This window comes from Pantoea sp. UBA7232, from assembly GCF_002473195.1.
GTDB lineage: Bacteria > Pseudomonadota > Gammaproteobacteria > Enterobacterales > Enterobacteriaceae > Pantoea > Pantoea eucrina.
Genome location: NZ_DKTK01000005.1, coordinates 140,159 through 255,501 on the forward strand (window position 1 = coordinate 140,159; position 115,343 = coordinate 255,501).

Here is a 115,343-nt window from a genome sequence, read left to right on the forward strand (position 1 = left end):
TTGCGGCACGTCTGTTTGCAGAGTGCGCATCAATTGCGGCACGTCTTTGTAGGGTGCGCATTCATGCGCACCGGAGAGCGAGCGTTACTCCTGACGCAGCTGAAGGTCCAGCGGGGTTTTGCTCGGCTCACCGCCAATCTCACGCGCCAGTCTGGGCACCATATAGCCGGAGACCCGGCTGAGCAGCTGACGCATCAGCGTGCGCGCTTCGGCGTCTGAAACAAAGAAGTGGGCAGCGCCCTGAACTTTGTCGAGTACGTGGAGATAGTAGGGCAGAATGCCGGCATCAAACAGCGCATTACTCAGCTCAGCCAGCGTATCCGCATTATCATTAACGCCGCGCAGCAGCACGCTCTGATTCAGCAGCGTCACGCCCGATCGCTTCAGCAGCTGAAGACGCGCGCGCAGCGCCTCATCAATCTCCTGCGCGTGATTGATATGGCTTACCAGCAGCACCTGCAGGCGGGTGCCAGCCAGCAGCTGGCACAGCGTTTCCGTAATGCGCGCCGGGATCACCACCGGCAGCCGGCTGTGAATACGCAGTCGCTTCAGATGCGGGATCTGCTCCAGCGCCGCAATCAGCCAGGCCAGCTCATGATCTTTAGCCATTAGCGGATCGCCGCCGGAAAGGATAATCTCATCCAGCTCCGGGTGCGCGGCAATATAGTCGATCGCCGCCTGCCAGTTACGCTTGTTGCCCTGATTATCCTGATAGGGAAAGTGACGACGGAAACAGTAGCGGCAGTTTACCGCACAGCCCCCTTTGACCAGCAGAAGCGCGCGGTTTTTATACTTGTGCAGCAGGCCCGGCACCACGCTGCTCTGCTCATCGAGCGGATCGGTAGTGTAGCCCGGCGCATCGGTAAACTCCTGGCGGCTGGTCAGCACCTGCAGCAGCAGAGGGTCACCGGCATCGCCGTGGCGCATGCGCTGAATGAAGGCGCGCGGCACGCGCAGGGCAAAAAGCTGGCGTGCAGCGTGGCCGGCAGCTAATTCCTGATGATGTTCGAGGCCTAAAAGTTGCAGTAATTCAGCAGGATCGGTGACAACATCAGCAAGTTGCTGCAACCAATCTTCTCTGACAGGGGAATTTAGGGTTACAATGTGTGCCATTTTTTTGGCTATTACCAGTTAATATCTACAGAGGGCCTTTATGGCGACTTATCTTAGCAACGATTTTCGTTCCGGTCTTAAAATCATGTTCGAAGGCGAACCGTATGCCATCGAATCCAGTGAATTCGTAAAACCGGGTAAAGGCCAGGCTTTCGCACGCGTTAAAATGCGTCGTCTGCTGACCGGTTCTCGCGTTGAGAAGACCTTCAAATCTACCGACTCTGCCGAAGGCGCAGACGTTCGTGATATGACGCTGCAGTACTCTTACAACGACGGTGACTTCTTCTACTTTATGCACCCTGAGTCTTTTGAACAGTACCAGGTTGAAGCCAAAGTACTGGATGACGTGACCAAGTGGCTGCAGGACAACGCAGAGTGTATCGTAACCCTGTGGAACGATAAACCGATTGCCGTTCAGCCGCCAAACTTCATCGAAGCAGAAATCACTGAAACCGATCCGGGCCTGAAAGGCGATACCGCCGGAACCGGCGGCAAGCCAGCGACCCTGTCGACCGGCGCAGTCATCAAAGTGCCACTCTTCGTTCAGATTGGCGAAGTGGTGAAAGTTGACACCCGCTCGGGTGAATACGTTTCCCGCGTAAAATAAGCACTAAATCAGGCGCATCTGTGATGCGCCTTTTTTTATGCCCGCGAAACGCGCCGGCGGCGTGAATTTTTCAGGGACTTAGCTACCAGGGCTGCAGAAGCGGACTATGCTTTAAAAGCTGTACTTTTACTGCAACCAACAAGGATATGGCTATGTTTAAGAAAAGTATTGTCGCAATTTTCTCTGTGCTGGTGCTCTCTTCGGTACTGAGCGGCTGTAACACCACGCGCGGCGTCGGTGAAGATGTCGAAGCGGGTGGTCAGGCAATTCAGCGCAGCACCCAGTAAAATCTGCCGGTGCGAAAGCTTTCGCACCGCTCTTCTTTTCCTCTGATCTGCCAGCTTCTCTTCCGCTACGCCTCGTTGTTTGCTGCTTCTGTTCCGGGTAGACTTCCACCCCTTATTTGTATGAGGAGTCATCACCATGAGCGAAACGGCAAGCTGGCAGCCGAGCGCACCCATTGCCAATTTGTTGAAACGCGCCGCGATTCTGGCGGAAATCAGGCGTTTCTTTGCCGATCGCGGCGTGCTGGAAGTGGATACCCCGGCGATGAGCCAGGCCACCATTACCGATATCCATCTGGTGCCGTTTCAGACGCGTTTTGTCGGACCCGGCGCCAGCGAAGGCCGCGATCTCTGGCTGATGACCAGCCCGGAATACCATATGAAACGGCTGCTGGCCGCTGGCAGCGGGCCGATCTACCAGATGGGTCGCTGCTTCCGTAATGAAGAGGCGGGGCGTCATCACAATCCTGAATTCACCATGCTGGAGTGGTACCGCCCGCACTACGATATGTATCGCCTGATGAACGAGGTGGACGATCTGCTGCAGCAGGTGCTGGAGTGCGACACTGCAGAATCCCTTTCCTATCAGCAGGCGTTTATCCGTCATCTGGAGATTGATCCGCTCTCTGCGGATAAAACGCAGCTGCGCGAAGCCGCGACAAAGCTCGGCGAGGGGGAGCTGGCGCAGCGTGAAGAGGATCGCGATACGCTGCTGCAGCTGCTGTTTATGCTGGGCGTAGAGCCGAAAATTGGCAACGACAAACCCTGCTTTGTCTATCACTTCCCGGCAAGTCAGGCTGCGCTGGCGGAGATCAGCACGGAAGATCATCGCGTTGCTGAACGCTTTGAGGTCTATTACAAAGGGGTTGAGCTGGCGAACGGTTTTCGCGAGCTGACCGACAGCCGTGAGCAGCGTCAGCGTTTTGAACAGGATAACCGTCGTCGTGCGGCGCGCGGGCTGCCGCAGCATCCGATTGACCACTATCTGCTGGATGCCCTGGCGCATGGTATGCCAGCCTGTTCCGGCGTGGCGCTGGGCGTGGATCGCCTGATTATGCTGGCGCTGAAAGCCAGCGCGCTGAGCGATGTGATCGCGTTTCCGGTCGACAGAAGCTGAGAACGTCAGGTTAAGCGCGGCGCCGGCTGGCGCCGCGGCTTACTGGGCGGTGGTGACGGGTGCGGCAGCTTCCGGAAACTCCTGGATCGTAACCGGCAGCGTCATTTTTTGCTCATTGCGCAGCACCTGCACATCAATCACTGAACCGGGGCGGATCTCCGCCACCTGATCCATCGTCTCCTGCGCGGAGAGCGCAGGCTTGCCATTAACCTGCAGCAGCACATCGTTGGCCTGGATCCCGGCGCTATCGGCCGGACCGCCCGGCGCGACGCTGTTAACAATAATACCCTGTACGCGATCGAGATTGCTGCCCTGGCCGTGCAGCGGCGGCAGTTCACGTCCGGTAATGCCGATATAGCCGCGGATCACCCGCCCGTCGCGGATCAGCTTATCCATGATTTTGGCCGCCAGCGCGGTAGGAATAGCGAAGCCGATGCCTTCCGGTGTTTCTCCGTCGTTGCTTTTATCAAAGGTCAGCGTGTTGATACCCATCAGCTCGCCCAGCGAATTGATCAGCGCGCCGCCTGAGTTACCCTGATTAATTGAGGCATCGGTCTGGAGAAAATTTTGCCGGCCGGAAGAGCTCAGGCCGACGCGCCCGGTCGCGCTGATAATGCCCTGTGTGACCGTCTGCCCGAGGTTATAAGGGTTACCAATCGCCATCACGACGTCACCAATGTGCGCCAGCCGCGCAGGGTTAATGGGGATAACCGGCAGGCCTGAGGCGCTGATTTTGAGCACGGCTAAATCGGTCATGGCGTCGGAGCCCACCAGGGTCGCTTCAAAAAAGCGGCCATCCTGAAGCGCCACGATGATCTGATCGGCGTTATTGATAACGTGTTTGTTGGTAAGGATGTACCCTTTCGCGTTCATGATCACACCCGAGCCGAGCGTGGTGATACCGCGATTATTGTTACCGTGGGCGCTGCGGTTGTAGACATTGACTACGGCGGGCACGGCGCGGCGCACCCCCGGATTAAAACTGAAAGGGGTTTCGTCAGCGCTGCTTTCATGATCAAAAGTGACGTCGCTGCCCATCCGCAGCGCCGGGATCGCAACAAGCAGCAAGCCTGCTACGATCAGGCCCATCACCACTGCACGCAAAAGTTTAAGAAACATGGTGTTATTTCAAGCCAGGTGAGATCGCAGGGCAGAATAACATGAGAAAGGCGGACACACACCTGCTTGTCCGCCTGTCGGGGGGATTATCTCAGCAGCAGGTAGATACTCTCGTCGCCGCGTACCACATTCAGCGCCAGCACCGGCGGTTTGCCCTCCAGCACTTTACGCATCTCGGCAAGGCTCTGCACCCGGGTACGGTTTACGCCCACAATCACATCATCTTTCTGCAGACCGACCTGCTCAGCCGGCGTGCCTTTTTCGATGGCGTCGACTTTAACGCCTTTATCGCCTGTTTTGGTGGTGCCGTCGCTCAGCTGCGCGCCCTGCAGGGCAGGAGACATCAGCTGCGCGCTGGCGGTGCTCTGCGCGCTCTGCTCCAGCGTAACGGTCACGCTGACCGGCTTACCGTCGCGCAGCAGACCGATTTTCACCTGCTGGCCTGGCGGCGTGGTGCCTACTTTAACGCGCAGCTCGGCGAAGCTGGCGATCGGCTTATCGTTGATAGAGGTGATGATGTCGCCCGATTTTATCCCCGCTTTCTCCGCGGCCGATTTTGGCAACACTTCAGAGACAAATGCGCCGCGCTGCGCGTCAACGTTAAACGCTTTCGCAATATCCGCCGTCATCTCGGTGCCTTTGATACCCAGCTGACCGCGCTTCACTTCGCCGAACTGAATCAGCTGCTGCGCCAGGTTAATCGCCATATCACTGGGGATGGCAAAGCCGATACCAATATTGCCGCCGCTTGATGCCAGAATCGCGGTATTAATACCGATAAGCTCACCGTTCAGGTTGACCAGCGCGCCGCCGGAGTTACCGCGGTTAATCGCCGCATCCGTCTGAATAAAGTTCTCCAGTCCTTCAAGATTAAGACCGCTGCGGCCGAGTGCCGAGATGATCCCGGAGGTGGCTGTCTGACCCAGACCAAACGGGTTACCGATGGCTACCGCAAAGTCGCCGACTTTCAGCGCATCAGAATCGGCGATTTTCACCTGCGTCAGGTTCTTAGCCCCTTCAACCTGAATCAGAGCGATATCTGTCTGCTCGTCGTGGCCAATCAGTTTGGCATCATATTCGTTGCCGTCGCTGAGCTGGACGCTGATTTTGTCCGCGCCGTTTACAACGTGATTATTCGTCAGAATGTAGCCTTTTGCCGCATCGATAATGACGCCTGAACCGAGGCCTTCAAACGGCTGGGGCTGTGACTGACCGGGCGCCTGGCCGAAAAAACGCTTCAGCGGTTCCGGGATCTCCTGCGCCTGCTGACCACTGTCGCTGCCCTCAACGTGTACGCTGACCACCGCCGGCAGCACTTTCTCCAGCATCGGTGCCAGGCTTGGCAGCGCCTGCCCCTGAATCTGTGCCGGAAGCGCGGCCATCGCGCCTGACGTTGCGGCCAGGCTCATGCTGATACTCAGCGCCAGTGCGCTTAATAGTTTTGTTTGTTTTTTCATGGGTTATCAGGCTCTCGCTGCGAATAGGGGAGTACAGAAAGTGTGACAATCGTTTACTGCAAGTGTTCGAAACAAAAAGGGCACCGCATGAGGCGGTGCCCTGAAAAGATTAACTGCGGGGCGGGGTAGTGCGATCGCTGCCGCGCAGTAACCCGGAAGCGCCTTCAGAGTAGTCGCGCGGGATCTGCACCGGCGCCTGATCGTTATCCGCTTCCGCTTCCGTCAGCTGATAGGCGAACGGATTTTTTTCACCCGGCAGATTAGGCAGCAGATCGTTGGATCCTTTTGCCATGTGCTGATAAAGCTGGCGGTAATCGCGCGCCATATTGTCCAGCAGCTCTGCGCTCTGGGCAAAATGGTTGGTGAGCTCTTCGCGATAATCTGCCAGCTCCGCTTTTGATTTTTCCAGTTCATACTGCATGCTGCGCTGTTCGCGCAATTTTTTGTTGCCAAAACGCATAGCGACTGCGCCGACAATAATGCCAATCACTAAACCAATCAGCCCGTATTCCCAGGTCATAATAACTCCCGTGTAATTTCCGTTGCTTCGTAGGGCATTGCTTCAACTTCAACTTCAGCTTCACTATAAGTCACTATACCCGTTAATCTGCAGGAAGTGGAACTATCGGACTGTATCGCTTAGTGTAGAGCGGCCTAATTTTCAGCAACCGACACGTGAATCGGACTTTTCAGGGATTCTGAGAGAACAATGCAAACCTCATCTCCGCTTGCGCGCTATGAGCAGGCGCTGTCGCAGGGCGAGTTCCGCCCGGACGACGTACAACGTGAAGCTATAACCCGCTTAGACGCTATCCAGCAAGGGCTGATTGCCCGTCAGCAGCCGCGTGAAAACAGCGGTCGCGGCCTGCTGGGACGCCTCTCCCGACTGGTCGGCAAAGAGAAGGCAGCGCCGGAAGCACCGGTACGCGGTCTCTATATGTGGGGCGGCGTCGGCCGGGGAAAAACCTGGGTCATGGACCTGTTTTTTCAGTCAATTCCTGGCGATCGCAAACTGCGGCTGCACTTTCATCGTTTTATGCTGCGGGTACATGAAGAGCTGACGCAGCTGCAGGGACAAAGCGATCCGCTGCAGATTGTGGCTGACCGTTTTAAAGCAGAGACCGATATCCTCTGCTTTGATGAGTTTTTTGTCTCCGACATTACCGATGCCATGCTGCTGGGTACGCTGATGGAGGCACTGTTCGCACGCGGTATCGCCCTGGTCGCCACCTCCAATATTCCGCCGGACGATCTCTACCGCAACGGTCTGCAGCGCGCGCGCTTCCTGCCCGCTATTGAGCAGATTAAACAGCACTGTGAGGTGATGAACGTGGATGCCGGCATCGACTATCGCCTGCGTACGCTGACGTCAGCACATCTGTGGAACCATCCGCTTAATGACGCCACACAGGCGGAGATGACGCGCATGTTTCGTGCGCTGGCGGGCGGAGCACCCGATGATGCACCGGTGCTGGAGATCAATCACCGGGAGATGCCCACCCGTGGAGTACATGAAGGCGTACTCGCCATTGATTTCCTGACGCTGTGCGGAGCGGGGCGCAGCCAGCACGACTACATTGAGCTGTCGCGGCGTTTCCATAGCGTGCTGCTGTTTGATGTACCGGTGATGATTTATAAAACTGAAGATCAGGCGCGCCGCTTTCTGGCGCTCGTGGATGAATTTTATGAACGCCACGTCAAACTGGTGGTGGCAGCGGAAACCTCGCTGTTTGAAATTTATCAGGGAACCCGGCTGAAGTTCGAGTATCAGCGCTGCCTGTCACGCCTGCAGGAGATGCAGAGCGAGGAGTATCTCCGGCTGCCGCATCTGCCGTGACGCCCGGCCAGAAATCGTGAATTTTGTCGCAAAAAGGTTCGATTTTTAAATCTGACTTCTCTATAATCTTGCGACCCCACGTTACAGCACAGCATTTCTTTTCCCGGAAAGCTGTGTGATCCGGTAACTCTACCTGAGGGGGTGGGCTTGCTGGGCGAAATGGTCGCGTGAGCCTCAATCGTTAACTTAGCGTTTGGGATTTCACCAACGTGTAACTTTTATTTGGGTAAGCTTTTCAATGAAAACTTTTACAGCTAAACCAGAAACCGTACAGCGTGACTGGTATGTTGTTGACGCAACTGGCAAAACCTTGGGTCGCCTGGCGACTGAACTGGCGCGCCGTCTGCGTGGTAAGCACAAAGCGGAATATACTCCGCACGTTGACACCGGTGATTACATCATCGTTCTGAACGCGGACAAAGTTGCTGTAACCGGCAACAAGCGTACCGACAAGATTTACTATCACCACACTGGTCACATCGGTGGTATCAAGCAGGCGACCTTCGAAGAGATGATTGCCCGCCGTCCTGAGCGTGTGATTGAAATCGCGGTTAAAGGCATGCTGCCAAAAGGCCCACTGGGTCGTGCTATGTACCGTAAACTGAAAGTTTACGCAGGCAACGAGCACAACCACGCGGCGCAGCAACCGCAAGTTCTTGACATTTAATCGGGATTATAGGCAATGGCTGAAACTCAAAACTACGGCACTGGTCGCCGCAAAAGCTCTGCCGCTCGCGTCTTTATCAAGCCGGGTAGCGGTAACATCGTAATTAACCAGCGCTCTCTGGAGCAGTACTTCGGTCGCGAGACTGCACGCATGGTCGTGCGTCAGCCGCTGGAGCTGGTTGATATGGTTGGTAAACTGGATCTGTACATCACCGTTAAAGGTGGTGGTATTTCTGGTCAGGCTGGTGCGATCCGTCACGGTATCACCCGCGCTCTGATGGAATACGACGAATCTCTGCGTGCAGAACTGCGCAAAGCGGGCTTTGTTACCCGTGATGCTCGTCAGGTTGAACGTAAGAAAGTCGGCCTGCGTAAAGCACGTCGTCGTCCTCAGTTCTCCAAGCGTTAATTGCTTACTGCTTCGGCAGTGTCAATTGGCTCAAAAAACCCGCTTCGGCGGGTTTTTTATTGGCTGTTATCCCGGTAAAGCAGTGTAAAAACGCGAGCTTTCCCGGCTATTTGCCCGCAAATGCGCAACCCCGCCCCACAAGCTGCTTAAAATCTGGTAAACTCACTGACACTTTGCGCCCGCGAGCCGCGGCCTGAACTGACGCTCCGCTCCGGACATGAGCCGGATATCAGCGCTGCCCGGCAGTGTGCGAGTCTGATGATCGGGTGAGTCGCCGTGTGGTTGGCTATTCGCAGTATATTTTTGTGAACAAACTTGGAGGTTTTCATGGCTGTCGCTGCCAACAAACGTTCGGTAATGACGCTGTTTTCTGGTCCGACTGACATTTTCAGCCATCAGGTACGTATCGTACTGGCTGAAAAAGGCGTCAGCGTGGAGATCGAGCAGGTTGAACCAGATAATCTGCCGCAGGATCTGATTGACCTCAACCCGTATCGCACCGTACCTACGCTGGTCGACCGTGAACTGACGCTGTATGAATCACGCATCATCATGGAGTATCTGGATGAGCGTTTCCCGCATCCTCCGCTGATGCCGGTTTATCCGGTTGCGCGTGGTGAAAGCCGCCTGATGATGCACCGCATTGAGCAGGACTGGTATAGCCTGCTGCGTACCATCGAAACCACCAGCGGCGCTGAGGCAGATGCCGCGCGCAAACAGCTGCGTGAAGAGCTGCTGGCGATTGCGCCGCTGTTTGCGCGCACGCCGTTCTTTATGAGCGAAGAGTTCAGCCTGGTGGATTGCTACCTGGCGCCGCTGCTGTGGCGTCTGCCGCAGATGGGCGTTGATCTGAGCGGTGCCGGCTCGAAAGAGCTGAAAGGTTATATGACACGCGTATTTGAACGCGACTCCTTCCTCGCCTCACTGACGGAAGCTGAGCGGGAAATGCGCCTGCAGGCTCGGGGCTAAGTATGGAAATGTCGCAACTCACCGCGCGTCGCCCCTATCTGCTGCGGGCATTTTACGACTGGCTGCTGGATAATCAGCTGACGCCGCATCTGGTGGTGGATATCAATTTGCCTGGCGTACAGGTCCCGCTGGAGTATGCGCGCGACGGACAGATCGTGCTGAATATTGCGCCGCGTGCGGTAGGCAATCTCGATCTCTCCAATGACGAAGTGCGCTTCAACGCGCGCTTTGGCGGCGTGCCGCGTCAGGTTTCCGTGCCGATGGCTGCTGTAATGGCAATCTACGCGCGTGAAAATGGTGCGGGCACCATGTTCGAACCGGAGCCGGTCTACGATCAGGCGATGGACGATCAGGAAGCGGGTCAGGAAGAGACGGTCATGTCCGTTATCGATGGCGATCGTCCGGATGATGCTCAGGATGAGGATCATTCCCCTGATGACGAGCCACCGCCGCGCGGCGGACGTCCTTCACTGCGCGTCGTTAAGTAATCTTTTCGCGCAGAAAAAACGGGCCTGATGGCCCGTTTTTTTATGCTGTCACTCAGTAGACGTCGCGCAGATAGCGTTTTTCTTTCTTCAGCTGGTCGATATACGCTGCGGCACGTTCACCGGACAGACCGCCAGCCTGGCGTACCACTTCATACAGCGCGGCGTCGACATCTTTCGCCATGCGCGATGCATCACCGCAGACGTAAAAGTATGCGCCTTCCTGCAGCCAGGCGTAGAGCTCAGCGCCTTTCTCCAGCATCCGGTTCTGAACATAGATTTTCTCTTCCTGATCGCGCGAGAAGGCGAGATCGAGGTGCGTCAGCAGACCGCTCTGCTGCCAGCCGTGCAGCTCATCACTGTAGATATAGTCATGCTCCTGATGCTGATCGCCGAAAAAGAGCCAGTTTTTGCCTTTTGCTTCCGTTGCCTGACGCTCCTGCAGAAACGCGCGAAACGGCGCAATACCAGTACCCGGTCCGACCATGATCAACGGTGCATTGCCATCAGCCGGCACGCGGAACGCTTTATTAGGCGAAATAAAAATAGCCGGCTTCTCGCCACGGCGTACGCGCTCTGCCAGATAAGTGGAACAGACGCCTTTACGCTCGCGTCCGCCGCTGTGATAGCGCACAGAGGCGATGGTCAGGTGCACCTGATTGGGATGCGCTTTGGCGCTGGAGGAGATGGAGTAAGCGCGGTGCTGCAGCGGCCGCAGCATCGCCACAAATTCCGGCACCGACAGGCTGCGCTTCAGCTCCAGCTGCAGCAGATCGAGGCTGTCTTTGCCCCACAGCCAGTTGGCCAGCGTATCTTTATCGTCGTGCTGCAGCACATGCAGCAGCTCCTGGTTGGCGGTGTGCTGGCCAATCCACTCAATGAGCTTGCGTGACGGCTCGGCGATCTCAAACTGATAGGTCAGCAGATCGCCCAGATTGCGATCGAAGCCCGGTACCGGTGTTTCATAGTCCGCTTTCAGCTCAGTCAGCAGCAGCGTGACCAGCGCGGCGTCGTTGACCGGAATAATCCCCAGCGCATCGCCCGCTTCATATTTCAGACCGCTACCGCTGAGATCAAATTCAAAGTGGCGGATATCTTTAGCCGACTGTTCGCCAGAGAGGCGTTTATTGGTGGTCAGCGCAGCCGCATAAGGATTCTGCTTATTGCTGCCGGGGATCACCGGCGCTTCCGGTGCGCTCTCCAGCACGGTGCCGCTGCTGCCGGCGCTGGCGGCAAACTGCGGCATCGCGCTGCCAATCCAGGCATCGGATGGCTCTTCAAAATCGATATCGCAGTCGATGCGATCCACCACGCGGCGCGCACCCAGCTGTTCAAGACGCATATCGATGAATTTACCCGCCTGGCAGAAACCGTCGTAGCCGGTATCGCCAATTGCCAGCACGGCAAAGTGCATCTGCTCCAGGCGCGGTGCGGTGCTGGCTGAAATCGCCTGCCAGAACAGCTGCGCGTTGTCAGGCATCTCACCTTCACCATAGGTTGAGGTCACAATCAGCACATGACGCATGGTGGTGAAGACTTCGAGATCGACCTCACCCAGCGCCTGCACCACCGGGACCAGACCTTTGGCACGAGCCGCTTTAGCCGCGGTCTGGGCCAGCGCTTCGGCATTGCCGGTCTGGGAGCCGTACAGAATGTGCAGCTGCGTAGTTGCGCTGGCGCCAGCGGCAGGCGCCGTCTGCTTATCTTCCAGCACTAACAGGCGCGAGTGGAGACCGGCGAGAAAACCCGCCAGCCAGTATTTCTGCTCACCGTTAAACGGTGCGTCTTCAGGAATGTAAGGAATCTTCATGATACGGGTACTCAATCCTGTTAGTAATGTTCACTCTTAAGGCTCAAATGCCGGGCTGACGCGATCAGGACAGTTTTCCGACCGCAGCGGCAATTTCCGGCAGCGCCGCACGCGCAAACAGCTCTTCAAAGTCCGGCAGGTGGCCCAGCACCTCGCGATGGCGCGCATCCTGATAGATGATCCAGCCATAGGTCGCCAGGCTATCCATAGAGCGGATATTACGCTGCGTTAATGCCGCTTTGTAATCAGCCATGCGTTTTGCCGCGATCAGGCTTGCCAGCTCATCATCGCTGTAGCTCTCAATTGCCGCGCGGGCGTGCCGCTGCAGCTTACTGACCAGCGCAAAATCCTCGGTCATCAGCAGATTGCGTACCGCTTTTTCAACCGCCGGATCTTCCACTGCGGTGCCTTTCGGCAGCTTGCCCAGCGCCAGCTGCTGCGCAAAGCTCAGCACGGTGTAGTTGTTAAGCAGGATAAACATCTCCTGCGTATCGGTCGCACCGTAGGCGGGTACGGCCCCGTCAGCAATGGTTTTGCCGCTGCGCCACGCCGCTTTAAATTTGGCTACCTGGTGTGCAGCCAGCGAGGTTGAAAGCTCTTCCAGCAGATCTTTGCGCGATTTTGCTTTCAGGATCTCACCACCATCCTGGTAGAGCAGCAGCGAACGCGGCATAACATACACAAAGTGCTGACATTCGCTCTCCCAGTTCGCCAGCAGCCAGGCGGCGCGTGGCGAGCGGGTCGCTTCCAGATGCCAGTTCAGCATGGTCAGTACCGCCTGCTTATGCACGCGCGCCATCTCGTTATCATCCGCAATGGAACCAAAGAGTACGGAGTCTCCCGCCGCATGGCCGGCAAGGTTGCCGTACGGGTCATACTGATAAGCGAAGCCGCCGCTCATGCCGTTGCCAAAGCCTTTGCCAAAGGTGCCGAGGTTAAGGATGGCGCCGTTGGTCATATATTCACAGCAGAAATCGCCCACGCCTTCCACCACGGCGGTGGCGCCGGAGTTACGTACCGCGAAGCGATCGCCCGCCTGGCCCTGCACAAACAGCCGGCCGCCGGTGGCACCAAACAGCGCAAAGTTGCCGATCAGCACGTTGCCATCGCTATCCTGTGCGCCGCCGCCTGGTGACATCACCACCAGCTCACCGCCGCACTGACCTTTGCCTACGCCATCGTTACAGGTGCCGTAGTGCTGCATCAGCATGCCGTCGTTACAGAACGCCCCGAATGATTGTCCGGCTGCGCCCTGGGTATGGATTTGCACCGTGCGTGGCGCCAGGTAGTGGCGCCCGCGATCGTCCTTCAGCACCGCCGGCAGCAGGAGGCGCTGCTCAGCCGGTAGCGTATGGTTCAGCAGGCGCTCGATATCGATAGCCAGCTGTCCGCCAACGCTTTTATTGCGGTTATTCAGCGTCACGCCGTTGCCCAGAGTAACCTCACGGCCCGCCTGCTCAACCAGCTGCGCCGTCACTTCCGTTACCCAGCCGTCGTCGAGCGTAAAATCTTTTTCCAGATAGACCGGATGCGCGATTTTCTGTTCCGGTACTACCGTCAGCATGGCGCGCAGATCGAGTTTGCCCACTTCCAGCGGATGATCCATCAGGTGCAGCAGATCGGCCCGGCCGCGCGCCTCACGCAGCGAGCGCAGGCCGAGGCGGGCGAGAAACTCGCGCACTTCCTGCGCCACGTTGATGAAGTACTGCGCCAGCTGACGCGGATCGCCATCAAAGGCTTCGGCATTGGTGGTTAAGCCCGCCGGGCACTTCACGTTGCAGTTTTTCGCCATCACGCACTTCAGCATCATCAGTGCCGTGGTACCAAACTCAAAGCTATCGCCGCCCAGCAGCGCGGATTTAATCACGTCGCTGCCGGTCTGCTGCGCGCCGGAGCAGCGGAGCTGTACTTTGTCACGCAGGCCATTGGCGCACAGCGCCTGATGAACTTCAGCAATACCGATTTCTGCCACGCGGCCGGTATATTTCAGGCTGGTTACCGATGCCGCACCGGTTCCGCCGGTGTTGCCCGCCACGTTAATGACGTCGGCGCCGGCTTTGGCTACGCCCACCGCAATGGTGCCGATACCTTCTGAAGAGACCAGTTTGACAATAACGCGCACGCGCGCGGCTTTGCAGTCGTGGATCAGCTGTGCCAGATCCTCAATGGAGTAGGTGTCATGGTGAGGCGGAGGCGACACCAGCTCCACACCGGGCGTGCCGCCGCGTGCGGCAGCAATCTCTACCGTGACTTTAGGCGCCGGCAGCTGACCGCCTTCGCCAGGTTTTGCACCCTGACCAATTTTGATCTCCAGCTCTTCCAGCATCGGATCGGCCAGGTAGGCCGCCCAGACACCAAAACGTCCTGAAGCCAGCTGTTTAATGCGCGAGGCGCGGATGGTGCCGTGACGCGAATAGTGCTCGCCGCCTTCACCGCAGTTACTCATGCCGCCCACCATATTGGTGCCGTGCGCGACGGCTTCATGCGCAGGCGCAACCAGCGCTCCGTGGCTCATTGCACCGGAAGCGAAGGTGCGGGTGATTTCGTGTGCCGGCTGAATCTCCTCCAGCGGCAGCGAAGGCTGCGCCGTGAAAATTTTTGCCAGGTACTCTGCGGCCTTACCATAGGCGGTAATGCGCAGCACGCTCTCTTCCACGCTGCTGCTCTCAATGTCATCCCGGAAGCGGGTGCTGAGCGCACGCGCCAGCGCCGCCAGACGCTCCTGCTCCGGTTTCAGACCGGCAATCGCGTCGATCAGGCGCAGTTCAAACTGGTTCAGGCTGCCCGCCACCGTCTGACACTGCAGGCCACGGATGGCGAAACCATTGTTCACCAGCGAATAGCGGCCCAGCTTGCGGCCAAACTCCGCTTCACTGTCAACGTGGGTCAGATCGCAGGGCAGGGCAAGAATGTCACGCAGCGCTGCCGGACGGCGTTTGCGCTCAGCATGCATCAGGCTGGAGAACTGACGGTAATCCGGCGTAATGGCAAAGGTATCGATGACCGCATTCGGGATCCGTTCAAAGCTGCTCTCTTTGAATGCGTCCGCTTTAATACCAAACGCGTTTTCCAGCCTGGCGAGCGTCATCAGACGGATAAAGTTATCCTCTTCGCGCGCCTTATCGGCAAAGCGGATCGGCTGTTCAGTCATATCGATAAAGGTTCGCACGGCGATGGTGCCGTAGGAGTGACCGGCACCTTCCGCACGCTCTTTGAACAGGCCAAGCAGCGGCACTTCCGCTTCACCCTGGATTTTCAGCGCGCTTTGATGCCAGTCTACTGCCATCTGGGCGATCGCCGGGAAGCCTGCGCCACCCACCGGGGTTTTGATATTCGGAAAATATTTTTTCAGCACCGGATCTTCAGTATCGAGAAAATTAGGCTCAAAAAACTCACCGCAGCTGTAGCTCTCGACGGTGCAGAGGCCCACTTTACCCATGGTCTTCATCAGCGCTTTCTCAGCGGCTTTGGCATAGCGCCTGAACGCCTTATTACCCTCTTCGCCTTCACCAAATTTCTCTTCTGCGCGCATCTGTACGCCCAGCGGATAGACGGCGGAAGCACCGAAGCCGAGCGTGGCAGCGATATGGTGCGACGAGATGCTCTGACCGCTCTCAACCACCAGAGAGACATCCAGACGCAGCCCTTCCTGCACCAGACGCTGGTTAATGGCGGAGATCACCAGCAGCATCGGCATGGCGGCATGCGTGGTTGATACGTGACGATCGGTGATCACGGCAATGCCGCCCTGCGTACGGGCGAAATCCACCACCTGCTGAGCCAGATTATCTATCGCTTTTTCCAGCGCGCTGGCATTAGCGGCGCGGCTGACGATATCTTTGCCGGTCACCGGCTCATAGAGCATTTCAAAGCGCGCGTAAGGTGCCACGTTCTGCTCGCGCAGGCGCAGCATATCAAGGTGGGTCAGGATCGGACTGGGAACAATAATTTGCTGCCCTTTGCTACGGCCAAGGTGGGGTTTTGCGCCCAGCGCCACGCGCAGCGTCATGCCGTCAGCTTCACGGATAGAGTCGAGCGGCGGGTTGGTCACCTGCGCAAAGCGCTGCGAAAAGTAGTGCGCCATGCCGCCTTCATGATCGGAAAGGCCGTTGATGGCGTTGCCGTAACCCATTGCGGAGATCTTCTCCGCACCGGTCTGCAGCATCGGATCCATCATGAACTTGAAGCTTTCCTGGTTGTAGTAGTAGGCGACAAAACGCTGGTAGGTTTTGAGATCGCCGCGATAGCGCAGCGGAGAGCCAAGCTTCTCGGCCGGAATTTCCGGCAGCTCATGCAGCTCGACGCGCGCCGCCTGCAGCAGGGCACGATAATCTTTTGCGGCCGCCAGTTTTTCCAGCGCTTCGGTCGTGGTATAGGCGCGCTTCTCTTTGTGATCGTAATAGAGCATACCGCCCGCTTCGATGCGGCCGCGACGCAGTACGCTTTCTGGCGGAAAGGCAATCTGGCCCGCTTCTGACATGGCACCGATATAGTCGGCAGTTTCCACTGAACGCAGCGGACGCAGGCCCAGGCGATCCAGACGGGCACCGATGACCTCGCCGTTGCCGAAAATCAGCGCGGCCGGACCATCATTTTTCTCTTCATACAGCGAAAAGTACTCCAGCATCGCACGCACGTCAGCGGAGAGTGAACTGTCGTTCTCCCACGCCGGGGGCATCATGGAGACCACGGCGGTGATCAGGTCGAGATCGTCTTCCATCAGGCGGCTGTGGATGCTCTGGTCAAGACGCGAGCTGTCAGACTGGCCTTTAGGGCGGACAATTTTTTTACCGCGCGCCAGCATCAGCGCCGCTTCAGCAATGCGGTTTTTACGATCGGTATTCAGCTCGCCGTTATGCGCCATCAGGCGGAACGGCTGTGCCATAGTGGTATGGGGATCGGTATTGGTCGAGAAGCGGGTATGGAAAAAGAGTCCGCGCACCTGGTGATCGCTGTCGGTGAGGTCTTTAAAGTAAGGGATCACTTCATTCGAGTTCAGACGCGCTTTAAACACCTGCGTGCGGGAAGAGAGTGAGAGCGGATAGAGGCCGCCAAACTCACTTTCGGTGAACGCGCGCGCTTCGATATCCAGCAGCGCCCGGTAGATCTGACGTTCGAAGTCAGTCTGATTCGTCAGCGCAGGCGGAGCGGCAAACACCCACTGCACAATCGGCAGCTGAAACGCCACGGCGGCAGGGCGGGTTACGCTATTATCCAGCGGCATATCGCGCTTCAGCAGCACCGGGAAATTCCATGCGGCCAGCGTCTCTTCAACCAGACGTTCGGCATTAGCCCGCAGCGCGGCATCTTTCGGGACAAAAAAGTTGCCTACGCCAAACTGGCCAGCTTCCAGCGCCTGGCCGGTTAATTTACGGAAAAAGTTAAGCGAGAGATCGACGTTAACGCCGGCACCATCACCGACACCCTCTGCGGACATCCCGCCGCGATGCGGCACGGTGCAGAGTGCGCTGTGCGCCATCTGCAGAATGTCATGTGTCTGCTCGCCGTCCTTGCGGGTAATAAAACCTACACCACAGCTATCGCTGCCTGCGGCCGGGTCGTACAAACCATAGGAATGAGGTTTTTGCGTGGACATTGAGAGTCTCCTTAAACTGCTTTAGACATTGCCTGTTCTGTTTCAGGCACAGAGCGCTGACGCGTGCTGTTTCACTGGTTTTTTCCGCGCTGTACGCGGGCGTCGCCACACCGAGCAATGACTCTCAGGATCCGGGTATAACGTCCTTGATGAGTTGCTCTTCAATCCGGTCTCTAACGGGAGATAACTTGCATCCAGAGGGAGTCTTCTTGCTGCATAGATATGTCGAGACACAGTCCCGACTGGAAAGCATCCAGCGGAATTTCAACTTATCGGGAAAGCGCACAGAGGTCAAATAGAGAGCGCTGAGCCCTATATCTGCAGAAAAAAGAGGTTAACCTTATGAATTTTATATTTTTTAACAGTAAATTTATGTCAATAAGCGCCGATTTAAACCCCTGCTAAGTGTGAGCCGTCTCACTATCTGCAGGCGGCGATATTACTTTACCCTGCTGGCAGTGCTGCTTATAGCAGCATAAAATATCGTAGCTGTGCAGACCGGCATGTCATGTATCTGTTTTTCTTATGGCGTCTGTTTTGAATTAAATATAGGTCTGTATAAGCAAAACTAATCAGAAGGTAACTGAGTAAAATTTCGTTAAATGTGAATCAGTATGCAATAAGGAGGGGTGGCAGTATGCTGAGAAATCAGCTGCCACAGGCGAAAGAGAGCAATAAGGTCTGACGCTTAGCTGCGCGCAGACGGCCTTTCAGATTATTCACCTGTGCAAATTAGTCAAGTGCTTTACTCAGCGCGCGCCAGATAACGTTCAAGCCGGGCGCGGATGCACTATGATGGGGCGTCAGGCGGGCGCAATATCCCGGTCAGCCCGGGCAGACGCAGGCTAATTACGTTATGATGGCGCCATTCGTTCAGGGGATCTGCCATGAAACAAATTCGTCTGTTAGCTCAATATTATGTCGACCTGATGGTCAAACTCGGTCTGGTGCGCTTTTCACTGCTGCTGGCGTCGGCGCTGGTGGTGCTGGCGATGATTGTCCAGATGGCGGTCACTATGGTACTGCGCGGGCATGTGGAAAGTATCGACGTGGTGCGCTCGGTCTTCTTTGGTCTGCTGATTACGCCCTGGGCGGTCTATTTCCTGTCAGTCGTGGTCGATCAGCTGGAGGAGTCGCGTCAGCGGCTAACGAAGCTGGTTGATAAGCTGGAAGAGATGCGCACGCGCGATCTCGAGCTTAATCAGCAGATGAAACAGACCATCACGCAGCTGAATCAGGAGATCAGCGATCGCATCAGCGCAGAAGAGGCGCGTAAACAGGTGATGGATAAGCTGCGTGAAGAGATGGCGCGCCGCGAGCAGGCGCAGATTGAGCTGGAGCAGCAATCCTCTTTCCTGCGCTCATTTCTGGATGCATCGCCCGATCTGGTCTTCTACCGTAATATCGACAAACAGTTCTCCGGCTGCAACCGCGCCATGGAGCTGCTGACCGGCCTAAGTGAAAAACAGCTGATCGGACTGACGCCGCGCGATATTTATGATGATGAGGCAGCGACCAAGGTACTGGAAACAGACGAAAAGGTGTTTCGCCATAACGTATCGCTCACCTATGAGCAGTGGCTGCAGTATCCGGACGGGCGCAAAGCCTGTTTTGAAATCCGTAAAGTGCCCTATTACGATCGGGTGGGCAAGCGCAGCGGCCTGATGGGATTCGGACGCGATATCACGGAGCGTAAGCGCTATCAGGATGCGCTGGAGAACGCCAGCCGGGAGAAAACCACCTTTATTTCAACGATCAGCCACGAGCTGCGCACGCCGCTGAACGGCATCGTGGGTCTGAGCCGTATTCTGCTGGATACCGAGCTCAGCCAGGAGCAGCTGAAGTACCTGAAAACGATTCACGTCTCAGCCATTACGCTGGGCAATATCTTTAACGATGTGATCGAAGTGGACAAAATCGAGCGGCGCAAAGTTCAGCTGGATAACCAGCCGCTTGATTTCACCGGTTTCCTTGCCGATCTCGAAAACTTATCCGGCCTGCTGGCCCAGCCGAAAGATCTGAAGTTTGTTATGCAGCCCGCGCTGCCGCTGCCGCATAAAATTCTGGCTGACGGCACGCGCTTACGGCAGATCCTGTGGAACCTGATTGGAAACGCCGTGAAATTCACCCGCGAGGGAGAGATTGTCGTGCGGGTCGCGTACAGCGCGAATGAAACGCTGCGCTTTGAAGTGCAGGATTCAGGAATGGGTATTCCGCAGGAGGAGCAGGACAAAATCTTTGCCATGTATTATCAGGTTAAAGATCAGCACGGCGGCAAACCCGCGACCGGTACCGGTATCGGGCTGGCGGTATCGCGCCGCCTGGCGCAGGCGATGGGCGGAGATATCACCGTCAGCAGCGCGCCGGGTAAAGGCTCCTGCTTTGTGGTTGAGATTAACGCGCCGCGCGTGGCTGACGAAGTGGAAGATACCGGCCTGGATGACAGCCTGCCGCTGCCGGTGCTGCACGTACTGCTGGTGGAAGATATTGAACTGAATGTGATTGTCGCCCGCTCGGTGCTGGAGAAGCTCGGCTGCAGCGTTGAGGTCGCCATGAATGGCCATGACGCGCTAAGCCTGTTTGATCCGCAGGAGTTTGACCTGGTGCTGCTGGATATTCAGCTGCCGGATATGACCGGACTGGACGTTGCGCGCGCTATCCATCAGCAGCATAAGGGCGTGCAGCTGCCGCCGCTGGTCGCGCTGACGGCCAACGTACTTAAAGATAAAAAAGAGTATCTCGATGCCGGAATGGATGAAGTACTCAGTAAACCGCTGGCGGTACCGGCGCTGACGGCGGTGATCAAAAAATTCTGGGATTATCAGGGCGAGGAAGAAGAGACAGATATGCCTGTCGCGGATACGCAGTCGCGCATGCTGCTGGATGTGGCGATGCTGGAGCAGTATATCGAGCTGGTCGGGCCTGGCCTGATCACACAGAGCCTGACAATGTTTGAACAGATGATGCCTGGTTATCTTGATGTACTTGATTCCAATATGATGGCGCGCGATCAAAAAGGCATTGCCGAAGAGGGGCACAAAATTAAAGGTGCCGCGGGATCGGTAGGCTTGCTGCATCTGCAGCAGCTGGCAAAACAGATCCAGTCACCGGAACTGCCGGCCTGGTGGGACAATGTGCAGGAGTGGATCGATGAACTGAAGCAGGAGTGGCGACAGGATGTTGCCGTACTGCGTGAATGGGTTGCCGGGCGGGAAAATCAGAAGCGCTAAAAAAAATGACCCCGGTCGAAACCGGGGTGCGCGAATACTGCGCCAACACCAGGGAAAAAGTGACTGCTGCTGTTATGGTTAATTGAAGTAAAAAGCAGCAGTCAGGTATTGGTTAACGTTACAAAATCACCTTAGCAAATTTGCCAGCCTGCGCGACAAGATTCATTAAATTGTGTGATGTTGAACAACGTTCCGCTACAGAAAACATTAATTTGACAACACTGTCAAGCGGGGAGTCAATTTCCCCGCTGATTTGTTTGTTATTTAATCGATATTAACCGGTTTTGACTGATTTTTCGCCATCATGATTGAGTGAAGCGGCGAAAGACCTGATAGCTATAAGGGGGCGGATTGTTATCAGGAAAATAGCCTTTATGCTATTGTTTTGTAATAAAAATAGCCGTACTGCGTCACATTTATCCGAAACGTTTTGGAAAGCAGGCGGTTAAACTTCCAGAACGGTCATTCTGAAAAACAGGCCGGTCAGAGTGTAAAATTTGATTTACGGACAATTACCGGGGGATTCGGCTTTCTGGCAGCATAATATGTGTCTGAAACCGATCTCATAGCAGACGATAGTCAGGAAACGCTAAGCTATTCTTTGCAAATGTTAAGCTATATGAAAGTCTTATTAACATGACTATTAGTGCAGGTTAACGGCGGTCTGAAGTTTGCTTTGCGTGTTTTTTATGCATGGAACCGATTCCTTAAAGATGGAAGTCTTTGATGTTTCAGGTTATCAGCACAAGAGCCGCTGCTGGCCTGAACGCTTTTTCAGCTCCGGAAACCGGCTGGCTGCATGCAGGCAGGTATAACAATGCGCACTGGACGCAATCATGACCAGAGTGATTAATTAATACAGGGAAGGGATACAGGAAGACGTAATGAAAAAATACAGAGGGAAAGGGTTCAGCCTTTTCAGGTCGCTGATGGTTAAATGTCTGCTGGCATGGGCAGTACTCTGGATCGGAGGAATTGCCGTTTTCGCTTTTTTACCCGTGCCTTTTTCCGCGGTTATGGCGGAACGTCAGGCAGGCGCCTGGCTGCACGGAGATATCAGTTATGTCGCACATTCAGAGTGGGTCAGCATGGATAACATCTCCCCGTGGATGGCGCTGGCCGTGATTGCCGCCGAAGATCAGAAATTCCCTGAGCACTGGGGTTTTGACGTTGGCGCTATTCAGCAGGTGCTCGACAACAGCAGCGGCGAGCGCATGCGTGGCGCGTCAACGCTTTCTCAGCAGACCGCGAAAAATCTCTTTTTGTGGGACGGACGTAGCTGGCTACGTAAAGGGCTGGAGGCGGGGATGACGGTTGGCATTGAAACCGTCTGGAGTAAACGTCGTATTCTGACGGTCTATCTTAATATCGCTGAGTTCGGTCCCGGTATTTTTGGCGCTGAAGCCGCAGCGCAGCACTATTTCCATAAGCCCGCCAGCCGCCTGACTATCGCAGAGGCTGCCCTGCTGGCTGCAGTATTGCCTAATCCGATCCGTTTTCGCGCGGATGCGCCTTCAGGCTATGTTCGCCAGCGTCAGCAGTGGATCATGCGTCAGATGCGCCAGCTGGGAGGGGAGGGTTTCCTGAATCGCTACCGGCTACACTAAAACCTTTACTCTTCGTCAAAGCCCGATTCAAACAGCTCAATAACGGCGGCAAGCGCCGCAGTTTCCTGCGGTCCGCTGGCTTCAATTTCAATATGACCGCCTTTTGCTGAATCCAGCATCAGCAGCGCAATAACGCTGCTCGCCTCAGCCTCGGTGCCCGCTTCATTGCGCAGCAGAACATCCGCGTCAAAGCTCTGCACCAGCTCAAACAGCTTCATCGCCGGGCGCGCATGCATACCCAGCTTGTTACGGATTTCGACAGTTTGCTTTACGGTCATGATTTACGCTTTTCCAGTGTGCGATGACGCGACTGCACGTTTTTACCGCGCGAACGGAAATAGTCAGCCAGCTGCTCGGCGATATACACGGAACGATGTTTGCCACCGGTACAGCCGATCGCCACAGTAAGGTAGCTGCGGTTGTTGGTTTCCAGCATCGGCAGCCATAGCTCAAGATAGCTGCGCGTCTGGTAGATAAAATTATGTACTTCTGTATGCCGATCCAGGAACGCCGCCACCGGTCGATCGAGGCCCGTCATCGGACGCAGCTTGGGATCCCAGTGCGGGTTAGGCAAAAAGCGCACGTCAAACACGTAGTCGGCATCGATCGGGATACCGTGTTTGAAACCGAACGACTCAAACACCATCGTGAGTTCGCGTTCGCGCTTGCCCAGCAGGCGGGTGCGCAGCATCTCAGCCAGCTCATGCACTGACATCTCTGAGGTATCAATAATCAGATCGGCACGCGAGCGCAGCGGCTCCAGCAGATCGTTCTCTTCATCAATGGCGCTTTCCAGCGACAGGTTTTTGCTGGAGAGCGGATGCAGGCGACGGGTGTCGCTGTAGCGCCGGATCAGCGTATTGCGATCGGCATCCAGAAACAGCAGCTGAGGAGAGAAAGAGTCAGGCAGATTATTTAACGCCAGCTCAAAGACTTCCTGCGACTCCGGCATGTTGCGTACATCAATACTTACCGCCGCCGAAATATTCCGCTCTGTCAGCGTATTCGCCAGCTCAGGCAGCAGAACTACCGGCAGATTGTCGACACAGTAAAAGCCCATATCCTCCAGGGCACGCAGCGCAACTGATTTACCTGAGCCTGATCGACCACTGACGATCATCAGCACCATCACTATTCTCCCCTGTTTTATCCGGCCTGCAGACCGGTAACGCTATGTACTGATTACGAATGCGCTTCCTGAGCTTCTGTGATAATGGCGTAGAGCTCTTGATCACTCTGGGCCGCACGCAGGCGACGGCAGACCGTCTTATCTGCCAGGCGTTTTGCGACCAGCGACAGGGTATGAAGGTGCGTCTTACACTGATCGGCAGGCACCAGCAGAGCGAACAGCAGATCGACCGGCTGATTATCCACGGCGTCAAAAGCAATAGGCTGATCGAGGCTGATAAACACTCCCACTGCCCGCAGCGTGTCCTCTTCCAGTTTGCCATGCGGAATAGCAATGCCGTTGCCAATGCCGGTACTGCCCATACGCTCGCGGGTCAGAATCGCTTCGAAAAGCGTCTGGTGCGGCAGATTGAGCTGCTTAGCCGCCAGTTCGCTGATAATCTCCAGCGCGCGTTTTTTACTCTGGCAGTGTACGCCGCTGCGGGTGCAGTCAGGCGTCAGAACCGAGCTCAATTCCAGTGTCAGATCGTTGTTCATCGTGGTTTCACTTGCGAGTTCACATAGCCACAGAGCGAAAAGCCCTGCTGGCGCTTGCGCAGATGATAAAACGGGGCGCTCTTCCGCCCCATTTTTCCCTGAGCGCTGAACGGGTCAGCGCTCTGCAAACGTGAAGGTTAGTGTTTTTTCAGTTTGTCTTTATGTTTGGTCAACTGACGTGCCAGCTTATCAACCAGCCCGTCAATGGCCGCGTACATATCTTCCGCTTCCGCTGTGGCGTGCAGCTCACCGCCGTTAACGTGCAGAGTTGCCTCTGCAATCTGAGTCACTTTCTCCACTTTCAGAACAATATAAACCTGATTGATGCGATCGTAATAGTGTTCAAGTTTGCCAAATTTGCTGTTCACAAATTCGCGCAGCGGGTCAGTGATTTCGACATTGAGTCCGGTAAGGTTTAGCTGCATAGGTCTTCCTTCTGAGTTCGGTCAGACCAGCTGTTTACGCTGGTTTGATGGCGGTATAGATAAAGACTCGCGATACTTCGCAACCGTACGTCGCGCTACCATAATACCCTGTTCAGATAACATGGCGGTCAGTTTGCTGTCGCTCAAGGGCTTTGCGGGATTTTCTGCCGCGACCAGTTTTTTTACCAGCGCACGAATGGCCGTAGACGAGGCTTCGCCGCCGCCTTCCGTGCTGACATGGCTGGAGAAAAAATATTTCAGCTCAAAAATACCACGCGGACTGTGCAGATATTTTTGCGTGGTCACGCGTGAGATGGTGGACTCGTGCATATCGACCTGTTGCGCGATATCTGCCAGCACCATCGGACGCATATACTCTTCGCCCTGCTCAAAAAACGCCTGCTGCTGCGCAACGATACAGCGGGTAACCTTGAGCAGAGTGTCATTACGACTCTCCAGGCTTTTAATGAGCCAGCGCGCTTCCTGCAGATTATTGCGAATAAACTGGCTGTCGCTATCGCTGCGCGCTGAACCGCCCATGGCGGCATAGTGCTGGTTGATCCGCAGACGCGGCAGGCTTTCAGCGTTCAATTCCACTATCCAGCGTGCGCCCGCTTTGCGCACCAGCACATCCGGAATAACGTATTCCGGTTCACCCGTATTAATCGATTGTCCGGGGCGCGGATCGAGCGACTGTATCAACAGCATCGCCTCTTTCAGCACCTCTTCTTTCAGGCGGGTCACCCGCATCAGGCTGCGGAAGTCGTGATTAGCCAGCAGATCGAGATGTTCACTGACAATCAGGCGCGCCTCTTTTAGCATAGGAGCGTCAGCCGCATATTGCGATAGCTGAACCAGCAGACAGTCGCGCAGATCGCGCGCGCCTACGCCAACCGGATCAAACCGCTGGACGCGCTTGAGAACCGCCTCTACCTCATCCAGCGTCAGCTCATCGTCACCGATACTGTCGCAAATTTCCTGCAGCGTCACGGTGAGATAACCGGTCGTGTCGATCGCATCAACAATCGATGTCGCAATAGCGCGATCGGTATCGGTAAACGGGGTCAGCTCCACCTGCCACATCAGGTAATCCTGCAGCGACTGCGTGGTTTCTCCCTGATACACCGGCAGTTCATCATCCTGATAATCTGTTCCGGTGCCGGAAGGGGTGCCGGCGGTATAAATTTCATCCCACGACGCATCCAGCGGCAACTCGTCAGGCATCTCTTTCTGTTCCAGCGCCTCACGGGTATCTAACGTATCGCTTTCCTGCGTTTCGCGTGCGTCCACTTCATCATGAATATCGGTCTGCTCAAGTAGCGGATTGCTCTCCAGCGCCAGCTGGAGCTCCTGCTGGAGTTCAAGCGTAGAGAGCTGCAGCAGGCGAATGGCCTGTTGCAGCTGGGGGGTCATCGCCAGCTGTTGGCTGAACCTGAGTTGCAAACCTTGCTTCATAATCCGGCTTGAATGTCCTAAGCGAATATCGGGTTAATCGACACCTTATCAGAGTCTGAACTCTTCGCCCAAATAAACCCGCTTAACCTGCTCATCTGCCAGAATTTCATCCGGCGTGCCGTGTGCAATCAGATTGCCCTGGCTGACAATATAGGCGCGTTCGCAGACGGCCAGCGTTTCACGCACGTTATGGTCGGTGATCAGGACACCGAGGCCGCTGTCGCGCAAATGTTCGATGATCTTTTTGATATCGATAACGGAGATGGGGTCAACCCCGGCGAACGGCTCATCCAGCAGAATGAACTTTGGATTCGCTGCCAGCGCGCGTGCAATTTCAACGCGGCGACGTTCTCCCCCGGAGAGCGCCTGGCCCAGGCTGTTGCGCAGATGCTCAATATGGAACTCTTCCATCAGCTCATTGGCGCGATCCTGGCGCTGCTCTTCGGTCAGATCGTCGCGGATCTGCAGCACGCCCATCAGATTGTCATACACGCTCAGCCGCCGGAAAATAGAGGCTTCCTGCGGCAGGTATCCGATACCACGACGCGCACGGGCGTGCAGGGGCAGGATACTGATATCCTCATCATCGATAATAATGCGGCCCGCATCGCGCGGGACAATGCCGACCACCATATAAAATGTCGTGGTCTTACCGGCGCCGTTAGGACCCAGCAGTCCGACAATCTCGCCCGATTTAACCTGCAGGCTGACATCTTCCACTACGCGGCGGCCTTTATACGCTTTGGCCAGATTTTCAGCGACTAAAGTTGCCATCGGTCAGTTACTCTTTTTAGGGCTCGCAGCGGAACCGTTTTTATCCTGCAGCTGTGAAGGAACCAGCACCGTGGTGACGCGTTTGCTTTGACCCTGACTATAGGCCTGCATTTTCTGCTCTTTCACCAGATAGGTGATGCGATCGCCTTTGATGTTGCTGTCCTGCTGTTCAATGAAAGCATTACCGGTCAGCTCGACAAAATCGTTGGCCAGCTCATAGTGCAGCTTAGCGGCATGGCCTTTAACCGGCTTGCCGTTGTCCTGCATCTGATAAAACGTAGCCGGATTGCCATAGGCATCAACAATAGTTTTGTTGCTGTCGCCGCCGGGACGGGTCACCACGACTTTATCCGCTGTAATTTTAATCGTGCCCTGCGTGACAATAACATTGCCGGTAAAGGTCGCCACGTTGCCCTGCAGATCCAGCGCCTGATTAACGGAGTCGATATTAACCGGTTTTTCTGAGTCGCCGGTGACAGCCAGCGCGGGCAGGCTGCCAATCAGCAGCGATCCCAGCAGCAGCGCGTTAACGCTATTTTTGTTCATTTTGAATTTCATAAGAGGTTTTGACCTTTTCAAGCAGTTCGGCGTTTTTTGTCCGCAAATTGCCGCGCATCTTCATGCCCGTGGAGTTAAAACTGCGGCCAAATAGCGTCACCTGGTCGTCAGACATGACATCCTGGGTCACCAGATTGACCTGCGCGTTATCAGTGATAATGCGTTCCAGCTGAGAATCCTGCGTCAGCGTATGCACTTCAACGTGGCCATACAGATAAAGCATACGATCTTTCGTTAGCTTTGCTTTGTCCGCCCGTACTGACCAGGTTGGCACTTTGTTTTCATCAAAGGTTGTCATAACGGGACGATCAAACCAGCTGACTTCATCAGCTGAAAAATAGGTCACTTTATCGGAGACAAGCTTGTAGGCCAGTGCACCCGTTGGGTTGTATACCACGGTATTAGAGTTCGCGCTGGTGTAGGTTGGCTCCTGATCGTTTGAAGCCAACGGCGTGGCACTCTCATCCTGATTCGTCAGGTTCCAGCCGATCAATATCAGCGCGACCAGAGCCAGAATCAGCGTTATCCAACGCCTGCTTTTACTCATACTGATTGCCCTCTGGCATCCTCAAATTTATTCTGCGCCAGTAATATCAGGTCGCATATTTCGCGTACCGCACCGCGTCCGCCGCCGATGCGTGTGACATAGTCTGCACGCGGCAGCAAGACCGGATGTGCATCCGCTACGGCAACACTCAGACCCGCCTGCGCCATGACCGGCCAGTCGATCAGATCGTCGCCAATATAGGCAACCTGCGTGCTGTCCAGTGACAGTTTATCCAGAAGTTCGCGCCACGCCAAAAGCTTATCTGATTGTCCCTGGTAAAGATGCGTAATGCCCAGCGTTTCACAGCGATCTTCCAGCAGCTTAGCGCGACGGCCGGTTATAATAGCGACTTCGATGCCGGAGGTCAGCAGGCAACGTATGCCGTAGCCATCCCGCACATTAAACGCCTTCAGCTCTTCACCGCTGTTTCCCATATAGATCAGGCCGTCTGACATGACGCCATCGACATCACAAATCAGCAGGCGGATTTGCGCTGCCCGTGCCATGACTTCAGCTGATACCGGACCATAGCAGGTGGCAACCAGCGCATTTTCAGCGTTCATTTACATTTCCTGTTCAGACTACGCCAGCGCGCAGCATGTCATGCATGTGGACGACGCCCAGCAGCCGATCTTCATCGGCTACCAGGACGGCAGTGATATTTTTATTTTGCATCAGATTTAAGGCCTCTACCGCCAGCATATTTGGCCGGACGCGGATGCCGCCACGCGTCATGACGTCCTGAATACGCGCTGACTGAAAATCGACGCCCATATCAAAAATACGGCGCAGATCGCCATCGGTAAAAATCCCTTCAATTTTCATTAAGTCATCGACGATCACCGTGAGACCGAGGTTTTTGCGCGTGATCTCCAGCAGGGCATCACGCAGCGACGCCTCGCGCGTGACGTGCGGAATTTCATCGCCGCTGTGCATAATGTCGCTGACGTGCAGCAGCAGTTTACGACCCAGCGCGCCGCCAGGATGCGACAGCGCAAAATCCTCTGGCGTAAAACCGCGCGCCTCAAGCAGCGCCACCGCCAGCGCATCGCCCATCACCAGCGTTGCCGTGGTGCTGGACGTTGGCGCCAGTCCCAGCGGGCACGCTTCCTGCGGCACTTTCACACACAGGTGAACATCTGCCGCGCGGCCCATGGCGCTCTCCGGGCGGCTGGTCATACAGATCAGCTGCACTTTCTGTCGCTTCAGCACCGGGATCAGCGCCAGGATCTCTGCCGACTCGCCGCTGTTCGAGATGGCGATAACCACATCGCTGGCGCTCACCATGCCGAGGTCGCCATGGCTCGCCTCGCCCGGATGCACAAAAAAGGAGGCGGTGCCGGTGCTGGCAAAGGTCGCGGCCATTTTCTTACCGATATGTCCTGACTTGCCCATGCCCATCACCACGACTTTTCCCTGGCAGGCATAAAGCAGCTGGCAGGCGCGGCTGAAGTCGTCATTGATATACTGATCAAGCTGTTCAAGTCCTTCACGTTCGATGCGCAGAACCTTTTTACCCGCCTGCTGAAAATCAAACTCTGCATGCTGCTGTGACATATCAGTGCATCCTTAATAGCCAGTAAGAAGGGTGGGGCTGAGCCACAGCCATAGCACCCAGAGAAGAAATCCGCTCAGTAACAGCGCGCCGGCTATCCGGCCGACGCGCCGCTTACGCAGCAGACAAAACAGGGCAAACACTACGCTGACGCCGAGCATGACCCAGTAATCACGGCTAAACGCGAGCGGATTGACCTCGCCCGGATGAAACAGCGCGGGCAGGCCAAGAACAATCGCCAGGTTGAAAATATTGGCGCCGATCAGATTACCAATCGCCATATCATCTTCACCTTTCAGCGCACCCGCGACAACCGTGGCCAGCTCCGGCAGGCTGGTCCCTACCGCGATAAGCGTCAGCCCCATCACCAGCTCGCTTACGCCAAAGTAATCAGCAAAGACGGTGGCATTGTCGATGACCATACGGGTCGACATCGGCAATATAATCAGCGCGACCGCCAGCCAGAGAAAGGCTACCGTGTTACCCGCTTCATCGCGCGGCAGTTCTGCCAGCTGTTCCCGGGTGAGTGTATCGCTGTTGTCATGTCCGGCGCGGCGGGCAATGCGGATCACGATCAGCAGATAGAACAGCGCCATCAGCAACAGCGCCACACCATCCAGCCGGCTCAGGTAATTATCAAACAGCATAATGCCGCTCAGCAAAGAGACCAGCAGCAGCAGCGGAAGTTCGCGCCGAATCAAATTGGAGTGTACGGTTAAAGGATGAAGCAGCGCGGCGCCACCCAGAATTAACAGGATATTCGTAATGTTTGAGCCCAGCGCGGTGCCTACGGCCAAATCCATCTGTCCATGTTGCGCAGCTGAAAACGAAATAATCAGCTCCGGTAGCGATGTGCCGATACTGACTACCGTCATGCCGATAATCAGCGGCGGAATACCGAATGAGCGGCACAGAATGGCGGCGCTGAAGACCAGTCGATCGGCCCCGTAAACCAGTAACAGCAATCCGATAAACAACAGGGCGGTAGCTACAAACATGAAAAATCCTTGATGGATACGGTGCCGGCGGACCCTGGCCGGCAAAAAAACCTGAGATGCGGGGAGAGTCAGCCGCTGATTTTGACTCTCTGAGCGACAAAAGTAAATTTAATGACCGTTTTCGCCACACTGAACCGGTAAGTTTCTGTAAAACTATCGTGAATTGCGGTTTACCAGGCTACCATCCACCCCATTTAGTACGCCCGACCCGCTTAACGAGGTAATAATGACTCAGCAGCAAACGAATCTGGTCGAGGTGCGCGGTGTGAGTTTCACCCGTGGCGATCGCACGATATTCGATGATATTTCACTTACGGTTCCGGCGGGCAAAGTGACCGCGATTATGGGACCTTCCGGCATCGGAAAAACAACGCTGTTACGCCTGATTGGCGGTCAGCTGCAGCCTGACCACGGCGAAATCTGGTTTCAGGGCCAGAATATTCCCAGCCTGTCACGGCGCAAGCTCTATGAAGCCCGTAAGAAAATGAGCATGCTGTTTCAGTCAGGCGCGCTCTTTACCGATCTTAACGTCTATGAAAACGTCGCCTGGCCACTGCGCGAGCACACTCAGCTGCCGCCGGAACTGCTGCACAGCACGGTGATGATGAAGCTTGAAGCGGTCGGACTGCGCGGCGCGGCAAAACTTATGCCGGCAGAGCTCTCCGGCGGGATGGCGCGACGTGCTGCGCTGGCACGTGCCATTGCGCTGGAACCGGAACTCATTATGTTTGATGAGCCGTTTGTGGGGCAGGATCCAATAACTATGGGCGTGCTGGTCAAGCTGATTGATGAGCTGAACCACTCGCTGGGCGTGACCTGTATTGTGGTATCGCATGATGTGCCTGAAGTCCTGAGCATCGCCGATCACGCCTATATTGTTGCCGGGCAAAAAATCATTGCTGAAGGCAGCACCCGGCAGCTGAAGGAGAACGCCGATCCGCGCGTACGCCAGTTTATTGATGGGCATGCTGATGGTCCGGTGCCGTTTCGTTTCGCCGCCGGCGACTATCTTAGTGATTTGACCCGGACAGGGAGAGAGTAAACTCATGGTGTTACAGGCACTGGCGTCGCTCGGGCGTCGGGGAATAAACAGCTGTGCGACCTTTGGTCGGGCCGGTCTGATGCTGTTTCATGCGCTGGTGGGAAAACCCGCTTTTCGCCGCCATGCTCCATTGTTGATCAGGCAGCTGTACAGCGTTGGCGTACTCTCGCTGCTGATTATTGTGGTTTCTGGTCTGTTTATCGGCATGGTGCTGGGACTGCAGGGATATCTGGTGCTGACCACCTACAGCGCGGAGACCAGCCTTGGCATGCTGGTGGCGCTGTCGCTGCTGCGTGAGCTGGGGCCGGTTGTCACGGCGCTGCTGTTTGCCGGACGAGCCGGCTCGGCGCTGACGGCAGAGATTGGTCTGATGAAAGCCACAGAGCAGCTCTCCAGTATGGAGATGATGGCGGTGGATCCGCTGCGCCGCGTGGTCTCGCCGCGCTTCTGGGCGGGTTTTATCAGTATGCCGCTGTTAACGCTGATTTTTACGGCCGTCGGTATTGCCGGTGGTGCACTGGTTGGCGTTGGCTGGAAAGGTATCGATCCCGGCTTTTTCTGGTCCGCGATGCAAAGCGCGGTAGATTTTCATAATGATGTCCTTAACTGCCTGATCAAGAGCGCAGTTTTTGCCATTACGGTAACCTGGATTGCGCTGTTTAACGGCTACGATGCGATTCCGACGTCGGAAGGTATCAGCCGGGCAACAACGCGTACCGTCGTACACGCTTCACTGGCGGTGCTTGGGCTTGATTTTGTGCTGACCGCACTGATGTTTGGGAACTGATGCAATGCAAAGCAAGAAAAATGAAATTTGGGTAGGGGTATTTATGCTGGCGGCGCTGGTGGCGCTGCTGTTTCTCAGTCTGCGCGTGGCCGATCTCAAATCGCTGGGCACCGAGCCCACGTGGAAGCTCTACGCTACCTTTGACAATATTGGCGGCCTGAAAATCAGTTCACCTGTGAAAATTGGCGGCGTCGTCATTGGCCGCGTAACGGATATTTCACTGGATGAGAAAAGCCTGTCGCCGCGCGTGACCATGGATATCAGCGAACAGTATGCCGATAAAATCCCGGATACCAGTTCTCTGGCTATTCGTACGCAGGGTTTGCTGGGCGAACAGTTTCTGGCGCTGAATCTGGGCTTTGACGATCCGGATCTCGGTTCAGCTATGCTGAAAGATGGCGGAACGTTGCGCGACACCAAATCTGCCCTGGTGCTTGAGGATTTGATTGGTCAGTTCCTTTACAAAAGCGGCGACGGCAGCAAAGAGAATCAGTCACAGGATGGCGAGCGTGCACCTGCGCCTGCCACAACGGAATAATCCAGAGAGGTAAAACACGATGTTGAAACGTTTTCTGATGGTTGCCCTGCTGGCAATCGCTCCCCTGGCCGCCACAGCAGCGGATACGGATCAGAGCAACCCGTATAAGCTGATGAATGAAGCCGCAGCCAAAACTTTTACCCGGCTGAAAAATGAACAGCCGAAAATCAAGCAGGATCCCAACTATCTGCGCGATATTGTGCGCCAGGAGCTGCTGCCCTATGTGCAGATTAAATATGCCGGCGCGCTGGTTTTAGGCCGCTACTATCGTGAAGCGACGCCGGCACAGCGCGACGCCTACTTTGCCGCATTCGGTGACTACCTGGCCCAGGCTTACGGGCAGGCGCTGGCGCTGTATCACGGTCAGACTTACCAGATTCAGCCGGAAAAACCGCTGGGCGATGCCAATATTGTGGCTATTCGCGTCACCATTGTTGATCCTAACGGCCGTCCGCCGGTGCGTCTCGATTTTCAGTGGCGTAAAAACAGCCAGAGCGGAAAATGGCAGGCTTACGATATGATTGCCGAAGGGATCAGTATGATCACCACCAAGCAGAATGAGTGGAGCGATCTGCTGCGCACTAAAGGCATTGATGGCCTGACTGCACAGCTGAAAACCTATGCGGCACAACCTATTACACTGGATAAACAGCAATAATGAGTGAATCGTTACGCTGGCAGCGCAGTACTGATACGCTGGTACTGAGCGGCAAGCTTGACCGGGATACGCTGCTGACACTATGGCAGCAGCGTGAAACGGTTATGCAGAATATAAACGTCATTGATGTGGCGGCTCTGGAGCGGGTCGATTCGGCCGGGCTGGCGCTGCTGGTGCATCTGCGCGAGATGGTACGCGCGCAGGGAAGTACGCCGCTGTTCACGGGTGTGACAGATAAACTCCATTCTCTTATTACGCTTTATAATCTTCAGCAGATTATTGTTTCTGCGGAGAAAAGCGTCTGATCTGACGGCTGAAAAACCAGGCCCCTGATGCGTTCAGGGGCTTTTGCATATTTAAGACTCAGCCGCTTTCCTCTAAGATATCCGCCTTATTATTATCAAGTGAAGTTATAAACCATGGAAAATAGTGAAGTTCAGGCAGTCCTGATGCAGGCGCTGTCATTAGATGAAGTCCACGTGATGAGCAACGACGGCAGCCATTTCCAGGTGATCGCCGTGGGCGAAATGTTTGGTGAACTGAGCCGGGTAAAAAAACAGCAGGCTGTTTATGCGCCGCTGATGGAATACATTGCGGATAATCGCATTCATGCGGTTTCCATCAAGACTTATACTCCCGCCGAGTGGGCTCGCGACCGTAAACTTAACGGATTCTGAGTACCAGTCTGGTTGTTTTGTTGATAGATAATTGAGAGCCGTGTTAATGGACAAATTTCGTGTGCAAGGCCCCACCCGCTTAAGTGGTGAAGTGACCATTTCCGGCGCAAAAAATGCAGCGCTGCCGATTCTGTTTGCCGCGCTGCTGGCAGAAGAGCCGGTAGAAATTCAGAATGTCCCGCAGCTGCGTGATATTGATACCACCATGAAGCTGCTGAGCCTGCTGGGTGCACGCACAGAGCGTAACGGTTCGGTGCATGTTGATGCGCGCGAAGTTAACGTCTTCAGCGCTCCTTACGATCTGGTTAAAACGATGCGTGCTTCTATCTGGGCGCTCGGGCCGCTGGTGGCACGATTTGGTCAGGGTCAGGTATCACTGCCGGGCGGCTGCGCGATTGGTGCCCGTCCGGTCGATCTGCATATCACTGGTCTGGAACAGCTTGGCGCGGAGATTAAGCTGGAAGAGGGCTATGTTAAAGCCTCAGTCAATGGCCGCCTGAAAGGCGCGCACATCGTCATGGATAAAGTCAGCGTCGGCGCTACCGTAACCATTATGAGTGCGGCAACGCTGGCAACCGGCACCACGGTAATCGAGAACGCGGCGCGCGAGCCGGAGATTGTTGATACGGCAAACTTCCTCAATACGCTGGGTGCAAAAATTTCTGGCGCAGGCACGGACAAAATTACGATTGAAGGTGTGGAACGTCTGGGTGGCGGTGTCTATCGCGTGCTGCCGGATCGTATCGAAACCGGCACCTTCCTTGTGGCTGCGGCTATCTCGCGCGGCAAAGTCATCTGCCGCAATGCACAGCCGGATACGCTGGATGCGGTACTGGCTAAACTGCGCGACGCGGGTGCAGAGATTGAAACCGGTGATGACTGGATTAGTCTTGATATGCACGGCAAGCGGCCAAAAGCGGTGAATATCCGCACTGCACCGCATCCGGGTTTTCCAACCGATATGCAGGCGCAGTTCACTCTGCTGAATCTGCTGGCGGAAGGCACGGGCGTGATCACAGAAACCATCTTTGAAAACCGCTTTATGCACATCCCGGAACTGATCCGTATGGGTGCGCATGCGGAAATCGAGAGCAACACGGCGATTTGTCACGGTGTGGAAACGCTCTCGGGTGCACAGGTTATGGCGACCGATTTACGTGCTTCGGCGAGTCTGGTACTGGCAGGCTGTATTGCTGAAGGCACTACGGTTGTTGACCGGATCTACCATATCGATCGCGGCTATGAGCATATCGAAGATAAGCTCAAAGCGATGGGCGCGAACATTGAGCGTATCAGCGGCGAATAAGCCAGTCAGTATGATGGACCAGAACCAGTCACAGCAGCGTGGCTGGTTTTTTTTTATTTTTTTTCCGGGATCTTTTTCAAACTATCGGGCGATCGGATCCGTTTTTTGCGATCCAGCAAAAGCAGGGTGTCAGGATCGTAATAGCGGCTTGGCCAGATTTCTGCCGGATGCACCTCAAGCGCCATAGCGATAAGCCACTCGCCTTTGGGCCAGGGGCGAGACAGCGCATTGGCGAGCGTTGAGGAGCAAAGCCCTGCCGCACGTGACAGCGCCGCCAGTGAAGTACCACGTTTGCGTAGCGCTGCGATAATATCTGCAGGATGCCAATCCTCTTTCCTTGTCTGCATAACTTGTTCTCCATATCCATGTAATGCGTAATCGCTGCCGCGGCAGTGAAGGGTAAAACTGGAAATTAACGGCTCTATATAGCAAAAAGGTTCCATTAATTTCCAGTAATTGTTACACCCAGGTAGCAAAATCTGGCGGGTATTCGCAAAAAGCGTGCAAACTTATGCAAACGGCGCAGGAAACGGCGGGGAAATGAAAAACGGAGCCGGGCGGCTCCGTTTGGGATTAAAAGTCGCGCTGCACTGACATATGCGCCAGCGCTTCAAGCGCAGTACGCCACGGACTCTCAGGCAGCAGCTGTAGCGCAGCAATCGCTTTATCCGCTTCTTCTTCAGCGCGTTTGCGCGTCCACTCCAGTGAACCCGTCTGCTGCATAGCGGCCAGCACCGGCTCCAGCAAATGGCGTCCATTGCCTTCCTCAATCGCGCTGCGGATCATAGCGGCCTGCTCGGGTGTGCCATGGTGCATGGCATGCAGCAGGGGCAGCGTCGGTTTCCCTTCGCTGAGATCGTCACCGGTATTTTTACCCAGCGTCTCGCCATCTGCGCTGTAGTCGAGCAAATCGTCAATTAACTGGAAAGCGGTGCCAAGGTAGCGACCATAATCCTGCAGCGCTTTCTCCTGAGCAGGCGAAGCCTCTGCCAGAATCGCTGAGGCCTGAGAAGCAGCCTCAAACAGACGCGCCGTTTTACTGTAGATCACACGCATGTAGCTCTCTTCAGTGATGTCAGGATCGTTACAGTTCATCAGCTGCAGCACTTCGCCTTCTGCGATCACATTCACCGCTTCTGACATCAGCGCGAGGATCTTTAAGGATCCGAGGCTGGTCATCATCTGAAAAGCGCGCGTATAGATAAAATCACCTACCAGCACGCTGGCGGCATTACCAAACGCCGCATTCGCAGTCGCTTTGCCGCGACGCATGTCAGACTCATCCACCACATCATCATGCAGCAGCGTTGCCGTGTGGATAAATTCAATCAGCGCTGCGTTCGTGACATGCAGCGAACCCTGATAGTTGAGCGCACGCGCTGAAAGCACGGCAATCATCGGACGAATGCGTTTACCTCCGCCGCTGACAATGTAGTAGCCCAACTGGTTGATCAGTGAGACATCTGAATTCAGCTGGTCGAGGATGGTCTGGTTGACGGCCGCCATGTCCTGCGCGGTTAGTTCGTTAATTTGTTCTAGGTTCATTCGTCTGTTCAGCTTTGACTCGTTTTTTGCATGGTAGGCGCTTTTACCCAGCGTGAGTTCAGGTAATCTGTTACTGATTGTACTTGAAAATTCAGGATGAGAAACGGTTGCATTCACTCTGCGCTTTTTTTCTGCAGGAGAGTGCAAAGTGCGCTTGTTTTCTGCTGGATATTTGCGTAGAATTCGCGCCCTATTGTGAATATTATCGCGCCGCCTGATTACACAGAAAGGCAAGCGCAGAAGCGGAGTTTTATATGTACGCGGTTTTCCAAAGTGGTGGTAAACAACACCGAGTAAGCGAAGGTCAGACCGTTCGCCTGGAAAAGCTGGACATCGCAACCGGCGAAACCATTGAGTTCGACCAGGTTCTGATGATTGCAAATGGCGAAGACGTGAAAATCGGCGCGCCACTGGTTTCAGGCGGAATGATCAAGGCAGAAGTTGTTGCTCACGGTCGCGGCGAAAAAATCAAGATTGTTAAGTTTCGTCGTCGTAAACACTACCGTAAGCAAGCTGGTCACCGTCAGTGGTTCACTGATGTGAAAATCACGACGATCAGCGCGTAAGAGGAGATCTGACAAATGGCACATAAGAAGGCTGGTGGTTCGACCCGTAACGGTCGCGACTCCAACGCAAAACGTCTGGGTGTTAAGCGTTTCGGTGGTGAATCTGTTCTGGCAGGTAGCATCATTGTTCGTCAGCGTGGCACCAAGTTCCACGCCGGTACCAATGTAGGCTGTGGTCGTGACCACACCCTGTTTGCTACCACAGACGGCAAAGTTAAATTCGAAGTGAAAGGCCCGAACAACCGTAAATATATCAGCATCGTTGCTGAGTAAGGTTGTCGTGCTGCAGACGATAATCGTCTGAACACACGAAGGAAAGGCCCCGCAGCTTTGCGGGGCTTTTTACATTCTGCCGCCGGTTATCGAATCCCCGCTAACTGAGCTGCGCGGTTTGTTGTACACTTTCTGTACATCTCATATTACCAGATTTGCATTATCCGCCGCCGGTCAGCACAGAAGACCCTGGCGGACCCGTCTGCCGCTCTCTGCAGCGACAGACGACAGTGTGACGGAGAAATAGAATGAAGTTTGTTGATGAAGCGACGATCCTTGTGGTCGCAGGCGATGGCGGCAACGGTTGCGTTAGCTTCCGCCGCGAGAAATATATTCCTAAAGGCGGCCCGGACGGCGGTGACGGCGGTGATGGCGGTGACGTCTATCTGCTGGCAGATGAAAACCTCAATACCCTGATCGATTATCGCTTTGAAAAAGCGTTCCGCGCTGAGCGCGGTCAGAATGGTCAGAGCCGCGACTGCACCGGCAAACGTGGTAAAGATGTCACCATCAAAGTGCCGGTCGGTACGCGCATAATCGATCAGGGCACCGGTGAAACGCTGGGCGATATGACGCGCCATGAGCAGAAGCTGATGGTAGCGAAAGGCGGCTGGCACGGTCTTGGTAACACGCGTTTTAAATCCTCGGTTAACCGCACCCCGCGCCAGAAAACCATGGGTACGCCAGGCGAGAAACGCGATCTGCAGCTGGAGCTGATGCTGCTGGCCGATGTCGGCATGCTGGGTCTGCCGAATGCGGGTAAATCGACCTTTATTCGCGCCGTTTCTGCAGCGAAGCCAAAAGTGGCGGACTATCCGTTTACCACGCTGGTTCCCAGCCTGGGCGTTGTGCGCATGGACAGCGAAAAAAGCTTTGTCGTGGCCGATATCCCGGGGCTGATTGAAGGTGCAGCGGAAGGCGCCGGGCTGGGCATTCGCTTCCTGAAGCATCTTGAGCGCTGTCGCGTCCTGCTGCACCTGATCGACATTGCGCCTATCGACGAAACCGATCCGGTTGAAAACGCCCGCATCATTCTTGGCGAGCTGGAAAAATATAGCGAGAAGCTCTATCAGAAGCCGCGCTGGCTGGTGTTTAACAAAACTGACCTGCTGAGTCAGGAAGAAGCTGAAAGCCGCGCTAAAGCGATTGCAGAGGCGCTCGGCTGGGATGACAAATATTATCTTATCTCTGCCGCCAGCCGTACCGGCGTGAATGAACTCTGCTGGGATGTGATGAGCTTTATCATCGCTAATCCTAAAGAAGCGGAACTGGAAGAGAAGCAGCCTGAGAAGGTCGCGTTCATGTGGGATGATTACCATCGTGAAGCGCTGGAGACCGCTCAGGAAGTGGAAGAAGATGATGACTGGGATGACGACTGGGATGATGAAGACGACGAAGGCGTCGAAATTATCTATCAGCGTTAATCGCAGCTAAAAGCGGCCTTCGGGCCGCTTTTTTTATCTGCAGAGCTAGCCGTTGAGCTGATACGGCAGCGTACAGCGGGCAATCAGTCCGCTGCGGTCTTCACGGTTTTCCAGCGTCAGCGTACCGCGGTGCATTTGTACAATACGCAGCACAATATTCAGACCCAGTCCGCTGCCGCCGTAGCGCTGATCGCGACGGCGAAAGGCCTGGGTTAACTCCTCTGCGGCTCCGGCATCAATACCCGGCCCTTCATCCCATACCTCTGCCGTTACCTGCTGCGCATCCCGGTATAGCTTAACCTGCACCTCGCTGTTTTCCGGGCTATAGCGCGAGGCGTTCTCCAGCAAATTGCGCAGCATCAGGCGCAACAGCACCGCTTCGCCCTGTTGCGGGATATCACTCCCCTCTGGCCAGCGCAGCCGCTGCTGACGCTGTAGCAGCAGCTCGTCCATCTCTGGTTTCAGCGGCTGCATGATATCCTGCAGCCACCACAGCTGCTGATAGTGTCCGCCCGCCAGCGCCTGGCCGGCACGTGACAGCATGAGCAGCTGCTCTACGGTGTGCATCAGCTGATCGATACGGCTAATCAGCATTTCACTCTGCGGCACCTGCTGCTGCAGCAGTTCCAGATGCAGCCGCAGCCCGGCGAGGGGCGTACGCAGTTCATGGGCAGCATCGGCAGTAAAAAGCCGCTCCTGCTGCAGCGTGTGGTCCAGACGGGAGAAGAGCTGGTTGATGGCGCCGGTGACGGCAACGATTTCATCCATATCTGAATACACCGGCAGGGGAGTGAGGTTGTCGGCGGAACGATGCGCCAGGCTATCCTGCAGCAGCTTAAGCGGGCGAATAATCCAGTTAATCGCCCAGAACGAGAGCAGCAGCGTCAGGCATACCATCACCAGTGAAGGCAGCAGCAGCGAAGCGATCGCTTCGCGGATCTCATTCTCGACCCGCTGATTGCGCGCCTGAGCTGAGAGCGTCTCATTGACAAGAAAGCTGATCTGCTCCCGGCTCTCGTGCCAGAGCCAGATCACGCTCATGACCTGACAGATAAGCAGGATCAGCGCCAGCATGATCAGTAAGCGCTGCCGCATACTGTTCATTCGCGCAGTTCCAGCCGGTAACCCACACCGCGAACCGTTTTAATCCGATCTTTTCCCAGCTTGCGGCGCAGATTATGAATATGCACTTCCAGCGTGTTCGATCCAGGATCGTCGTTCCAGCTATAAAGATCCTGCTGCAGCGTTTCGCGATGCACATTTTGTCCGATGCGCATCAGCAGGCGCGTCAGCAGCGCAAACTCTTTAGGCGTAATATCCACCGACTGATTTTCAAGCAGCACCTGCTGCGTGCTGAGATTGAGCGTCAGATCGCCCTGTTGCAGCTGGTTATCGCTCTGCCCCTGATAGCGGCGGATCAGCGCCCGAACCCGCGCCTGCAGTTCTGCCAGTGCAAAAGGCTTGATCAGATAATCATCCGCACCGGCATCCAGGCCCTCCACGCGATCCTCCAGCGCATCACGCGCCGTAAGGATCAGCACCGGGATCGCAACGCCCTCGCGCCGCCACTGGCGCAGCAGCGAAGCGCCGTCGCGATCCGGCAGGCCAAGATCCAGCACGATCAGCGTATACTGACCGCTGCGCAAGAGCGCATTGCTCTCTGCGGCGCTGCTGGCGCAATCTGTTGCATAACCCTTAGCGCCCAGCGCCTGTGCCAGGCCCGATTGCAGCAGCGCATCATCTTCAACAATCAACAATTTCATTAGTTGTTCTTGTTAATGTCCGTGTAGAGGCGGCTTTCAAAGCGAACCAGCGGAATACGCCGCGTTTTCTGATTTTCCGGGGGCACGGCATAGCCTGACAGAAACTGCACAAAGGCAACGCGCGCACCGCTGGACGTGGTAATAAACCCTGCCAGATTATAGACGCCCTGCAGAGAACCGGTTTTTGCTGAGACTTTGCCATCGAGGCCCGCTTCATGGAGCCCGCCACGGTACTGCAGCGTGCCGTCGTAGCCAGCCAGCGGCAGCATAGAGATATAGTCGAGCGTGGCGTCGTTTTTAGCAATGTACTGCAGCACCTGCATCATTGTCTCTGGCGAGATCAAATCGTGACGCGACAGGCCGGAACCATCAACCTGAATGCTGTTGCCCATATCAATACCCGCTTTTTCGCGCAGAATACGACGCACGGCGTCAGAGGCGGCACGAAACGTACCCGGCACGTTAAAGTAGTGATGGCCGATGGTGCGGAACACGGTGTCCGCAATCATGTTGTCCGACTTTTTCAGCATCATGCGCAGTAGCGTATGCAGCGGCGCGGATTGGGTCGAGGCGAGCACGGTACCCGGCGACGTAACCTGCGTCTGGCGTACCAGATGACCGCTATAATCAATATCAGCCGCACGCAGCATCCCTTTCAGGATTTCACCTGACCAGGCGGCATCATCCTGAACCGCAAAGGCGAGCGGCAGCGGTTCTGCCCGCTGGCGCATACAGCCTGTCAGCGTATAGCGGTTAAGCTCACCAGGCACCACATCCAGCTCGCAGTACTGACCTTCGCCGCTGTTAGGGGCAAGCGTCCGGACCTGGCTGAACATATGGGCCGGATAGTAAGACGCAATACGCACAAAGGCGGTTTCACCAGCGGTTTTGCCACTGTAAAGCGAAACCGAGAAACAGTTTTTGTCGACAATCGCCGCGCCAGGTGGTGCGCTGAAGCACTGGGTCAGATCGTTCCATGGCCAGCCGGGAGCCATATCGTGGCTGGCAAATACGGAGGTATCAATCACCAGGTTGCCTTTGATGTGCGTGATACCCTGCTGCTTCAGCGCGGCGACCATATTGCGCAGATTCTGCCTGCTCAGCGTAGGATCGCCGCCAAAGCGGGCCACCAGATCGCCGTTCAGCGTGCCGTCGGTAATAGCACCGCGTGTCTCAAGCGTGGTCTGAAAGCGGAAGTCGGGTCCCAGCTCCAGAAGTGCCGCCAGCGCCGTGATCACTTTCATGGTGCTGGCCGGTAAAGCCATCTGTTTTCCGTGGTAGTCAATAATAGGGGTTGATGCGCCCACTTTCTGTACCATCAGCGCCAGGTTCGCGCCGTCAGGTAAATACTGCATGTATTCTTCAACGGGGGCCGCTTGTGCCTGCAGCATTACCGCGCAGGTTAATCCGGTAACAAGTCGTGAAAATCGCATAATCTCGCGGTAACTGACGGATGGGGCGTCAATACTACGTCCCCGGGCAGGGCAAAGTAAACGATGACCCACAGGGAACTCTGGGGTAAAATACGTATCAAAATGCAAAACCGATCCCTGACCCGGAAAGCTTTCCGGGTCAGGGTTCTTTTGCTTTTGAAAAGGGGCCGTGTGCCGCAGAAGCGATTATTCTGCTGTCACCAGTCAGGATGACACCGTTAACCAGGATAGAGACGAGGAGCCAAAATGAATCAGATTCCGATGACGTTACAAGGCGCTGAGAAGCTGCGTGAAGAGCTGAACGAACTGAAAACCGTAAAGCGTCCGCGCATCATCGCCTCCATCGCTGAAGCTCGTGAGCATGGCGACCTGAAAGAGAACGCCGAGTACCATGCTGCGCGTGAAGAGCAGGGGTTTTGCGAAGGGCGTATTCAGGAGATTGAAGCTAAACTTTCTAATGCGCAGGTGATCGACATCACATCTATGCCAAAAACCGGTCGCGTCATTTTCGGTGCCACGGTAACTGTGCTGAATGTAGATACCGACGAAGAGTTTACTTACCGCATTGTGGGTGACGATGAAGCAGATTTTAAACAAAATCTGATCTCGGTTAACTCGCCAATGGCGCGTGGTCTGGTGGGTAAAGAGGCCGATGACGTAGCCATTGTGAAAACGCCAGGCGGTGACGTGGAGTATGAAGTGCTGAAGGTTGAATATCTGTAAGCACCCGCTGCTGTAATGCCGGGCAGAATGTAAAGAAAGGAAAAAGGCCGCATGGCGGCCTTTTATCGCATGCGTGAGCGTGGCACTTTCTCTGCCCGCTGCGCCGCGCTTAGTATAGAGCTTAACGAGGCAGCGTGATTTTGCGCTCTTTCGCCGGGCGGTACAGCACCAGCACATTGCCGATAACCTGCACATTGCTGGCCTTGGTTTCACGCACAATGGCCTCGACGATCAGCTGCTTGGTTTCGCGATCTTCTGAGGCAATTTTCACCTTAATCAGTTCGTGATGGTCAAGCGCCTGTTCGATTTCGGCGAGCACGCCTTCAGTAAGGCCGTTGCCGCCCAGCATGACCACCGGCTTTAGTGGGTGGGCCAGGCCTTTCAGGTGCTGTTTTTGTTTGGTACTCAGATTCATCGTATTTTTTGCTTACTCAGGGATTGAAAACGGGTCATTCTACCGCCATCTCGGGTATATCGCCAAATCATCGCTACCCATTGCGCGCTGATTTATCGCTACGATGACGATTTAACTGGAAAAATTATGACGGGTAAAAAGCGTTCGGCCAGTTCCAGTCGCTGGCTTCAGGAACACTTTAGCGATAAATATGTGCTTCAGGCACAGAAAAAAGGGCTGCGTTCGCGCGCCTGGTTTAAACTTGATGAAATTCAGCAGGGTGACAAGCTGTTTAAACCCGGTATGACCGTGGTGGACTTAGGCGCGGCACCCGGCGGCTGGTCACAATATGTGGTACAGCAGATTGGCAATAGCGGGCGGGTGATTGCCTGCGACCTGCTGCCGATGGATCCGATTGTCGGCGTGGATTTTATGCAGGGTGACTTCCGTGACGAGGCCGTGCTGAAAGCGCTGCTTGAGCGGGTAGGGGACCAGAAAGTTCAGGTGGTGATGTCAGATATGGCACCCAACATGAGCGGTACGCCAGCTGTGGATATTCCTCGTTCAATGTATTTAGTTGAACTGGCGCTGGAAATGTGTCGGGATGTACTGGCTCCCGGCGGCAGTTTTGTTGTGAAAGTGTTTCAGGGAGATGGCTTCGATGAATACCTCCGGGAAATTCGCTCCCTATTTACGAAAGTGAAAATTCGTAAGCCAGACGCTTCGCGGTTACGTTCACGTGAAGTGTATATTGTGGCGACAGGGCGCAAACTGTAGGCCCGAATACCGGCGTCAAAGCAAGCTGAATAGTACGTTTATCCCGGCCTGATTCTGAGTTTCAGGGTAAACCAGCAAATTCATCCATGCTGCGATTCCAGGTATGAAGGATATATAGTACCCTACGCTGTCTGTTAACACCGTTGTAATATGAGGTTAATCCCTTGAGTGACATGGCGAAAAACCTGATTCTCTGGTTAGTCATCGCGGTCGTGCTGATGTCAGTATTCCAGAGCTTTGGGCCCAGCGAGTCGAATGGCCGTAGGGTTGATTATTCAACCTTCCTGTCGGAAGTGAACCAGGATCAGGTCCGCGAGGCACGTATTAACGGGCGTGAAATTAACGTAACCAAAAAAGACAGTAATAAATATACCACCTACATTCCTGTCAACGATCCCAAGTTACTCGATAACCTGCTGACCAAAAACGTCAAAGTAGTGGGTGAACCACCTGAAGAGCCAAGCCTGCTGGCTTCTATCTTCATTTCCTGGTTCCCGATGCTGCTGCTGATTGGCGTATGGATCTTCTTTATGCGTCAGATGCAGGGCGGCGGCGGTAAGGGCGCGATGTCCTTCGGCAAAAGCAAAGCCCGCATGCTGACGGAAGACCAGATCAAGACCACCTTTGCCGACGTCGCTGGCTGTGATGAAGCGAAAGAAGAGGTGGGTGAGCTGGTAGAGTATCTGCGTGAACCAAGCCGTTTCCAGAAGCTGGGCGGTAAAATCCCGAAAGGCGTCCTGATGGTGGGTCCGCCGGGTACAGGTAAAACGCTGCTGGCTAAAGCTATCGCCGGCGAAGCGAAAGTGCCGTTCTTCACTATTTCCGGTTCCGATTTCGTAGAAATGTTTGTCGGCGTGGGCGCATCCCGCGTGCGTGACATGTTCGAACAGGCGAAAAAAGCTGCGCCGTGCATCATCTTTATCGATGAGATCGATGCGGTAGGACGTCAGCGTGGTGCCGGTTTAGGCGGTGGTCACGATGAGCGTGAGCAGACGCTGAACCAGATGCTGGTTGAGATGGATGGTTTTGAAGGCAATGAAGGCATTATTGTTATCGCCGCAACCAACCGTCCGGATGTACTCGACCCTGCGCTGCTGCGTCCGGGCCGTTTTGACCGTCAGGTTGTCGTTGGCCTGCCGGACGTGCGCGGTCGTGAACAGATCCTGAAAGTGCATATGCGCCGTGTGCCGCTGGCAACCGACATCGATGCGGCTATTATCGCACGCGGTACACCGGGCTTCTCGGGAGCTGACCTGGCAAACCTGGTCAACGAAGCCGCACTCTTTGCCGCTCGTGGCAACAAGCGCGTAGTGTCGATGGTCGAGTTCGAAAAAGCCAAAGACAAAATCATGATGGGTGCAGAACGCCGCTCCATGGTGATGACGGAAGCGCAGAAAGAGTCAACCGCTTACCATGAAGCCGGGCATGCGATTATCGGCCGTCTGGTGCCAGAACACGATCCGGTACATAAAGTTACGATCATTCCGCGCGGCCGTGCGCTGGGCGTGACGTTCTTCCTGCCGGAAGGTGATGCTATCAGCGCCAGCCGTCAGAAGCTGGAAAGTCAGATCTCCACGCTCTATGGGGGTCGTCTGGCTGAAGAGATCATCTACGGCGCAGAACATGTCTCTACCGGTGCATCTAACGACATCAAAGTGGCGACCAATCTGGCTCGTAACATGGTGACGCAGTGGGGCTTCTCAGAGAAGCTTGGCCCGCTGCTCTATGCGGAAGAAGAGGGTGAAGTGTTCCTTGGCCGTTCCGTAGCGAAAGCCAAGCATATGTCAGATGAGACTGCGCGCATCATCGATCAGGAAGTTAAACACCTGATCGACAGCAACTATCAGCGTGCACGTCGTATTCTGGGCGAGAACATGGATATTCTTCATGCGATGAAAGATGCGCTGATGAAGTATGAAACCATTGATGCTCCGCAGATTGATGACCTGATGGCGCGCCGCGATGTGCGACCGCCAGCTGGCTGGGAAGATCCCGGCAGCAACAACTCTGACAGCAACGGTACGCCAAAGGCGCCACGTCCGGTTGATGAACCGCGTACGCCGAATCCGGGTAATACCATGTCTGAGCAATTCAATAAATAAGAGGCCATCACCTCAGCAAAAACCCCGGCCAGTCCGGGGTTTTTTACATTTAACGTTTGACCATTTCAGGACCATACCTGCCATGAAACTCCACGCGCGTGATTCGTTTCTCGATCTCTCCTTCCCCCATGTAATGGGTATTCTGAACGTAACGCCCGACTCCTTTTCTGACGGCGGCGCGCATAACTCTCTGGTAAACGCGCTGACGCATACCAATGAGATGGTAAATGCGGGCGCGACAATCATCGATGTCGGCGGCGAGTCGACCCGGCCCGGAGCGGACGAGGTCAGCGTTGAGGAGGAGCTGGAGCGGGTTATCCCGGTCGTGGAGGCCATTGCACAGCGGTTTGAAGTCTGGATCTCAGTAGATACCTCAAAGCCTGACGTCATCCGTGAAGCAGCGAGAGCGGGTGCTCACATCATCAATGATATTCGCTCGCTTTCAGAGCCTGGCGCGCTCGATGCGGCGGCAGAGAGCGGTTTACCGGTTTGTCTGATGCATATGCAGGGTGAACCCCGCACCATGCAGCAGACACCCACGTATAACAATGTGATCAGCGAAGTGGACGCTTACTTCGCTGCGCAAATTGCGCGCTGTGAGGCGGCGGGCATCAAAAAAGCGCAACTGCTGCTCGACCCGGGCTTTGGTTTCGGTAAGAATCTCAGCCATAACTATGAGCTGCTGGCCCACCTGAGCCATTTTCATCATTACGGCTTACCGCTGCTGGTGGGAATGTCGCGTAAATCGATGATTGGTCAGTTGCTTAATGTCGGCCCGGCACAGCGTCTTACCGGCAGCCTGAGCTGCGCAGTCATTGCTGCGATGCAGGGCGCCCAGATTATTCGCGTGCATGATGTGAAAGAGACAGTTGAAGCGATGCGCATCGTGGAAGCGACCCAGAGAGCAAAAGGATAACAGGCATGAGTGAGCGTAAATATTTTGGTACAGATGGCATCCGCGGCAAAGTAGGCGAAGCGCCGATTACGCCCGATTTTGTACTGAAGCTGGGTTTTGCCGCAGGCAAAGTGCTGGCGCGTTCAGGTTCAAGAAAAGTACTGATTGGCAAAGACACGCGCATTTCTGGCTATATGCTGGAGTCGGCGCTCGAAGCGGGGCTGGCAGCAGCAGGCCTCTCGGCAGCTTTTACCGGACCGATGCCAACCCCGGCAATCGCCTACCTGACGCGAACGTTTCGTGCGGAAGCGGGGATCGTGATCTCCGCCTCTCACAATCCGTTTGATGATAACGGCATTAAATTTTTCTCAGCCGAAGGCACCAAGCTGCCGGATGATGTGGAAGAAGCGATTGAGCGCGAGCTGGAAAAACCGCTGACCTGCGTGGAATCTGCTGAACTGGGGCGTGCCAGCCGTATCGTGGATGCCGCCGGTCGCTATATTGAATTCTGTAAAGGCACTTTCCCCGGCGAGCTGAGTCTCAACGGTCTGAAAATTGTGGTCGATTGCGCGAATGGTGCCACCTATCACATCGCCCCTAACGTGCTGCGTGAGCTGGGTGCGCAGGTCATCGCGATTGGCGTGCAGCCGGACGGCATGAACATCAACAAGGAGTGCGGAGCGACTGACCTGCGTCAGCTGCAGCAGCGCGTCCTGGAAGAGCAGGCTAACCTTGGTCTCGCCTATGACGGAGATGGCGATCGCATCATGATGGTGGATCATCTGGGACAGAAAGTGGATGGCGACCAGATTCTCTATATCATTGCGCGCGAAGCGCTGCGTCAGGGACAGCTGCGCGGCGGCGTGGTCGGGACGCTGATGAGTAATATGGGGCTGGAGCTGGCCCTGAAACAGCTGGGCATTCCGTTCACCCGTGCCAAAGTGGGCGACCGCTACGTACTGGAAAAAATGCAGGAGAAAGGCTGGCGCATGGGGGCTGAGAACTCCGGGCACGTTATTCTGCTGGATAAAATCAGTACCGGCGACGGAATTGTAGCCAGTTTGCAAGTGCTTACTGCCATAGTGCGCAACCACATGAGTCTGCACGATCTGTGCAGCGGTATGAAAATGCTGCCGCAAATCCTGGTTAACGTGCGCTTTACCGGCAGCCACGATCCGCTGGAGAGTGAAAGCGTGAAAGCTGCGGCTGCCGAAGCAGAGCAGGCGCTGGCAGGGCGCGGGCGGGTACTGCTGCGTAAATCAGGCACGGAGCCGCTGATCCGCGTGATGGTGGAAGGCGAAGATGAAGCGCAGGTAACCGCGCTGGCGCATAATATTGCCGCAGCGGTAAAAGCAGTTTAAACCCGGCCAGGCGGCAGGTGGGATGCCTTTTCGCCTGGTAAATCATCATGCTGGCGCTTTTTTCTGCAATTGAATTTTATGGCTAAAATTGCACTTGCAGAGCCAGGCGCCTTTGGTTAGTATTCACACCCGCTTCTGATGGGTAATGACGAGACTACCCGTCTGTATTGGTTGAAGCTTTAACTGTGCGGTTACGCGCAAGGAAACAGGTTGATTATGTACGAAGCTCTGTTAGTTGTTTTCCTTATTGTGGCGATTGGCCTGGTTGGTCTGATCATGCTGCAGCAAGGCAAAGGCGCTGATATGGGAGCCTCATTCGGTGCAGGCGCTTCCGGTACGCTGTTTGGTTCAAACGGGTCAGGTAACTTTATGACACGTATGACCGCGATACTGGCTTCGCTGTTCTTCATTATCAGTCTGATTCTGGGTAACCTGAACAGCAATAAGACTTCCAAAGGAAGCGAGTGGGAAAACCTCACTGCGCCAGCTCAGTCTGAACAGCAGACTCAGCCAGCTAAACCGGCAACCCCGGGCAATGATATCCCGCAGTAAGCAGTAAATCGTCAACGCTTAAGCGACTATACTATCGTCGCAGTCAGTGCAGTACCGAGGTGGTGAAATTGGTAGACACGCTACCTTGAGGTGGTAGTGCTCGAAAGGGCTTACGGGTTCAAGTCCCGTCCTCGGTACCAATTCTCAGTAAAACTTGCTATTTTCGCAAGATCGGCGTAATATTCGCCACGTTTTCGGACGCGGGGTGGAGCAGCCTGGTAGCTCGTCGGGCTCATAACCCGAAGGTCGTCGGTTCAAATCCGGCCCCCGCAACCACTTTCCCTTAGAGTTCTTTTTCAAATATACTGTATGCATCGACGGACGCATTATCAGTGAGTTTTTGAAAAAAATTCTTCTGGATTGTGCGCCGAAGCCGCACTGCGGCATACAGGGTCCAGTCATAAAAAGCCCCGATTTTTCGGGGTTTTTTGTTATCAGGAAATCGTAACACTGGGCTTTAGGCCCTTTTTTTATGTCTTGGGGGTGGGCTTGTCCACATTAGAGCAAAAATTGACAGAGTTGATCTCTGCTCCGGTAGAAGCGCTTGGCTACGAACTGGTCGGTATTGAATTCGTTCGTGGTCGCACATCAACCTTGCGCATCTATATTGATAGCGAAGAGGGTATCAATGTTGATGATTGCGCCGATGTTAGCCACCAGGTGAGCGCTGTGATGGATGTGGAAGATCCAATTACGGTGGCTTACAACCTTGAAGTTTCCTCGCCGGGTCTCGATCGTCCACTTTTCACTGCAGAACACTATGCGCGCTTTGCGGGTGAGGAAGTCAGCCTGGTCCTGCGGATGGCGGTACAGAACCGTCGCAAATGGCAGGGCATCATCAAGTCGGTGGAAGGCGAGATGATCACTGTGACCGTCGAGGGTAACGATGAAGTGTTCGCACTGAGCAATATTCAGAAAGCGAACCTGGTCCCCCACTTTTAAAAGTCCGGATTGAGGCTAACCAGGATGAATAAAGAAATCTTAGCTGTAGTAGAAGCCGTTTCTAATGAAAAAGCTCTGCCGCGTGAGAAAATCTTCGAAGCGCTGGAGAGCGCTTTGGCCACTGCGACCAAAAAGAAGTATGAGCAGGAAATCGACGTGCGCGTCAGTATCGATCGCCGCAGCGGCGATTTCGACACGTTCCGTCGTTGGGTAATCGTTGATGAAGTTACTCAGCCTACGCGTGAAATCACGCTGGACGCGGCTCGCTTCGAAGATGAAGCGCTCAATCTGGGCGATTACGTTGAAGATCAGATTGAATCTGTCACCTTTGACCGTATCACTACACAGACTGCGAAGCAGGTTATCGTTCAGAAAGTACGTGAAGCTGAGCGCGCAATGGTTGTGGACCAGTTCCGCGAGCAGCAAGGCGACATCATCACCGGTCAGGTGAAGAAAGTGAATCGCGACAACATCACGCTGGACCTGGGCAGCAACGCCGAGGCGGTGATCGTACGTGAAGATATGCTGCCACGTGAGAACTTCCGTCCGGGCGACCGTATTCGCGGCGTGCTGTATGCCGTGCGTCCTGAAGCGCGTGGTGCTCAGCTGTTTGTTACCCGTTCCAAACCTGAAATGCTGATCGAACTGTTCCGCATTGAGGTGCCGGAAATTGGTGAAGAAGTTATCGAAATTAAAGCGGCTGCCCGCGATCCGGGTTCACGCGCTAAAATTGCGGTAAAAACCAACGATAAACGTATCGATCCGGTAGGTGCCTGCGTCGGTATGCGCGGCGCACGCGTGCAGGCTGTTTCCAGTGAACTGGGCGGCGAGCGTATCGATATCGTGCTGTGGGATGATAATCCGGCACAGTTTGTAATTAACGCCATGGCGCCTGCCGATGTGGCGTCAATCGTGGTGGATGAAGATAATCACACCATGGATATCGCTGTTGAGGCCGGTAATCTGGCTCAGGCGATCGGCCGTAATGGCCAAAACGTGCGTCTGGCTTCCCAGCTGAGCGGCTGGGAGCTGAACGTGATGACCGTCGACGATCTGCAGGCTAAGCATCAGGCTGAAGCCCACGCAGCAATCGATATGTTCACGAAACATCTCGACATCGACGAAGAGTTCGCCACCATACTGGTGGAAGAGGGCTTCTCTTCGCTGGAAGAACTGGCCTATGTGCCAATGAACGAGCTGCTGGAAATTGACGGCCTCGACGAAGAGACCATTGAAGCCCTGCGTGAACGAGCCAAAAATGCGTTAACCACCCTGGCATTAGCGAAAGAAGAAAGCCTTGGTAATCAGGAGCCCGCTGAGGACTTGCTGAATCTTGAAGGCCTGGATCGTGCGCTGGCCTATCGCCTGGCGTCAAAAGGCGTTTGCACGCTGGAAGATCTCGCTGAGCAAGGTGTTGACGATCTGACAGATATTGAAGGGCTGGATGATGAGAAGGCCGGTGCGCTGATTATGGCTGCACGTAATATCTGCTGGTTCGGCGATGACGCGTAATAACAGGAAGGAACAGCATGACAGATGTAACCGTAAAATCGCTGGCCGCCGAAATTCAGACTCCGGTCGATCGCCTGGTACAGCAATTTGCTGATGCGGGGATCCCTAAGTCTGAAAACGACGCGGTGTCCCAGCAAGAGAAAGAGACCTTACTGTCCCACCTGAACCGTGAGCACGGTCAAACCAGTTCAGGTAAACTGACGTTGCAGCGCAAAACGCGCAGCACCTTGAATATTCCGGGCACCGGGGGTAAAAGTAAATCGGTGCAAATTGAAGTTCGCAAAAAGCGCACATATGTGAAGGGTGATGCAGAGGCTGAGCAGCAGGCTCAGGCAGAAGCGGAAGCTGAGGCACAGCGCGTAGCGGAAGAGCAGGCGCGTCGCGAGGCGGAAGAACAAGCCCGTCGCGAGGCTGAATTAAAAGCGCAACGTGAAGCCGAAGATAAAGCCAGGCGCGAAGCCGCTGACAAGGCTAAGCGTGAAGCAGCGGAAAAAGATAAAGTGACAAACCAACCTACCGATGAAGTGACCAAGGCTGCGCAGTCTGATAAAGCCCGTCGCGAAGCTGAAGCGGCTGAACTGAAGCGTAAAGCTGAAGAAGAAGCCCGTCGTAAGCTCGAAGAGAGCGCACGCCGCGTAGCGGAAGAAGCACGCCGCCTGGCAGAAGAGAAAGGCGCGGAGTGGGACAAACCTGAGGAAGAAGATAAAGGTGACTATCACGTCACAACTTCAACTCATGCCCGTCAGGCAGAAGACGAAAACGATCGTCAGGTTGAAGCGGGTCGTGCACGTGCACGCACCACGGCTAAAGCCACGCGTCCTGCCAAAAAAGGCAACAAGCACTCCGAAGCTAAAACCGATCGTGAAGAAGCGCGTGCGCAGGTTCGCGGTGGTAAAGGCGGTAAGCATCGCAAACCTAGCGCACTGCAGCAGGGCTTTAACAAGCCAGCGCAGGCCGTTAACCGCGACGTGATTATCGGCGAAACCATCACCGTAGCTGAACTGGCGAACAAGATGGCAGTGAAAGGTTCACTGGTCATCAAAGCGATGATGAAGATGGGCGCGATGGCGACTATCAACCAGGTTATCGACCAGGAAACTGCACAGCTGGTCGCGGAAGAGATGGGTCATAAAGTGATCCTGCGCCGCGAGAACGAGCTGGAAGAAGCGGTAATGGACGATCGTGATACTGATGCAGCGCAGGAGAGCCGTGCGCCGGTCGTGACCATCATGGGTCACGTTGACCACGGTAAAACCTCCCTGCTGGATTACATCCGCTCAACGAAAGTCGCCTCTGGCGAAGCGGGTGGTATTACCCAGCACATCGGTGCCTATCACGTTGAAACCGAAAACGGCATGGTCACCTTCCTGGATACCCCGGGACACGCCGCGTTTACCGCAATGCGTGCTCGCGGTGCGCAGGCAACGGATATCGTTATCCTGGTCGTTGCTGCGGATGATGGCGTGATGCCACAGACCGTCGAAGCGATTCAACACGCAAAAGCGGCCGGTGTACCGGTTGTGGTTGCAGTGAACAAGTGCGACAAACCAGAAGCCGATCCGGATCGCGTGAAGAACGAGCTGACTCAGTACGGCATCATTCCGGAAGAGTGGGGCGGCGAAAACATGTTCGTCAACGTTTCTGCGAAAGCGGGTACCGGTATCGACGATCTGCTGAACGCCATTCTGCTGCAGGCGGAAGTGCTTGAGCTGACCGCTATTCGTGAAGGTATGGCAAGCGGTGTGGTTATCGAATCCTTCCTGGATAAAGGTCGTGGTCCGGTCGCTACCGTGCTGGTACGTGAAGGTACGCTGAACAAAGGCGATATCGTACTGTGTGGCTTCGAGTATGGCCGCGTACGTGCGATGCGTGACGAACTGGGACGCGAAGTACAGGAAGCAGGCCCATCGATTCCGGTTGAGATCCTGGGTCTCTCTGGCGTACCGGCAGCGGGTGATGAAGCGACTGTGGTCCGTGACGAGAAGAAAGCGCGTGAAGTTGCTCTCTATCGTCAGGGTAAATTCCGCGAAGTGAAACTGGCGCGTCAGCAGAAGTCGAAGCTGGAAAACATGTTTGCGAACATGACTGAAGGCGAAGTCTCAGAGCTGAACATCGTTCTGAAGTCTGACGTACAGGGCTCGGTAGAAGCGATCTCCGATTCGCTGCTGAAACTCTCCACCGACGAAGTGAAGGTGAAAATTATCGGTTCTGGCGTGGGCGGTATCACCGAAACCGACGCTACGCTGGCGGCCGCTTCCAATGCGATCATCCTCGGCTTTAACGTCCGTGCTGACGCTTCTGCGCGTCGTGTGATTGATGCTGAAAACGTCGACCTGCGTTACTACTCCGTCATCTATAATCTGATTGACGAAGTAAAAGCTGCGATGAGCGGTATGCTGGCGCCGGAATTCAAACAGCAGATCATCGGTCTGGCCGAAGTACGTGATGTGTTTAAATCACCGAAATTTGGCGCGATCGCGGGCTGTATGGTTACCGAAGGCAACATCAAGCGTCACAACCCAATTCGTGTCCTGCGCGACAACGTGGTTATCTATGAAGGCGAGCTGGAATCCCTGCGTCGCTTCAAAGATGACGTCAACGAAGTGCGTAACGGCATGGAGTGTGGTATCGGTGTGAAGAACTACAACGACGTTCGCGTTGGCGATATGATCGAAGTGTTCGAAATCATTGAAATTAAACGCACCATCGCATAATTCACTTATCGATGTACTGCAATTTGGGAGGCCACTGGCCTCCCGAATTATTTGGGAGATATCATTATGGCGAAAGAATTTGGTCGCCCGCAGCGGGTTTCTCAGGAGCTGCAAAAAGAGATCGCGATTATTCTGCAGCGCGAAATCAAAGATCCGCGTCTGGGTATGATGGTGACGGTCTCTGGCGTTGAAGTGTCGCGCGATCTGGCCTATGCCAAAGTATTTGTGACTTTCCTGAACGATCAGGATGAAGAAGCGGTAAAAAATGGTCTGAAAGCGCTGAAAGAGGCGTCAGGCTACATCCGCATTCTGCTGGGCAAAGCGATGCGTCTGCGCATTGTGCCGGAGCTGACCTTCTTCTATGACAACTCACTGATTGAAGGGATGCGCATGTCAAATCTGGTCTCTAACGTGATCAGAAACGATGCAGAACGGCGCGGTGAAACCCCGGCGGAAGATGACAAGGAGGACTGATGAGTCGTCCTCGTCGTCGCGGCCGCGACGTACACGGTGTCTTCCTGCTGGATAAGCATCAGGGCGCGTCGTCCAATGATGTGCTGCAAAAAGTTAAGCGCCTGTTTAATGCTAACAAAGCGGGTCATACCGGTGCGCTGGATCCCCTTGCCACCGGTATGCTGCCGATTTGTCTGGGCGAGGCCACCAAGTTTTCGCAGTATCTGCTCGACTCTGATAAGCGTTATCGCGTTATCGCCCGGCTGGGCGAACGTACCGATACTTCAGACGCAGATGGCAACATTGTGGAAACCCGCCCGGTGACCTTCAGCCAGCCTGAGCTGGATGCGGCGCTGGAGAGTTTTCGCGGTGATACGATGCAGGTGCCGACTATGTTCTCGGCGCTGAAATATCAGGGTCGCAAGCTCTATGAGTATGCGCGCGAAGGCGTTACCGTGCCGCGTGAAGCCCGACCCATCACCGTATTTGAGCTGCAGTTTATTCGCCATGAAGGTGATGAGCTGGAGCTGGAGATCCACGTCTCCAAAGGCACCTATATTCGTACCATCATCGACGATCTGGGTGAGAAGCTGGGCTGTGGCGCGCATGTCATTATGCTGCGTCGTCTGCAGGTCGCACGCTACCCGATTGCACGAATGATGACGCTGGAGCAGCTGCAGGCGGTGGCAGCAGAAGCCACCGCGGCTGAAACGCCTGACTACAGCGCGCTCGATGCGCTGCTGCTGCCAATGGACAGCCCGGCGGAAGATTTTCCGGTGGTCAATCTGCCCGTTACGGTTGCCGCCAGCTTTAAGCAGGGTATGCCGGTCCAGGCTGCGGATACGCCGGCAGCAGGTCTGGTAAGGGTCACGGAAGGTGAGGCACAAAAATTCATCGGCATGGCTGAAATCGCCGCCGATGGACGGGTAGCGCCACGCCGGCTGGTGGTGGAGTTTCCTGGCTGACCGTGCTGCTCATCTTTGCTGCAACAGCGCATTTGCGTTGCCTGCGGGCGCAGAGTAGAATAGCGCGGCTTTAAAAGCGGGCTGCTGAATTAGAGATCGGCACCCATACATTCATTTTTTTACTGGAGTTTATTATGTCTCTAAGCGTAGAAGCTAAAGCAGAGATCGTTGCTAAATATGGTCGTGGCGCTAACGACAGCGGTTCAACTGAAGTTCAGGTTGCTCTGCTGACTGCTCAGATTAACCACCTGCAGGGTCACTTCTCTGAGCACAAGAAAGACCACCACAGCCGTCGCGGTCTGCTGCGCATGGTATCCCAGCGTCGTAAGCTGCTGGACTATCTGAAGCGTAAAGACGTTGCTCGCTACACCAGCCTGATCGAGAGCCTGGGTCTGCGTCGCTAAGTCTGAAGAATCTGATCAAGGATGTAGCGCATGCACTATGCAAAAAAACGCATCTGACGATCAGATTTGTGCGAGTTTCGCGAAAAGGGGGCCTTTAAGGCCCCTTTTTTCGAGCAATCCGCAGCAATCCAGACCAAACTCATGTATTGTTGCTGAGTGTGATCTTTGTTTGCAGAGGTTCGCGCGGCTAATGAGAGGCTTTGCCGCAGGGGCGGTTGAGGGTTGTCATTAGTCGCGAGGATGCGACAAAGATCGGTTATCACTGGCGAGCCGCAATGGCTCTGCCCTGAATTTAAGGATGTTAATTTTGCTGAATCCGATCGTACGCAAATTCCAATATGGTCAGCATACCGTCACGCTGGAAACCGGCATGATGGCACGTCAGGCTACCGCTGCTGTTATGGTAAGCATGGATGACACAGCGGTATTTGTAACCGTTGTTGGCCAGAAGAAAGCGAAACCAGGCCAGGACTTTTTCCCGCTGACCGTTAACTATCAGGAGCGTACCTATGCTGCTGGTCGTATCCCGGGCAGCTTCTTCCGTCGCGAAGGCCGGCCAAGCGAAGGCGAAACCCTGATTGCGCGTCTGATTGACCGCCCGGTGCGTCCGCTGTTCCCGGAAGGCTTCGTTAACGAAGTGCAGGTTATCGCTACTGTCGTTTCTGTTAACCCTCAGGTTAACCCGGACATCGTGGCAATGATTGGTGCCTCTGCTGCGCTGTCACTGTCAGGTATTCCGTTCAACGGTCCAATCGGTTCTGCTCGCGTTGGTTACATCAACGACCAGTATGTCCTGAACCCGACCGCAGATGAGATCAAACAGTCACGTCTGGACCTGGTGGTTGCCGGTACCCAGAACGCGGTACTGATGGTTGAATCGGAAGCCGATATCCTGACCGAAGAGCAGATGCTGGGCGCCGTGGTATTTGGCCACGACCAGCAGCAGGTTGTTATCGAAAACATCAACGCGCTGGTCGCCGAAGCGGGTAAACCGCGCTGGGACTGGAAGCCAGAAGCGACTAACGATGCACTGATTGCACGTGTTGCCGCGCTGGCGGAAGCGCGCATCGCTGATGCTTACCGCATCACCGATAAGCAGGAGCGTTACGCACAGGTTGGCGTGATCAAAGATGAGACGATCGCTGCGCTGCTGGCTGAAGATGCTGCGCTGGATGATGCAGAAATCGGCGATATTGTGCATAGCCTCGAAAAGAATGTGGTTCGTACCCGCATCCTGAGCGGCGAACCGCGTATCGACGGTCGCGAAAAAGATATGATCCGCGGTCTGGACGTGCGTACCGGCGTACTGCCGCGTACGCACGGCTCTGCGCTGTTCACCCGTGGTGAAACGCAGGCGCTGGTTGCTGCTACGCTGGGTACCGCACGCGATGCGCAGAACCTGGATGAGCTGATGGGCGAGCGTACCGACAGCTTCCTGTTCCACTACAACTTCCCTCCATACTCAGTGGGCGAAACCGGCATGGTTGGCTCACCGAAGCGTCGTGAAATTGGTCACGGTCGTCTGGCGAAGCGTGGCGTGCTGGCAGTTATGCCTAAGCAGGAAGAGTTCCCGTACACCGTACGCGTTGTATCAGAAATCACTGAATCAAACGGTTCTTCTTCTATGGCTTCCGTTTGCGGTGCTTCACTGGCACTGATGGACGCAGGCGTACCGATCAAAGCAGCCGTTGCCGGTATTGCTATGGGTCTGGTGAAGGAAGATGAGAAGTTTGTCGTGCTGTCTGACATCCTGGGCGATGAAGATCACCTCGGCGATATGGACTTCAAAGTAGCGGGTAGCCGTGAGGGTATTACCGCGCTGCAGATGGACATCAAAATCGAAGGCATCACCCGCGAAATCATGCAGGTTGCGCTGAACCAGGCTAAAGGTGCGCGTCTGCATATCCTGAGCGTCATGGAGCAGGCTATCAGCACGCCGCGTCAGGAGATCTCTGAATTCGCACCGCGCATTTACACCATCAAGATCAGCTCTGACAAGATCAAAGATGTGATTGGTAAAGGCGGCTCGGTAATCCGTGCGCTGACCGAAGAAACCGGCACTACCATCGAAATCGAAGATGACGGCACCGTAAAAATCGCTGCGACCGACGGTCAGAAAGCGAAAGAAGCGATTCGTCGTATCGAAGAGATCACCGCTGAGATTGAAGTGGGCCGCATCTACTCCGGTAAAGTTACCCGTATCGTTGATTTCGGTGCGTTCGTGGCTATCGGTGGCGGTAAAGAAGGTCTGGTTCATATTTCTCAGATCGCCGACAAGCGCGTAGAGAAAGTGACCGACTACCTGCAGATGGGTCAGGAAGTACCGGTTAAGGTGATGGAAGTTGACCGTCAGGGCCGCGTACGTCTGAGCATCAAAGAGGCAACTGAGCAGAAGCCGGCAGAAGCTGCTACTGCTGTGGACGCTTCTGACGCTGAATAAGCGTGTCCTGATTAGCCCCTTTCTGCCCGGCAGAAAGGGGTGTTTGTATACTCTGGTAGCGTCAACTCACGGTCGCTGTGCCGATAAGTTGACACCGCCGGAGTATCATCGCGAGGGCGGGAACCCTTGTGCATAGCAGGCGGATGACAGGATGGTTATCCCAATGTTTGTATCGGGAGTGGGAAATGAAGCCTTTTTTGCGCTGGTGTATTGTTGCGACAGCTATTTCGCTGGCAGGATGCAGCAACTCCAATTGGCGTAAGAACGAAGTTCTGGCAGTACCTTTGCAGCCCACACTGCAGCAAGAGGTCATTCTGGCGCGAATGGAACAAATTCTTGCCAGTCGGGCCCTGACCGACGATGAACGCGCACAGCTGTTATATGAGCGCGGAGTGTTGTATGATAGTTTGGGTCTGAGGGCACTGGCGCGGAACGATTTCTCGCAAGCGCTGTCTATAAGACCAGATATGCCAGAAGTGTTTAACTATCTTGGTATATACTTAACGCAGGCTGGCAACTTTGATGCCGCCTACGAAGCGTTTGATTCTGTACTTGAGCTTGATCCAACTTACAATTATGCGCATTTAAACCGCGGTATCGCTCTCTATTACGGTGGTCGATACAGGTTAGCGCAAGATGATCTGCTGGCGTTTTATCAAGACGATCCTAACGATCCGTTCCGCAGCCTCTGGCTTTATCTCACTGAAAGCGAGATAGACAAAGACCAGGCTAAAGTAGCGCTGAAACAGCGTTATGACAAAGCGGCTAAGGACCAATGGGGATGGAATATTGTCGAGTTCTACCTGGGCGACATCAGTGAAAAAACATTGATGGAACGTCTCAAGGCGGACGCAACGGATAACACCTCGCTCGCTGAACATCTCAGTGAAACCAACTTCTATTTAGGTAAGTACTACCTAAGTCTGGGGGAGAAGGACGACGCGAAAGCGTTGTTCAAACTGGCGGTGTCTAACAACGTTAACAACTTTGTTGAACACCGATACGCATTGTTGGAACTGGCGCAACTCGGCCAGACACAAGACGATTTATCAGAATCTGACCAGCAATAGCTGACGAACTTTTATTGCCTGTTGTACCTGTAAAGTCATCATCTCCAGAGGTGAGGGCTTTTCTGTTCGTCAAAACTTCTAATTTGAGCCGGTTCACACTTTTTGATGAAAATGACTGAAAATTTTCACGACGAGTTATGTAGACTGGCCGCCGCAATCTAAGAGGCACGTGTACTACATGACTGATATTCAAACCACTTTTGCTGATCTGGGCCTGAACGCCGACATCCTCGAATCTCTGAACGGTATGGGCTACGTTAAGCCTTCCCCAATCCAGGCTGAGTGTATTCCTCACCTGCTGGCGGGCCGCGATGTTCTGGGTATGGCGCAGACCGGTAGTGGTAAAACCGCGGCGTTCTCACTGCCGCTGTTAAACAACGTTGATCCTTCTGTCCGCGCACCACAGATTCTGGTGCTGGCACCGACCCGCGAACTGGCGGTGCAGGTGGCTGAAGCGATGACAGAATTCTCTAAACATATGCGTAACGTCAACGTCGTGGCCCTGTATGGCGGCCAGCGTTATGACGTACAGCTGCGCGCCCTGCGTCAGGGACCACAGATCGTTGTGGGTACCCCGGGCCGCCTGCTGGACCACCTGAAGCGTGGTACTCTGGACCTCTCTAACCTGCGTGGTCTGGTTCTGGACGAAGCTGATGAAATGCTGCGTATGGGCTTCATCGAAGACGTTGAAACCATCATGGCGCAGATCCCGGAAGGTCATCAGACCGCACTGTTCTCTGCAACTATGCCAGAAGCGATTCGTCGTATTACCAAACGCTTCATGAAAGATCCACAGGAAGTGCGTATCCAGTCAAGCGTAACCACGCGTCCGGATATTTCACAGTCTTACTGGACCGCTTACGGCCGTAAAACTGAAGCGCTGGTGCGTTTCCTGGAAGCAGAAGACTTTGATGCAGCCATCATTTTCGTGCGTACCAAAAACGCAACGCTGGAAGTGGCTGAAGCCTTAGAGCGCAGTGGCTACAACAGTGCCGCGCTGAACGGCGACATGAACCAGGCACTGCGTGAGCAGACGCTGGAGCGCCTGAAAGATGGCCGTCTTGATATCCTGATTGCAACCGACGTTGCGGCGCGCGGTCTGGACGTTGAGCGTATCAGCCTGGTTGTTAACTACGATATCCCGATGGATGCGGAGTCTTATGTTCACCGTATCGGCCGTACCGGTCGTGCGGGCCGAGCTGGCCGTGCGCTGCTGTTCGTTGAGAACCGCGAGCGTCGTCTGCTGCGTAACATTGAACGCACCATGAAGCTGACTATTCCGGAAGTAGAACTGCCAAACGCAGAGCTGCTGGGTGAGCGTCGTCTGGCCAAATTTGCAGCAAAAGTACAGCAGCAGCTGGAAAGCAGCGATCTGGATCAGTATCGCGCGCTGCTGAGCAAAATGCAGCCGGAAGAAGAGCTGGATATCGAAACGCTGGCGGCTGCCCTGCTGAAAATGGCTCAGGGTGAACGTCCGCTGATCGTACCGGCTGACGCACCACGTCCGCAGCGTCGTGAGTTCCGCGATCGTGATGACCGCGCTGACCGTCCGCGTCGTGACCGCGACAGCCGTGGTGAGAGCCGTGATGGCGATCGTCCACGTCGTGAGCGTCGTGACGTAGGCGACATGCAGCTTTACCGCATTGAAGTGGGTCGCGATGACGGCGTTGAAGTTCGCCACATTGTGGGCGCTATCGCTAACGAAGGCGATATCAGCAGCCGCTACATTGGTAACATCAAGCTGTTTGGCACGCACTCCACCATCGAACTGCCAAAAGGCATGCCGGGTGAAGTTCTGCAGCACTTCACGCGCACGCGTATTCTGAACAAGCCGATGAATATGCAGCTGCTGGGTGATGCACAGCCACACGAGCGTACTGAGCGCCGCAGCGGCGGTCGTGATTTCGGTGGTGAGCGTCGCAGCAGCGCACCGCGTGGTGATGCACCACGTGGCGAAGGTGCACCGCGTCGCTTCTCCGAGCGTCGTGAAGGTGGCCGCGAAGGCGGACGCTTTAGCCGCGAAGCGGGCCGTGGCCCACGTCGCGACGAAGGCACCTCACGTCGTCGTGATGCATAATCGCTAAACGTTAAGCAATAAAAAGGGACGCCATGCGGCGTCCCTTTTTTTATCTCTTTTACTCAACCTGCTACAGCGTGCCGGCAGCTTCCATCGCCAGCGCAAATGAGCGCAGCCGCGCTTTGGGATCGAAGATCTGACCGTTGACCATGATCTCATCCGCCTGCGTTTCGCGCTGCAACGCTGCCAGACCGTGACGCACCTTTTCGCTATCGCCCACAATCGACATGCTCAGCGCCTGCTGCACGCCATACTGCTCTGACGGCGACCAGAGGCTATCCATATTTTCCACCGGCGCAGGCAACGGGCCCGGCTTGCCGCGGCGCAGGTTGATAAACTGCTGCTGCATGGAGGTAAACAGGAAGCGCGCGTCGCGCTCACTCTCTGCCGCCACAATATTCACACAGACCATAGCGTATGGCTTAGCCAGGCGCGCCGAAGGCTGGAACTTCTCACGGTACAGATGCAGCGCCTGCAGCAGCAGATCCGGGGCGAAGTGCGAGGCAAAGGCAAACGGCAGCCCGAGCTTCGCCGCCAGCTGAGCGCTGTAAAGGCTTGAGCCGAGCAGCCACACCGGAATTTTCAGGCCGAGGCCCGGCACTGGCTGTACCGGATGATGCTCGCCTTCTTCAGCATCAAACCAGCGCAGCAGCTCAGCGACATCTTCCGGGAAGCTGTCGGCCTGGGCGCTGGAGAGATGACGGCGCAGCGCCATCATCGTGCGCTGATCGGAACCCGGTGCACGGCCCAGCCCGAGATCGATGCGACCAGGGTAGAGCGACTCCAGGGTACCGAACTGCTCGGCAATCACCAGCGGCGCATGGTTAGGCAGCATAATCCCGCCGGATCCAAGCCGCAGGGTTTCGGTATTTGCCGCGAGATACCCGATCAGCACCGAGGTCGCCGCGCTGGCAATACCGGTCATGTTGTGATGCTCAGCGAGCCAGTAGCGGTGGAAACCCAGCGCTTCCGCCTGACGCGCCAGCGCCAGTGAATGGTGAAAGGCGTCGCGCGCAGACGCGCCTTGCGGAATAGGAGCCAGATCCAGCACGGACAGGCGAACAGGTTTTTTCTCAGACATGAGTACTCCAGCAAATGATGGCGCAGGCGTTGAACAGCCTGCTGCCATAAGTATTACGCAACATTACCCATATTAAAACTGCTATTAAGGGCAGGGATGTAGCCGGATTGTGCCTTTATTAACCATTTTTCCGGAAGGTATACCCCTGCCGCTGCGCTATTTTCCTGACGCGTAATAGCAGGCTTGTTGATCTCAGCAGGGAGGACTGCGCGACAGAGATGGCATAATTGATAACCTGTTATAAATACGCAGAGCCACACCGTTCGTAACCGTACGCCGCCGGTTAGGGGAAAAAGCCTGCTGAATAGGCGTATATTGCGGGCAAAGCGAGTGCGGAGATGGAAAAAACTCTTTTGCAACAACTCTTAAACGCGCAATTTCGTCATGTTTTCGCTGAAGGTGAGTTAGACTTTCTGCAAGGGCGCGGCCTGGGCGATCGGATTGCTGCGAGTCAGTTTTGCCGCATCGCCACGCTGCAGGAGGCGTCTGACCGTTTCACGCGACGCCGAAGCAGATGCCGGGTTTCGCGGCGAAGCCAACGACTTGCTGCTGGTAGCTGCTCGGGCTAAGGCAGAAGGGAAACAAAAGGCGCAGGCTTATGCGTCACGCACGGGGATGCCATGTTAATTCGTACTGAGATTGGCGTTGATGCTGCCGGCATCGACAGCCTGTTAAAACGCAGTTTTGCGACCCCAGCTGAAGCTGAACGGGTACAGCAGCTGCGCGAAGATGGATTGCTCACGCTGGGCGTGGTGGCAACCGATGATGAAGGTCAGGTGCTGGGCTATGCTGCTTTCAGTCCGGTAACGCTGCAGGGTGAAGATCGTAACTGGGTGGCGCTGGCTCCACTGACCGTTGACAGTTCGGTACGCGGGCAGGGCCTGGCAAAGCAGCTGGTTTATGAGGGGCTCGATTCCCTGAATGAATTCAGCTACAGCGCGGTCGTGGTGCTGGGCGATCCCGCATTTTACCAGCCGCTGGGCTTTGAGCCGGCGGCCCATCATGGGCTGCACTGCCGCTGGCCTGACAGCGAGGCGACATTCCAGATTTACAAGCTGGCAGACGATGCGTTCAGCGGCGCAGAAGGGTTAGTGGTATTTGCTGCGCCTTTTAACCACGCTGAGTAAACCAGGTGGTCAGACACGCCGGCTGTTGCGCTATCAGCAGCAGTTTGTGGGTACGGGCGAGTTGTTTGACCTGATACTCCAGGCGTGAAGCCGCAGCGCGGTCACCGGCAGGGCAGTGAAACATCAGAGTAAGCGGCCCTTTGCCGCGCAGCGAGCGGGCGCCGCGTCCCTGCTGATGCTGCAGCAGCCGGCGCGCCACATCGGTGGTAATTCCGGTATAGATCATCCCGGCAGCGGTTTGCAGCATATAAAGCTGCCAGTTCTGTTCCATTTCTCAGACCTCAAAACAAAGCACCAGCAGTGTAACGTGCCGCCGCGTTCACGGCTATGTGCAGGGAGCGACCTTTGTCCGATCTGTCTCATTTACTGCGCTACCTGAAGAAACAGCATGTGCTTTCGCTTTGCGCCAGCGCACCGGAAGAGCTGTGGTGCGCTAATTGCTACTATCTGTTTGATGAAGCACAGATGGCATTCTGGCTGATGAGCGACACCGCCACGCGTCACGGTGCCATGATGCTGCATAACCCGCAGGTCGCAGGCACCATTAATGGCCAGCCGAAAAGTGTTCAGCTGCTTAAAGGGGTCCAGTATCGCGGACATATCCGGCTAAGCGAGGATGCGCAGGCGTTAAGCGCCTATCAGCGCCGTTTTCCGGTCGCAAAAAAAGTCACCGCGCCTCTCTGGCAGCTCACGATAGATGAGCTGAAGATGACGGATAACACACTGGGTTTTGGCAAGAAAATCAGCTGGCAGCGTATCGCATCATAAATACACCAGGGGCGCATGAATGCGCCCCCTACAGATCGTGCAATCACAGGGGCGGCATTCATGCCGCCCTGGGGCGGGTATATCGCAAAAACCAGGGGCGCATAAATACACCAGGGGCGCATGAATGCGCCCCCTACAGGTCGTATAATTGTAGGGGCGGCATTCATGCCGCCCTGGGTCAGATATATCATGCCGCCCTGGATACTACGGGCGGCCGGGATATTATGATGCGCTCAGGATGCGCAGCGATTCGCGGTTAAATGCCGGCAGATCTTCCGGGGTGCGGCTGGTGACCAGCTTGTCATCATCCACGACCACTTCTTTGTCGTAAAAATCGGCACCCGCGTTACGCAAATCGATCGCAATCGCTTTCACACAGGTCATCTTGCGGCCGCGCACGCCGTTGGCGCTGATCAGCAGCTGTGGACCGTGACAAATAGCGAAAATCGGTTTGCCGCTGGCAACAAAATCTTTGGTGAACTGCACAAAACGATCGTCACCGCGCAGGGCGTCAGGGGAGTGACCGCCCGGCAGCAGCAGCGCATCAAACTCCGCTGCACTGACGTGATCGATATCTTTATCGATCTTCACTTCCGCTTTGCCCTGTTTACCTTTAACCGTTTTTCCTGCCTGCATCTCAATGGTGACCACGTCATGGCCCGCCTGGGTGTAAGCATCCGCTGGTGAGGTAAATTCAGAATCCTCAAAATCATCGGTGATCAGAACCGCTATTTTCTTGCCCATCTTCTCTTCTCCATGTGGTTCGCGAACCCAGGGTTCGTTGCATGAGTGACCTGACAAGTCTGGACGCTAATCACTGAAACGCAAGCCGGACGGCGTAATGTCTTCTGCAGGCGGCGTCAGCGGCAGCAGACGCAACCACCAGATTGTCTGGTTCCGGCTGCCCCGCCACTGCAGCTTTGCATCCTTTTCAGCCTCAACAAAGCGGCCATCAACCAGTACATCAATAGCGTCGAGTATTACCCGCTGGGCGGCAGAAAGTTCAGCCAGCTCATAGCCGGTCCAGAGCCAGATATCTTTACCGGGGCAGTCGCGGCGTACGCGGCGCACCAGCCGGCGAATATGCGGCACATTGTGCGGATGCAGCGGATCGCCCCCGCTGAGCGACAGGCCCTGACGCGGCACGCGGGTATCGTTGAGATCGGCAATCAGCTGCTCTTCCATCTGCAGCGTAAAGGGTGTGCCCGCATCGAGACGCCAGGTGCGCGGGTTATAGCAGCCCCGGCACCGATGCTCGCAGCCCGCGACAAACAGCGTGCAGCGCGTGCCCGGCCCGTTCACCACGTCAATGTCATAATAGCCATGAATACGCATCATTTCGGCAGCCCGCTACTCATGTGCTTCACGCGTCGCTGCACCTCCTGCTGTTTACCGGCATTGAAGGGGCGGGCGTCCGGGCTGCCAAGATAGCCGCAGACGCGGCGCGTGACGGAGACCCGGGCGGGGTCGCGATTGCCGCAGGCGGGACAGGTAAAGCCTTTGCTGGTGCAGCTGAACTCGCCGCTGAAGCCGCAGGCGTAGCACTCATCGATCGGCGTATTGGTGCCGTAGTAGGGCACGCGGTGATAGCTGTAGTCCCAGACATCTTCCAGCGCTTTCAGGTTGTGCTGCAGGCTGGGATATTCGCCGTAACAGATAAAGCCGCCGCTGCTGATCGCCGGATAGGGCGCTTCAAAATCAATTTTGTCGTACGGATTCACCTTCTTCTCTACATCGAGGTGGAAGCTGTTGGTGTAGTAGCCTTTATCGGTCACGCCCGGAACCACACCAAATTCCGCTGCATCGAGGCGACAGAAGCGATCGCACAGGTTTTCGCTCGGCGTGCTGTAGAGGCTAAAGCCGTAGCCGCTCTCCGCTTTCCACGCGCTGGCCGCTGCGCGCAGGCGGGAAACAATCGCCACGCCTTTTGCCTGCATCGCGGGCGAATCGTAAGGGTGCTGCGCATTACTGCTCAGCGCATTCAGCGTCTCATGCAGACCAATAAAGCCAAGCGAAATCGACGCCCGCCCGTTGCGGAACAGAACGCCAATCTCTTCATCCGCCTGCAGCCGTATGCCGCACGCTCCCTCCATGTAAAGAATCGGCGCCACGCGCGCTTTGGTGCGTTCAAGACGCGCGATACGCGTCATCAGGGCCTGCTTTGTCAGCACCAGCCGCTTATCGAGCAGTTGCCAGAAGCGATCGTCATCTCCCTGCGCCTCCAGCGCAATGCGCGGCAGATTGATCGTCACCACGCCGAGGTTGCAGCGCCCGTCATGAACCGGCTCTCCCTGCACGTCATAGCGGTCGAGAAAGCTGCGGCAGCCCATCGGCGTTTTAAATGAGCCGGTCACCGCCACAACCTGGTCATAATTGAGGATGTCGGGATACATGCGTTTAGCGGCGCAGCGCAGCGCCAGCTGTTTGATATCGTAATTAATGTCGCCCGGTCGACGGTTAATTCCTTCGCGGATGGCAAAAACCAGCTTGGGAAATACCGCCGTTTTATGGTTTTTACCCAGCCCGGCGATGCGGTTGTGCAGAATCGCCCGCTGGATCATGCGTGCTGCTTCGCAGGTGCCAAGCCCGAAGCCAAAGGTCACAAACGGGGTCTGGCCGTTGGCGGTGTGCAGCGTATTGACTTCATATTCCAGCGACTGAAACGCGTCATAGCACTCTTTTTCAGTGCGTTCCCGGGCATACTCCTCCGCACGGGCGATCTGCCACGCCGCTGCGACCTGCCGATGCTTCGCCATGCTTAATTCCACAAACGGTGCCAGCACTTCATCAATCCGGTTAAGCGTGGTGCCGCCATAAATATGGCTGGCGACCTGCGCGATGATCTGTGCGGTGACGGCGGTGGCGGTGGCGATCGATTTCGGCGGCTCGATCTCCGCATTGCCCATTTTGAAGCCCCGGGTCAGCATGCCGCGCAGGTCGACCAGCATGCAGTTGAACATCGGGAAAAAGGGGGCGTAATCGAGATCGTGATAGTGGATCTCGCCGCGATCGTGCGCCTCTGCCACCGCGCGCGGCAGCAGATGCCGCTGCGCATAATGTTTTGCCACGATGCCCGCCAGCAGGTCGCGCTGGGTCGGGATGACATTACTGTCTTTGTTCGCATTCTCATGCAGCAGCGCGGTGTCAGTCTGCTCCACCAGCCCCCTTATGGCGTGATGCAGCCGGCTGCGCTGCTCGCGCGCCCGGTCCCGGTCGTGGCGATACTCAATCCACGCGCGCGCCACCGCCGGTTTACCGGCATGCATCAGCGCCTCTTCAGCCGCCAGCTGGATCTCATGGATATCGACTTCCGCGCGCGCGGCCAGCTGCTGACCAATCTGCTCAGCCAGCGCCCGGCACCAGGCGGGATCGCACTGCGCCACTGCCTCTGCCGCCGCCGCGATAGCCTGTTCAATACGCTGTATATCAAAGGGGACTCTGCAGCCGTCGCGTTTTATAACCGTCGTCGCCATTTATCACTCCTGAGCTATATATAGATATTTCAGGTAGTGTAATGACTATATGTTGTGTTCTGGCGGGATTAATTGCGTATGGCTTGATATGCCGCAAGGAAGTGGTGAGTCCCCCCTCCCGGCCGGGAGAGGGGCAGGGGATCAGCGACGTACGGCGATCGCTTCAATCTCAATTTTGACATCTTTAGGCAGGCGGGCGACCTCGACACAGGAGCGCGCCGGGAAGCTGGCCTGATGCTCAGTAAAAAACGCCTCGTAAGTGGCGTTAACCGTGGCAAAGTCGTTGAGGTCTTTGACAAAGACCGTGGTTTTGACAATGTCGCCAACCTGCAGACCGGCTGCTTCAACAATCGCTTTGACATTCTCCAGCGACTGGCGCGCCTGGGCTGCCACATCATCGGCGACCGCGCCGGTTGCCGGATCGACCGGGATCTGTCCGGAGGTGATAATCATGCTGCCGAGATCCACGCCCTGCACATAGGGACCGATAGCGGCGGGAGCCTGTTCCGTACTGATTTCGCGAGACATCGTTTCTCCTCAGAAGTGCGCGGCCAGCGGGGCGCTCGCCGCGTAAGCAAGGGTTCCCATTATAGGGAGCGGTCAGATGATTACCAGTGACCCAGCACCACATGGCGGGCAAACGACTTCTCGCAATATTTACACTGCAGGTGGATATCATCTTCACGCTGCTTTACCGCAAAGCTGGAGAAAACCGGCTCGCTGCGGCTGATACAGTTGCTGTTCGGGCAGGTCAGCACCTGCTCAATGCGCGCCGGCAGTGTTGGGGTAATTTTGGCCACCACCTCATACTCTTCGATACGGTTTACCGTAGCGTGCGGCGCATAAAACGCCAGCTGATTGATCTGATCTTCAGTAAGAAAAGTGTTCTCGATTTTGATCAGATCTTTACGTCCCATCTCGCCGGAAGGAAGGTTAAGGCCGATGGTAATGCGCTGATCGGTTTCCGTCAGGCGGAACAGCGACAGCAACGTAAATCCCGTCTGGGCCGGAATATGATCGATTACCGTGCCGCGTTTAATCGCTTCTACCTGCAGTTTATTATCCTGGGTCATGATCGTCGGCTCCTTAGTCTGTCAGTTCGCTATTCAGTACCAGCGCCAGAAGCGCCTGGCGGGCAAAAATGCCGTTCCCCGCCTGCTGGAAATACCAGGCGTGGGGCGTGCTGTCGACGTCGGTGGCGATCTCATCCACGCGCGGCAGCGGATGCAGCACCTTCATATTGCCGCGCGCGCCGTGCAGATCGGCGGCGCGCAGAATGAACTGTGCCTTAACATTGGCGTACTCTGACGGATCGAGACGCTCTTTCTGCACCCGCGTCATATAAAGAATGTCGAGTTCAGGCAGCACCTCTTCAATGCTGTCATGCCGCGTCCAGACGATGTTCTGTTCATCCAGCATATCGGTGATATAGGCAGGCATGGCGAGTGCTGACGGGGCGATAAAGTAGAAACGGTTGCCGGTGAATTTCGCCAGCGCCTGCGTAAGCGAGTGCACGGTACGGCCATATTTCAGATCGCCGACCATCGCGACGCTGAGGTTATCAAGCCGCCCCTGCGTTTCACGGATGGTAAAGAGATCGAGCAGGGTTTGCGTCGGATGCTGATTCGCACCATCGCCGGCGTTGAGGATCGGTACGCCGCCGGAAAATTCCGTGGCCAGACGCGCCGCACCCTCCTGCGGATGGCGCATTACGATAGCGTCAACGTAGGTGCCGATGACGGAAATGGTGTCGGCCAGCGTTTCGCCTTTTTTGCCCAGCGAGGTGTTACCGCCGTCGGCGAACCCGACCACCGATGCCCCCAGGCGATGCATCGCCGTCTCAAACGAGAGGCGGGTCCGGGTGGAGGCTTCGAAAAAACAGCTGGCAATCACATTATGCTTCAGCAGCTCAGGCTGCGGCTGCGCCTTAAGCCGGGCAGCGGTATGCAGCACCAGCTCCAGTTCATCGCGATTGAGATCGTTGATGGAAATGATGTGTTTGCGATATAGCGGGTTAGCCATAGCTTTCTCCTCAGTGCTGCCGGATAGCGGACAAAAAAAAGCCCCTTTACAGGGGCTTTATAACGATCGGTGAATAGCGGAAAGAAACAGCGGTGCCGCCTGCGTTCAGGCGGACGGGAGCGGCAAAATGTGGCTGGCGCTGTGGCATATTTCCTCCGGCAAATTGTGGCGCATTATACGCATTCGCGGGCGGGCAGCAAGCGCTAAGTAAACGTTTGCCTGGCGTTAATCAGCGCTGGGCCAGCGTGGCTACCATCACCGCTTTGATGGTATGCATGCGGTTTTCCGCCTGATCGAATACCACGCTGTGCGCCGACTCAAATACCTCGTCGCTGACTTCCATTCCGGCTTCCAGCCCGTACTGCGCCGCCAGCTGCTGGCCCAGCGTGGTTTTGTCATCGTGAAAAGCGGGCAGGCAGTGCAGAAACTTCACCTGCGGATTACCGGTCAGCGCCAGCATCGCGCTGTTAACCTGATAGGGGCGCAGCAGAGCGATACGCTCTTCCCACACCGATTTCGCCTCGCCCATAGAGACCCAGACGTCAGTATAGATAAAGTCTGCCCCCTGCACGCCTTCGGCGATATTCTCCGTCAGCGTAATTTTGCCGCCGGTTTGCGCCGCCGCTGCGCGGCAGGTCTCCACCAGTTTGCTCTCCGGCCAGCACGCTTCAGGCGCTACCAGACGCAAATCCAGCCCCGTCAGGGCGGCGGCTTCCAGCATGCTGTTGCCCATGTTATTGCGCGCGTCGCCCACATACACCAGCGTCATGTCGCTCAGCGCTTTACCTGGCAGCTGCTCCTGCATCGTGAGCAGATCGGCCAGCAGCTGCGTAGGGTGAAACTCATCGGTCAGACCGTTCCACACTGGTACACCGGCGTGTTCAGCCAGGGTTTCCACCAGCGCCTGACCATAGCCGCGATACTGAATACCGTCATAGAAGCGTCCCAGCACCCGGGCGGTGTCTTTCATCGACTCTTTATGCCCAATCTGACTGCCGCCCGGCCCGAGATAGGTCACGTTTGCACCCTGATCGTAAGCGGCAACTTCGAAAGAGCATCGGGTACGGGTCGAGTCTTTTTCGAAGATGAGCGCAATATTTTTGCCGGTAAGGTAGCGCGTTTCACTGCCGCTTTTTTTGGCCTGCTTTAATTCAGCGGCCAGCGACAGCAGGCTGGCGATCTCTGCCGGAGTAAAATCCAGCAACCGCAGGAAATGTTTCGAATATAACTGGCTCATGCTTTGCTCCGTAAGCTGCTTAATAATGAATTAAAATTCAATTTAATGGTATGAATATTCATTTTCAACCCCGGCGCAAATAAACTTTCTGTTTTGTGTAGTGGCGCGCGAGGCAGTATGGGAAAATAATTGCATTCACTGCCACCATTTTGAGGACTCACACATGGCATACGAAGCATTGCTGGAAGAACAGCGCGAAGAGACGCGTCTGATCATCGAAGAGCTGCTGGATGACGGAAGCGATCCGGACGCGCTCTACACCATTGAACATCATCTCTCCTGCAACAACTTCGACTCGCTGGAAAAAGCGGCAGTTGATGCGTTTAAGCTGGGCTATGAAGTCACCGAGCCGGAAGAGCTGGAGCTGGAAGATGGCACCACGGTAATGTGTGTGGATATCCTCAGCGAATCTGCCCTGAAACCTGAACTGATCGATGCGCAGGTTGAGCAGCTGGTGAACCTGGTGGGCAAATACAACGTCGATTATGACGGCTGGGGTACCTACTTCGAAGATCCCAACGCGGAAGATGACGAAGACGAAGATGAAGAGATGGACGACGACGGCGAGGATAACGGCGTCCGTCACTGATTGTACCGGGCGGCGCCTGTCGCCCGTTTCACTTACCTGCCTGTAAAGACCACCGATGAATTACGCCCCGCTATTAGCACCCATCCACCAGTTCCTGCACTGTCGCACGCCTGAGGCGTGGATCGCAGAGGCGCGCAAACCGGAAAATCTTACGCTGCTGCTGACCGATCACATGGTATGTGAGCTGAAAGCGGCACAGACCGCCGTATGGCTGATCCGTAAATATGTGGCAGATAAACCGAGCGGTGAGGCGATTCTGGCGTGGCTCGAACCTTATGAGGCGTTTGTCTTTGGCGAAGCGCACAGCAGCGACTTCATCAATGCGCATAAAAATCTGACCAAAAGCGTTATCGTGCGCAACGAACTGCCGTGGGCGGATGAGATGGTGGAGAAGATGGTGCTGCTGATCAAAGAGGAGCTGCACCACTTTTATCAGGTATGGGAGATCATGCAGGCGCGCGGTCTGATTTACCGCAAAATCACCGCCAGCCGCTATGCAAAAGGGCTGCTGCGGGAGGTCACCACCCATGAGCCCGATACGCTGGTGGATAAGCTGATTTGCGGCGCCTATATTGAAGCGCGCTCCTGCGAACGGTTTGCCAGCCTGGCACCGCATCTGGATGCGCAGCTGGAGAAGTTCTATATCTCGCTGCTGCGTTCAGAAGCGCGTCACTATCAGGACTACCTTGCGCTGGCAGCGCAGATCTCACCGCGCGATATTACACCGCGCGTGCAGGCGATCGGCGCAGCGGAAGCGCGCCTGATCGGCGAGCCGGATACGGAGCTGCGCTTTCACAGCGGCGTGCCCGCGTTCTGAGTGCGGGCTTCTACGCCAGCGTTTTAAGCATCCGCACTTCGCAATCGACGTGACCGGTACAGCCCATGGCGCGGTCAATGTGCGTAAATCCCAGCGCTTCATAAAGCGCAATCGCCCGCGTCAGGCTGGCGGTGGTCTCCAGATAGCAGCGGCGGAACCCCTGCGCCTGGGCAAACGCCAGCGCGCGCAGCGCCAGTTCACGCGCCAGGCCGAGCCCGCGCACCTGCGGCAGAAAATACATCTTCTGGAGTTCGCAGATATCGGGTGCGCTGCACGCCAGCGGCGCAATGCCGCCGCCGCCCACGACGCTGCCTTCCAGCTCCACAATCCAGTAGGCGCTCCCTGGCGTGCTGTAGAGTTCAAACAGGCTATCAAGCTGGGGATCGGCGACGGTATAGCCTTTATCCGCGGTCAGGCCAAACTCGGCTGACACCGTGCGGATCACCTGTGCAATCGGCTGGTTGTCCGCGGCGCAGATCGGGCGGACCTGCAGATTCAGTGAGGTGAGGGTGCTCATGGCAGAATTCCGGTAATAAAAAAGCCAGGCAGAGCCCGGCTTCAGTTAACGAACAGGTCTTAAGCGCTTACAATGCCGCAATCACGCCCTGCTGTTCAATCAGTTTTGCTTTTGACTGCTCCATCTCCGCCACGCGCTCGCGCTCTTTCGCGACCACCGCTTCCGGGGCGCGCGACACAAAGCCTTCGTTCGCCAGCTTGGTCTGGATCTTCTCAATCTCAACATCCAGCTTCAGCAGCTCTTTTGCCAGACGCTCCAGCTCCGCCTCTTTGTTGACCAGATCGGCCATCGGGATCAGCAGCTCTGCGCCCTCGACGATCTTGGTCACAGAGACCGGGCCTTTGTCGCCCGCCGGCAGAATCGTCAGGCTCGCGAGACGCGCCAGACGGGAGAGGAAGTTGCGGTTCTCTTCTACGCGACGCTGTGCGTCAGCGGAACAGTCGCGCAGCAGCACATCCAGCGGCTTGCTCGGCGCGATGTTCATCTCAGCACGGATATTACGTACCGCGACAATCGCCTGTTTCATCCACTCAATGTCTGCCTGCGCTGCGGCATCCTCATTCGCCGCGTCATACTGCGGGAACGGCTGCAGCATAATGGTGTCATGATCGGTGTTTTTCAGCACTTTTACGCGCTGCCAGATAGTTTCCGTAATAAACGGAATAATCGGGTGTGCCAGACGCAGCAGGGCTTCCAGCACCGTTACCAGCGTGTTGCGCGTGCCGCGCAGCTCCGCTTCGCTGCCGCTGTTCATCACCGGCTTGGTCAGCTCCAGATACCAGTCGCAGAACTGATTCCAGGTGAAGTCATAGAGAATATTGGCCGCGATATCGAAGCGATAGCTGTCCAGCGCCTCACGGTACGCTTTCACCGTGCGGTTAAACTCGCTCAGGATCCAGCGATCCGCCAGCGACAGCTTCAGTTCGCCACCCTGCTGACCGCAATCCTGATCCTCGGTATTCATCAGCACAAAGCGGCTGGCGTTCCACAGCTTATTACAGAAGTTGCGATAGCCTTCAAGACGCTTCATATCCCAGTTGATATCGCGTCCGGTTGAGGCCAGCGCGGCCAGCGTAAAGCGCAGGGCGTCAGTGCCTGATGGCACGATGCCGTCCGGGAACTGCTTCTCGGTGCGCTTGCGGATTTTTTCCGCCAGCTGCGGCTGCATCATGTTGCCGGTACGTTTCTCCAGCAGCGCTTCCAGCGAAATCCCATCAACCATATCGAGCGGATCGATGACGTTGCCTTTCGACTTCGACATCTTCTGTCCCTCTTCATCGCGGATCAGACCGGTCATATAGACGGTCTTAAACGGCACCTGCGGCTTGCCGTTTTCATCTTTGATAAAGTGCATGGTCAGCATGATCATGCGCGCGATCCAGAAGAAGATAATGTCGAAGCCGCTCACCAGCACGCTGGTGGGGTGGAAGGTGCGCAGCGCTTCGGTGTTCTCTGGCCAGCCAAGAGTAGAGAAGGTCCACAGGCCGGAGGAGAACCAGGTATCCAGCACGTCATCATCCTGACGCAGCGCCACGTCTGCAGCCAGATTATTTTCCTGACGCACTTCTTCTTCGGTGCGGCCGACATAGACGTTGCCGTCGTTGTCATACCACGCCGGAATGCGATGCCCCCACCAGAGCTGGCGTGAAATACACCAGTCCTGAATATCGCGCATCCAGGAGAAGTACATATTTTCATACTGCTTCGGTACAAACTGGATGTCGCCGTTCTCTACCGCTTCTACCGCAACTTTCGCCAGCGGGGCGGTACGCACGTACCACTGATCGGTCAGCATCGGCTCAATCACCACGCCGCCGCGATCGCCGTACGGCACCGTCAGGTCGTGTGGCTTGATCTCATCCAGCAGGCCCGCTTCATCCACGGCAGCGACAATCGCTTTACGCGCGGCAAAGCGCTCCATACCCTGAAACGCCGCCGGGATTTCATCGGAGCAGGCGGTGCTCGCTTCACCGTTGGTGTCAAACACCTCGGCACGGCTGCGGATATCGCCGTCAAAGGTCAGAATGTTGATCATCGGCAGCTTGTGACGACGACCCACTTCATAGTCGTTGAAATCGTGCGCCGGGGTGATCTTCACGCAGCCGGTGCCTTTTTCCATATCGGCGTGCTCATCACCCACGATCGGAATGCGACGATCTACCAGCGGCAGGATCAGCTCTTTGCCGATCAGATCTTTATAGCGTGGATCTTCCGGATTGACGGCAACGCCGGTATCGCCCAGCAGGGTTTCCGGGCGGGTGGTAGCGACAACCAGATAATCTTTGCCGTCTGCCGTGGTCGCGCCATCCGCCAGCGGATAGCGGATATGCCACATCGAGCCTTTGCTTTCGCGGTTTTCTACTTCCAGATCGGAGATAGCGGTGCGCAGTTTAGGGTCCCAGTTTACCAGGCGTTTGCCACGGTAGATCAGGTTCTCTTTATAAAGGCGCACAAAAACTTCTTTCACCGCATTTGAGAGGCCGTCATCCATGGTGAAGCGCTCGCGCTCCCAGTCCACGGAGTTGCCGAGGCGGCGCATCTGGCGGGTAATAGTGCCGCCTGATTCCGCTTTCCACTCCCAGATTTTATCGATAAAGGCGTCACGACCATAATCCTGGCGCGTTTTCCCCTCTTCGGCGGCGATCTTACGCTCTACAACCATCTGCGTCGCAATACCGGCATGGTCAGTGCCCGCCTGCCACAGGGTATTTTTACCCTGCATGCGCTGGTAGCGGATCATGGTATCCATAATGGTCTGCTGGAAGGCGTGACCCATATGCAAGCTGCCGGTGACGTTCGGCGGCGGGATCATGATGCAAAAGCTTTCCTGGCTGGTGTCGCCATTCGGTTTAAAGTAGCCCTGCTGTTCCCAGTGCTCGTAGAGCGGCTGCTCGATATCTTGCGGGTTATATGTCTTGTCCATTTCTGCTATGTCGTTTGCGGCGGGGGTGGTGGCGCCGTTTTCAGTTGGAAACCAACGCTACGATAGGCTTTATAGCGATCGCGCGCCGGTTGTTTCAGGGATTCTTCATACGGTACGAAGTCTATCACTTCATGGAAAGCGGTGGCAAAATCTGCGAATGCCGGCAGCAGGCTGATCAGCAAATCGCGCGGCGCACTGCTGCGGCGCTGCGGCCAGGCAAGCTCTACCGGCGCACCGTAGCGCGGGCCTTCACCCGCCAGATTATGCGGCACAAAGGCGTTAGCCGGGCGCTGCCAGAGCGCCTCGTCCAGCCGGTTCGCCTGCGCTTCGCTTTCACAGGCGATCAGGATACGTTTGCCTTCACGCCAGCGGGTAGCAGCCAGATCGCACACCAGCGCTTCAATAGCGCTAAGGCCATCACTGGCTTTTTCTGACTCTAAAACATAGAAGGTGGCGTTTTTCATGGCGGGCTAAATTCCATCAGTAACAACAGAGAGCATTGTGCGTCAGCGCGCGGCGTGCGTCCAACATTAAGGCCGATATCAGCAGCAGGAATGTTGTTGATGGCGTCATCACGTCCCGTACGCGCGTCAACCCGGGCGCCATGAATGGCGCCCCTGCGGGGAAAAATGCCGCCACAGGGGGCGCATTTATGCGCCCCTGGTCAAACACCGCGCCGTCCCGAGGTTTATCGCGAGGATATACCACCGTAGGGGGCGCATTTATGCGCCCCTGGTCAAACACCGCGCCATATTGAACGTTATCACGTCTCGCGCGCGCATCACCCCCGGGCGCCATGAATGGCGTCATCACGTTCCGCACGCGCATCAAACCGGGCGCCATGAATGGCGCCCCTACGGGGGAAATGCCGCCACAGGACGCGCAATACCGATTAATCGTCGCCGTTCAGACCCGCACGGTTCAGCAGGAACTGAGAGAGCATCGGTACCGGACGACCGGTAGCGCCTTTGGCTTTACCGGAGCGCCATGCGGTGCCGGCGATATCGAGGTGCGCCCAGTTATATTTGCGTGCAAAACGCGCCAGGAAGCAGGCGGCCGTAATCGCACCGCCCGGACGTCCGCCGATATTCGCCATATCGGCAAAATTCGACTCCAGCTGCTCCTGATACTCATCGGCCATCGGCAGCCGCCACGCGCGGTCGCCTGACTGTTCAGAAGCGCTGATCAGCTCATGCGCCAGCGGATTGTGATTCGAAAGCAGGCCGCTGACGTGATGACCCAGCGCAATTACGCAGGCACCGGTCAGGGTCGCCACGTCAATCACCACTTCAGGCTCAAAACGTTCAACGTAGGTGAGGGCGTCGCACAGCACCAGACGACCTTCAGCATCGGTATTCAGCACTTCCACCGTCTGGCCTGACATCGTGGTCAGAACATCGCCCGGGCGCATTGCGCGGCCATCCGGCATGTTTTCACAGCCCACCAGCACGCCCACGACGTTCAGCGGCAGATTGAGTTCTGCCACCATGCGCATTACGCCATAGACCGAGGCCGCGCCGCACATATCATATTTCATCTCATCCATGCCTTCAGCAGGCTTGATAGAGATGCCGCCGGCGTCAAAGGTCAGCCCTTTACCCACCAGCACAATAGGACGCGCGTCCGGATCGCTGTTGCCTTTGTACTCAATGACCGACATCAGCGACTCATTGTGCGAACCGGCGCCGACCGCAAGATAGGCATTCATGCCCAGCTCTTTCATCTGCTGTTCGCCGATAACACGGGTCGTGACGTTTTTGCTGTAAGCGTCCGCCAGCTGGCGTGCCTGCGAAGCGAGATAGGCCGCATTACAGATATTTGGCGGCATGTTGCTGAGATCTTTTGCCGCTTTCACGCCGGCTGCTACGGCAAGGCCATGCTGAATAGCGCGCTCACCGCTGGTGAGTTCGCGACGCGTCGGGACGTTGAACACCAGCTTGCGCAGCGGACGACGCGGCTCAACTTTATTGCTTTTCAGCTGATCAAAGTTGTAGAGCGCCTCTTTCGAAGTTTCGATAGCCTGGCGCACTTTCCAGTAGGTGTTGCGGCCTTTAACATGCAGTTCGGTCAGGAAGCAGACCGCTTCCATGGAGCCGGTGTCATTCAGCGTGTTAATGGTCTTCTGGATCACCTGCTTATACTGACGCTCGTCCAGCTCGCGCTCTTTGCCGCAGCCAATCAGCAGAATACGTTCAGAGAGAATATTCGGCACATGGTGCAGCAGCAGCGTCTGGCCGACTTTGCCCTCCAGTTCGCCGCGGCGCAGCAGCGCACTGATATAGCCGTCGCTGATTTTATCCAGCTGTTCGGCAATGGGCGATAAACGGCGCGGCTCAAAAACGCCTACAACAATGCAGGCGCTCCGCTGTTTTTCCGGGCTGCCGCTTTTTACACTGAACTCCATGCACTCTCCTGAATCTTAAAGACAACGGCCGTAGCTGTCGTTAGAATGTAGCGCGTTCGTCACCCATTATTTGGCGCGACGCCATGACAATTTAACGCCGCTGGTCATAATGAGTGGGGTGACAATATGATGTTTTTTCACCACCCTGACGCATTAACAGACCATTTTAGCGACCAATACGGCCATTGATGAAGAAAAATGGCTGATAAGCGTTGAAACTAGCGATTTTCCTGCAAAAAGACAAGTTTTCACAGGCGTACTAAGCGTGATCATTATTAGATATCTGGTTCGGGAAACGCTCAAAAGCCAGCTGGCTATCCTGTTTATCCTGCTGCTAATCTTCTTTTGTCAGAAGTTAGTCAGGATCTTAGGGGCGGCGGTGGATGGCGAAATCCCCACAAATCTGGTTCTGACCTTGTTAGGACTCGGTGTGCCTGAAATGGCGCAACTTATTTTACCCTTAAGTCTGTTTCTGGCGATTTTAATGACGCTGGGCCGGCTATACACCGAAAGTGAAATTACGGTGATGCACGCCTGCGGCCTGGGTAAAGGGTTACTGGTTAAAGCGGCGATGATCCTGATGCTGATGACCTCGCTGGTGGCGGCGGTCAACGTGATCTGGCTCGGCCCCTGGTCATCGCGTTACCAGGATGAGGTTACGCAGAATGCCAAAGCGAACCCGGGCGCTGCTGCGCTGGCCGCAGGCCAGTTCCAGACCTCCAGCGACGGCAATACCGTGCTGTTTGTCGAGGATGTGAAAGGCAACACCTTCGGCAACGTGTTCCTCGCGCAGCTGCGGCCTAAAGGCAACGCGCGTCCGTCGGTGGTGCTGGCGGACAGCGGCCATATGGAGCAGCGCAAGGATGGCTCGCAGGTGGTGACGCTGGATAGAGGCACCCGCTTTGAAGGTACCGCGCTGCTGCGTGATTTCCGCATCACTGACTTTGTGAACTATCAGGCGGTAGTCGGCTATAAAGAAGCGACGCTCGATCCTAACGATGCCGATCAGGCCGATCTGCTTACGCTGATCAACACCAAAACGCCGCAGTTCCAGGCTGAGCTGCACTGGCGTCTGACGCTGGTTTTCTCGGTGCTGATTATGGCGCTGATGGTGGTGCCGCTTAGCGTGGTCAATCCACGTCAGGGCCGCGTATTGTCGATGCTGCCTGCGATGCTGCTCTATCTGATCTTCTTCCTGCTGCAGAGTTCGCTGCGTTCCAATGCGGCCAAAGGGCGCTTCGATCCGGCTATCTGGATGTGGACCGTTAACGTCGCGTATCTGGCACTGGCGGTGGCGCTTAACGCCTGGGATACCGTGCCGATGCGTCGTCTGCGGGCGCGTTTCAGCCGCGGAGGGTCGGTGTGATGTTTAAGGTTCTTGACCGCTATATCGGTAAAACCATTTTTAACACCATCATGATGACGCTGTTCATGCTGGTGTCGCTGTCGGGCATTATCAAGTTTGTCGATCAGCTGCGCAAAACCGGGCAGGGCGCGTATTCCGCGCTGGATGCGGGCTACTACACCCTGCTGAGCGTGCCGAAAGATATCGAGATCTTCTTCCCGATGGCGGCGCTGCTTGGCGCGCTGCTTGGCCTCGGCACGCTGGCTCAGCGCAGCGAGCTGGTGGTGATGCAGGCGTCCGGCTTTACCCGTCTGCAGGTGGCGCTGTCCGTCATGAAAACCGCGATCCCGCTGGTGCTGCTGACCATGGCCGTCGGCGAGTTTGTGGCGCCGCAGGGCGAGCAGATGGCGCGTAATTTCCGCGCGCAGCAGCTTTACGGCGGGTCGCTGGTCTCCACGCAGAACGGCCTCTGGGCGAAGGATGGCAACGACTTTATCTATATCGAACGCATTAAGGGCGATAACGAGATTGATGGGGTCAGCATCTACCGCTTTAACGACGCCCGCCGTCTGCAGAGCGTGCGCTATGCGGCCACCGCGACCTGGGATCAGGCGCGTAAGCGGTGGGAGCTGGCGCAGGTGGATGAGTCAGACCTCACCGATCCAAAACAGATCACCGGTTCGCAGAGCCTGAACGGCGAGTGGAAAACCAACCTGACGCCAGACAAGCTGGGCGTGGTGGCGCTGGATCCGGACGCGCTCTCTATCAGCGGACTGTATAACTACAGTAAATATCTGAAGCAGAGCGGGCAGGAGTCGGGCCGTTATCAGCTCAATATGTGGGGTAAAATCTTCCAGCCGCTTTCGGTAGCGGTCATGATGCTGATGGCGCTCTCCTTTATCTTCGGACCGCTGCGCAGCGTATCGATGGGCGTGCGCGTGGTGACGGGTATCAGCTTCGGCTTCCTGTTCTACGTGCTGGATCAGATTTTTGGTCCGCTGAGCCTGGTCTATGGCCTGCCGCCAATATTAGGGGCAATCCTGCCCAGCGGCGCTTTCTTCGCTATCAGTCTCTATCTGTTGCTGAAACGACGTTAAGCGGGAGAGATCCAGGGGCGCATGAATGCGCCAGGGCCTCATTAATGAGGCCCCTGCACAATAACGTAGGGGCGCCATTCATGGCGCCCTGGTTATTTATGGCGCCCTGATTTTTTGGTGTTCGGCCTGGACCAGGGGCGCATGAATGCGCCCCCTACAGGATAACGTAGGGGCGCCATTCATGGCGCCCTCGGTTAATGATGGCGCCCTGGCTCAGCCTCGGCGGGTCAGGGCAGCGTCTGCAGAAGCGCGGGCAACTGCGACAGCAGATAGAGCAGCAGGCCGATGGTGCCGCCGACCAGCGTGCCGTTGATGCGGATAAACTGCAGATCGCGGCCAATATTCAGCTCAATCTGCTGTGACATATCGCGTGCGTCCCAGCTTTTTACCGTATCGCTGATATGACGCGTCAGAAAAGCAGCAAACTCCGGTGCCACGCTGCGCGCCGCATCCTCCAGATGCTGATTCATCGAACTGCGTAACGCCTCATCGGCCAGCAGAGTCTCTCCCAGCCACAGCGCCGCCAGCCGTACCCGCTCCTGTACGCGGGAATCATCGCTGCTGAGATCGCGCTTCAGCCAGGCGCGCAGATCCTGCCACAGCTCACCGATATAACGATTCAGCGACTCATCCTCTTTCAGCCACTGCTTAACTGACTCTGCGCGCGCCGCCATCTCCGGATCGTTTTTCAGCTGGTCAATCAGCCGCTGCACCGCGCGATTAAAGCCGAGACGCAGCTCATGCCCCTGATCGCGCGCCACTTCGTCGAGAATGGAGTCCACCGCGTTAGCTACCAGCGTGGCGCTGTGCTCGCCCAGCCACTCGGTCGGCAATACTTTGGCTTTAACCGGATGTTCACGCTTCAGCCAGCGCACAATCTGCAGGGCGATAAACTCACGCGTGCCGGGTTTGTGCAGCAGCTGCAGCAGCTGTTCAATCGCCGCATCCAGCAGCGCCTGATGGCGGTTATTTTTGGTCAGGCTGTCGAGGATCATCGCACTGGACTGCGTCAGATCGACCTTATCCAGCGCGCGATGCACGGCGCGCCGCATAAACTGCTGAATGCGGGCATCGTCAGTGAGATCGAGAAAACCGCGCATGACCTGCAGCAGATGACGCCCTGTGCGATCGGCGTTGCCCGGCGCGTTCAGCCACTGCGCCAGCAGCTGTGCCGGATTGTTGCGGCGGATCAGCGCCAGCAGCGAATCGGTATCGAGAAACTTCTCCTGCACAAAGCGACCAAGATTTTCGCCGATGCGATCTTTGTTACGCGGAATAATCGCCGTATGGCGCGCAATCAGCGGCAGCGGCACGCGACGAAACAGCGCAACCACCGCAAACCAGTCGGCGAGTGCGCCGACCATAGCCGCTTCAGCGATCGCTTTAACGCCCAGCACCCAGAAATTAGCGGGCAGAAACAGCGTAACGATAAAGGTTGCCGCTGCCGCCAGCAGCAGCGCCAGCGCCAGCTGTTTGCTGCGCTTCAGTTGTTGATATTTATCCATTATCCGATCTTAGCAGAGAGTCCTTAACGGCGGCGCCCGCCGAGCAGGCTGCCCAGCATGCCGCGCACGATCTGGCTGGTGACCTGGCGCGCTGCGCTGCGGGCCACGCTCTGAACCACGCCGTCGCGTTTACCGCCGCGCGGTCCGGTGGTGCCAAACAGAATATCTTTCAGACCGCCAAGAATGCCGCTGTCTACCTTCACATCGGCGCCTTTAACGTCCGGCGCCGCTGACTGCTGCGGTGCGGCGGCAACACCCTGCTGCAGGCGCTCAAACGCCGACTCGCGATCGACCTCCTCATCATATTTGCCATAAAGCGGCGAATGGTTGATCAGGTCGTTGCGCTCATCCTGCGTCAGCGGCCCCATGCGTGAGCCGGGGGCGATCACCATAGCGCGTTCCACGATGGATGGACTGCCTTTCTCATCGAGGAAAGAGATCAGCGCCTCACCGGTACCGAGCGCCTGAAGCGCCGTTACGGCATCGAACGCCGGATTAGCGCGCAGGGTTTCAGCGGCACTTTTTACCGCTTTCTGATCGCGCGGCGTAAAGGCGCGCAGGGCGTGCTGCACGCGATTGCCAAGCTGGCCTAATACCTTATCCGGAATATCTGACGGATTCTGCGTCACGAACCAGACGCCCACGCCTTTGGAGCGGATCAGGCGGATGACCTGCTCGATCTTTTCCAGCAGCACGGGCGGTGCATCACTGAACAGCAGATGCGCCTCATCAAAGAAGAAGACTATTTTCGGCTTATCCAGGTCGCCCGCTTCCGGCAGCTGCTCATAGAGTTCCGCCAGCAGCCACAGCAGGCTGGTGGCGTAGAGTTTAGGCATCTGATAGAGCCGTTCTGCTGCGAGAATATTGATATAGCCGCGGCCCTGCTCGTCGCAGCGCATCCAGTCGCGGATATCGAGCATCGGCTCACCAAAAAAATGCTCCGCTCCCTGCTGCTCCAGCGCCAGCAGGCCGCGCTGAATCGCACCCACTGATGCGCTGCTGATGTTGCCATACTGCGTCTGAAACGCTTTGGCGTTGTCGCCGATATACTGCGTCATCGCGCGCAGATCTTTGAAATCGAGCAGCAGCAGCCCCTGATCGTCTGCAATGCGGAAAATAATCTGCAATACGCCCGACTGCACCTCATTCAGCCCCAGCAGCCGCGCCAGCAGCAGGGGGCCCAGATCGGTAACGGTGGCACGTACCGGGTGGCCCTGCTGACCGAAGATATCCCACAGCATCACCGGGTTGTCATGCGGCTGCCAGTCGCTGACGCCAATCTGTGACAGCCGCGCCTGCAGCTTCTCAGAGGCGCTGCCGGGAGTGGCAATGCCGCTTAAATCCCCTTTGACGTCAGCCATAAATACCGGCACGCCGGCCTGTGAAAAGGATTCTGCCAGCTTCTGCAGCGTAACGGTTTTGCCGGTACCGGTGGCGCCAGCGATCAGCCCGTGGCGATTGGCCATCGCCGGGAGCAGCGACAGCCGGATATCGTGGGTTTGAGCAATCAGCAGTGGGGTGGTCATAATCTCTCGCTCTTCAGCAATGCGTTATGACACCAAGGATAGCAAGCGCAGCCTGCGGTAGCGCAACTGATTGCCTGAAAAAGCAGAGGCCACCGGAAGGTTACAGGCAAAGATGCGGGCGCTGGGATCGACGTCATCCTCCCGGCAAATAAAGACAGACGGTACCACATCAATAAGCCGGTTTATGCTGAGCATTGCCAGAATATAAAATTAATACCCGAAATTAATTATTGTGCCTGATTTTTCTACGCCAGCTGGATAAATAAAACGCAGATAGAGAGAAATCTGGCTCAAAGTTAACAAAGGTGAATATTTACGCTCACAATAACTGCATGTTAAGCGTGATTTATTTTCAACAGTTGCGCCAGGCGATTATTTCTTTAATACAGCGCTTTCAGCGTTATACCAAGATAAAGCGCCAAAAACCCCTGCTTTTAGCGGGTTTAAACCACAATTTCAGTTAATAAATGGCACTGTTGCACGCGTATGACACTGCAAAAAAATAACCATCCTTCACTTAAACACATTTTAAATTTACTTTTTACATCCTGAAATATTTGTATCCATAAGATTGCCCGCTTGTTTGCCGATTTATAACGTCATTAACAAAAATATAAATTATCTTTCTTAGCTAGTGAGAACTGTCGCGCCATGCTGTTAGAAAAACCCACCACCAGACGTAAATTTTTACTCGGGGCGCTGCTGGCTTTGCCGGTCAGCGACCTTTTATTAAAAGGCGTTACCGCCGCGCAGGCGGCAGAAATGGCTGCGCCGGAACTTGCCGATTATAAACCGATCTTTTTCAGCGCCAGTGAATGGCAGTTTATCCTGGCGGCAACTGACCGTCTGATCCCGGCTGGCGGCAGCGGCAAGGCGCCCGGCGCGCTGGAAACCAACGTGCCAATTTTTATCGACCAGCAGCTGCACACGCCGGAGTTCGGTGCAGAAATCTATCTGCAGGGGCCGTTTGATGTGCACGCCCCGGCGACCATGGGCTATCAGATCCCGTTTACGCCGCAGCAAATGTACCGCACCGCCATCAAGCTGGTGGAGCAGTGGACGCAGACGACCTATCAGAAAGCCTTCCACGAGCTGAGCACGGAAGAGAAAGATGCCGTGCTGACCCGTATCAACAAGAATGATGGCCTCGATTTTGCGGCGCTGGGCGAGCCGTCGCTGAAAGCCTCACAGTTCTTCAGCCAGCTGCTGGCTGATACCAAACATGGCTATCTTGCCGACCCGATGTACGGCGGTAATAAAGGTATGAAGGCGTGGATCGCTATCGGCTTCCCGGGTGCCCGCGCCAGCTTTACCGAATGGGTGAAGCAGCACAACGTGCCGTATCCGCTCGGACCGGTCAGCCTGCTGGGCCAGCGCGCCTGAATTTCCCTATTTGGTATATGAGACAGAACTAACATGGCACAGATTACAAAAAAAGAAGTCGATGTCGTTGTATGCGGCCTCGGCTGGGCCGGCTCGCTGATGAGTATCGAGCTGGCGCTGGCCGGACTTGAGGTGCGCGCGCTGGAGCGCGGCGGCGAGCGCGACTATCCCGACTTCGCCTACCCGAAACCGGCCGATGAATACGCTTACAACGTGCGTAATAAAGTCTTCGCCACGCCGAAAGAGGTGGCGGTGACGGTGCGTTACAATATGGACCAGACCGCGCTGCCGACCCGCAAATGGGGCGCCTTTGCACCTGGCACCGGCGTGGGCGGCGCAGGCATGCACTGGACGGCAGTACTGATCCGTCCGACTCCGACCGATATCAAACTGAAAACCTATGTTGATCAGGCGTATAAGCCGGGCATTCTGCAGGATGATATGCGCGTTATGGACTTCCCGTTCAGCTGGGAAGAGATTGAGCCTTACTTCTATAAATTTGAGCTGATCTGCGGGCAGTCCGGCACCACCGGCAATCTGCGCGGTCAGATCCTCGAAGGCGGCGATCCGTTTGAAGGGCCGCGCTCAGAGCCTTACCCGCTGCCGGCGCTGGACGATACGCTTAACAACGTGATGTTTAAAGAGGCGGCGAAGAAGCTCGGCTATCATCCGTTCCCGAACCCTTCTGCCTGCGTATCGCGCGCGTGGAAAAACCCTTACGGCAACCAGATTGCACCGTGCAACTACTGCGGCTACTGCTCAAAATATCCGTGCCTGAACTACTCCAAAGCGTCACCGCAGACGGCGGTGATGGATGCGCTGAAGCGTCTGCCGAACTTCTCTTACGAAGTGAACGCTGAAGTGGTTAAAGTCGTGCTGCACGAGGATGGCAAAACCGCAAAAGGCGTGATCTACTACGATACCGACGGCAACGAAGTATTTCAGCCAGCCAAAATTGTGGTGCTCTCCAGCTTCCAGCTCTACAACGTGCGTCTGATGCTGCTCTCCGGCATCGGCAAGCCGTATAATCCGATTACTGAAGAGGGTGTGGTAGGGCGCAACTATGCGTTTCTCTCCAACGGCGGCGCCACGCTGTTCTTTAAAGACAAGAACTTCAACTCTTACGCCACCGCCGGTGCGACCGGCCAGATGTTCAATGACATCTCGCCAGGCAACTTCGACGGCCCGGGCCTCGGCTTCCTCGGCGGCGCCAAGATCCACAGCTCGCAGGCGACCGGTACGCCGATGGCCGCTGCGCTGCCGAAAGGCACGCCTGCCTGGGGCATGGGATACAAAGAGGGGCTGGAGCAGTGGTACAACCATTCGATGAAGATCAGCATCACCACCACCTGCCAGTCCTATCGCGATATCTATCTCGATCTCGATCCGCACTACACCGATCATCGCGGCAACCCGCTGCTGCGTATGACCTTTAACTGGAAAGAGAACGAGCTGAAGCTGCAGCAGCATCTGAAAGGCATCGTGGGCGATATTGCCAAAGAGCTGAACCCGGACAGCATGAGCATGAGCTTCCTGCCGATGGGCGCCGATTTTGACCTCACCAAATATGTCTCAACCCACAACGTGGGCGGTGCGGTGATGGGCGATAACCCGAAAACCTCGGCGCTGAACAAATACCTGCAGAGCTGGGACGTGCATAACGTCTTTGTGCCGGGCGGCAACGCCTTCCCGCAAAACTTCCAGGCGAACCCGACCGATACCATCGGTGCGATCACCCTGATGGCGGCGCAGGCGATCAAAGAGCAGTATCTGAAGAACCCCGGCCCACTGGTACAGGCATAAGCAGATGAAAAAACTAACATTACTGGTAGCGCTGGCGCTGAGCGGCGTGGCGCTGCAGGTGCAGGCGGAAGATGAAGCGGCCCTGATTAAGCAGGGTGAGTATCTGTCGCGGCTGGGTGACTGCATGGCGTGCCACAGCGTCGCGGGCAAAGCAGCCTACGCGGGCGGGCTGGCGATTGAATCGAACCTGGGTACGATCTACTCCACCAACATCACGCCGGACAAAGCGCACGGTATCGGTAACTACAGCGAACAGCAGTTCTCTGACGCGGTACGTAAAGGGGTGCTGCCGGATGGTTCACGCCTCTATCCGGCCATGCCGTATCCGGACTATGCGAAGATCAGCGATGCTGATATGCATGCGCTTTGGGTCTACTTTATGAAGGGCGTAAAGCCGAGCAGCGAGCAGCCGCAGGAGACGAAGCTGAGCTTCCCGTTCAGCCAGCGCTGGGGTATGCGCTTCTGGAACTGGGCGTTTACCTCCGACAAGCCGTTTCAGCCGATTGGCGGCGCCTCTGCTGAAGTGAATCGCGGTGCCTATATCGTCGAGAGTCTTGGCCACTGCGGCAGCTGCCATACGCCGCGCGGTCTCGGCATGAATGAGAAATCGCTCGACAGCAGCGACAAAACCTTCCTCGCCGGCGGCAGCCTGAATAACTGGGATGTGCCGTCGCTGCGCGGTATGCCGCACTGGAGCGAGCAGGAGGTGATCGATTACCTGCAGACCGGGCGGAACGATAAAGCTGCCGTAGGCGGTGAGATGAAGTCGGTGATTGAGCACTCCAGCTCCCACATGACCGACGCCGATCTGAAAGCGATTGCTGCTTACCTGAAGTTCCTCGGCGGTAACCCGCCGCTGCAGGCCTACAACGTGCAGGCGCAGCAGCAGACCGAAGCGAAACTGACGGCCGCGAAGAACCTGAGCGAAGGCGAGCGTCTCTATCTCGACAACTGCGGCGCCTGCCACTTCGTAACCGGTAAAGGTGCGCCGGGGATCTTCCCCGAGCTGGATCAGGCAACGATCGTGAACACAGGCGATCCGACGGGGCTGATCCACACGATCCTCGTTGGCGCGCAGCAGCCTTCAACGGCTAAAGCGCCGTCGACGCTGGCGATGCCGGGCTTCGGCCAGCGCCTGAGCGACGAAGAGGTCGCACAGCTCGCCACCTTCGTTCGCCAGGGCTGGAGCAACCGCGCCCCGGCCGTGACCAAAGAGCAGGTCGCCGACGTCCGCAAAACCCTGCATTAACCGTCACCCGGATTCAACCAGGAGCGCATAAATGCGCCCCCTACACCGCCCCCGTAAGGGCGCCATTAATGGCGCCCTGGCCGATACCCGCACGACATTCCATAACGCCCGGATTTAACAAGGGGCGCATAAATGCGCTCCCTACACCGGCCCCGTGGGGGCGCCATTAATGGCGCCCTGGCCGATGCCCGCACAACATTCAATAACGCCCGGATTCAACCAGGGGCGCATAAATGCGCCTCCCTACGGGATTCATACGACATTCGATAACGCCCGGATTTAACCAGGGGCGCATAAATGCGCCCCCTACACCGGCCCCGTAGGGGCGCCATTCATGGCGCCCTTGCCGATGCCCGCACCAAACTCAATGAAACGTGCGCACCACTTCCAGCACGCCGTTGATCACGAACTGCACGCCCATACAGACCAGCAGAAAACCCATCAGGCGCGAAATCGCTTCAATGCCGCCTTTGCCCACCAGCTTCATAATCGCGCCGGAGCTGCGCAGAGAAATCCATAAAATCAGGGCTACCACCAGAAAGGTCAGCACCGGGGCGACCATCACCACCCAGGCGGGGAAATCGACGCCGGCTTTCACCGTTGAGGCTGAACTGATGATCATCGCAATGGTACCCGGACCGGCGGTGCTCGGCATCGCCAGCGGCACAAAGGCGATATTCACCGTCTCGCGCGGATCGTCACTGGCATCCTGCTCATCTTTTTTATGGCGCGCCTCTACCGAATGACCGACCGGTTTTGCCGGAAACAGCATGCGAAAGCCGATAAAGGCGACAATCAGTCCGCCCGCCATGCGCAGGCCGGGAATCGAGATGCCAAAGGTGTGCAGCACCGCGTTGCCGGCGTACCACGCGACCATCATGATCAGAAACACATAAACCGACGCCTGCAGCGCCTGACGGTTACGCTCCTGAAAATTCATCTCGCCCGCCAGCCCTAAAAACAGCGCCACGGTCGTCAGAGGGTTGGCCAGCGGCAGGATCACCACCAGCCCGAGGCCTATCGCTTTGAAGAGTTCCAGCATCATGCATCTCCGCAGGGCAGGGCCGCGTGCGCAGCCCTGTGACAGGATGTATTACTCAGTGCTTCGGCGTATCGAGCGCTTCGATCATCTCGGGGAAAAAATCTTCCAGCAGCTCGGGCGTCATCAGTTCGGGATAGTTAATGAGGTGTTCGCGGATGCGCTCATTGACCTCCGGCAGCAGGCGCTGCGCGGCATCATCAGCGCTGATTTTTTTCTGCTTCATCAGACGCAGCACGTTATCCGGCAGGCTATCTTCATCCTCCACCTCATCCACGCCTTCCAGCGCGTCGAGCTCATCCAGCAGATCCATCAGCGCTTCGATCTGCGGCGTGCGCGACTCATACTCCGCCGGGCGCTCGCTCTCGAGATAGCGCAGCAGGGCGCGCACCGGCGATCCATCCGGCGTAGCGGGCGGCTCGCTGGCGAACCAGCTCAGCAGGTCATGCTGGCTCACCTGATGGACGTGATAGCCGTTATCAGTCAGCTCATCGGCGAGGATATCAGCGGTGTCGTGCTCAATCAGGCAGATATGGGTGCGCTTTGGCGTGTACTGTTCCAGCCACTGATAGATCTCTTCAATGACGCTGTCGTCATACTGAAAGGTCTGGTTGAGGTAGCTGTCATCCTGCTCATGTACGCAGAGCCGAATCAGATCGGGATCGAAGTAAATCGCTATGTTGATGCCTTTCATGCGCGCTGTCCTGTTTGCTGCAAAATCTCACTATAGCGTCAGGGCGCACAGAAAAACATGGGGAGGCCAGCAGCGTGCGCATCTGGCCATAAAAAATCTCATTCATCAGCACGATAAGGCCGGGAGAGCGCCCCGGAACACGGCGCTGATTACATGCCGATATATTTTTTGCCCTGCTTCAGCACCACATCACACGCTTTGGTTTTAAGCTTCTCGCCCATTGGCGAGTTGCTCAGGCTCTGCAGGTTAAGCTGCTGGCCGTTACCGGTATTGAGCAGACCCGCGATACCCTGCTGATAATCAGTTTTCTGCTCCTGCGCCGCCGGCGTGCTCAGGCCGAGTTTGCTCAGCACCTGCTCTTTCACCGACTTCACGTTGTTATCCACCACGTTGTGCTGCACGCAGTACTCCATCACGCCGGCCGCGTTGGTCATATTGCTGGCGCTTACCGCTTTATCGCCGCCGTTCAGCAGGCCGGTCAATGTGGAGAGCGAGAGCCCTCCGCTCTGCGCGCCATTGCTGCTGGTGGTATTGCTGTTTTGCTGCTGCGAGAGCTGTGAAGCGGCGCTGCTCAGCTGATCCTGCCAGCTCGCCGCCGACGCGCTGCCCGCGACCAGTGCTGCCGCCATACCCCATGCCCAAACGCCGCGTTGCATTGATTTACTCATGTATAACCTCATGGTTCCGTCTTTCAGACGCCGATAATGCAGGATATGAGGCACAGGATCTCAGAAAGTTCCGGAGAAGCGGGCAGGGCCATGCAGATTGAGAGTGTTCTGGTTTCTGATGAGATGATGACGCTGTTTTTTTCAACGCTCAGCGCACGCGCTACTCAATAGCGGTTGCACACCCCACGGGTAACGGTATAATCGCCAGCGTTTTCCGTATCCTTATCCATGCCGGAGTGGCGAAATCGGTAGACGCAGTTGATTCAAAATCAACCGTAGAAATACGTGCCGGTTCGAGTCCGGCCTTCGGCACCAAAAGCATGCAAATGGACCTCAATTGAGGTCTTTTTTTATGCCAAAAATCCGCGCCACACAAGGCCTTAACCGCTTTTTCCCTCAACTGAAATCAACCTGAGTCAACCCACATCAATAAGCTTGTGAGTATACTAATGAGTATATTTGTCGATTCGATATTGCTTGTATACTCACGATATACCAATGGAAGGAGGACCACTATGGCCCTAACGGATACTAAAGTTCGTTCTGCGAAACCTGAGGAGAAAGAGTATTCACTTGTTGACGGCGACGGCATGTCCTTACTTGTAAAACCTAACGGCTCAAAGTATTGGCGATTTCGTTTCCGTTTTGGCGGTAAACAGCATTTGATGGCGTTCGGCGTTTACCCGGATGTTTCGTTGGCTGATGCCAGGAAGAAAAGGGAAGAGGCCAGAAAGCTGGTAGCTGCTGGTATCGATCCTCGTGAGCATAAACGTGCCGTGAAAGAAGAGCAGGCGAAAGAGATTATTACTTTCGAGAAGGTTGCCAGAGTGTGGCTCACTACCAATCAGAAATGGTCGGAAGATCATGCTAATCGCGTAAAAAGGAGCCTTGAGGAGAATATCTTCCCGGCAATTGGTACTCGCAATATTGCTGAACTGGGTACCCGCGATCTGTTAATTCCCATTAAAGCCGTCGAGACATCTGGCCGTCTTGAAGTGGCCTCCCGTCTTCAACAGCGCACCACGGCCATCATGCGTTATGCGGTGCAAAGCGGGTTGATTGATTACAACCCGGCGCAGGAGATGGCGGGGGCGGTTGCTTCCAGTAATCGACAGCATCGTCCGGCGCTGGAGTTAAAGCGTATCCCTGAGTTACTCCAGAAAATAGATGGTTACACTGGCAGGCCGCTAACCCGTTGGGCAACGGAACTTACCCTGCTTATCTTTATTCGGTCCAGTGAGCTGCGTTTTGCTCGCTGGTCAGAGATCGATTTTGAAACGTCAATGTGGACCATCCCGCCTGAGCGAGAGCCTATTCCCGGCGTGAAACATTCTCAGCGAGGATCAAAGATGCGTACACCTCATCTGGTGCCGCTTTCAAAGCAGGCGCTGGCGATCCTGAAGCAGATAAAACAGTTCTGCGGGGAACATGAGCTGATTTTTATTGGCGATCACGATCCGCGTAAGCCAATGAGTGAGAACACGGTAAACAGTGCGCTACGGGTGATGGGTTATGACACTAAAGTTGAAGTTTGTGGTCACGGTTTTCGTACGATGGCCTGTAGTTCGTTAATTGAGTCAGGGCTATGGTCGAAGGATGCGGTGGAGCGCCAGATGAGCCATATGGAACGTAACTCGGTGCGGGCGGCGTATATCCATAAAGCGGAACACTTGGATGAGCGCAAGCTGATGTTGCAGTGGTGGGCGGACTTTCTGGATGCAAATAGGGAGAGAGCGATTACGCCGTTTGACTATGCGAAGATCAACCGGGGGAATGGCTATTGAGTTGAATGCCATATTAGTTTAATTAAAGTTAATCGACACGCCTTAAGGGGGTAGCCGGTTGGTAATTTTACCCAATGGCATTATCACTAAGAGCAATATGCTCACTGATTTCATCGGCAAGAGCGATCCACGAGATCTTTCAACAAGTAGATAATCAATAAGATTACTGAGCTTCACGCTCAATTAACTAGGGGGGCTAATGTATAAACGGCTGAGTACGAAACGCTGTTGCCGCTAGCGTGAATTTCCACAGTAGATTCATACGTATCATCCAACTTAAACTCTAGGGGTACAGGGAAAAGTACCCCTTGTTATTTATTCCTTGTAACACAAAGATTAACCTTGCAATTGAACATTTGTCACTATTTTATTTAAGTATCATGCTTTCTTTTCTTTAATTTTTTGATAAAATTGGTTGTTGAAGAAAATATTTTTTGAGATGCGATGATACATCTTATTAATGTACGCACAATAAAGTCAAGTATTTTTAAAAGGATAAATTTAACTCTACGTTTTTCAGTTATGCCACGATTCTCTAAATTGCCTATTTTTGTCATTACATTGGCAATTTTCCCACCAATAAAAAAAGACATAGCAATAAACCACATCCATCTATAATGAGGGGCATTTTTACTTAAGGATAATCGAGCTTGTTTTTTCAATAAACCTTGGCGGTACATTAATAATGATGTAATTACACATTCATTGGCGACAGCGAAACGGTCTGACATGCCTGTTTTAAATTTCCCCTCTTGAATGGCATTACAGTACGCTGGAGGGGGAGTTTGGCACCATCGGGAAGGTGGTGGCAATTGTGTTATTGCTTTTGAAAGAGCCTTATTTGGACATAGTTTTTTATTGTAGTTTTGAAATTCCTGTCTGATTTTATCCGGAGATACTTGATCGCCATAGTACTCAGGAATTCGATAAAAGGTGTCAAGATTTTCAGGCATTACATATTCAATAACAGATGATTTCGTACTGGCAATATTTTCTAGCGTTTCTTGAATGTACGATGCCCACTGACAAGATGACATTTCGGAAAGCCCGCTATTGTCACACATGCGGCTGTAGTCTTTCACCTGAACAAGAAGATATTTGGCAGCATCATTAATATCTGTAATTGTTTCCTCATATGCTGTTTTACCGACAGCCACCTCTCTGTCTGATACCCAGAAAATACCGTTACCAACCGCTGTTAAGATGAGGAAAATATCTGTCCACTGTCTGAATTTCTCTCCTGTAGCAAAAACATCACTAATGATTATTGCCAATATCCATCCGCACAATAGTCCTATAAAACTCAGACTTGCGAGTCCAGCTGCGTTACCCGTTACACCTGTCCCCCCTATTGCATAGGTCAATGGCAACCACTGAATAGCAGGAAGAAGGTGACAGAGTGATAGTAGTCCTGGGGTTATAAGAAGCATAAAGGAAATGATAAGCCCCTTTTTTCTGGCAAGTATCCATGAGCTCAAGAAAACGAAGGGTAATAATAAAATAAAGAGCTCAAGAAAACCGCCTCCTAAGACAACTGCAACTTTATTGGGAGACCAGTAGCTGCTCAAAAGAGCACCTTGTGCGTTCGTTTCTACAAAGTTGGTACTAATCACTCCCATCCCATCCAGTGTTTGCAATAAGGCGTATCCAGCGCTGTAGCAAAGCATTATGTAGGGATAAAAGAATAGGATCATAATTTACTCTCTTTTCTTACTTTTTCTATCGTTTTTATAGCATATTCGATTCGTTCTTTAATATGGCTAAAGTCGAACATTGTCAATTTTCAGCCCTATTTAGAACCAATAACAACTAAATCTGCCATCGTTGTTTTTTTGATAAACAGCGCTGTGCTGCCAAGTAGCTTAAGGCCTTCTTCATTAATTTTACTTACTCTAAGCCCTGGTTGAACAATAACAACTTGAAATTTAAGAGGTGTGATTCTGGAGCGCTCTTTCATAGCAGCAAGGTCTTTTATAGTGCCTTTCAGAAAGCGAGAATGACCACGCGATCGCCATTGTTCCTCGCGACGCTTAATGTGGTGGTATAGATAGGAAAGATTTAGGTGTTTCCAACGAATGCATCTCTGTGCCTGCCCACATACTTCGTAAAGGTCTTTAAGTCTGGCTCCTGCTTCTTCTGAACCTGAATATTTGCAATGGATTAAGGAGAGAACAATACAGTCATCAACTATTCTCAACCCCACTAAATCTGCTGATTCACCTTTCCCATCATCATTAATAATGACATCGTAATTATCTTTAATTTCACAGTACCAACGCCATTGGATGGATGATGGATCACGAGTATAGCCCATTGATTCCACCCGAACATCAGTTCCTTGCCAATCAAAAGCTACAATTTCGTCTTTGTCATAAAGGCCAATATTTTGGCTTACATGGACTATATGAGCGTTGTATGAAAATGAACCATCGGAGTAATGAATCATTACTGGATCAATTTCCATATACTCTGATAGTGATACCGGTTCAGATTCACCACGCTGTACAAAAACTTCAGGGCCAGATATCAACTGATAGGCATAACCTTTTGCTGTAGCACTTCCCGTGAGAGATAATTTATATTCAGATGACGTTTCATCTGTAGAGAAAATGAGTCGTACATTACCATCGTCAAACTTTCCAGCAGTCCTAACCTCTACTAAATATAAATGCGCAGATACAGCATCAAAATGAAAAATAACTTTATCTTCGAACGCAGTAAGCAAATACTCACCCCATTGAGCTGATATTGGATATTCATTATAGGGTTCAAGTAATGGGACTGGACGCAAAAAGTTACGCGTAAGATTGTTTGGATCCGGTTCAGAACTAAAAATCTTGTCCCAGGCTTTCTTAACCCAGTTGCACCAATCAGCAATGCTGCCACCTTTTTGTGGTGACCAGACTTTACCTCTGCGTTGCGAGCATCCCCAGATTACACGGTTTCCGGATTCATAACCTAATGCTGCAATATTGCTTAAGCTTGATTGAGATGCTTCAATTAGTGATAGCCCCTCAGTGACATTTGGGCCAAAGTATTGAGTAAAGCTGATTGCCCCAATTTGGGATGCGCCTAAATTTCTTGCCAAAGGATATTCAATACCATTAAATACATTAAAGACTTTTTCACCACTGACAACTTCAAATTTATCATCACAAATAGTACTGACTAGATTCTCAACTCGGAATGCTTTATAGTCATTTGAGAATACAAACAAGGCGGATCTGTCTTGATCCCAATGAGCAATTAGAATTTTATAATTGGTATCTTTAAGATCTTTGTAGTTTCCCCATCGGACTGAAGTTGCCTGGACAGCTAGCACAACAAGCAAATTCTCATCTTCAGCTATTGCATGCCAGGATTCATCGAATCTGGGCAGTTTATCCTTGTATCTTTCAGGCTCCCAATTGTCACAGTACGTTTTAAATAACATGACAGAACAACTTGGCTCAATATTCCAGAGAGAAATCTGATCGTGTAAATCACCTTTCCTTTTTAAGGCATCCACAACCTCTTGCAACCTAATCTCTCTAGCAATTCGTCCTTCAGAGAGTCGCCTTAATACGTTATCCCAATCGGCATCTGTTGAATATAGATGCTGTAATTCACCTTCAACATTAGGGTCCGCAACATTCATGACTACACTGGCTTGACCAATTTTCTGTGCTTTATTGACACGAGTAAATCGGCCAATGAACTGCAAAGTTACTGCAAGAGACTTATGATGATCATGCAAAGCGGCAATTTTCAGGTTGGGTAGATCATAGCCTTCTCCCAACATGTCTACGCAAATAACGATTCTTGATTGTCTTGATAATAATTTATTAAGACGTTTTTTTATTTCCGTTTTAGGATAATCAGAATGAACAACGATTGGATTAAAATTCGGTACAATATTCTGATAAATAGTAAATATTTGTTCTGCTCGCTGCTTATTGCTGGTACGGGCCATAATCAAATGATCAAGGCCATTATTTAAGTCTATGCGCAGTTGACCTACAGCTGTATCCGCGATTGCATGATCCATAAGGTCAGAGTAATACTCTTCTACAGGCAGCAAATTTACATTTGTAAAATAGCCAGCTCGTTGGGCTTCCCCCATCGTGTAGTTATAGATAATTTTTCCACCAAGGGACTTCTTATCATTCCTAAAGGGGGTAGCTGTAAACTGCACAACACGTTTGTCTTTAAATCGTTCACGAATTGTCTGCCATGATGAGGCTGAGATATGATGAGCCTCATCAACAAAAAGATGGCTACACGACTCGCAAAGTGTATTTAATGCTGCTTCGGAGCAGGCAGACAAAACGCTGGTCGTAGCAACCAAGACGTTTGATTCTAAAGCTAATTGCTTAGCCTCTTCCGCTACCTGAATTCCCTTCTTAATAATAGCTACATTAGGGAGTGCAATGTTAGGCGGAACGACTGTTAGCTCTGGTAAATATCCTAAATCCATGAACTTTTTGGATATTTGTGTTCGGAGGGAGTCAGATGGGACTATGAGCAAAATTCGCTCGCATCGCTGGTATATCATGGTAGCCAGCATTGTTTCCGTTTTTCCCGTTCCAGTGGGCAGTACGACGGTAGCTGGTTCTACCTGCAAATCAGTAGCGAAATAGCCTGCGATTGCATGAAGTGCACCCAGTTGGGGTTTTCTAAGACCTGGATAATGGCGCTCTGGATCGTCTTCTCTAAACTGAAATTGATGATGCCATTGTTCATTAATTTCATCAGGTGAAGTGCTAAATACCTGCTCTGGAAATTGCTCCCAGATTAATTCAGTATCTTCTCGCCATTTTTCGAATGTAAATGGTTCCTTAGCTTTAAGAGAAGCTACACCATCTGAGCATTTCCCTCTGGAATTTGGATCTTTCAAATAGATATAGTCTAGAGGAGGCTTTAGACCCGTAACAAGTTCAAAATATCCTGGGAAACTTGCATTTCTGACTTGAGCCGATACTGTTGTTGAGCGGCAAAGTAACTTATGAACTAAATTCCCACCCACTTTTCTTGCAGGTGCAGCTTTCGCGGGAAAGGTAAATTTAATTGTTAACAGGTCAAATAAGTCCATATGTACTTACCTCTTAAGATGTCCTGAAAAAGCCTGCTGACTTAACTTAGATAAAAGAGCGTCGCTACTAATATCGCCTGATGCCATTTTATTTAAGCTATTATTGATTGTTGATGCAATCGAATGGAATTTATCCATGAGTTTGTCGGGTGGAATTAAAACTTCAAAGTTTTTAAGTTCAACTGGAGATATATGTGGCACCGTTGTTTCTGTTGGGCAGCAATGGTTTTCGAAAGCAGGCGATTTAATGCAACTATAAATATAATTTACATAAGATTCACTGCGAGGACGTAACCTAGCTACACGCTGAACTAAGTACGTTTCTCGCTGACTTTCAGGAAATATGCATACTTTTAACCCATTGGATATCCACGGACGGTCCATAGCAAGGATAATATCACCTGCCTTAATTAAATAGTTATCTAGTTTTTCTAGTTTATTTTTTGGCCAGAATTTTGTATCAGCCCAATCTAAATACCCCGTAAGCGTATTTGCCCCTCTGCAAAGCCGTACCGATTCTGATGAATCACCAACGTAATCATTACTTTTGAATGCAAATCCTGTGATGATATCAGCCAATTCAGTAATAGGGGATTTTTTTAATTTTTTTGGGTTTTCAACAGGATCGCCAAACATATCCAAAAACGTAGCACGTAAAAAATCATCAGCCAGTTTAATAGCTTGCTCGCGTTTTTGGCGTATACCATCGGCTTTATCAAGAATAGATACGATACGTTTTTGCTCACTTAGCTGTAACGGATACTTAATATTATTTTCTTTCAGGAATTTAAAGTGCCTACTATATCCCGCTGACGGAATATCTAAATTTTTTAAAAAATAAAAAAGATATTTTTCGCTTAATCCCTTTATTGGCTTCAGAACTTTTACCCCATCAGCTCCAAGAGCAAATGGGGTATCAACATACTTTAATACTCTGGTATGATCTCCAAAAATGATACATGGTAGCTCTATATTACATAAAAGCTCTTTAGAGTTTGTATAACCACTGCAAAAGTTGCTTCCTTGATCAATTATTGGAAATCTTCCTTCTGTAAGGTAATCTTTACTTCCTATCTTAGGATTTCCTGAAGTAAGGTCTTTTACAACACTACAAAAATCTTTCTCGACAAATTCTACTAATTTACTGTCAATCACAGCATCCCCTCCAGCTCATCCAAATCCGCCAGAATTTCTTTTTCCAAATCTTTTAACCGCTTTAGTATCACCTTCGGATCTTCATATACCTCAGCCTGATACACCACCTCTTTATAACGATTAATAGAGAGATCGTATTTCTGCGCCGCAATATCCTCTTTCGGTACTACAAACGCCGCCTGAGTGCGATCTTTAAAATCAACACCAGCATCAATCCCTTCCGGATATTGCTGCTTAAGCAACGAGGCTGATCTCTCGCCCATAAAGTTATCAACTGGTAGCCCGCGCAAAGTACGATAATGCTTCCAGCTTGCCAGTAGATGCGGCAGATCGTTGTCTTTTACCGGGTTACGTTTGTCATCCAGACTGTAGCCGTCATTTTGTAGATCGTAGAACCAGACCTCATCCGTCTGGCCGCCTTTGGTAAAGATCAGGATCGCCGTTGCCACACCGGCATAAGGCTTAAATACACCGGAAGGCAGGTTGATCACCGCTTCCAGCTGGTTATCTTCCACTAGCGTCTGACGCAGTGACTGATGCGCCTTGCTGGAGCCAAATAGTACCCCCTGAGGCACGATAGTGGCGCTGCGTCCGCCTACTTTCAGCATTTGCAGAATACGCGCCAGGAACAGCAGTTCGGTTTTTTTGGTTTTCACCATTGCCGCCAGCGAGGAGTCGATATCTTCCTCGTCCAGTGAACCGGTAAATGGCGGGTTCGCCAGAATCAGGTTGAAAGCGTTTTTACTGGCCTGCGGGAAGTTGGTGCTGAAACTCTGGCTCATGGTGTCCTGATAATGAATATCCGGCGCTTCCACGCCGTGCATAATCAGGTTCATGGCGGCGATACGCAGCATGGTGGTATCGAAGTCGTAACCGTGGAACATGTTGTTATCCACATGGTCACGCCACGGCGTCAGCAGATCGCCAGTAAAGATTTTTTGCTCTTCCAATTCACCACGTTCATTGGTACCAATCTCAGTATGAATCGACTCCAGTGAGCTGTATTTTTCAAGCAGATATTCATAGCTGGTCGCCAGAAAACCACCCGTACCACAGGCCGGATCGCAGATCGTTTCGCCACGCGCCGGATTCGGTTCCATCATTTCAACCATCGCGCGGATAATGTGGCGCGGTGTGCGGAACTGACCGTTGATCCCGGCAGTGGTCAGCTTGCTTAATAAGTATTCGTAAAGATCGCCTTTAGTGTCGCCACGATCCAGCGGCAGGTTTTTGATCACCTCCACGGCTTTGGTTAGCAGTGACGGTTTAACAATCTCCAGGCGAGCATCTTTCATAAAGTTGCCCAGCAGCGTCACTTTGGTATCTTCAGCTTGCCCAAGCTGGCGGAAATGCTGGAATACGCCGTCGCGCACTACTTCCATCATTTCGTCCGAGCCAAGGTTGCTGTAGTGGCTGAAGCGGAACTCCTGCTGCTCAGGCGCAAAGCGTGGTTTAAAATCAACGCCTGCGATTTGCTTACGCTTCTCGTCCCGCTGTTCTTGGGTATCCAGCATCCGGGAGTACATCAGGTAGGTGATTTGTTCGATTACGGTCAGCGGGTTAGTGATGCCACCCACCCAGAAATCTTCCCATAGTCCGTCGATTTTACTTTTTAAGTCACCGGTAATCATTGTTAACGTCTATACCCTGTTATAAATACAAAAGCCCCGCTGCCGGGGCTTGTCATGTGTGTATTATACCGTCGCTGCGTCGGTCACAACACCCAGCTCTTCGACTATCTTTTGCAACCGGACGATCTGCTCTAGATCCGGGAATACGCCAGTAACGCCTTCGTTGTGGATATGCGTAAACGGCTGTTCAAAGAGTTGCCGCATTTCAATGGTGCCGTAATCGCGGATGTGGTTTTTCAGCAATGATAGGAAGCGCAGTTGCTGGCTGGTCAGGCTGTTGTCAGCGGCGAACTGGGCAAAGCGCACTTCAACCGCGTCGCTATCCATGCCGATGATAGTACGTAAAAGTTTATCCAGGCTGGCGGTCGCCTGCGGATAGAACTCTTTCAGCGCACGGATATCAACGTTAGGGTTCTGGATCAGCACTAGCTTCGCCAGCTCATCCAGCTCGCTTTGCGTGACTGGCTCGCCGTTACGGATTTTCTTCAACACCGGATTTTGCTGGAACAGCGGTTCCAGCGCCCCCTGAACCTGCTGACGATACAGTTTGAAATCAATCGAGCGGATATTAGTTTTGCGTGTTTCCGTCTGGATCAGGTTCGCATCTTCGGTAATATCCACCTGTATTGAACCAAATTTCGGTGTCGCGTCTTTTTCCATCAGGTGCATGATGCCGCGCAGATGAATGCGGATATCTTCCAGTTCTTCCAGACTGGCCTGCTTCCACCAGCCTAAATCACGAAGCTGATTAATCCGCTGTCCTTGCTGTTGCACCTTTGCCAGATGCGGCGGCAGACGTTCCACTTTCTCGATGATGACCGGCCAGAGCACATCCAGCTCTTCCGGGTTGGTATAACGGGCAGTTTGCGCCGCCAGAATATCCATATCAAAGCGCATGGCATCGCTTTGCCCGCGAACGTCCAGCCACTGCATCAGCGGGGCCAGGACAGATAGCAGATCCTGTTGTGTTTTCGGGGAAAGCTGGCGCAGCACTTTTTCATCGCTGTACTGCGCTTTTTGCTGCCACTTTTCCTGCACGGCAATCGACTTTTCATCCAGCGCGTTAATCTGTTCGCGGAGCTGGTGAGCGACTAAATCCACCGCCTGTTTGTCGAACTTACGCTGCGCGGCAGCCCCCAGCATAACCCACGCTTCGAAGCGTTTTTGCGCCAGCGATTTTGTCGCAGTGACTTCGGCTTCTTCGGTATGCAGCTCGTGATACTCAAAATTACCCCAGTGATCGAAGATGCGGAATTTTTGTTTATCCAGCGGTTTGCCGTTGCCATCATAGCCGTACAGACCCGCGCAGAGGCGCGTACCACGGCCAATCATCTGCCAGAACTTCACTTTCGATTTGACCGGCTTGGCAAAGACCAGATTCACAATTTCCGGGACATCAATACCGGTATCGAGCATGTCAACCGAGATAGCGATGGTTAGCTCTTTGTTAGTGCTTTCATCCAGCCCTTTAAAATCGTCGATCAGTTGCTCGGCGCGAGGATCGTAGTTGTCGATGACCTGACAAAAGCGTCCAGCAAACTGCGGGTACATGTCGTCGAACAATTCATTCAACAGCAGCGCGTGTTTGTGGTTACGGGCGAAAATGATGGTTTTACCGGGCAACTGGCCGTCCTGATCTTTCAGGCCATTTTCCATCAGGTTACGCAGAATATAGCGGTTGGTGTCTTTGTTATAAATTGCTTCATCAAGCGCCTTGCCGTCAAATTCCAGCGTATTGGGATCGATACCCTGTTCTTCCAGCTCGCGGATTTGAGCGTCGCTTAATCTCTCCCGTTTTATGCCTTCACGCAGGAATTCCGTGGTGTGCGTAACCACCTCATAAGGCACTAGGTTGTTATCAACAATGGCATCTTCAAGACTGTAGTTCGCCGTAGGAATGCGTCCTTCGCAACCAAATAGACCAAAGGTGGTCTTACTCACCATATCAATCGGCGTTGCTGTCAGGCCGATTTGAAGCGCATCAAAGTACTTAAACACATCGCCATAGACGTTATAGATAGAGCGATGGGATTCGTCGGCAATGATCAGATCGAAATAGCCTACATCGAAATGATCCATAATTTTCATCATACCGGGATACGTAGCGATGTAGATCCTTGCATTCTGTCTATCTTCTTTCTTCGACTTGCCAACTACATACAGTGGCTCGTTGGTAAACTGATTGAAGGCATTTGCTGCCTGTTTACGTAACTCTCTACGATCACAAAGGAATAAGACTCGTTTTACCCAGCGGGCATCAATCATTAACTTGCTAAGTGCAATCGCCACTCGGGTTTTACCAGTACCGGTGGCCTGAACAATCAATGACTGACGATACTTGTTGGTGAAACGTTCACTGACGCGGGCAATGGTTTCAAGCTGGTATAGGCGGCCTGCAACTGCCTTACCTTCGTTGTCTTTAACGTGCGGTATACTGTTTAATGGTAAACGTGTTTCACGCTGTTGGATAAGATATTGCAGGCTTTCCTTGCTATAGAAACCAAATATCCGACGCGGTGGGTATCCATGGGTTTTATTGTCATCCCAAAGCCAGATATCGTAACCATTGGTGTAGAAGATAACTGGGCGCTGTCCATATTCTTTCTCCAGCCAGTCTGCATATAGCCGGGCTTGAATTCGACCTTGTTCGGCGCTCACACTGGCTTTTTTTGCTTCCACAACTGCCAGTGGTTTGTGTGCTTCATCCCACAATACATAGTCAGCATAGCCATCACCGGTTGAAGTGGGCTGCTCTTTAACTAGATGTTCCTGGGTGACCTGATCGGTATTCTTAAGTTCATCCCCAACATCCCAGTCAGCAGCAAGCAGACGAGAATCAATCAGACGGCGGCGGGTTTCCGCTTCATCAATAGAGAGGATATCAGCAACATGTTGGTTACGCGCCCTGGCTTCATTCAGGCGCTGAGTAAGGTGTTCGGCCTTTTCCTGCTCCTGTTGTAATGCGCGTTGTAATGCCAATTCGCGCTCACGGCTTTCATCTTGAGCCCTGATTGCATCTTCCAGACGTTTTTCATCTGCACGACCTGAAGATTGCGTTAACGGAGGGAGAGAAAATTTGGGGCAGTTATCAACATTACCGTGGGCGTAACGAACATATAGCCAGACACCTAATAAATACGCTTCCTTAAGCAGCCAGTAGGTATCTTTGGCTTTGATACGTCCACCGTGCGCGGCGCGGTTGCCGTGGATACGCAGCGCATCCATTTTCATGATGATGGCTTCCGGCATCATGCTGGTAAACACATCGGCGTTCATTAAATCGTACAGATTTGCTTTGATGCCTTCAGGCAGCCGTTCCTGACGGTATAACCAACGCACCATCAATTCGGTGTAGTTGCGCAGCTTGACCAGACAGCTTTCCGGGTCGGAATGAACATAGCGTTCCGCCATACACGCGAGTTCAGCCAGTTCCGGCCACTGGCTGCGCAACATTTCAAAATTGAGAGACTGCTCCATCAATCATCGCCTTATGTCGTGGATACAACAGGAATTCTGGAAAGAATATCACACTATTTGGGCTGACGAAGTGAGCCGGATGGCATACGGTGGCTTTGAATAAACTGACGTAACAACTTTAAAGAGATCAAGCATCTATTAATTACAGTCAATAGCGTGATTTTTTTATACATTGGGCACAGAATAGCCCTAAATACAGTAACGGTTCAGGAGCATTTCACCCTTATGACTACTCTCGTTTTTTCCTACTCTCATGCGGATGAAGCACAACGCAATGAGCTAGAGAAACATCTGTCCCCGCTGAAGCGAATGGGGAAAATCACCACATGGCATGATCGCCGAATCGTTCCTGGGCAAGTGTTTGAACATCAGATCGACCACTATTTTTCGCAGGCAGATATTATCCTATTGCTAATTAGCAGTGATTTCATCGCTTCTGATTATTGTTATCAGGTGGAGATGACCAATGCACTGGAGCGGCATAAAAAAGGCGAGGCGGTGGTCATTCCGGTGATTTTAAGAGAGTGTGCTTGGCATCAATTGCCATTCGGCAACATCATGGCAGCCACAATCGACGGTAAAGCCATAAGCAGGTTTGCCAGTCACGATGAGGGTTACGTTCAGGTTGCCGATGCTGTCTCCCGAGCCATTGCCAATTTGGAAGCGAAAAAGCCGCAGCAGATTGTGCACGCCCCAGCTCCGGCTAATCCGATGCTTCAGACAACGGATACCGTCTTTACACCGCGTTCGAGCAATCTTTCTCTGCCAAAGAGTTTTACTGACCTTGATAAAGATCGTGCCCATCGCGAGGGTTTTGAGTATGTCGCTCGTTACTTTGCTAACTCGCTGGACGAACTCAAAAAGCGCCATGCAGGGCTAGACGTTGATTTCCACCGACCTGATAACGATTCCTTCACATGTGCCGTGTATATCAACGGTGGCAAGGTTGGTCAGTGCGGAGTCTGGTGTGGCAGTCGTAATATGGGATTCGGGGATATCTGCTACAGTCAAAGCGGGGTGACTCGCAATAGTTGTAATGAAAGTCTTAGTGTTGCGGATAATGGGCAGACGCTTGGGTTCCGGGCTCTTATGGGGTTTGGCTACGGCGATTCACGCGAATCTCTGCTCACCAGCGAAGGTATGGCTGGACACCTTTGGGATATGTTCTTCAATTCCATCAAACAGCGCATGTCCTGAGACCAGAGATTTCAATGGTGCAACTCAATCTGGGGAGAGTGCTGTTATTGTATAATGAACGTAACGGTTAAACCCGCTATGAGATCTTCTTGAAAGAATGTGAGGACCTCAATCACGCAGAAAAAAATAATTGTTTATCGTGATTGCGCCATTGGCGAGCATGGTGAATGCGGTTGGCTCAAAACTAATGATGAAGTCAGTCTGGAGAACCTGGGATTTCAGCCCGGAGGGGGATTCTAAAGAGCAATCACTTACCACATGCGACCCTTGCGGGATATGGCTTAAGCAATTGGGAACGCCGCCGACGACATTAGGAAAAGCACAGTTTTAAGTAATGGCTCAGCTGAATCCTCATTAAGTGGATGAGTCATTTCACCGTTTAATAATTACTGCTAACTATTCTTACTGATAGAGGTTTACACGATAACAATTACCTCATTCCGCAAAATTCACCGGCATTGTCAGGGTTCAGGATTATTCATTTCCGTTTTATAGATATGATGCCCACAGTGCGTTAACCTGCGTTCTTCAACATATTCCAGATTATGTTCGATATAACCGCTATTCTCTGCATCCAGTGCCAAATAGAGCAATCCCTGCCGTCACCCGCAATATAGATCGCAGCATCTGGAGGAGGGCGATCTTCCTGCGATCAGTGAGGCGAATATCCTCAGTACTTTTGAGCAGTTACATTTGAACAAAATGGATGTCTTTGAGCGCGGGATCATCAACGTGTTCAAAGGTCTGTCATGGGATTACAAAACCAATAGTCCCTGCTGCTTCGGTAAGAAGATCATCATTAACAATCTGGTGACGCATAACCGCTGGGGCTTTAGCCTTAACTGGGGTTGGCGACGGGATCAACTGGCGGATCTGGAGAGAATGCTGTTTCTACTGGATGGCAAACCCATCCCTGACAACCGTGGTGATATCTCTACCCGATTGATGGAGCATATTCGTGATAATCCGGCTAAGAATGTTTACGAAGATGAGTTATTCAGCATTCGTTACTATCAAAAAGGTACGGCGCACTTGACCTTCAAGCATCTGGAGTTGATTAAACGTATGAACGATATCATAGCTAAACACTATCCGGGAATGCTGGCTGCAAGGTAAGTTAGTTGTCGTATGTTTGCTGTTAAAAGTGTCGTATGTTTGCTATGATGAAGAAACGAACAAAGGAGGATGACATGACCATAAAAGCTCGAATTCAGTCACGGCTGAAGCGCTCAAAGCGTTATGTTTTCACTCGTGACGATTTCAAAGATCTTGCTGGCTACGATCAAATAGGCAGAGCACTGCGTGAGCTAATGAAGGAAGGGCAGCTACTGAAAGTAGGCTATGGCGTCTACACCAAAGCGCGGCAAAATGCGATTACCGGTAAGCTGATGCCTGCTGCTCCCGGAGGTTCTGCTGCGGTAATGATTGAGGCGTTGGAACGTCTGAAAGTGGATTACCGTCTGGCAGGCGCAACAAGCGCCTATAATAGCGGTAAATCCACCCAGATCCCTGCGTTAGTGGAAATCAAAACCTCACCACGTTTTAAGAGAACATTGTCAGTAGGGAACAGCAAATTAAATGGATGATTTGACAAAGCTATTCCCGGACGTTGCTGATGCTCTGGGCATTGAATCAGTTGCAATTGTAGAGAAAGATCATTACATCGTTGAGTTATTGCGATTGCTCCAGCCTCTGTCCTTTGATACACATCAGCTGGTTTTTGCCGGTGGAACAGCATTGTCTAAAGCGGGTATATCTTTGAACAGGATGTCGGAGGACGTGGACATTAAGCTTGTTCCTGTCACCGGCTTTTCCCTGCAATATTCCAGAAATCAACGTAAAAATATCCGTAAAGATATTATTAAGACCATCACCGAAACGATTTTAGCTTCAGGTATGTTTAGCATGGATGAGGAGTACCCAAAGGTTACTCGTGATGAAAACCGCTATAATGAAATTCCGGTGCGCTACCCGCAGGAATATGTACAAATTCCCTGTTTAAGGCCATTTATCAAACTGGAACTGATGGAAACGGATTTGCTTGAGGCTGCGGAAAATCGTGCTATTAGCTCACTGGTAATGGATCTAACAAAGAAGGGCGAAGTAGTGAGGGCTTTTCCCTGCGCAACTATCGGTAGCACGCAGGCTGAAAAACTGATCTCGATGATGCGCAGAACGGCTGCAAGCGTGCGTAATGTGGAACGTGCAGTGGATGAGTCACTGGTGCGTCATATCTACGACAACTTTTGTATTGTCAGAGAAAAAGGTGCTGACGTTCCTGTTTTGAAGCGCTTTGTGCAGGAATGCATTGAGCAGGATATCCAACGTTACGGTGCTCAGTATCCTGAATTCTGCGAGTCGCCTGTTGAAGAACTAAAAATGGGGTTGGAAGAACTGGCGCGCAACCCTGTTTATAAGGAACGTTATCTGCAGTTTGTTACACCAATGGTGTTCGGTGAAAGCCACGTTTCCTGGGAAGAGGCCTATGCCTGTTTTCGCATAACGGCATTGGATGTGATTGATACATAGCACAAGAGATACGCTCGGTGGTGAGCATCTTCCAGGTAACATTTGCCCCGATTCAAGTGCTAAAATTAACGATTCAATGTGTTGATATTGATGTTGGTACATTATCTAAATGTTATTTTTTATTTATTTTAAATCAAAGAATTAACTATTATATATGCGTCCAGCCTCCGTACTAAAGGTTAGAGTTGAGTCGCTTATAAGAAGTTTTTTTGTCTGAGATTCAGCATTTCCGCGCTATTGCTTTACATCATTGAATAGCAATACTCAGCTGCCAACAGCAACATACCGCTACTCTCCGGATACCCCATCCGCCTCCCACAGCAGAAAGCCACAAACCTGATCCGGATCAAAAAAAGCCGCTTTTTCTCTTTGCCGCGCTGCGCTTTTAAGAATCTGTTAAGAACCCGCCGTATAATAAGCGCTTTACTCTACCTTCAGGATGAAACCATGAAAAAAACAGCGATTGCACTGATTACACTGGCAGCAGCGCTCTCTGCCACCGCCGCGCAGGCTGCCGGCGGCTGTCAGCAGAAACAGCAGTCGATCCAGCAGGAGCTGGAGATGGCGCACGAATATGGCAATAAAGCGCGCATTAATGGGCTGGAGAAAGCGCTGCGCGAAAATCAGCAGCACTGCACTGATGCGGCTCTGCTGCAGGAGCGTCAGGAGAAAGTAACGGAGAAGCAGCAGAAAGTGTCTGAGCGCGAAGCGGATCTGCAGAAAGCGCAGGCCAGCGGCCGCCGCGATAAGATTGAAAAACAGCAGCGCAAACTCACTGAGGCGCGTGAAGAGCTGGCTGACGCGCAGGCGGAACTGAGCCGCTAAGCGCTGAGCGGCAGAGGTGCGTGCGCCTCTGCCGCCGTAAAAATTCACTTCTCCTGCCTGCAAAAAATCCTCACACTGCTGCTTTATTCTGATGGAAAACATGGCATGAAGATACGGTTGCTGCTGGCGCTCCCTCTGCTTAACGCCCTGATGTTACCGGCGATAGCTGAAGAGGGCGTCTCGTTTGCTCACAAAGAGTGGGAGCTGGCGTGCGATAACACGCTGACCTGTCGTGCGGCAGGCTATAGCGCGGAAGAGGGCGCAGGGGGATCGGTGCTGCTGACGCGGGCGGGCGGGCCGGATACGGCGACGCATGGCCGGGTGGTGCTGGCGGATACCGGCGATGATGACTCAAAGCAGGTCGATACGCTGACGCTCTGGATCGACGATCGCCCGCTGGGTGAACTGGCAAAGGCTGATAACGATGAGTGGACGCTGACCGATGCGCAGACCCGGTCGATTATCACTGCCATTAAAGGCAGCGGCAGCGTGGAGTTCCGTGGCGGTGCCGAGCCGTTTGATCTCTCTGCAAACGGCGCTTTTGCCGTGCTGCTGAAAATGGATGAGGCGCAGGGGCGCATCGGCACGCCGGGTGCGCTGGTGCGTAAAGGCAGCAAGCCGGAAAGCAGCGTGCCGCCCGCCGTACCCATGCCGGTGATTATCCAGGCCAGAACCGTTGAGGCAAAGCCGCGTCCGCTGACGCCGCAGGAGCTGGCGCGGATCAAGCCGGCGCTTATCGCTACGCTGACGGATGATGACAGCTGCGATAATCTCGCACCGGCAGACGATCAGCCGGAAGAGGGCGCAGAGCCGCCGACGCTGACCGCTGTGGATGCGGACCACGTGCTGATCGCCGCCCTCTGCTGGCGCGGCGCCTATAACGAAGGGTATGGCTACTGGCTGATGGATAGCGCGCTGCAGGGGTCACCGCAGTTGATCACTGACTCCGGCTCCGATTATCACGCCGGAGCGATCAGCGAAGCGCAGAAAGGCCGCGGCATTGGCGACTGCTGGAGTACCGCCGCATGGGTCTGGGATGGCCGCAGTTTTGTACAGAGTAGCGATGCTACCACCGGCATGTGCCGCGCCATCCGCGCCGGCGGCGCCTGGCAGTTGCCGGTATTAGTCAGCGACGTCAGACCCGCTCCCTGATTGCAGAACGCACGGTACCAGGGCGCCATAAATGGCGCCCCTGTGGCGGCGTTTGTAGGGAGCAGGTGCGCGATGTGGCCAGGGCGCCATGAATGGCGCCCCTACGGATACCAATGTAGGGGGCGCATTTATGCGACCCGAGATAAAATGGAGCGCGATACCCGTAGGGGCCGCATTAATGCGGCCCGGGGTGGATTGAGCGCGATACCCGCAGGGGTCGCATTTATGCGACCCGGGTTGGATTAGGCGCGGTGTGGCCAGGGCGCCATGAATGGCGCCCCTACGGGTATTATTGTAGGGGCCGCATTAATGCGGCCCGGGGGCATGTGCCGGATGTGGCCAGGGCGCCATGAATGGCGCCCCTACGGGTATTATTGTAGGGGCCGCATTAATGCGGCCCAGGGTCAGGTGCGCGGTGTGGCCAGGGCGCCATAAATGGCGCCCCTACGGTGGCATTTGTAGGGGCCGCATTTATGCGACCCCAAGGCAGGTTATTTATTCAGGCAGCACTGCTTATATTTTTTGCCGCTGCCGCACGGGCAGGGATCGTTGCGTCCGGTTTTGTCACCGGCAAAGAACGGCAGCTGTGGCTCGGGATCGGGCTGCGCCATGCGCTCGGCCTGCCAGTATTCGTGCAGTTCCAGCGCCGCCGGGCGGATCGCCTCCATGCTCGCTTCGAACGCGTCCGGATCGAGCGCCTCGCGCGCTTCGCGCTGCTCTTCGCTGCCGTGCAGGGCAATCGCCTGCAGCTGCGGCTGCAGCGATTCAGGCAGCTGTGACCAGTCGGCGTCCAGCGCGACGCCGCGCATATAGCCGTAACACCAGTCTTCGACCACGGTAAACTCCTGGCCCTCCATCTCCTGCAGGCCAAACAGCGGGTCAAACTGCTCCGGAAAATCGGCCAGACGCTCAGCAATATCATTCAGGTGCTGAAAGGTCAGGGTCATAAAGCGATCCATCTCGCGTTCATTAGCCCATTTGGGGATATGCTTCTGGCCGCCCCACATCGCCACCAGCCACTCGCTGGGTTCAATATCATTCGGGCCGGAGAGCAGGGCGGTCAGCATCCCATCCAGCTCGGCCGTATCTACCACGGAGTGCGCATTGCCATACTTCTCCAGCATATCATCCAGCCAGTTCAGCTCTTTTTCCGTTAACGGCCCCTGATTCATCAGTTCTCTCCTGCACGTAATATTCTGTACGGGCCAGGCCCGCATCTCATGGCGCGATTATAGCGGCATTATCACGATTATTTGCAATTTTAGCGCGCCTGAATCGGGCCAGGCTGAGGTATGCTGTGGCATGACGCGACGAGCGCCGCACGGCAGCGGGAACCATTGGCCCGGTGCGCTTGTCAGTAAATGGACATCAGACTATTAATCAGAGTGGGAATCACCAATGCGCAGGACACACGTAACCCTTTTATCTGCCGGCCTGTTTCTGGGCGCGCTCAGCCTGACGCCAGCTGCACTGGCAGCGGATGAGCAGACCAATAGCGTGCCGATGCCGCCTCAGGTAGAGCAGCCGGATGTGCAGGCCCCTGACGCCGCGCCGGTGCCAGACGCCGATGCGCCAGCCGCTCAGGCACCTGCTGCATCAGGCGACGACGCGCCGGTTCGCCCGTCTAACAACGGCACCGGCGAGCAGCCTTCCGCCGCCAACAACTACAATCTGCACACCATCATTATCGACTACAAAGAGCACAAGGTCGGCGATGTGGTACCGGAAGAGTATCGCAAAAAAGAGTACACCATCACTGACTGGCAGGCGCGTCATCTGCCCGCTCCGCAGGCTGGTGCACACTGGGCTTACATCAACGCCAACTATATTCAGATCACCGATGACAGCGGCAAAATCGTGATGGGCAAATCGGGCGACATCTTCTTTAAAGGATAACGCCAGCAGGCGGGCCACCGGGTCCGCCTGTTTTATTTCAGAGGCAGAAAAGATGGCCCCGACCGTTAATGAGTTTGGCCAGCCGACGGGGAGTGCGTTGCCTGACTGGCAGCCGCGTCCGCGTCCGGAGCGCGTCACGCTTCAGGGGCGTTACTGCCGCCTTGAGCCGCTGGATGCGTCACGCCACGCGTCCGATCTCAGCGCCGCGCATGCGCACGCCGCGGACGATAGCAGCTGGACCTGGCTGCCCGTGGAGCGTCCGGCATCGCAGCGTGAGTGGCTGACGTTCGCCGCCGCCTGCCAGCACAATCCCGATTACCTGCATTTTGCCGTGATCGATCTGCAGCGCGGGCAGGCGGTAGGTACGCTCGCGCTGATGCGTATCGAGCCGCAGCACGGCGTAATGGAAGTGGGATATGTGGTGTTTTCACCGCTGCTGCAGCGTACCCGCATGGCTACTGAGGCGCACTTTCTGCTGATGGCGTATGCGTTTGACCAGCTCGGCTATCGCCGCTACGAATGGAAATGCGACAGCTGCAATCAGCCTTCGCGCCAGGCGGCGCTGCGGCTCGGTTTTCAGCCCGAAGGCGTGTTCCGTCAGGCAATGGTGTATAAAGGCCGCAGCCGCGATACCTGCTGGTTCTCTGTTATCGATGGCGACTGGCCGGTATTAAAGCTCGCCTTTGAGCGTTGGCTGGCGCCGGATAATTTCAGCGCCGATGGTGCGCAGCGGGAGCGGCTGGAGACGCTGCGCCCGCGCGACTGAGCCCGCTCTCAGGGGCGTGGCACGATGCGGATCTCCGCCATGCCAATGCCGAGCTTGCGCGGCGCCTGACCCACAATATTGTCCTGATTCGACAGCTGCGGCGCCGGTGGCACAATCACCAGATTATGGCTGCCGTCGCGATTGCTGAAGTGCAGCGTGGTGGTGGAGAAGCTATCGTCCAGCCGCAGGACCTGCTCCTCGCTGCCTACGCGTACCGGAATCGGCTGCTGCGCATTGGCACCAAACGCGCGCGCGGTGATCACCAGATCGAACCGCGACGGCAGCGGTTCGGCATACTCAATATTCACCTCCGGAGCCAGATTGGCATTGGACCAGCGCCCCCAGCTCTCCGGGCGCGAGATGCCGCTAAAGCGCCGGATGCTGTGCGGAGCGCCCGGCACGTTCAGCACAAAGCTGTCGGCATCGTAGCGAATGTCATTATCCTCAATGCGGATCTGCTGCTGATTGAGCCGCCAGGTTTCCGGGCTGACGCGCAGCGGCGGAAAGTGCGTTTTGCCGTGCCAGAGCTGCTGATCGATACGCACTACGCTGGGCTGGCCGCCCATCTGGCCCATCGCCAGGCAGAGATCGGTGGAGAGCGCCAGCTCCGGCTTCCAGAGTCGCGCCATTTTGAAGCAGCGGTCGGCCCAGACAAATTTGTCGTTCGCGGCAAAATCGGCCAGCTGATAGCGCAGCGGCGCGGCATACTCTCCCTCCGGCAGCGGTTCAACCTGCTTATTGCCCAGCCGGAACAGGATCGGCAGGCGGAACGTGGCGCCGGAGAAGGTAAAGGTATTCTTCTGCTGGTCGATGGTGAACTCTTTCATGCTGGCCGGAAAATTCCACAGCTGCACAATATCAGCTTTCCAGCTGCTGACCTTTTTCGCCATGTCGTCAAACTGCGTGGAGAGCGACGGCGTAGAGAGTGAACTGCGGCCAAGTCCCAGCGCCTTGTCACCGCCGAGGATCTCAAGCACCGTGGCGCCGTTATCCAGCGTGCTGCGTGGCGCATCGCGCACCTCCGCCTGCGGCCGATCGCCGCGAATGACTATAAAGAGATCGCGGCGCGGCAGCTTCGTCAGATAGGGGTGGGCGGTATTGTTCATCGCCAGATGATCGGAGCTGACGACAATAACGGTGTTTTTAAACCACGGCGAAGCTTTAATACGCTCAATCAGCCGCGCCACGTGCTCCTGTGAACAGGCGACGGCGCTGAATGACTGGTTCATTTTGCCCTCATACTGATAGCTTTTATGCTGGCAGCTGCGGGAGATAAAGCCATCAGGATGATGGGTATCCACCGTCAGGGTAAACAGGGCAAAGCGTTTGTTCTGCTGCGACAGTTCAGCATACTTCTCAAACACCTCGTCCAGCACGGTGTCGTCGTAAAAGCCCCAGTTGTTGCGGTAGTCGGGATCGGCCACGCGGCTTTTCAGCTCCTGCGCGCCATAGAGATTCGATGCGGCGAAGCCGTGCGAAAGCAGAAAAGTATCTTTGCCGGCAAAGCGCAGATCGGCGCCCTGAATAAACCAGTTCTCATAGCCGCTGTTTTTGAGAATATCGCCGAGGCAGAGACTCTGCGGATAGAAGCTGGAGAGCGCGGCTGAGGCGTTACCGTCAAAAGGCGCAAACAGCGGGATACCGCACTGTGAGGCGACCATGCCGGCAATGGTATAGTCGGTGCCGGGCAGCTGCGCGGTATTGCTGAAATCCAGGCTCTGCGCCTGCTCGCGGCTCAGCTCCGGCGCCAGGTCGGGAAAAGCCTGCTGATTTAAATAGGTGCGCTCCAGGCTCTCGCCGTAGATATAGACCAGGTTGAGCGCGGGCTGTTCAATACGGTTCTGCGGCGTGATGTACCAGGTGGCGAAATCGGAGTCGCCCGCGTGCGCGTGCGACGCAATCAGATCTTTAACCTGACGAAACGCCGGCGTGGTCTGCACCGAGCCGGCGGCGCAGGCGATCGCCAGCAGGCTCCAGCCGAGATGATGCGGACGTTTATGGCGGCGCAAAATCCATGAAAGAAAGCAGAACAGCAGAAACAGCACAATAATCAGCCCGATAGCGGGCACCACATATTTACTGACGCCGGCGCCGGTCAGGCTGTTGGTCAGCGTGTAGATCACCGCATCATTGATGCCGTCACCGGTAAAATAGTTGCTGGCGAACAGCGTTGCATTCAGCACAATAAACAGCGTCAGCAGCAGCAGCATCAGGCTGAACCAGAACGTATTGCGTCCGGCTTTAGAGGCGTAAATGATGATGGCGGTCAGAAACAGCACGATTGAAAGCAATGCCAACGGCAAATCCTCACGATAGATGAATAGCGCGGCGCCAGCGGCCGCGCGCCCTCTTCAGGGGGTTTGCGTCAATCTATATTGGCTGTCACCGGGCTGCAACCTGTCCGGCGGGATTTGTGCGGTACATTCGGAATCGTGCCGCCAGGCGGGATGATAAGCGCGGCGGCGGTAGCGTATCGGGCAGACTGTGGCTTATAACGCACCGGTAAGATACTGCGCTTCACCGTGCGCAAAGCTCCAGTCACCTTTGCTGTTGGTGATAAAACTTATCATCAGATCGTGGCCCTGCACGCCGCAGCTTTCACGCAGCTCGCGCGCCAGCTCTGCCATAAAACAGCTTTTTTGCGCCTCACTGCGCGGGCTGGTGTAGACCCGCACCATCACCAGATTATCCGTGCGCGAAAAGCCCAGTCCGGTATCCTGGAAAACCATCTGATACGCTTTGTTTTCATGAACAATCTGATAGCGGTCGCGCTCAGGCACGCCGAACGCAGTCAGGACGGCGCGATGGGCGGCATCCAGTAACGTACGAACTTCAGCCTCGGAGCGGCCCTGAATCAGATCGAAAGTGAGTAATGGCATTGGTAAACCCTCGCAGTAGTGGCGTAAAAGTCGCATAA

The 115,343-nt window shown here is 54.5% G+C and carries 102 protein-coding genes, 3 tRNA genes and 2 pseudogenes; 58 read left to right on the forward strand and 49 right to left on the reverse strand.

The features are described from left to right. Positions 1–84: 84 nt before the first annotated feature. The gene (gene epmB, locus B4056_RS02635) at positions 85–1,113 is read right to left on the reverse strand and encodes an EF-P beta-lysylation protein EpmB (protein ID WP_288653751.1); all 1,029 of its coding nucleotides are present in this window, start codon (positions 1,111–1,113) and stop codon (positions 85–87) included. Positions 1,114–1,153: 40 nt separating this feature from the next. Here epmB and efp point away from each other — a divergent pair, with 40 nt between their 5' ends. From efp to epmA, 3 genes are all read left to right on the forward strand, one after another. Next, positions 1,154–1,720, forward strand: coding sequence for an elongation factor P (efp, locus tag B4056_RS02640; RefSeq protein WP_039382139.1), 567 nt, complete (start codon positions 1,154–1,156; stop codon positions 1,718–1,720). Between the two features lie 152 nt (positions 1,721–1,872). Next, positions 1,873–2,007, forward strand: coding sequence for an entericidin A/B family lipoprotein (locus B4056_RS02645; RefSeq protein WP_039382142.1), 135 nt, complete (start codon positions 1,873–1,875; stop codon positions 2,005–2,007). A gap of 136 nt (positions 2,008–2,143) precedes the next feature. Further along, positions 2,144–3,121, forward strand: a complete 978-nt coding sequence (epmA, locus tag B4056_RS02650) for an elongation factor P--(R)-beta-lysine ligase (protein ID WP_039382145.1) — start codon at positions 2,144–2,146, stop codon at positions 3,119–3,121. A gap of 39 nt (positions 3,122–3,160) precedes the next feature. On the opposite strand, the gene degS is transcribed toward epmA, so the two are convergent. The 3 genes from degS to zapG all read right to left on the reverse strand — a co-directional run bounded on the left by degS (position 3,161) and on the right by zapG (position 6,217). Beyond that, on the reverse strand, positions 3,161–4,240 hold the full coding sequence (gene degS / locus B4056_RS02655) for an outer membrane-stress sensor serine endopeptidase DegS (protein WP_039382147.1): 1,080 nt from the start codon (positions 4,238–4,240) through the stop codon (positions 3,161–3,163). A gap of 86 nt (positions 4,241–4,326) precedes the next feature. Then, positions 4,327–5,697, reverse strand: coding sequence for a serine endoprotease DegQ (gene degQ / locus B4056_RS02660; protein WP_288653753.1), 1,371 nt, complete (start codon positions 5,695–5,697; stop codon positions 4,327–4,329). Positions 5,698–5,806: 109 nt separating this feature from the next. Continuing rightward, positions 5,807–6,217 (reverse strand): Z-ring associated protein ZapG, encoded by a 411-nt coding sequence (gene zapG, locus B4056_RS02665; RefSeq protein ID WP_094110668.1) that lies wholly within the window; start codon positions 6,215–6,217, stop codon positions 5,807–5,809. 189 nt (positions 6,218–6,406) lie between these two features. On the opposite strand from zapG, the gene zapE reads away from it, so the two are divergent. From zapE to sspB, 5 genes are all read left to right on the forward strand, one after another. After that, positions 6,407–7,534, forward strand: coding sequence for a cell division protein ZapE (gene zapE, locus B4056_RS02670; RefSeq protein WP_094110669.1), 1,128 nt, complete (start codon positions 6,407–6,409; stop codon positions 7,532–7,534). A gap of 238 nt (positions 7,535–7,772) precedes the next feature. Next, on the forward strand, positions 7,773–8,201 hold the full coding sequence (gene rplM / locus B4056_RS02675; RefSeq protein WP_039382157.1) for a 50S ribosomal protein L13: 429 nt from the start codon (positions 7,773–7,775) through the stop codon (positions 8,199–8,201). A gap of 15 nt (positions 8,202–8,216) precedes the next feature. Continuing rightward, a complete protein-coding gene (gene rpsI / locus B4056_RS02680) occupies positions 8,217–8,609 on the forward strand; it encodes a 30S ribosomal protein S9 (protein ID WP_039382160.1) in 393 nt (130 codons plus the stop codon). A 327-nt stretch (positions 8,610–8,936) separates the two neighbouring features. Beyond that, positions 8,937–9,578, forward strand: coding sequence for a stringent starvation protein SspA (sspA, locus tag B4056_RS02685; protein ID WP_039382163.1), 642 nt, complete (start codon positions 8,937–8,939; stop codon positions 9,576–9,578). 2 nt (positions 9,579–9,580) lie between these two features. Further along, positions 9,581–10,066, forward strand: coding sequence for a ClpXP protease specificity-enhancing factor (gene sspB, locus B4056_RS02690; RefSeq protein ID WP_039382169.1), 486 nt, complete (start codon positions 9,581–9,583; stop codon positions 10,064–10,066). A 52-nt stretch (positions 10,067–10,118) separates the two neighbouring features. Here sspB and B4056_RS02695 read toward each other — a convergent pair whose 3' ends face one another. Together B4056_RS02695 and B4056_RS02700 are read right to left on the reverse strand one after the other, a co-directional pair. Further along, a complete protein-coding gene (locus B4056_RS02695; RefSeq protein ID WP_039382173.1) occupies positions 10,119–11,873 on the reverse strand; it encodes a sulfite reductase subunit alpha in 1,755 nt (584 codons plus the stop codon). Between the two features lie 64 nt (positions 11,874–11,937). Further along, positions 11,938–17,469: a glutamate synthase-related protein gene (locus tag B4056_RS02700; protein ID WP_039382177.1), complete on the reverse strand. Its 5,532-nt coding sequence runs from the start codon at positions 17,467–17,469 to the stop codon at positions 11,938–11,940. Between the two features lie 887 nt (positions 17,470–18,356). On the opposite strand from B4056_RS02700, the gene arcB reads away from it, so the two are divergent. Together arcB and mtgA are read left to right on the forward strand one after the other, a co-directional pair. Beyond that, complete coding sequence (arcB, locus tag B4056_RS02705; RefSeq protein ID WP_288653757.1) at positions 18,357–20,699, forward strand: aerobic respiration two-component sensor histidine kinase ArcB; 2,343 nt, start codon at positions 18,357–18,359, stop codon at positions 20,697–20,699. 929 nt (positions 20,700–21,628) lie between these two features. Further along, positions 21,629–22,306 (forward strand): monofunctional biosynthetic peptidoglycan transglycosylase, encoded by a 678-nt coding sequence (gene mtgA, locus B4056_RS02710; protein WP_370513617.1) that lies wholly within the window; start codon positions 21,629–21,631, stop codon positions 22,304–22,306. A gap of 5 nt (positions 22,307–22,311) precedes the next feature. Here the strand turns inward: mtgA and npr are convergent, their stop codons facing one another. The 11 genes from npr to B4056_RS02765 form a co-directional block, all read right to left on the reverse strand. Beyond that, positions 22,312–22,584, reverse strand: a complete 273-nt coding sequence (npr, locus tag B4056_RS02715; protein WP_039382188.1) for a PTS phosphocarrier protein NPr — start codon at positions 22,582–22,584, stop codon at positions 22,312–22,314. Continuing rightward, positions 22,581–23,435: an RNase adapter RapZ gene (gene rapZ / locus B4056_RS02720; protein WP_039382191.1), complete on the reverse strand. Its 855-nt coding sequence runs from the start codon at positions 23,433–23,435 to the stop codon at positions 22,581–22,583. The genes npr and rapZ overlap by 4 nt, the downstream gene beginning before the upstream one ends. Before the next feature lie 53 nt (positions 23,436–23,488). After that, a complete protein-coding gene (ptsN, locus tag B4056_RS02725) occupies positions 23,489–23,971 on the reverse strand; it encodes a PTS IIA-like nitrogen regulatory protein PtsN (RefSeq protein WP_039382195.1) in 483 nt (160 codons plus the stop codon). Positions 23,972–24,108: 137 nt separating this feature from the next. Beyond that, on the reverse strand, positions 24,109–24,396 hold the full coding sequence (hpf, locus tag B4056_RS02730) for a ribosome hibernation promoting factor (RefSeq protein ID WP_039382198.1): 288 nt from the start codon (positions 24,394–24,396) through the stop codon (positions 24,109–24,111). Between the two features lie 21 nt (positions 24,397–24,417). Then, positions 24,418–25,851, reverse strand: a complete 1,434-nt coding sequence (gene rpoN / locus B4056_RS02735) for an RNA polymerase factor sigma-54 (RefSeq protein ID WP_039382200.1) — start codon at positions 25,849–25,851, stop codon at positions 24,418–24,420. A 48-nt stretch (positions 25,852–25,899) separates the two neighbouring features. Continuing rightward, the gene (gene lptB, locus B4056_RS02740; protein ID WP_039382204.1) at positions 25,900–26,625 is read right to left on the reverse strand and encodes an LPS export ABC transporter ATP-binding protein; all 726 of its coding nucleotides are present in this window, start codon (positions 26,623–26,625) and stop codon (positions 25,900–25,902) included. Between the two features lie 3 nt (positions 26,626–26,628). After that, a complete protein-coding gene (lptA, locus tag B4056_RS02745; RefSeq protein WP_039382207.1) occupies positions 26,629–27,183 on the reverse strand; it encodes a lipopolysaccharide ABC transporter substrate-binding protein LptA in 555 nt (184 codons plus the stop codon). Continuing rightward, entirely contained in the window at positions 27,158–27,730 is a 573-nt protein-coding gene (gene lptC, locus B4056_RS02750) for an LPS export ABC transporter periplasmic protein LptC (RefSeq protein WP_065650292.1), read from the reverse strand. The genes lptA and lptC overlap by 26 nt, the downstream gene beginning before the upstream one ends. After that, positions 27,727–28,293, reverse strand: coding sequence for a 3-deoxy-manno-octulosonate-8-phosphatase KdsC (gene kdsC, locus B4056_RS02755; protein WP_039382215.1), 567 nt, complete (start codon positions 28,291–28,293; stop codon positions 27,727–27,729). The genes lptC and kdsC overlap by 4 nt, the downstream gene beginning before the upstream one ends. Positions 28,294–28,306: 13 nt before the next feature. Next, the gene (gene kdsD / locus B4056_RS02760; RefSeq protein WP_039382218.1) at positions 28,307–29,287 is read right to left on the reverse strand and encodes an arabinose-5-phosphate isomerase KdsD; all 981 of its coding nucleotides are present in this window, start codon (positions 29,285–29,287) and stop codon (positions 28,307–28,309) included. Between the two features lie 12 nt (positions 29,288–29,299). Next, complete coding sequence (locus B4056_RS02765; RefSeq protein ID WP_039382222.1) at positions 29,300–30,283, reverse strand: calcium/sodium antiporter; 984 nt, start codon at positions 30,281–30,283, stop codon at positions 29,300–29,302. A gap of 226 nt (positions 30,284–30,509) precedes the next feature. On the opposite strand from B4056_RS02765, the gene mlaF reads away from it, so the two are divergent. The 7 genes from mlaF (at position 30,510) to murA (ending at position 35,291) form a co-directional block, all read left to right on the forward strand. Next, positions 30,510–31,325 (forward strand): phospholipid ABC transporter ATP-binding protein MlaF, encoded by an 816-nt coding sequence (mlaF, locus tag B4056_RS02770; protein ID WP_039382224.1) that lies wholly within the window; start codon positions 30,510–30,512, stop codon positions 31,323–31,325. A gap of 4 nt (positions 31,326–31,329) precedes the next feature. Next, the gene (gene mlaE / locus B4056_RS02775) at positions 31,330–32,112 is read left to right on the forward strand and encodes a lipid asymmetry maintenance ABC transporter permease subunit MlaE (RefSeq protein ID WP_094110671.1); all 783 of its coding nucleotides are present in this window, start codon (positions 31,330–31,332) and stop codon (positions 32,110–32,112) included. A gap of 4 nt (positions 32,113–32,116) precedes the next feature. Then, positions 32,117–32,650: an outer membrane lipid asymmetry maintenance protein MlaD gene (gene mlaD, locus B4056_RS02780; protein ID WP_094110672.1), complete on the forward strand. Its 534-nt coding sequence runs from the start codon at positions 32,117–32,119 to the stop codon at positions 32,648–32,650. Between the two features lie 19 nt (positions 32,651–32,669). Further along, positions 32,670–33,308 (forward strand): phospholipid-binding protein MlaC, encoded by a 639-nt coding sequence (gene mlaC / locus B4056_RS02785; RefSeq protein ID WP_039382232.1) that lies wholly within the window; start codon positions 32,670–32,672, stop codon positions 33,306–33,308. Next, positions 33,308–33,613: a lipid asymmetry maintenance protein MlaB gene (gene mlaB / locus B4056_RS02790; RefSeq protein WP_039382234.1), complete on the forward strand. Its 306-nt coding sequence runs from the start codon at positions 33,308–33,310 to the stop codon at positions 33,611–33,613. The genes mlaC and mlaB overlap by 1 nt, the downstream gene beginning before the upstream one ends. Before the next feature lie 114 nt (positions 33,614–33,727). Further along, positions 33,728–33,985, forward strand: a complete 258-nt coding sequence (ibaG, locus tag B4056_RS02795; protein ID WP_039382236.1) for a BolA family iron metabolism protein IbaG — start codon at positions 33,728–33,730, stop codon at positions 33,983–33,985. A gap of 46 nt (positions 33,986–34,031) precedes the next feature. Continuing rightward, complete coding sequence (gene murA, locus B4056_RS02800) at positions 34,032–35,291, forward strand: UDP-N-acetylglucosamine 1-carboxyvinyltransferase (protein ID WP_039382238.1); 1,260 nt, start codon at positions 34,032–34,034, stop codon at positions 35,289–35,291. 53 nt (positions 35,292–35,344) lie between these two features. Here murA and B4056_RS02805 read toward each other — a convergent pair whose 3' ends face one another. Together B4056_RS02805 and ispB are read right to left on the reverse strand one after the other, a co-directional pair. Beyond that, positions 35,345–35,638 carry a helix-turn-helix domain-containing protein gene (locus B4056_RS02805; RefSeq protein WP_150034801.1) on the reverse strand — a complete coding sequence of 98 codons (294 nt, stop codon included), beginning with the start codon at positions 35,636–35,638 and terminating at the stop codon, positions 35,345–35,347. Between the two features lie 226 nt (positions 35,639–35,864). After that, positions 35,865–36,836: an octaprenyl diphosphate synthase gene (ispB, locus tag B4056_RS02810; protein ID WP_039382243.1), complete on the reverse strand. Its 972-nt coding sequence runs from the start codon at positions 36,834–36,836 to the stop codon at positions 35,865–35,867. A 254-nt stretch (positions 36,837–37,090) separates the two neighbouring features. Between ispB and rplU the strand changes: the two genes are divergently transcribed. The 3 genes from rplU (at position 37,091) to cgtA (ending at position 39,099) form a co-directional block, all read left to right on the forward strand. Continuing rightward, entirely contained in the window at positions 37,091–37,402 is a 312-nt protein-coding gene (gene rplU, locus B4056_RS02815; protein ID WP_039382246.1) for a 50S ribosomal protein L21, read from the forward strand. 15 nt (positions 37,403–37,417) lie between these two features. Then, entirely contained in the window at positions 37,418–37,675 is a 258-nt protein-coding gene (rpmA, locus tag B4056_RS02820; RefSeq protein WP_039382249.1) for a 50S ribosomal protein L27, read from the forward strand. 248 nt (positions 37,676–37,923) lie between these two features. Continuing rightward, positions 37,924–39,099, forward strand: a complete 1,176-nt coding sequence (gene cgtA / locus B4056_RS02825) for an Obg family GTPase CgtA (protein ID WP_039382251.1) — start codon at positions 37,924–37,926, stop codon at positions 39,097–39,099. A gap of 45 nt (positions 39,100–39,144) precedes the next feature. Here the strand turns inward: cgtA and pmrB are convergent, their stop codons facing one another. The 3 genes from pmrB to dacB are packed head-to-tail and all read right to left on the reverse strand — an operon-like array spanning position 39,145 to position 42,295. Continuing rightward, positions 39,145–40,203 carry a two-component system sensor histidine kinase PmrB gene (gene pmrB / locus B4056_RS02830; protein ID WP_288653764.1) on the reverse strand — a complete coding sequence of 353 codons (1,059 nt, stop codon included), beginning with the start codon at positions 40,201–40,203 and terminating at the stop codon, positions 39,145–39,147. Continuing rightward, on the reverse strand, positions 40,200–40,862 hold the full coding sequence (gene pmrA, locus B4056_RS02835) for a two-component system response regulator PmrA (protein ID WP_071669139.1): 663 nt from the start codon (positions 40,860–40,862) through the stop codon (positions 40,200–40,202). The genes pmrB and pmrA overlap by 4 nt, the downstream gene beginning before the upstream one ends. Then, entirely contained in the window at positions 40,862–42,295 is a 1,434-nt protein-coding gene (dacB, locus tag B4056_RS02840; RefSeq protein WP_039382258.1) for a serine-type D-Ala-D-Ala carboxypeptidase, read from the reverse strand. Before dacB ends, pmrA begins: the two co-directional genes overlap by 1 nt. Positions 42,296–42,541: 246 nt before the next feature. Here dacB and greA point away from each other — a divergent pair, with 246 nt between their 5' ends. Continuing rightward, on the forward strand, positions 42,542–43,018 hold the full coding sequence (gene greA, locus B4056_RS02845) for a transcription elongation factor GreA (RefSeq protein WP_039382260.1): 477 nt from the start codon (positions 42,542–42,544) through the stop codon (positions 43,016–43,018). 121 nt (positions 43,019–43,139) lie between these two features. On the opposite strand, the gene yhbY is transcribed toward greA, so the two are convergent. Continuing rightward, positions 43,140–43,433: a ribosome assembly RNA-binding protein YhbY gene (gene yhbY, locus B4056_RS02850; protein ID WP_039382264.1), complete on the reverse strand. Its 294-nt coding sequence runs from the start codon at positions 43,431–43,433 to the stop codon at positions 43,140–43,142. 126 nt (positions 43,434–43,559) lie between these two features. Here yhbY and rlmE point away from each other — a divergent pair, with 126 nt between their 5' ends. The 17 genes from rlmE to B4056_RS02930 all read left to right on the forward strand — a co-directional run bounded on the left by rlmE (position 43,560) and on the right by B4056_RS02930 (position 61,676). Next, complete coding sequence (gene rlmE, locus B4056_RS02855; RefSeq protein ID WP_039382266.1) at positions 43,560–44,189, forward strand: 23S rRNA (uridine(2552)-2'-O)-methyltransferase RlmE; 630 nt, start codon at positions 43,560–43,562, stop codon at positions 44,187–44,189. Positions 44,190–44,362: 173 nt separating this feature from the next. Continuing rightward, the gene (gene ftsH / locus B4056_RS02860) at positions 44,363–46,291 is read left to right on the forward strand and encodes an ATP-dependent zinc metalloprotease FtsH (RefSeq protein WP_039382268.1); all 1,929 of its coding nucleotides are present in this window, start codon (positions 44,363–44,365) and stop codon (positions 46,289–46,291) included. A gap of 82 nt (positions 46,292–46,373) precedes the next feature. Next, on the forward strand, positions 46,374–47,207 hold the full coding sequence (folP, locus tag B4056_RS02865) for a dihydropteroate synthase (RefSeq protein WP_039382270.1): 834 nt from the start codon (positions 46,374–46,376) through the stop codon (positions 47,205–47,207). Positions 47,208–47,212: 5 nt separating this feature from the next. Then, the gene (glmM, locus tag B4056_RS02870; RefSeq protein WP_071669137.1) at positions 47,213–48,547 is read left to right on the forward strand and encodes a phosphoglucosamine mutase; all 1,335 of its coding nucleotides are present in this window, start codon (positions 47,213–47,215) and stop codon (positions 48,545–48,547) included. 216 nt (positions 48,548–48,763) lie between these two features. Next, positions 48,764–49,099: a preprotein translocase subunit SecG gene (secG, locus tag B4056_RS02875; RefSeq protein WP_039382274.1), complete on the forward strand. Its 336-nt coding sequence runs from the start codon at positions 48,764–48,766 to the stop codon at positions 49,097–49,099. Positions 49,100–49,152: 53 nt separating this feature from the next. Further along, positions 49,153–49,239 (forward strand) — tRNA-Leu (locus B4056_RS02880). Between the two features lie 59 nt (positions 49,240–49,298). Then, a tRNA-Met gene (locus tag B4056_RS02885) sits at positions 49,299–49,375 on the forward strand. A 213-nt stretch (positions 49,376–49,588) separates the two neighbouring features. Beyond that, complete coding sequence (gene rimP / locus B4056_RS02890; RefSeq protein ID WP_039382276.1) at positions 49,589–50,041, forward strand: ribosome maturation factor RimP; 453 nt, start codon at positions 49,589–49,591, stop codon at positions 50,039–50,041. 24 nt (positions 50,042–50,065) lie between these two features. Next, positions 50,066–51,553: a transcription termination factor NusA gene (gene nusA, locus B4056_RS02895; protein WP_039382278.1), complete on the forward strand. Its 1,488-nt coding sequence runs from the start codon at positions 50,066–50,068 to the stop codon at positions 51,551–51,553. A gap of 17 nt (positions 51,554–51,570) precedes the next feature. After that, positions 51,571–54,267, forward strand: coding sequence for a translation initiation factor IF-2 (gene infB / locus B4056_RS02900; RefSeq protein ID WP_071669136.1), 2,697 nt, complete (start codon positions 51,571–51,573; stop codon positions 54,265–54,267). A 66-nt stretch (positions 54,268–54,333) separates the two neighbouring features. After that, entirely contained in the window at positions 54,334–54,741 is a 408-nt protein-coding gene (gene rbfA, locus B4056_RS02905) for a 30S ribosome-binding factor RbfA (RefSeq protein ID WP_039382283.1), read from the forward strand. Then, positions 54,741–55,685 (forward strand): tRNA pseudouridine(55) synthase TruB, encoded by a 945-nt coding sequence (gene truB, locus B4056_RS02910; RefSeq protein WP_288653767.1) that lies wholly within the window; start codon positions 54,741–54,743, stop codon positions 55,683–55,685. The genes rbfA and truB overlap by 1 nt, the downstream gene beginning before the upstream one ends. Before the next feature lie 134 nt (positions 55,686–55,819). Next, a complete protein-coding gene (gene rpsO / locus B4056_RS02915) occupies positions 55,820–56,089 on the forward strand; it encodes a 30S ribosomal protein S15 (protein ID WP_010615981.1) in 270 nt (89 codons plus the stop codon). Between the two features lie 307 nt (positions 56,090–56,396). Beyond that, the gene (gene pnp, locus B4056_RS02920; protein ID WP_094110675.1) at positions 56,397–58,529 is read left to right on the forward strand and encodes a polyribonucleotide nucleotidyltransferase; all 2,133 of its coding nucleotides are present in this window, start codon (positions 56,397–56,399) and stop codon (positions 58,527–58,529) included. A gap of 185 nt (positions 58,530–58,714) precedes the next feature. Next, positions 58,715–59,599, forward strand: coding sequence for a lipoprotein NlpI (gene nlpI / locus B4056_RS02925; protein ID WP_039382290.1), 885 nt, complete (start codon positions 58,715–58,717; stop codon positions 59,597–59,599). 105 nt (positions 59,600–59,704) lie between these two features. Then, positions 59,705–59,761 (forward strand): protein YrbN, encoded by a 57-nt coding sequence (yrbN, locus tag B4056_RS17015; protein ID WP_100229640.1) that lies wholly within the window; start codon positions 59,705–59,707, stop codon positions 59,759–59,761. A 16-nt stretch (positions 59,762–59,777) separates the two neighbouring features. Then, positions 59,778–61,676, forward strand: coding sequence for a DEAD/DEAH family ATP-dependent RNA helicase (locus tag B4056_RS02930; protein ID WP_094110676.1), 1,899 nt, complete (start codon positions 59,778–59,780; stop codon positions 61,674–61,676). 70 nt (positions 61,677–61,746) lie between these two features. Here the strand turns inward: B4056_RS02930 and B4056_RS02935 are convergent, their stop codons facing one another. Beyond that, positions 61,747–62,757 (reverse strand): luciferase-like monooxygenase, encoded by a 1,011-nt coding sequence (locus tag B4056_RS02935; RefSeq protein ID WP_039382294.1) that lies wholly within the window; start codon positions 62,755–62,757, stop codon positions 61,747–61,749. A 338-nt stretch (positions 62,758–63,095) separates the two neighbouring features. On the opposite strand from B4056_RS02935, the pseudogene B4056_RS02940 reads away from it, so the two are divergent. Both B4056_RS02940 and B4056_RS02945 read left to right on the forward strand, forming a co-directional pair. Further along, a pseudogene (locus B4056_RS02940) lies at positions 63,096–63,321 on the forward strand (SCP2 domain-containing protein); the annotation flags it as partial. 56 nt (positions 63,322–63,377) lie between these two features. Continuing rightward, the gene (locus B4056_RS02945; RefSeq protein WP_288653772.1) at positions 63,378–63,884 is read left to right on the forward strand and encodes a GNAT family N-acetyltransferase; all 507 of its coding nucleotides are present in this window, start codon (positions 63,378–63,380) and stop codon (positions 63,882–63,884) included. Here the strand turns inward: B4056_RS02945 and B4056_RS02950 are convergent. Continuing rightward, the gene (locus B4056_RS02950; RefSeq protein ID WP_039382299.1) at positions 63,868–64,155 is read right to left on the reverse strand and encodes a GIY-YIG nuclease family protein; all 288 of its coding nucleotides are present in this window, start codon (positions 64,153–64,155) and stop codon (positions 63,868–63,870) included. The two genes, B4056_RS02945 and B4056_RS02950, sit on opposite strands and share 17 nt — an antisense overlap. Before the next feature lie 74 nt (positions 64,156–64,229). On the opposite strand from B4056_RS02950, the gene B4056_RS02955 reads away from it, so the two are divergent. Next, positions 64,230–64,652: a YhbP family protein gene (locus B4056_RS02955; protein WP_094110678.1), complete on the forward strand. Its 423-nt coding sequence runs from the start codon at positions 64,230–64,232 to the stop codon at positions 64,650–64,652. A 222-nt stretch (positions 64,653–64,874) separates the two neighbouring features. Here the strand turns inward: B4056_RS02955 and B4056_RS02960 are convergent, their stop codons facing one another. The 7 genes from B4056_RS02960 to argF all read right to left on the reverse strand — a co-directional run bounded on the left by B4056_RS02960 (position 64,875) and on the right by argF (position 71,384). Further along, the gene (locus B4056_RS02960; RefSeq protein WP_094110679.1) at positions 64,875–65,396 is read right to left on the reverse strand and encodes a type 1 glutamine amidotransferase domain-containing protein; all 522 of its coding nucleotides are present in this window, start codon (positions 65,394–65,396) and stop codon (positions 64,875–64,877) included. Between the two features lie 66 nt (positions 65,397–65,462). Next, positions 65,463–65,990 carry an anaerobic ribonucleoside-triphosphate reductase-activating protein gene (nrdG, locus tag B4056_RS02965; protein ID WP_094110680.1) on the reverse strand — a complete coding sequence of 176 codons (528 nt, stop codon included), beginning with the start codon at positions 65,988–65,990 and terminating at the stop codon, positions 65,463–65,465. Then, positions 65,987–68,125, reverse strand: a complete 2,139-nt coding sequence (nrdD, locus tag B4056_RS02970) for an anaerobic ribonucleoside-triphosphate reductase (protein ID WP_288653775.1) — start codon at positions 68,123–68,125, stop codon at positions 65,987–65,989. Before nrdD ends, nrdG begins: the two co-directional genes overlap by 4 nt. Before the next feature lie 141 nt (positions 68,126–68,266). After that, positions 68,267–68,653, reverse strand: a complete 387-nt coding sequence (ridA, locus tag B4056_RS02975; protein ID WP_039382308.1) for a 2-iminobutanoate/2-iminopropanoate deaminase — start codon at positions 68,651–68,653, stop codon at positions 68,267–68,269. Positions 68,654–68,733: 80 nt separating this feature from the next. After that, on the reverse strand, positions 68,734–69,198 hold the full coding sequence (gene pyrI / locus B4056_RS02980) for an aspartate carbamoyltransferase regulatory subunit (RefSeq protein ID WP_094110682.1): 465 nt from the start codon (positions 69,196–69,198) through the stop codon (positions 68,734–68,736). 13 nt (positions 69,199–69,211) lie between these two features. Next, a complete protein-coding gene (gene pyrB / locus B4056_RS02985; RefSeq protein WP_039382311.1) occupies positions 69,212–70,147 on the reverse strand; it encodes an aspartate carbamoyltransferase in 936 nt (311 codons plus the stop codon). Between the two features lie 229 nt (positions 70,148–70,376). Continuing rightward, positions 70,377–71,384 (reverse strand): ornithine carbamoyltransferase, encoded by a 1,008-nt coding sequence (gene argF / locus B4056_RS02990; protein ID WP_094110683.1) that lies wholly within the window; start codon positions 71,382–71,384, stop codon positions 70,377–70,379. 163 nt (positions 71,385–71,547) lie between these two features. On the opposite strand from argF, the gene rraB reads away from it, so the two are divergent. Continuing rightward, the gene (gene rraB / locus B4056_RS02995) at positions 71,548–71,973 is read left to right on the forward strand and encodes a ribonuclease E inhibitor RraB (RefSeq protein ID WP_039382316.1); all 426 of its coding nucleotides are present in this window, start codon (positions 71,548–71,550) and stop codon (positions 71,971–71,973) included. Positions 71,974–72,028: 55 nt separating this feature from the next. Next, on the forward strand, positions 72,029–72,790 hold the full coding sequence (gene miaE / locus B4056_RS03000) for a tRNA isopentenyl-2-thiomethyl-A-37 hydroxylase MiaE (RefSeq protein WP_039382319.1): 762 nt from the start codon (positions 72,029–72,031) through the stop codon (positions 72,788–72,790). Positions 72,791–72,800: 10 nt separating this feature from the next. On the opposite strand, the gene B4056_RS03005 is transcribed toward miaE, so the two are convergent. The 4 genes from B4056_RS03005 to pepA form a co-directional block, all read right to left on the reverse strand. Continuing rightward, positions 72,801–73,307, reverse strand: a complete 507-nt coding sequence (locus B4056_RS03005; RefSeq protein ID WP_039382322.1) for a GNAT family N-acetyltransferase — start codon at positions 73,305–73,307, stop codon at positions 72,801–72,803. A 67-nt stretch (positions 73,308–73,374) separates the two neighbouring features. Then, positions 73,375–76,230 (reverse strand): valine--tRNA ligase, encoded by a 2,856-nt coding sequence (locus B4056_RS03010; protein WP_288653778.1) that lies wholly within the window; start codon positions 76,228–76,230, stop codon positions 73,375–73,377. Positions 76,231–76,235: 5 nt separating this feature from the next. After that, positions 76,236–76,694 (reverse strand): DNA polymerase III subunit chi, encoded by a 459-nt coding sequence (locus tag B4056_RS03015; RefSeq protein WP_288653781.1) that lies wholly within the window; start codon positions 76,692–76,694, stop codon positions 76,236–76,238. 428 nt (positions 76,695–77,122) lie between these two features. After that, positions 77,123–78,634, reverse strand: coding sequence for a leucyl aminopeptidase (pepA, locus tag B4056_RS03020; RefSeq protein WP_039382329.1), 1,512 nt, complete (start codon positions 78,632–78,634; stop codon positions 77,123–77,125). A 265-nt stretch (positions 78,635–78,899) separates the two neighbouring features. On the opposite strand from pepA, the gene lptF reads away from it, so the two are divergent. Continuing rightward, the gene (gene lptF / locus B4056_RS03025) at positions 78,900–80,000 is read left to right on the forward strand and encodes an LPS export ABC transporter permease LptF (RefSeq protein ID WP_039382331.1); all 1,101 of its coding nucleotides are present in this window, start codon (positions 78,900–78,902) and stop codon (positions 79,998–80,000) included. After that, complete coding sequence (lptG, locus tag B4056_RS03030; protein WP_039382335.1) at positions 80,000–81,076, forward strand: LPS export ABC transporter permease LptG; 1,077 nt, start codon at positions 80,000–80,002, stop codon at positions 81,074–81,076. The genes lptF and lptG overlap by 1 nt, the downstream gene beginning before the upstream one ends. A gap of 227 nt (positions 81,077–81,303) precedes the next feature. Here lptG and B4056_RS03035 read toward each other — a convergent pair whose 3' ends face one another. Together B4056_RS03035 and B4056_RS03040 are read right to left on the reverse strand one after the other, a co-directional pair. Then, positions 81,304–82,581, reverse strand: a complete 1,278-nt coding sequence (locus B4056_RS03035; RefSeq protein WP_113654968.1) for a DUF445 domain-containing protein — start codon at positions 82,579–82,581, stop codon at positions 81,304–81,306. A gap of 23 nt (positions 82,582–82,604) precedes the next feature. Then, positions 82,605–84,107 carry a helicase HerA-like C-terminal domain-containing protein gene (locus B4056_RS03040; RefSeq protein ID WP_094110686.1) on the reverse strand — a complete coding sequence of 501 codons (1,503 nt, stop codon included), beginning with the start codon at positions 84,105–84,107 and terminating at the stop codon, positions 82,605–82,607. Positions 84,108–84,758: 651 nt separating this feature from the next. Between B4056_RS03040 and B4056_RS03045 the strand changes: the two genes are divergently transcribed. From B4056_RS03045 to B4056_RS03055, 3 genes are read left to right on the forward strand one after another with little or no spacing between them, the layout of a single operon-like run. Next, on the forward strand, positions 84,759–85,490 hold the full coding sequence (locus tag B4056_RS03045) for a gluconate 2-dehydrogenase subunit 3 family protein (RefSeq protein WP_071669127.1): 732 nt from the start codon (positions 84,759–84,761) through the stop codon (positions 85,488–85,490). 33 nt (positions 85,491–85,523) lie between these two features. Then, a complete protein-coding gene (locus B4056_RS03050) occupies positions 85,524–87,293 on the forward strand; it encodes a GMC family oxidoreductase (RefSeq protein WP_150034766.1) in 1,770 nt (589 codons plus the stop codon). Between the two features lie 4 nt (positions 87,294–87,297). Next, entirely contained in the window at positions 87,298–88,542 is a 1,245-nt protein-coding gene (locus B4056_RS03055; protein ID WP_288653785.1) for a c-type cytochrome, read from the forward strand. Positions 88,543–88,906: 364 nt separating this feature from the next. Here the strand turns inward: B4056_RS03055 and B4056_RS03060 are convergent, their stop codons facing one another. The 3 genes from B4056_RS03060 to B4056_RS03070 all read right to left on the reverse strand — a co-directional run bounded on the left by B4056_RS03060 (position 88,907) and on the right by B4056_RS03070 (position 90,943). Then, complete coding sequence (locus B4056_RS03060; RefSeq protein WP_065650243.1) at positions 88,907–89,584, reverse strand: MarC family NAAT transporter; 678 nt, start codon at positions 89,582–89,584, stop codon at positions 88,907–88,909. 55 nt (positions 89,585–89,639) lie between these two features. Then, a complete protein-coding gene (locus B4056_RS03065) occupies positions 89,640–90,275 on the reverse strand; it encodes a hypothetical protein (RefSeq protein WP_071669124.1) in 636 nt (211 codons plus the stop codon). 149 nt (positions 90,276–90,424) lie between these two features. Then, positions 90,425–90,943, reverse strand: coding sequence for a DUF2501 domain-containing protein (locus B4056_RS03070; RefSeq protein ID WP_369826810.1), 519 nt, complete (start codon positions 90,941–90,943; stop codon positions 90,425–90,427). Positions 90,944–91,173: 230 nt separating this feature from the next. Here B4056_RS03070 and B4056_RS03075 point away from each other — a divergent pair. Then, a tRNA-Leu gene (locus tag B4056_RS03075) sits at positions 91,174–91,258 on the forward strand. 200 nt (positions 91,259–91,458) lie between these two features. Further along, the gene (locus B4056_RS03080; RefSeq protein WP_288653788.1) at positions 91,459–92,727 is read left to right on the forward strand and encodes a tyrosine-type recombinase/integrase; all 1,269 of its coding nucleotides are present in this window, start codon (positions 91,459–91,461) and stop codon (positions 92,725–92,727) included. A 371-nt stretch (positions 92,728–93,098) separates the two neighbouring features. Here the strand turns inward: B4056_RS03080 and B4056_RS03085 are convergent, their stop codons facing one another. The 5 genes from B4056_RS03085 to B4056_RS03105 form a co-directional block, all read right to left on the reverse strand. Then, entirely contained in the window at positions 93,099–94,364 is a 1,266-nt protein-coding gene (locus B4056_RS03085) for a hypothetical protein (protein WP_288653790.1), read from the reverse strand. Between the two features lie 152 nt (positions 94,365–94,516). After that, positions 94,517–97,798, reverse strand: coding sequence for a DEAD/DEAH box helicase (locus tag B4056_RS03090; protein ID WP_288653793.1), 3,282 nt, complete (start codon positions 97,796–97,798; stop codon positions 94,517–94,519). A gap of 6 nt (positions 97,799–97,804) precedes the next feature. After that, positions 97,805–98,953 carry a restriction endonuclease subunit S gene (locus B4056_RS03095; protein ID WP_024474294.1) on the reverse strand — a complete coding sequence of 383 codons (1,149 nt, stop codon included), beginning with the start codon at positions 98,951–98,953 and terminating at the stop codon, positions 97,805–97,807. Continuing rightward, entirely contained in the window at positions 98,950–100,584 is a 1,635-nt protein-coding gene (locus tag B4056_RS03100) for a type I restriction-modification system subunit M (protein ID WP_288653797.1), read from the reverse strand. The genes B4056_RS03095 and B4056_RS03100 overlap by 4 nt, the downstream gene beginning before the upstream one ends. A 63-nt stretch (positions 100,585–100,647) precedes the next feature. Then, positions 100,648–104,061: a DEAD/DEAH box helicase family protein gene (locus B4056_RS03105; protein WP_288653798.1), complete on the reverse strand. Its 3,414-nt coding sequence runs from the start codon at positions 104,059–104,061 to the stop codon at positions 100,648–100,650. 225 nt (positions 104,062–104,286) lie between these two features. On the opposite strand from B4056_RS03105, the gene B4056_RS03110 reads away from it, so the two are divergent. From B4056_RS03110 to B4056_RS03135, 6 genes and pseudogenes are all read left to right on the forward strand, one after another. Continuing rightward, entirely contained in the window at positions 104,287–105,258 is a 972-nt protein-coding gene (locus B4056_RS03110; protein ID WP_288653800.1) for a toll/interleukin-1 receptor domain-containing protein, read from the forward strand. Between the two features lie 621 nt (positions 105,259–105,879). Continuing rightward, positions 105,880–106,374 (forward strand): annotated as a pseudogene (locus B4056_RS03115) (DUF4942 domain-containing protein); the annotation flags it as partial. Positions 106,375–106,448: 74 nt separating this feature from the next. Then, on the forward strand, positions 106,449–106,844 hold the full coding sequence (locus tag B4056_RS03120) for a DUF6088 family protein (protein ID WP_088208768.1): 396 nt from the start codon (positions 106,449–106,451) through the stop codon (positions 106,842–106,844). Further along, on the forward strand, positions 106,837–107,787 hold the full coding sequence (locus B4056_RS03125; RefSeq protein ID WP_288653803.1) for a nucleotidyl transferase AbiEii/AbiGii toxin family protein: 951 nt from the start codon (positions 106,837–106,839) through the stop codon (positions 107,785–107,787). The genes B4056_RS03120 and B4056_RS03125 overlap by 8 nt, the downstream gene beginning before the upstream one ends. 447 nt (positions 107,788–108,234) lie before the next feature. Beyond that, positions 108,235–108,612: a DUF1090 domain-containing protein gene (locus B4056_RS03130; protein WP_288653805.1), complete on the forward strand. Its 378-nt coding sequence runs from the start codon at positions 108,235–108,237 to the stop codon at positions 108,610–108,612. Positions 108,613–108,717: 105 nt separating this feature from the next. Further along, a complete protein-coding gene (locus B4056_RS03135) occupies positions 108,718–109,764 on the forward strand; it encodes a DUF1176 domain-containing protein (RefSeq protein ID WP_094110694.1) in 1,047 nt (348 codons plus the stop codon). Between the two features lie 491 nt (positions 109,765–110,255). Here B4056_RS03135 and B4056_RS03140 read toward each other — a convergent pair whose 3' ends face one another. After that, a complete protein-coding gene (locus B4056_RS03140) occupies positions 110,256–110,936 on the reverse strand; it encodes a YecA family protein (protein WP_094110695.1) in 681 nt (226 codons plus the stop codon). A gap of 226 nt (positions 110,937–111,162) precedes the next feature. On the opposite strand from B4056_RS03140, the gene B4056_RS03145 reads away from it, so the two are divergent. Both B4056_RS03145 and B4056_RS03150 read left to right on the forward strand, forming a co-directional pair. Further along, positions 111,163–111,660: an RcnB family protein gene (locus B4056_RS03145; protein WP_071669113.1), complete on the forward strand. Its 498-nt coding sequence runs from the start codon at positions 111,163–111,165 to the stop codon at positions 111,658–111,660. 52 nt (positions 111,661–111,712) lie between these two features. Further along, entirely contained in the window at positions 111,713–112,426 is a 714-nt protein-coding gene (locus B4056_RS03150; protein WP_094110696.1) for a GNAT family N-acetyltransferase, read from the forward strand. Between the two features lie 8 nt (positions 112,427–112,434). Here the strand turns inward: B4056_RS03150 and opgB are convergent, their stop codons facing one another. Then, a complete protein-coding gene (gene opgB, locus B4056_RS03155) occupies positions 112,435–114,723 on the reverse strand; it encodes a phosphatidylglycerol--membrane-oligosaccharide glycerophosphotransferase (protein WP_376780633.1) in 2,289 nt (762 codons plus the stop codon). Positions 114,724–114,915: 192 nt separating this feature from the next. After that, positions 114,916–115,305, reverse strand: coding sequence for a tautomerase family protein (locus B4056_RS03160; RefSeq protein ID WP_071669111.1), 390 nt, complete (start codon positions 115,303–115,305; stop codon positions 114,916–114,918). Positions 115,306–115,343: the final 38 nt, after the last annotated feature.

Bases quoted from the DNA above. Each gene is read 5' to 3' on its own strand.
- epmB (WP_288653751.1), bottom strand. From the start codon at position 1,113: ATGGCACACATTGTAACCCTAAATTCCCCTGTCAGAGAAGATTGGTTG.
- efp (WP_039382139.1), top strand. From the start codon at position 1,154: ATGGCGACTTATCTTAGCAACGATTTTCGTTCCGGTCTTAAAATCATG.
- B4056_RS02645 (WP_039382142.1), top strand. From the start codon at position 1,873: ATGTTTAAGAAAAGTATTGTCGCAATTTTCTCTGTGCTGGTGCTCTCT.
- epmA (WP_039382145.1), top strand. From the start codon at position 2,144: ATGAGCGAAACGGCAAGCTGGCAGCCGAGCGCACCCATTGCCAATTTG.
- degS (WP_039382147.1), bottom strand. From the start codon at position 4,240: ATGTTTCTTAAACTTTTGCGTGCAGTGGTGATGGGCCTGATCGTAGCA.
- degQ (WP_288653753.1), bottom strand. From the start codon at position 5,697: ATGAAAAAACAAACAAAACTATTAAGCGCACTGGCGCTGAGTATCAGC.
- zapG (WP_094110668.1), bottom strand. From the start codon at position 6,217: ATGACCTGGGAATACGGGCTGATTGGTTTAGTGATTGGCATTATTGTC.
- zapE (WP_094110669.1), top strand. From the start codon at position 6,407: ATGCAAACCTCATCTCCGCTTGCGCGCTATGAGCAGGCGCTGTCGCAG.
- rplM (WP_039382157.1), top strand. From the start codon at position 7,773: ATGAAAACTTTTACAGCTAAACCAGAAACCGTACAGCGTGACTGGTAT.
- rpsI (WP_039382160.1), top strand. From the start codon at position 8,217: ATGGCTGAAACTCAAAACTACGGCACTGGTCGCCGCAAAAGCTCTGCC.
- sspA (WP_039382163.1), top strand. From the start codon at position 8,937: ATGGCTGTCGCTGCCAACAAACGTTCGGTAATGACGCTGTTTTCTGGT.
- sspB (WP_039382169.1), top strand. From the start codon at position 9,581: ATGGAAATGTCGCAACTCACCGCGCGTCGCCCCTATCTGCTGCGGGCA.
- B4056_RS02695 (WP_039382173.1), bottom strand. From the start codon at position 11,873: ATGAAGATTCCTTACATTCCTGAAGACGCACCGTTTAACGGTGAGCAG.
- B4056_RS02700 (WP_039382177.1), bottom strand. From the start codon at position 17,469: ATGTCCACGCAAAAACCTCATTCCTATGGTTTGTACGACCCGGCCGCA.
- arcB (WP_288653757.1), top strand. From the start codon at position 18,357: ATGAAACAAATTCGTCTGTTAGCTCAATATTATGTCGACCTGATGGTC.
- mtgA (WP_370513617.1), top strand. From the start codon at position 21,629: ATGGTTAAATGTCTGCTGGCATGGGCAGTACTCTGGATCGGAGGAATT.
- npr (WP_039382188.1), bottom strand. From the start codon at position 22,584: ATGACCGTAAAGCAAACTGTCGAAATCCGTAACAAGCTGGGTATGCAT.
- rapZ (WP_039382191.1), bottom strand. From the start codon at position 23,435: ATGGTGCTGATGATCGTCAGTGGTCGATCAGGCTCAGGTAAATCAGTT.
- ptsN (WP_039382195.1), bottom strand. From the start codon at position 23,971: ATGAACAACGATCTGACACTGGAATTGAGCTCGGTTCTGACGCCTGAC.
- hpf (WP_039382198.1), bottom strand. From the start codon at position 24,396: ATGCAGCTAAACCTTACCGGACTCAATGTCGAAATCACTGACCCGCTG.
- rpoN (WP_039382200.1), bottom strand. From the start codon at position 25,851: ATGAAGCAAGGTTTGCAACTCAGGTTCAGCCAACAGCTGGCGATGACC.
- lptB (WP_039382204.1), bottom strand. From the start codon at position 26,625: ATGGCAACTTTAGTCGCTGAAAATCTGGCCAAAGCGTATAAAGGCCGC.
- lptA (WP_039382207.1), bottom strand. From the start codon at position 27,183: ATGAAATTCAAAATGAACAAAAATAGCGTTAACGCGCTGCTGCTGGGA.
- lptC (WP_065650292.1), bottom strand. From the start codon at position 27,730: ATGAGTAAAAGCAGGCGTTGGATAACGCTGATTCTGGCTCTGGTCGCG.
- kdsC (WP_039382215.1), bottom strand. From the start codon at position 28,293: ATGAACGCTGAAAATGCGCTGGTTGCCACCTGCTATGGTCCGGTATCA.
- kdsD (WP_039382218.1), bottom strand. From the start codon at position 29,287: ATGTCACAGCAGCATGCAGAGTTTGATTTTCAGCAGGCGGGTAAAAAG.
- B4056_RS02765 (WP_039382222.1), bottom strand. From the start codon at position 30,283: ATGTTTGTAGCTACCGCCCTGTTGTTTATCGGATTGCTGTTACTGGTT.
- mlaF (WP_039382224.1), top strand. From the start codon at position 30,510: ATGACTCAGCAGCAAACGAATCTGGTCGAGGTGCGCGGTGTGAGTTTC.
- mlaE (WP_094110671.1), top strand. From the start codon at position 31,330: ATGGTGTTACAGGCACTGGCGTCGCTCGGGCGTCGGGGAATAAACAGC.
- mlaD (WP_094110672.1), top strand. From the start codon at position 32,117: ATGCAAAGCAAGAAAAATGAAATTTGGGTAGGGGTATTTATGCTGGCG.
- mlaC (WP_039382232.1), top strand. From the start codon at position 32,670: ATGTTGAAACGTTTTCTGATGGTTGCCCTGCTGGCAATCGCTCCCCTG.
- mlaB (WP_039382234.1), top strand. From the start codon at position 33,308: ATGAGTGAATCGTTACGCTGGCAGCGCAGTACTGATACGCTGGTACTG.
- ibaG (WP_039382236.1), top strand. From the start codon at position 33,728: ATGGAAAATAGTGAAGTTCAGGCAGTCCTGATGCAGGCGCTGTCATTA.
- murA (WP_039382238.1), top strand. From the start codon at position 34,032: ATGGACAAATTTCGTGTGCAAGGCCCCACCCGCTTAAGTGGTGAAGTG.
- B4056_RS02805 (WP_150034801.1), bottom strand. From the start codon at position 35,638: ATGCAGACAAGGAAAGAGGATTGGCATCCTGCAGATATTATCGCAGCG.
- ispB (WP_039382243.1), bottom strand. From the start codon at position 36,836: ATGAACCTAGAACAAATTAACGAACTAACCGCGCAGGACATGGCGGCC.
- rplU (WP_039382246.1), top strand. From the start codon at position 37,091: ATGTACGCGGTTTTCCAAAGTGGTGGTAAACAACACCGAGTAAGCGAA.
- rpmA (WP_039382249.1), top strand. From the start codon at position 37,418: ATGGCACATAAGAAGGCTGGTGGTTCGACCCGTAACGGTCGCGACTCC.
- cgtA (WP_039382251.1), top strand. From the start codon at position 37,924: ATGAAGTTTGTTGATGAAGCGACGATCCTTGTGGTCGCAGGCGATGGC.
- pmrB (WP_288653764.1), bottom strand. From the start codon at position 40,203: ATGAACAGTATGCGGCAGCGCTTACTGATCATGCTGGCGCTGATCCTG.
- pmrA (WP_071669139.1), bottom strand. From the start codon at position 40,862: ATGAAATTGTTGATTGTTGAAGATGATGCGCTGCTGCAATCGGGCCTG.
- dacB (WP_039382258.1), bottom strand. From the start codon at position 42,295: ATGCGATTTTCACGACTTGTTACCGGATTAACCTGCGCGGTAATGCTG.
- greA (WP_039382260.1), top strand. From the start codon at position 42,542: ATGAATCAGATTCCGATGACGTTACAAGGCGCTGAGAAGCTGCGTGAA.
- yhbY (WP_039382264.1), bottom strand. From the start codon at position 43,433: ATGAATCTGAGTACCAAACAAAAACAGCACCTGAAAGGCCTGGCCCAC.
- rlmE (WP_039382266.1), top strand. From the start codon at position 43,560: ATGACGGGTAAAAAGCGTTCGGCCAGTTCCAGTCGCTGGCTTCAGGAA.
- ftsH (WP_039382268.1), top strand. From the start codon at position 44,363: ATGGCGAAAAACCTGATTCTCTGGTTAGTCATCGCGGTCGTGCTGATG.
- folP (WP_039382270.1), top strand. From the start codon at position 46,374: ATGAAACTCCACGCGCGTGATTCGTTTCTCGATCTCTCCTTCCCCCAT.
- glmM (WP_071669137.1), top strand. From the start codon at position 47,213: ATGAGTGAGCGTAAATATTTTGGTACAGATGGCATCCGCGGCAAAGTA.
- secG (WP_039382274.1), top strand. From the start codon at position 48,764: ATGTACGAAGCTCTGTTAGTTGTTTTCCTTATTGTGGCGATTGGCCTG.
- nusA (WP_039382278.1), top strand. From the start codon at position 50,066: ATGAATAAAGAAATCTTAGCTGTAGTAGAAGCCGTTTCTAATGAAAAA.
- infB (WP_071669136.1), top strand. From the start codon at position 51,571: ATGACAGATGTAACCGTAAAATCGCTGGCCGCCGAAATTCAGACTCCG.
- rbfA (WP_039382283.1), top strand. From the start codon at position 54,334: ATGGCGAAAGAATTTGGTCGCCCGCAGCGGGTTTCTCAGGAGCTGCAA.
- truB (WP_288653767.1), top strand. From the start codon at position 54,741: ATGAGTCGTCCTCGTCGTCGCGGCCGCGACGTACACGGTGTCTTCCTG.
- rpsO (WP_010615981.1), top strand. From the start codon at position 55,820: ATGTCTCTAAGCGTAGAAGCTAAAGCAGAGATCGTTGCTAAATATGGT.
- nlpI (WP_039382290.1), top strand. From the start codon at position 58,715: ATGAAGCCTTTTTTGCGCTGGTGTATTGTTGCGACAGCTATTTCGCTG.
- B4056_RS02930 (WP_094110676.1), top strand. From the start codon at position 59,778: ATGACTGATATTCAAACCACTTTTGCTGATCTGGGCCTGAACGCCGAC.
- B4056_RS02935 (WP_039382294.1), bottom strand. From the start codon at position 62,757: ATGTCTGAGAAAAAACCTGTTCGCCTGTCCGTGCTGGATCTGGCTCCT.
- B4056_RS02945 (WP_288653772.1), top strand. From the start codon at position 63,378: ATGTTAATTCGTACTGAGATTGGCGTTGATGCTGCCGGCATCGACAGC.
- B4056_RS02950 (WP_039382299.1), bottom strand. From the start codon at position 64,155: ATGGAACAGAACTGGCAGCTTTATATGCTGCAAACCGCTGCCGGGATG.
- B4056_RS02960 (WP_094110679.1), bottom strand. From the start codon at position 65,396: ATGGGCAAGAAAATAGCGGTTCTGATCACCGATGATTTTGAGGATTCT.
- nrdG (WP_094110680.1), bottom strand. From the start codon at position 65,990: ATGATGCGTATTCATGGCTATTATGACATTGACGTGGTGAACGGGCCG.
- nrdD (WP_288653775.1), bottom strand. From the start codon at position 68,125: ATGGCGACGACGGTTATAAAACGCGACGGCTGCAGAGTCCCCTTTGAT.
- ridA (WP_039382308.1), bottom strand. From the start codon at position 68,653: ATGTCTCGCGAAATCAGTACGGAACAGGCTCCCGCCGCTATCGGTCCC.
- pyrI (WP_094110682.1), bottom strand. From the start codon at position 69,198: ATGACCCAGGATAATAAACTGCAGGTAGAAGCGATTAAACGCGGCACG.
- pyrB (WP_039382311.1), bottom strand. From the start codon at position 70,147: ATGGCTAACCCGCTATATCGCAAACACATCATTTCCATCAACGATCTC.
- argF (WP_094110683.1), bottom strand. From the start codon at position 71,384: ATGAGCCAGTTATATTCGAAACATTTCCTGCGGTTGCTGGATTTTACT.
- rraB (WP_039382316.1), top strand. From the start codon at position 71,548: ATGGCATACGAAGCATTGCTGGAAGAACAGCGCGAAGAGACGCGTCTG.
- miaE (WP_039382319.1), top strand. From the start codon at position 72,029: ATGAATTACGCCCCGCTATTAGCACCCATCCACCAGTTCCTGCACTGT.
- B4056_RS03005 (WP_039382322.1), bottom strand. From the start codon at position 73,307: ATGAGCACCCTCACCTCACTGAATCTGCAGGTCCGCCCGATCTGCGCC.
- B4056_RS03010 (WP_288653778.1), bottom strand. From the start codon at position 76,230: ATGGACAAGACATATAACCCGCAAGATATCGAGCAGCCGCTCTACGAG.
- B4056_RS03015 (WP_288653781.1), bottom strand. From the start codon at position 76,694: ATGAAAAACGCCACCTTCTATGTTTTAGAGTCAGAAAAAGCCAGTGAT.
- pepA (WP_039382329.1), bottom strand. From the start codon at position 78,634: ATGGAGTTCAGTGTAAAAAGCGGCAGCCCGGAAAAACAGCGGAGCGCC.
- lptG (WP_039382335.1), top strand. From the start codon at position 80,000: ATGTTTAAGGTTCTTGACCGCTATATCGGTAAAACCATTTTTAACACC.
- B4056_RS03035 (WP_113654968.1), bottom strand. From the start codon at position 82,581: ATGGATAAATATCAACAACTGAAGCGCAGCAAACAGCTGGCGCTGGCG.
- B4056_RS03040 (WP_094110686.1), bottom strand. From the start codon at position 84,107: ATGACCACCCCACTGCTGATTGCTCAAACCCACGATATCCGGCTGTCG.
- B4056_RS03045 (WP_071669127.1), top strand. From the start codon at position 84,759: ATGCTGTTAGAAAAACCCACCACCAGACGTAAATTTTTACTCGGGGCG.
- B4056_RS03050 (WP_150034766.1), top strand. From the start codon at position 85,524: ATGGCACAGATTACAAAAAAAGAAGTCGATGTCGTTGTATGCGGCCTC.
- B4056_RS03055 (WP_288653785.1), top strand. From the start codon at position 87,298: ATGAAAAAACTAACATTACTGGTAGCGCTGGCGCTGAGCGGCGTGGCG.
- B4056_RS03060 (WP_065650243.1), bottom strand. From the start codon at position 89,584: ATGCTGGAACTCTTCAAAGCGATAGGCCTCGGGCTGGTGGTGATCCTG.
- B4056_RS03065 (WP_071669124.1), bottom strand. From the start codon at position 90,275: ATGAAAGGCATCAACATAGCGATTTACTTCGATCCCGATCTGATTCGG.
- B4056_RS03070 (WP_369826810.1), bottom strand. From the start codon at position 90,943: ATGAGTAAATCAATGCAACGCGGCGTTTGGGCATGGGGTATGGCGGCA.
- B4056_RS03080 (WP_288653788.1), top strand. From the start codon at position 91,459: ATGGCCCTAACGGATACTAAAGTTCGTTCTGCGAAACCTGAGGAGAAA.
- B4056_RS03090 (WP_288653793.1), bottom strand. From the start codon at position 97,798: ATGGACTTATTTGACCTGTTAACAATTAAATTTACCTTTCCCGCGAAA.
- B4056_RS03100 (WP_288653797.1), bottom strand. From the start codon at position 100,584: ATGATTACCGGTGACTTAAAAAGTAAAATCGACGGACTATGGGAAGAT.
- B4056_RS03105 (WP_288653798.1), bottom strand. From the start codon at position 104,061: ATGGAGCAGTCTCTCAATTTTGAAATGTTGCGCAGCCAGTGGCCGGAA.
- B4056_RS03110 (WP_288653800.1), top strand. From the start codon at position 104,287: ATGACTACTCTCGTTTTTTCCTACTCTCATGCGGATGAAGCACAACGC.
- B4056_RS03120 (WP_088208768.1), top strand. From the start codon at position 106,449: ATGACCATAAAAGCTCGAATTCAGTCACGGCTGAAGCGCTCAAAGCGT.
- B4056_RS03125 (WP_288653803.1), top strand. From the start codon at position 106,837: ATGGATGATTTGACAAAGCTATTCCCGGACGTTGCTGATGCTCTGGGC.
- B4056_RS03130 (WP_288653805.1), top strand. From the start codon at position 108,235: ATGAAAAAAACAGCGATTGCACTGATTACACTGGCAGCAGCGCTCTCT.
- B4056_RS03135 (WP_094110694.1), top strand. From the start codon at position 108,718: ATGAAGATACGGTTGCTGCTGGCGCTCCCTCTGCTTAACGCCCTGATG.
- B4056_RS03140 (WP_094110695.1), bottom strand. From the start codon at position 110,936: ATGAATCAGGGGCCGTTAACGGAAAAAGAGCTGAACTGGCTGGATGAT.
- B4056_RS03145 (WP_071669113.1), top strand. From the start codon at position 111,163: ATGCGCAGGACACACGTAACCCTTTTATCTGCCGGCCTGTTTCTGGGC.
- B4056_RS03150 (WP_094110696.1), top strand. From the start codon at position 111,713: ATGGCCCCGACCGTTAATGAGTTTGGCCAGCCGACGGGGAGTGCGTTG.
- B4056_RS03160 (WP_071669111.1), bottom strand. From the start codon at position 115,305: ATGCCATTACTCACTTTCGATCTGATTCAGGGCCGCTCCGAGGCTGAA.